General features: G+C 70.3%; 81 protein-coding genes (1 of these 81 only partly in view). 49 read left to right on the forward strand and 32 right to left on the reverse strand.

All coding sequences use genetic code 11. The features are described 5' to 3' along the window. The 7 genes from AC07PR_RS03590 to AC07PR_RS03620 all read right to left on the reverse strand — a co-directional run. On the reverse strand, nt 1-1,081 hold the 5' end (the start) of the coding sequence (locus tag AC07PR_RS03590) for a TonB-dependent receptor (RefSeq protein ID WP_495134434.1). 1,085 nt of this gene lie to the left of the window's left edge; the window shows 1,081 of its 2,166 coding nt (coding positions 1-1,081); its start codon is at nt 1,079-1,081; its stop codon lies off the left edge, out of view. 151 nt (nt 1,082-1,232) lie between these two features. Beyond that, nucleotides 1,233-1,697: a hypothetical protein gene (locus AC07PR_RS03595; protein WP_483106223.1), complete on the reverse strand. Its 465-nt coding sequence runs from the start codon at nt 1,695-1,697 to the stop codon at nt 1,233-1,235. 15 nt (nt 1,698-1,712) lie between these two features. Then, complete coding sequence (locus tag AC07PR_RS03600; RefSeq protein ID WP_495134435.1) at nt 1,713-2,258, reverse strand: DUF3299 domain-containing protein; 546 nt, start codon at nt 2,256-2,258, stop codon at nt 1,713-1,715. A 145-nt stretch (nt 2,259-2,403) separates the two neighbouring features. Next, nucleotides 2,404-3,615 carry an ABC transporter permease gene (locus AC07PR_RS03605; protein ID WP_495134436.1) on the reverse strand — a complete coding sequence of 404 codons (1,212 nt, stop codon included), beginning with the start codon at nt 3,613-3,615 and terminating at the stop codon, nt 2,404-2,406. Then, complete coding sequence (locus AC07PR_RS03610) at nt 3,612-4,388, reverse strand: ABC transporter ATP-binding protein (RefSeq protein ID WP_495134437.1); 777 nt, start codon at nt 4,386-4,388, stop codon at nt 3,612-3,614. The genes AC07PR_RS03605 and AC07PR_RS03610 overlap by 4 nt, the downstream gene beginning before the upstream one ends. Nucleotides 4,389-4,417: 29 nt before the next feature. Then, nucleotides 4,418-4,993 (reverse strand): peptide-methionine (S)-S-oxide reductase MsrA, encoded by a 576-nt coding sequence (msrA, locus tag AC07PR_RS03615; protein ID WP_377155315.1) that lies wholly within the window; start codon nt 4,991-4,993, stop codon nt 4,418-4,420. Nucleotides 4,994-5,069: 76 nt separating this feature from the next. Further along, on the reverse strand, nt 5,070-9,119 hold the full coding sequence (locus tag AC07PR_RS03620; protein WP_495134438.1) for a DUF748 domain-containing protein: 4,050 nt from the start codon (nt 9,117-9,119) through the stop codon (nt 5,070-5,072). Nucleotides 9,120-9,207: 88 nt separating this feature from the next. On the opposite strand from AC07PR_RS03620, the gene AC07PR_RS03625 reads away from it, so the two are divergent. Then, nucleotides 9,208-9,975, forward strand: coding sequence for a YdcF family protein (locus AC07PR_RS03625; RefSeq protein WP_495134439.1), 768 nt, complete (start codon nt 9,208-9,210; stop codon nt 9,973-9,975). A 205-nt stretch (nt 9,976-10,180) separates the two neighbouring features. Here AC07PR_RS03625 and AC07PR_RS03630 read toward each other — a convergent pair whose 3' ends face one another. After that, a complete protein-coding gene (locus AC07PR_RS03630) occupies nt 10,181-11,734 on the reverse strand; it encodes a UbiD family decarboxylase domain-containing protein (protein ID WP_431286841.1) in 1,554 nt (517 codons plus the stop codon). A gap of 307 nt (nt 11,735-12,041) precedes the next feature. Between AC07PR_RS03630 and AC07PR_RS03635 the strand changes: the two genes are divergently transcribed. From AC07PR_RS03635 to nusB, 12 genes are all read left to right on the forward strand, one after another. Beyond that, nucleotides 12,042-12,893 carry a lytic transglycosylase domain-containing protein gene (locus tag AC07PR_RS03635; RefSeq protein ID WP_431103340.1) on the forward strand — a complete coding sequence of 284 codons (852 nt, stop codon included), beginning with the start codon at nt 12,042-12,044 and terminating at the stop codon, nt 12,891-12,893. Between the two features lie 378 nt (nt 12,894-13,271). Then, on the forward strand, nt 13,272-14,522 hold the full coding sequence (gene glyA / locus AC07PR_RS03640) for a serine hydroxymethyltransferase (protein ID WP_377155318.1): 1,251 nt from the start codon (nt 13,272-13,274) through the stop codon (nt 14,520-14,522). A gap of 16 nt (nt 14,523-14,538) precedes the next feature. After that, complete coding sequence (gene nrdR, locus AC07PR_RS03645) at nt 14,539-14,982, forward strand: transcriptional regulator NrdR (RefSeq protein ID WP_067271194.1); 444 nt, start codon at nt 14,539-14,541, stop codon at nt 14,980-14,982. 206 nt (nt 14,983-15,188) lie between these two features. Next, nucleotides 15,189-15,770, forward strand: a complete 582-nt coding sequence (locus AC07PR_RS03650) for a GspH/FimT family pseudopilin (RefSeq protein ID WP_495134440.1) — start codon at nt 15,189-15,191, stop codon at nt 15,768-15,770. Continuing rightward, entirely contained in the window at nt 15,767-16,318 is a 552-nt protein-coding gene (locus tag AC07PR_RS03655; RefSeq protein WP_495134441.1) for a type IV pilin protein, read from the forward strand. Before AC07PR_RS03650 ends, AC07PR_RS03655 begins: the two co-directional genes overlap by 4 nt. Nucleotides 16,319-16,328: 10 nt before the next feature. Continuing rightward, nucleotides 16,329-17,102 (forward strand): PulJ/GspJ family protein, encoded by a 774-nt coding sequence (locus AC07PR_RS03660; protein ID WP_495134442.1) that lies wholly within the window; start codon nt 16,329-16,331, stop codon nt 17,100-17,102. Further along, nucleotides 17,099-18,220 carry a hypothetical protein gene (locus tag AC07PR_RS03665; protein ID WP_495134443.1) on the forward strand — a complete coding sequence of 374 codons (1,122 nt, stop codon included), beginning with the start codon at nt 17,099-17,101 and terminating at the stop codon, nt 18,218-18,220. The genes AC07PR_RS03660 and AC07PR_RS03665 overlap by 4 nt, the downstream gene beginning before the upstream one ends. Continuing rightward, the gene (locus tag AC07PR_RS03670) at nt 18,217-18,744 is read left to right on the forward strand and encodes a type IV pilus modification PilV family protein (RefSeq protein ID WP_495134444.1); all 528 of its coding nucleotides are present in this window, start codon (nt 18,217-18,219) and stop codon (nt 18,742-18,744) included. The genes AC07PR_RS03665 and AC07PR_RS03670 overlap by 4 nt, the downstream gene beginning before the upstream one ends. 139 nt (nt 18,745-18,883) lie before the next feature. After that, nucleotides 18,884-19,987 (forward strand): bifunctional diaminohydroxyphosphoribosylaminopyrimidine deaminase/5-amino-6-(5-phosphoribosylamino)uracil reductase RibD, encoded by a 1,104-nt coding sequence (gene ribD, locus AC07PR_RS03675; protein WP_495134837.1) that lies wholly within the window; start codon nt 18,884-18,886, stop codon nt 19,985-19,987. 127 nt (nt 19,988-20,114) lie between these two features. Further along, entirely contained in the window at nt 20,115-21,227 is a 1,113-nt protein-coding gene (ribBA, locus tag AC07PR_RS03680) for a bifunctional 3,4-dihydroxy-2-butanone-4-phosphate synthase/GTP cyclohydrolase II (protein WP_495134445.1), read from the forward strand. A 7-nt stretch (nt 21,228-21,234) separates the two neighbouring features. Further along, a complete protein-coding gene (gene ribH, locus AC07PR_RS03685) occupies nt 21,235-21,699 on the forward strand; it encodes a 6,7-dimethyl-8-ribityllumazine synthase (RefSeq protein ID WP_377155325.1) in 465 nt (154 codons plus the stop codon). Beyond that, entirely contained in the window at nt 21,696-22,196 is a 501-nt protein-coding gene (gene nusB / locus AC07PR_RS03690) for a transcription antitermination factor NusB (protein ID WP_377155326.1), read from the forward strand. The genes ribH and nusB overlap by 4 nt, the downstream gene beginning before the upstream one ends. 102 nt (nt 22,197-22,298) lie before the next feature. On the opposite strand, the gene AC07PR_RS03695 is transcribed toward nusB, so the two are convergent. Continuing rightward, nucleotides 22,299-22,823, reverse strand: coding sequence for a hypothetical protein (locus AC07PR_RS03695; protein ID WP_495134446.1), 525 nt, complete (start codon nt 22,821-22,823; stop codon nt 22,299-22,301). Between the two features lie 121 nt (nt 22,824-22,944). After that, complete coding sequence (locus AC07PR_RS03700) at nt 22,945-24,294, reverse strand: MFS transporter (protein WP_495134447.1); 1,350 nt, start codon at nt 24,292-24,294, stop codon at nt 22,945-22,947. Nucleotides 24,295-24,529: 235 nt separating this feature from the next. Between AC07PR_RS03700 and AC07PR_RS03705 the strand changes: the two genes are divergently transcribed. Beyond that, on the forward strand, nt 24,530-25,453 hold the full coding sequence (locus tag AC07PR_RS03705; RefSeq protein WP_495134448.1) for a LysR family transcriptional regulator: 924 nt from the start codon (nt 24,530-24,532) through the stop codon (nt 25,451-25,453). Between the two features lie 268 nt (nt 25,454-25,721). Further along, nucleotides 25,722-26,804 (forward strand): ABC transporter substrate-binding protein, encoded by a 1,083-nt coding sequence (locus AC07PR_RS03710; protein ID WP_377155329.1) that lies wholly within the window; start codon nt 25,722-25,724, stop codon nt 26,802-26,804. A 57-nt stretch (nt 26,805-26,861) separates the two neighbouring features. On the opposite strand, the gene AC07PR_RS03715 is transcribed toward AC07PR_RS03710, so the two are convergent. From AC07PR_RS03715 to AC07PR_RS03735, 5 genes are all read right to left on the reverse strand, one after another. Continuing rightward, nucleotides 26,862-28,025, reverse strand: a complete 1,164-nt coding sequence (locus tag AC07PR_RS03715) for an acetyltransferase domain-containing protein (protein ID WP_495134449.1) — start codon at nt 28,023-28,025, stop codon at nt 26,862-26,864. A gap of 14 nt (nt 28,026-28,039) precedes the next feature. Beyond that, nucleotides 28,040-30,037, reverse strand: coding sequence for a TonB-dependent siderophore receptor (locus AC07PR_RS03720; protein ID WP_495134450.1), 1,998 nt, complete (start codon nt 30,035-30,037; stop codon nt 28,040-28,042). 224 nt (nt 30,038-30,261) lie between these two features. After that, nucleotides 30,262-30,684: a DUF2946 family protein gene (locus AC07PR_RS03725; RefSeq protein WP_495134451.1), complete on the reverse strand. Its 423-nt coding sequence runs from the start codon at nt 30,682-30,684 to the stop codon at nt 30,262-30,264. Nucleotides 30,685-30,843: 159 nt separating this feature from the next. Then, nucleotides 30,844-31,869, reverse strand: coding sequence for a GAF domain-containing protein (locus tag AC07PR_RS03730; RefSeq protein ID WP_495134452.1), 1,026 nt, complete (start codon nt 31,867-31,869; stop codon nt 30,844-30,846). Between the two features lie 86 nt (nt 31,870-31,955). Next, nucleotides 31,956-33,458: a hypothetical protein gene (locus AC07PR_RS03735; protein WP_495134453.1), complete on the reverse strand. Its 1,503-nt coding sequence runs from the start codon at nt 33,456-33,458 to the stop codon at nt 31,956-31,958. A gap of 241 nt (nt 33,459-33,699) precedes the next feature. Between AC07PR_RS03735 and AC07PR_RS03740 the strand changes: the two genes are divergently transcribed. The 5 genes from AC07PR_RS03740 (at nt 33,700) to tolA (ending at nt 37,718) form a co-directional block, all read left to right on the forward strand. Further along, the gene (locus AC07PR_RS03740) at nt 33,700-34,902 is read left to right on the forward strand and encodes a pyridoxal phosphate-dependent aminotransferase (RefSeq protein WP_495134454.1); all 1,203 of its coding nucleotides are present in this window, start codon (nt 33,700-33,702) and stop codon (nt 34,900-34,902) included. A 98-nt stretch (nt 34,903-35,000) separates the two neighbouring features. Continuing rightward, nucleotides 35,001-35,465 carry a tol-pal system-associated acyl-CoA thioesterase gene (ybgC, locus tag AC07PR_RS03745; RefSeq protein ID WP_495134838.1) on the forward strand — a complete coding sequence of 155 codons (465 nt, stop codon included), beginning with the start codon at nt 35,001-35,003 and terminating at the stop codon, nt 35,463-35,465. A 164-nt stretch (nt 35,466-35,629) separates the two neighbouring features. Next, complete coding sequence (gene tolQ, locus AC07PR_RS03750; protein WP_377155335.1) at nt 35,630-36,322, forward strand: protein TolQ; 693 nt, start codon at nt 35,630-35,632, stop codon at nt 36,320-36,322. A 15-nt stretch (nt 36,323-36,337) separates the two neighbouring features. Further along, entirely contained in the window at nt 36,338-36,778 is a 441-nt protein-coding gene (tolR, locus tag AC07PR_RS03755) for a protein TolR (protein ID WP_377155336.1), read from the forward strand. A gap of 22 nt (nt 36,779-36,800) precedes the next feature. Then, nucleotides 36,801-37,718, forward strand: a complete 918-nt coding sequence (tolA, locus tag AC07PR_RS03760; protein WP_483106200.1) for a cell envelope integrity protein TolA — start codon at nt 36,801-36,803, stop codon at nt 37,716-37,718. On the opposite strand, the gene AC07PR_RS03765 is transcribed toward tolA, so the two are convergent. From AC07PR_RS03765 to pcp, 3 genes are all read right to left on the reverse strand, one after another. Further along, nucleotides 37,696-39,540, reverse strand: coding sequence for an MbnB/TglH/ChrH family RiPP precursor modification enzyme (locus AC07PR_RS03765; RefSeq protein ID WP_495134455.1), 1,845 nt, complete (start codon nt 39,538-39,540; stop codon nt 37,696-37,698). The two genes, tolA and AC07PR_RS03765, sit on opposite strands and share 23 nt — an antisense overlap. Next, nucleotides 39,537-39,737, reverse strand: a complete 201-nt coding sequence (gene bufA1, locus AC07PR_RS03770; protein WP_377155338.1) for a BufA1 family periplasmic bufferin-type metallophore — start codon at nt 39,735-39,737, stop codon at nt 39,537-39,539. Before bufA1 ends, AC07PR_RS03765 begins: the two co-directional genes overlap by 4 nt. Nucleotides 39,738-39,956: 219 nt before the next feature. Then, nucleotides 39,957-40,595, reverse strand: coding sequence for a pyroglutamyl-peptidase I (pcp, locus tag AC07PR_RS03775; protein ID WP_377155339.1), 639 nt, complete (start codon nt 40,593-40,595; stop codon nt 39,957-39,959). A 167-nt stretch (nt 40,596-40,762) separates the two neighbouring features. Here pcp and AC07PR_RS03780 point away from each other — a divergent pair, with 167 nt between their 5' ends. Next, on the forward strand, nt 40,763-43,300 hold the full coding sequence (locus AC07PR_RS03780; protein WP_377155340.1) for a GspE/PulE family protein: 2,538 nt from the start codon (nt 40,763-40,765) through the stop codon (nt 43,298-43,300). 78 nt (nt 43,301-43,378) lie between these two features. Here AC07PR_RS03780 and AC07PR_RS03785 read toward each other — a convergent pair whose 3' ends face one another. From AC07PR_RS03785 to AC07PR_RS03795, 3 genes are all read right to left on the reverse strand, one after another. Further along, nucleotides 43,379-43,633 (reverse strand): DUF1488 family protein, encoded by a 255-nt coding sequence (locus AC07PR_RS03785; protein ID WP_377155341.1) that lies wholly within the window; start codon nt 43,631-43,633, stop codon nt 43,379-43,381. A gap of 159 nt (nt 43,634-43,792) precedes the next feature. Continuing rightward, complete coding sequence (locus AC07PR_RS03790) at nt 43,793-45,274, reverse strand: acyl-CoA-binding protein (RefSeq protein ID WP_495134456.1); 1,482 nt, start codon at nt 45,272-45,274, stop codon at nt 43,793-43,795. After that, nucleotides 45,267-46,541 (reverse strand): MASE1 domain-containing protein, encoded by a 1,275-nt coding sequence (locus tag AC07PR_RS03795; RefSeq protein ID WP_495134457.1) that lies wholly within the window; start codon nt 46,539-46,541, stop codon nt 45,267-45,269. Before AC07PR_RS03795 ends, AC07PR_RS03790 begins: the two co-directional genes overlap by 8 nt. Nucleotides 46,542-46,631: 90 nt before the next feature. On the opposite strand from AC07PR_RS03795, the gene AC07PR_RS03800 reads away from it, so the two are divergent. Beyond that, a complete protein-coding gene (locus AC07PR_RS03800; RefSeq protein ID WP_495134458.1) occupies nt 46,632-47,981 on the forward strand; it encodes a GTP pyrophosphokinase in 1,350 nt (449 codons plus the stop codon). Nucleotides 47,982-48,068: 87 nt separating this feature from the next. Here the strand turns inward: AC07PR_RS03800 and AC07PR_RS03805 are convergent, their stop codons facing one another. Next, a complete protein-coding gene (locus AC07PR_RS03805) occupies nt 48,069-49,397 on the reverse strand; it encodes a 3-deoxy-D-manno-octulosonic acid transferase (protein ID WP_495134459.1) in 1,329 nt (442 codons plus the stop codon). A 49-nt stretch (nt 49,398-49,446) separates the two neighbouring features. After that, nucleotides 49,447-50,835: a phosphomannomutase/phosphoglucomutase gene (locus AC07PR_RS03810; RefSeq protein WP_495134460.1), complete on the reverse strand. Its 1,389-nt coding sequence runs from the start codon at nt 50,833-50,835 to the stop codon at nt 49,447-49,449. Nucleotides 50,836-51,230: 395 nt separating this feature from the next. Here AC07PR_RS03810 and AC07PR_RS03815 point away from each other — a divergent pair, with 395 nt between their 5' ends. From AC07PR_RS03815 to AC07PR_RS03825, 3 genes are all read left to right on the forward strand, one after another. Further along, nucleotides 51,231-52,850: a DNA-3-methyladenine glycosylase 2 family protein gene (locus tag AC07PR_RS03815; RefSeq protein ID WP_495134461.1), complete on the forward strand. Its 1,620-nt coding sequence runs from the start codon at nt 51,231-51,233 to the stop codon at nt 52,848-52,850. 120 nt (nt 52,851-52,970) lie between these two features. Then, complete coding sequence (locus AC07PR_RS03820) at nt 52,971-53,555, forward strand: methylated-DNA--[protein]-cysteine S-methyltransferase (protein ID WP_483106191.1); 585 nt, start codon at nt 52,971-52,973, stop codon at nt 53,553-53,555. Beyond that, the gene (locus AC07PR_RS03825) at nt 53,552-54,442 is read left to right on the forward strand and encodes a DMT family transporter (RefSeq protein WP_377155350.1); all 891 of its coding nucleotides are present in this window, start codon (nt 53,552-53,554) and stop codon (nt 54,440-54,442) included. The genes AC07PR_RS03820 and AC07PR_RS03825 overlap by 4 nt, the downstream gene beginning before the upstream one ends. Here the strand turns inward: AC07PR_RS03825 and AC07PR_RS03830 are convergent. Beyond that, nucleotides 54,405-54,995, reverse strand: a complete 591-nt coding sequence (locus AC07PR_RS03830) for a TetR/AcrR family transcriptional regulator (protein WP_377155351.1) — start codon at nt 54,993-54,995, stop codon at nt 54,405-54,407. The genes AC07PR_RS03825 and AC07PR_RS03830 overlap by 38 nt on opposite strands. Nucleotides 54,996-55,152: 157 nt before the next feature. On the opposite strand from AC07PR_RS03830, the gene AC07PR_RS03835 reads away from it, so the two are divergent. Continuing rightward, nucleotides 55,153-56,433 (forward strand): MFS transporter, encoded by a 1,281-nt coding sequence (locus AC07PR_RS03835; protein WP_495134462.1) that lies wholly within the window; start codon nt 55,153-55,155, stop codon nt 56,431-56,433. A 72-nt stretch (nt 56,434-56,505) separates the two neighbouring features. On the opposite strand, the gene ligA is transcribed toward AC07PR_RS03835, so the two are convergent. Then, entirely contained in the window at nt 56,506-58,605 is a 2,100-nt protein-coding gene (ligA, locus tag AC07PR_RS03840) for an NAD-dependent DNA ligase LigA (protein ID WP_495134463.1), read from the reverse strand. 91 nt (nt 58,606-58,696) lie between these two features. Between ligA and AC07PR_RS03845 the strand changes: the two genes are divergently transcribed. The 8 genes from AC07PR_RS03845 (at nt 58,697) to AC07PR_RS03880 (ending at nt 67,658) form a co-directional block, all read left to right on the forward strand. Continuing rightward, nucleotides 58,697-59,353 (forward strand): hypothetical protein, encoded by a 657-nt coding sequence (locus AC07PR_RS03845; RefSeq protein ID WP_495134464.1) that lies wholly within the window; start codon nt 58,697-58,699, stop codon nt 59,351-59,353. A gap of 10 nt (nt 59,354-59,363) precedes the next feature. After that, nucleotides 59,364-59,762, forward strand: a complete 399-nt coding sequence (locus AC07PR_RS03850) for a toxin co-regulated pilus biosynthesis Q family protein (RefSeq protein ID WP_495134465.1) — start codon at nt 59,364-59,366, stop codon at nt 59,760-59,762. A 191-nt stretch (nt 59,763-59,953) separates the two neighbouring features. Further along, the gene (locus AC07PR_RS03855; protein WP_495134466.1) at nt 59,954-61,570 is read left to right on the forward strand and encodes a hypothetical protein; all 1,617 of its coding nucleotides are present in this window, start codon (nt 59,954-59,956) and stop codon (nt 61,568-61,570) included. Next, nucleotides 61,567-63,225: a hypothetical protein gene (locus tag AC07PR_RS03860; RefSeq protein ID WP_495134467.1), complete on the forward strand. Its 1,659-nt coding sequence runs from the start codon at nt 61,567-61,569 to the stop codon at nt 63,223-63,225. Before AC07PR_RS03855 ends, AC07PR_RS03860 begins: the two co-directional genes overlap by 4 nt. After that, on the forward strand, nt 63,182-64,000 hold the full coding sequence (locus AC07PR_RS03865) for a hypothetical protein (protein ID WP_495134468.1): 819 nt from the start codon (nt 63,182-63,184) through the stop codon (nt 63,998-64,000). Before AC07PR_RS03860 ends, AC07PR_RS03865 begins: the two co-directional genes overlap by 44 nt. Before the next feature lie 8 nt (nt 64,001-64,008). Further along, nucleotides 64,009-65,910 carry a GspE/PulE family protein gene (locus tag AC07PR_RS03870; protein WP_495134469.1) on the forward strand — a complete coding sequence of 634 codons (1,902 nt, stop codon included), beginning with the start codon at nt 64,009-64,011 and terminating at the stop codon, nt 65,908-65,910. 96 nt (nt 65,911-66,006) lie between these two features. After that, the gene (locus tag AC07PR_RS03875; protein WP_377155362.1) at nt 66,007-67,086 is read left to right on the forward strand and encodes a type II secretion system F family protein; all 1,080 of its coding nucleotides are present in this window, start codon (nt 66,007-66,009) and stop codon (nt 67,084-67,086) included. A gap of 113 nt (nt 67,087-67,199) precedes the next feature. Beyond that, nucleotides 67,200-67,658 (forward strand): lytic transglycosylase domain-containing protein, encoded by a 459-nt coding sequence (locus AC07PR_RS03880; protein WP_495134470.1) that lies wholly within the window; start codon nt 67,200-67,202, stop codon nt 67,656-67,658. Here the strand turns inward: AC07PR_RS03880 and paeA are convergent. Then, nucleotides 67,585-68,937 (reverse strand): polyamine export protein PaeA, encoded by a 1,353-nt coding sequence (paeA, locus tag AC07PR_RS03885; protein WP_377161956.1) that lies wholly within the window; start codon nt 68,935-68,937, stop codon nt 67,585-67,587. The genes AC07PR_RS03880 and paeA overlap by 74 nt on opposite strands. 176 nt (nt 68,938-69,113) lie before the next feature. Here paeA and AC07PR_RS03890 point away from each other — a divergent pair, with 176 nt between their 5' ends. Both AC07PR_RS03890 and AC07PR_RS03895 read left to right on the forward strand, forming a co-directional pair. Then, the gene (locus AC07PR_RS03890) at nt 69,114-72,692 is read left to right on the forward strand and encodes an ATP-binding protein (RefSeq protein ID WP_495134471.1); all 3,579 of its coding nucleotides are present in this window, start codon (nt 69,114-69,116) and stop codon (nt 72,690-72,692) included. A 224-nt stretch (nt 72,693-72,916) separates the two neighbouring features. After that, on the forward strand, nt 72,917-77,860 hold the full coding sequence (locus tag AC07PR_RS03895; protein ID WP_495134472.1) for an autotransporter-associated beta strand repeat-containing protein: 4,944 nt from the start codon (nt 72,917-72,919) through the stop codon (nt 77,858-77,860). Nucleotides 77,861-77,869: 9 nt separating this feature from the next. Here AC07PR_RS03895 and ligD read toward each other — a convergent pair whose 3' ends face one another. Further along, nucleotides 77,870-80,626, reverse strand: a complete 2,757-nt coding sequence (gene ligD / locus AC07PR_RS03900) for a DNA ligase D (protein WP_495134473.1) — start codon at nt 80,624-80,626, stop codon at nt 77,870-77,872. Between the two features lie 28 nt (nt 80,627-80,654). Next, nucleotides 80,655-81,677, reverse strand: a complete 1,023-nt coding sequence (ku, locus tag AC07PR_RS03905; RefSeq protein ID WP_377155367.1) for a non-homologous end joining protein Ku — start codon at nt 81,675-81,677, stop codon at nt 80,655-80,657. A gap of 217 nt (nt 81,678-81,894) precedes the next feature. Between ku and AC07PR_RS03910 the strand changes: the two genes are divergently transcribed. Further along, entirely contained in the window at nt 81,895-82,566 is a 672-nt protein-coding gene (locus AC07PR_RS03910) for a phosphoribosyltransferase (protein ID WP_495134839.1), read from the forward strand. A 174-nt stretch (nt 82,567-82,740) separates the two neighbouring features. Here the strand turns inward: AC07PR_RS03910 and AC07PR_RS03915 are convergent, their stop codons facing one another. The 3 genes from AC07PR_RS03915 to smc form a co-directional block, all read right to left on the reverse strand. Continuing rightward, nucleotides 82,741-82,947, reverse strand: a complete 207-nt coding sequence (locus AC07PR_RS03915; RefSeq protein WP_495134474.1) for a hypothetical protein — start codon at nt 82,945-82,947, stop codon at nt 82,741-82,743. Nucleotides 82,948-83,030: 83 nt separating this feature from the next. Then, on the reverse strand, nt 83,031-84,146 hold the full coding sequence (locus AC07PR_RS03920; protein WP_377155370.1) for a cell division protein FtsZ: 1,116 nt from the start codon (nt 84,144-84,146) through the stop codon (nt 83,031-83,033). Nucleotides 84,147-84,222: 76 nt separating this feature from the next. Then, the gene (smc, locus tag AC07PR_RS03925) at nt 84,223-87,735 is read right to left on the reverse strand and encodes a chromosome segregation protein SMC (protein WP_495134475.1); all 3,513 of its coding nucleotides are present in this window, start codon (nt 87,733-87,735) and stop codon (nt 84,223-84,225) included. A 315-nt stretch (nt 87,736-88,050) separates the two neighbouring features. On the opposite strand from smc, the gene queF reads away from it, so the two are divergent. From queF to AC07PR_RS03975, 10 genes are all read left to right on the forward strand, one after another. Continuing rightward, on the forward strand, nt 88,051-88,482 hold the full coding sequence (gene queF, locus AC07PR_RS03930) for a preQ(1) synthase (protein ID WP_377161962.1): 432 nt from the start codon (nt 88,051-88,053) through the stop codon (nt 88,480-88,482). A gap of 33 nt (nt 88,483-88,515) precedes the next feature. Beyond that, entirely contained in the window at nt 88,516-88,941 is a 426-nt protein-coding gene (locus AC07PR_RS03935) for an SET domain-containing protein (protein WP_377155372.1), read from the forward strand. Nucleotides 88,942-89,006: 65 nt separating this feature from the next. Beyond that, complete coding sequence (gene dapC, locus AC07PR_RS03940; protein ID WP_495134476.1) at nt 89,007-90,257, forward strand: succinyldiaminopimelate transaminase; 1,251 nt, start codon at nt 89,007-89,009, stop codon at nt 90,255-90,257. An 83-nt stretch (nt 90,258-90,340) separates the two neighbouring features. Then, nucleotides 90,341-91,159, forward strand: coding sequence for a 2,3,4,5-tetrahydropyridine-2,6-dicarboxylate N-succinyltransferase (gene dapD, locus AC07PR_RS03945; RefSeq protein ID WP_431103279.1), 819 nt, complete (start codon nt 90,341-90,343; stop codon nt 91,157-91,159). Nucleotides 91,160-91,215: 56 nt separating this feature from the next. After that, nucleotides 91,216-92,382, forward strand: coding sequence for a PilT/PilU family type 4a pilus ATPase (locus AC07PR_RS03950; RefSeq protein WP_377155375.1), 1,167 nt, complete (start codon nt 91,216-91,218; stop codon nt 92,380-92,382). A gap of 32 nt (nt 92,383-92,414) precedes the next feature. Further along, nucleotides 92,415-93,566 carry a succinyl-diaminopimelate desuccinylase gene (dapE, locus tag AC07PR_RS03955; protein WP_495134477.1) on the forward strand — a complete coding sequence of 384 codons (1,152 nt, stop codon included), beginning with the start codon at nt 92,415-92,417 and terminating at the stop codon, nt 93,564-93,566. Continuing rightward, on the forward strand, nt 93,563-94,465 hold the full coding sequence (gene prmB, locus AC07PR_RS03960; RefSeq protein ID WP_495134478.1) for a 50S ribosomal protein L3 N(5)-glutamine methyltransferase: 903 nt from the start codon (nt 93,563-93,565) through the stop codon (nt 94,463-94,465). The genes dapE and prmB overlap by 4 nt, the downstream gene beginning before the upstream one ends. Further along, nucleotides 94,462-96,483: an ATP-binding cassette domain-containing protein gene (locus tag AC07PR_RS03965; protein WP_495134479.1), complete on the forward strand. Its 2,022-nt coding sequence runs from the start codon at nt 94,462-94,464 to the stop codon at nt 96,481-96,483. Before prmB ends, AC07PR_RS03965 begins: the two co-directional genes overlap by 4 nt. 159 nt (nt 96,484-96,642) lie before the next feature. Then, nucleotides 96,643-97,200 carry a MarR family winged helix-turn-helix transcriptional regulator gene (locus AC07PR_RS03970; protein ID WP_495134480.1) on the forward strand — a complete coding sequence of 186 codons (558 nt, stop codon included), beginning with the start codon at nt 96,643-96,645 and terminating at the stop codon, nt 97,198-97,200. 49 nt (nt 97,201-97,249) lie between these two features. After that, nucleotides 97,250-97,684 (forward strand): organic hydroperoxide resistance protein, encoded by a 435-nt coding sequence (locus AC07PR_RS03975; RefSeq protein ID WP_377155381.1) that lies wholly within the window; start codon nt 97,250-97,252, stop codon nt 97,682-97,684. A gap of 108 nt (nt 97,685-97,792) precedes the next feature. On the opposite strand, the gene AC07PR_RS03980 is transcribed toward AC07PR_RS03975, so the two are convergent. Continuing rightward, complete coding sequence (locus AC07PR_RS03980; RefSeq protein ID WP_495134840.1) at nt 97,793-98,719, reverse strand: asparaginase; 927 nt, start codon at nt 98,717-98,719, stop codon at nt 97,793-97,795. A 123-nt stretch (nt 98,720-98,842) separates the two neighbouring features. Here AC07PR_RS03980 and lexA point away from each other — a divergent pair, with 123 nt between their 5' ends. Further along, the gene (gene lexA, locus AC07PR_RS03985; RefSeq protein ID WP_495134481.1) at nt 98,843-99,520 is read left to right on the forward strand and encodes a transcriptional repressor LexA; all 678 of its coding nucleotides are present in this window, start codon (nt 98,843-98,845) and stop codon (nt 99,518-99,520) included. A gap of 17 nt (nt 99,521-99,537) precedes the next feature. After that, nucleotides 99,538-99,843: a helix-hairpin-helix domain-containing protein gene (locus tag AC07PR_RS03990; RefSeq protein ID WP_483106170.1), complete on the forward strand. Its 306-nt coding sequence runs from the start codon at nt 99,538-99,540 to the stop codon at nt 99,841-99,843. Nucleotides 99,844-99,982 lie beyond the last annotated feature (139 nt).

A 99,982-nucleotide genomic window follows, 5' to 3' on the forward strand; every position in this document is an offset into this window, starting at 1 on the left:
AGAAGACGGTGCCGACCTCGCCGCTGCCCTCCACTTCCTGGTGCTTGTAGCGGCTGCTCGCGAACTGCCAGGTCACGCGCGCCAGGCCCGGCAGCGGATCCCGCCATTCGCCGGCGGTCGCGAGGCGCTGACGCTGCATCTCGATGCGCACGTCGGGCTCGACGGTGACGCCGTAGTCGTTGTGATAGTCCTCGACCGACACGCCGGCATACCCCTGCGAGAACAGCAGCGAGCCGCCCACCGCGCCGCTGCGGCCGTGACTGTCGGAGTTGCGGACATGCGTTGAGGCGCCGTCCTCGCTCTCGAAGCGCGGCACGCGCTGGTCGTCGGCGCGGCGGTCGGCCGCGTCCACGTGCCAGGCGAAGCCCGTCGTGCCACCGTCCAGCACCACGGCACCGCCGCGTTCCTTCGAGGCGCCGCCCAGGCGCAGCTCCGCCGCGCCGTTCAGTCCGGGCTGGGCCAGTCGCGGGATGCGGTTGTCGATCGCATTGACGACGCCGCCGATCGCGTTGCCGCCGTACTGCAGCGCGGCCGCGCCGCGCAGCACCTCGACGCGCGTCAGCACCAGCGGATCGACCGGCAGCGCGTGGTCGAAGCTCAGGCTGGACGCATCGACGGAAGCGCCGGAGTTGCTGAGCATCCGGACGCGATCACCGTCGAGACCGCGCATCGTCGGCCGGTTGCTGTTCGGACCGAAGTAGGTCGAGCCCACGCCGGCCAGCCCGTCCAGGGTCTCGCCAAGGCTCGCGCCGCGCTTGAGGGTCAGCGCGTCGCCGCTCAGCACCTGCACCGGCGCGGCGAGTTCGCGCTGGCTCAGCGGATTGCCCGTCACGACGACCACGTCGAGCTTGTGCTTGTGAGCCCGATCGGCACCGCCGGATACGGCGCCGGCATCGGCCGAGGTCGGATCGACAGCCGCCGCGGCAGGAGCCGGCGCGGGTGCGGGTGCGGGCGGGGCTGGCTGGGCCCAGGCGCCGCTTGCGGCGGCGCTCAGCGCGACGGCCAGGAGCGTGGGCTGGACAGGGGCGCGCGACGGCGCCGACGAACGGATCAAACGGATCGAAGTGGACAGGATGGCCATGGAAACACTCTCGAGCACCGGCGGCGGAACGTCGCGGCGCCATCAAATTCTTGGAGGGCCCGTGCCGGCACGCCGCGACGCCGAAGGCATGCGCGAACGGCCCGGTCGCGCCGGGGGGCGCGCCTGAGCAAGGGCGGAATCGATGGAGGTGTCAGGCTCTCGGTGGCCCGCGAGCGCTCTTGCGCCACTGCTGCGCGAGCGTGGCGTCATGCGGCGGGTCGATGCCGGTGGGAATGTCCGGCGGCAGCGCGGCCCAGGCGGACGCCTGGACGATGGGACCCAGCACATGGCTGAGCTGGTCGAGCAGTTGGCAGTCGGGCGTTCCAGCCGCGTGACCGAAGCGCGGTGTGCTGCCTTCGTCCGTCGCCACGGTGGTGGCGTCGCCGCCACCGACATCGAACGTCACGTCGGCGCTAGTGTCGGTGACATCGACCGCCGCTTCAGCCGCCGCGGCCAGTGCTGCGACCGTGAACGCCAGACGCGAGGACGCGGCAGGCGATCCGTGCAGCGTCCGGTGCACCAGGCCGAGCGCCTGGAAGCCCATCACCGCGGCCACGCACAGCCAGATCCACCAGCGTTGCCGGCGGGCCATGGCGGTGGAGGTCGAACGGGACATCGGCAGCAACCGGCTTCAGCGCGTCGCGCGGACGGCGTCCGTCACGCGATAGAACATGCCGTAGGGATCGTCGTTGAGGACGGCCATCTGACCCTCCACGGTCACGACGTCCAGCGTGTAGCGCACCGGTGTCTTGCTGCGGACCTCGACCAGGCCTTCCGGTCCGGCCGGCACGCAGAACGAGCAACTCGTCGGCACCGACGACAGCAGGAAGTGGCTCTGCTTGTCGCCCGGCTCCAGCGGCATCATGAATCCCTGGACCTTCACCGTGCGCTGGTTCAGCGCCAGCACGCCGGACGGGAAGCTCGGGGTGACCTTGCTCTTGTCCGCCTTCACGGTGACCGAGGACAGCAGCTTCCAACTGACGACGCCCTCGACCTCCTGCAGCGGCTTGAAGGGGCTGCGCGGGTCGTGATAACCGGGGCCGGAGCCCATCGGGACCGCAGCGCCGGAAGCGGCCGGCGCCGCCTGCGCGAAGACGGCGCCCCCCATGACGATCGTCACGAGCGCGATCGCCGCCCGGCGGGCGCGCGTTGCAGCGGAGGTGATGCGAGTGCTCATCGAGGGCGGTGGCGTCAATGCGGCCTCAGGGCCGCGTGAAGCTCAGCATTGTGCACCGGCTCGGTGACCGCCCGAAGCAAGGTCCGGGCGAGCGGCGACCAGCGCCGGATCAGGCGGGCGGTCGGCCAAGCCGCCTCGGCGTCGCTCAGCGCGGCGTCTGCAGCAGTTCGGTGACGTCGAGCCGATAGCCGCGCCACGCCGGCCACGCCGCCGCAAGCACGGCCAGCCCGAGCGCCAGCGCCGGCACGAGCGCCTCCCACCCCGACACCCAGGCGCCGGAGATCCGCACCGACTGCTGCTGCGCAAGCACCACGCCCAGTCCCGCCGTCAGCGCATGGGCCAGGCCCAGTGCCAGCAGCGTGGCGAGTCCCGCCAGCATCAGCGCCTCCATCGCGATCAGCGCGGCCACGCGCGCCGGCGTGGCGCCGAGCATCCGCAGCATGGCGAGATCGCCCTGGCGCTCCCGCACCGCATGCAGCAGCGCCACCAGCACCGACAGGGCCGCCGCCAGCAGCAGCACGCCGCCGAACCCGCGCAACACATCGACTCCTACGCCGACCATGCTCAGCAGCCGCGCCGTTTCCAGCGCGGGCACCGACGCCTGCAGGCCCGGCTGCGCATTCACCCAGCGCGGCAGCATCACCGCGGCCAGCGGGCTGCGGTAGCGGACCAGCACCATGCTCACTTCCAGAGAGGCCTCGTCGTGAGGCGCAGCCTCGCCGTGCCCATGCGCCGCATGCGCCTCCCAGACGGACGCGAGGTCCGTCAGCACGAGCCGGTCGACCACGCCGCCCGTCGGCGCCAGAACGCCGACGACCTCATAGGCCTCCTCGTGCTCGTCGCCGCCGGACGCCAGTCCGTGCGTGCCGTGGAACCGGTCGCCCGGCTTCAACCCGGAGCGCCCCGCCACCTCGGCGCCCAGCACGGCCTGCATCGGCGCCTTCCAGGCTTGGCCCTGGGCCAGGGCGAGTTGATAGAGCGCCAGATAGTCGGCCGTCGTGCCGACGATGCGGAAGCCCTGGACGCTGTCGCCGAGCGAGATCGGCACCGCCTGCGCGACCAGCGGCTGCGCGCGCAGTTGCGACACGGTGGCCAGCGGGATGTTGCCGGTCGACTGGTCGAGGTGGAACACGCCCGCCAACAGGATCTGCATCGGGCTGCCCTTGGCGCCGACGACCAGGTCGAGGCCGCCGAGATCGCGCTTGAGGCCCTGCTCCATCTGCTCGCTGACCAGGACGACGAACCCGATCGCCGCTAGCCCGAGGCTCAGCAGCATCAGGTTGAGCGCCGTCAGCATCGGACGCGCCCAGAGGTAGCGCCACGCGAGGCGCGGCAGGTTCAACGGCGCGCGGCTCATGAGGTCGAGGTCGTCGATGTCACGGAAGAAGCGGCGCCCCGGCTCGGGAGGCGCAGTCGATACGGCTCGGGCCAGTCGACCCAGGCCGCCTCCACCCGTGCGTCATGCGAGGCGATCACCAGGTGCACGCCGTGCTCGGCGGCTGCGCGCCGCAACAGCGAGAGCGTCGCCTCGCAGGCCTCGTCGTCGAGGTTGGCGGTGGGCTCGTCGGCGATCAAGATGCGCGGCGCGCGCAGCAGCGCCCTGGCGAGCGCCACCCGCTGCGCCTGCCCTTGGCTGAGCGCATGCGGCCGGCGATGCTCCAGCGCGCCGACGCCGAGTTCATTGAGCAGGCGCCGGATGCGCGGAAGGTCCGGCGCCAGACCGGCCGCCACATAGGGCAGCGAGAGGTTGTCGCGCACGGTGAGCGACGGACTGAGGTGCAGCCGCTGCGGCACGAAGCCGAGGTACTCCCCGCGCCACGCGTCGCGCTGGGCGGGAGGCATCCGGGCCACCTCCATGCCGGCCAGCATCAGATAACCCGCCGACGGCGTCAGCAGCCCCGCCATCAGCGCGAGCAGGGTGCTCTTGCCGCTGCCCGAGGTGCCGCGCACCAGCAGATGCCCGCCGGCGGGCAGCGCGAAGTCCGGAAACTGCAGGTCGAGCTCGACGCCGAGGTCGACGCCCTGCCCCGACCGGCCCGCGCCGCCGTAGCGGAAGCGCAGCCCGTCGCAGGCGATCATCGGCCAGCCCTCCGGCCGCTCCGACGTCCTGGCCGCCTCGGCGGACTTCACGGCGCCAGCCGCCCCCGCCGCTTCCGACATCAGCCTGCCGCCTCGTCCTTCAGCAGTTCCTTGAACTTCTTGGCGAACTTGTCGACCTTGGGCGCGACGACGAACGCGCAGTAGCCCTGCTCCGGATGGTTGGCGAAGTAGTCCTGGTGATACGCCTCGGCGGGCCAGTAGTTGTCTTCGGGTTGGACCTCGGTGACGACCTTGCCGCCGTGGGCGCGCTGGGCCTCGTCGACGACCTGCCGGATCACGCCGAGCTGCTCGGGCCGCGTGTAGTAGATGCCGGACCGGTACTGCGTGCCGACGTCGGCGCCCTGGCGGTTCAGCGTGGTCGGGTCGTGGATGGTGAAGAAGACCTGCAGCAGGTCCTCCAGGCTGACGACCTGGGTATCGAAGCGCACGCGCACGACCTCGGCATGACCGGTGGTGCCGGAGCAGACCTGCTCGTAGTTAGGGCTGGCGAGCGGCCCGTTGGTGTAGCCGGACTCCACGCCGAGGACGCCCTTGACGCGCAGGAACACCGCCTCGGTGCACCAGAAGCAGCCGCCGCCGAGGGTGATGAGGTCCTCGCCGGGCTGGAGTTGGACGGGGTTCGGGGTGGTGGTCATGGCGAGGTCCTCATGAATCGGTCGGCCGGGTCACTTGTGGGCGGATCATCGGCGATCAAGCCCTGGCGCCACGGACTTACTGTGCGCTCAGCGCCAGATCCACGCGAGGCGACCAGGGCTTGTCCTTGTCGCCGCCACGCTCGTCGTCCTTCGCGTGCAGCTTCGGCGAGGCGAGGAACATGCGCGCATTCGGCACACCGCGCTCAAGCAACGCGTCGCGGACGGCGACCGCGCGCTGCAGGGCCAGCTCGCGCAGCTGCTCGTCGGTGACGGTGTAGCTGTCCATCAGCAAGTCGCGCATCTGCGCCGCCGGGATGTCCTTGGACAGCCCGATCAGGTTGCGCGGCTTGTTGGGCAGCTTGGCGTTGTCGTAGACGACCTTGAGCAGCCGCGCGCGTTGCGCGTCGTCGAGCACGATCGGCGCGGGGCCCGCGTCGGCGGTGCCGGACACGCCCGACGCACCCGAAGCGCCGGAACTGCTCGAAGCGGCCGCGCCAGGTGCGTTCACCGCCTGCGTGACCGACGCGCGCCGCAGTTCACGGCGACGCTCGGCGATCAGCGCGTCCTCCAGCCGGGCGCCCTGCGCCGCGCGGCGTTCCGCGTCGGGATCGACCCAGCCGGTGATGCTCAGCTGCAGCACCGGCTTGTCGGCCAGCACCTTCGTCAGCGGTTCGAGCTTCTTCGCCGCCTCCGGCTGCAGCGCCGCCGTGCCCGGCTTGAACTCGAGCTGGCTCATCTCGGCGCCACCGCCGCCGCCCGACAGCAGCGAGAACGGCGCCGTCAGCGCCTTCGTCAGCAGATTGACGATGAGCTTCACGACCAGGCCGCCGACGCTGAACTCCGGATCGTTGAGCGAGCCGCTGACCGGCAGGTTCACGTCGATGACGCCGTCGCTGTCCTTGAGCAGCGCCACCGCCAGCTTGACCGGCAGCCGGGTCGCCGTCGGGCTGTCGATGCGATCGCCGAAGGTCAGCTGATTGAGCACGATCTTGTTGTCGGCCTCCAGGCGACCGCCGGGCTCGATCTGGTAATGGACCCGTGTGGACAGCTTGCCGCGCTCGATCGCGTAGCCCGCGTACTTGCCGGCATACGGCGACAGCGGCGCGAGCTCGATGTCGGTGGCGCTGGCGGTGATGTCCAGCGCCAGCGGCGCGCCGCTGGGGTTCAACTGGCCGCTGATGTCGAGCAGGCCGGTGCCCTCGACCTTGCCCTTGAGCTGCAGCGGCGCCATCGCCGCCGAACCGGCCGAGAACGCGCCCAGCGTCCCTGTGAGTTCGCTGAGGTTGGCGCTGTAGTTGGGCTTGATGAAGCGGTCGTTGAAATCGACCTTGCCGCCGTTGACGCGGGTCTCGCCGATGCTGAGCCGCAGCGGCGGATCGCCGGCCGCGGACGAGGCCGCGCCGACTACCGGCGCAGTGCCGGTCGACGCCGTCGCCGGTGTCGGCGCCGACGTCGCGCGAGCCACCGTCGCCGCCACCGGCGCGGACGCCGCCGACGTGCCTGCCACGGCCGCCACGGCCTGGCCCTGCTCGGTCTGGTTCAGGTCGCGCAGGTTGAGGCGGCCCTGCTCGTTGATGATCAGGCGCGCGTAGAACTCGTCCAGCACGGCCTGCTGGATCTTCACGTCCGGCGCTCCGCCGGGCGCCAGCGCCACCCGCAGCCCGCCGAGCTTCAGGCCCTGCCAGCTCAACAGGTCCTCGGCCGAACGGCGTCTGCCGTCCTGCAGCCGCGCCTGGCGCAGCCGGAGGTCGGAGATCAGCAACTCGCCGTCGGCGCGCACCGACGGTCCCTTGGGCGTCTCGGTGAACTCGAAGCCGCCGCGCATCGACCCCTCGGCACGCTGCAGGTGGATGCCGATGGACGGATCGAGGTAGGGATCGACCCAGTGCAGCGGCAAGTGCTCGGCGCTCAGGCGTCCCGAGGCTGTCAGCGGCGTCAGCGCGAGTTGACCGTCCCAACGGAACTTCGGCACCTCGCGCGCGTTGCGGCGCGTGGCGTCGGGCCGGCGCAGCGTCGCTGCCAGTTGCACGGGCAGCGGCTTGCGCAGTTGCCGACCGTCCCAGTCGATGCCGGACACCTTCAGCATCAGTTCCTGAACACCGATCGGCCGGGCCGGTTCGTCGTCGAGCACATGCGTCGCCAGATCGAGCAAGGTTGCCTCGCCGCCTTCCACGGCGATCTCGGCAATCTGCGCGGTCCACGGCGCATCGTTCGCCGCTTTGGCAGCGGCCAGCTCGGGATGGTCCGGCGCGCTCAAGGTCAGGCGATCGCCGCGCCCTTCGGGTTCGCGTCGGCGTGAGGCAGTTGCTGCGCCTGTGGCGACTGCGGCGCCCTGCCCGCTCGCCGCGTGCGACGCGGCCGAGGCGCCCATCCAGGCGTCCCAGCTCCACTTGCCGGCCTTGTCGCGGCCCAGTTGCGCCTTCGGCGCCACCAGCGCCAGCCGGCCGGCCGTCAGTTGGCGGCTGTCCAGCGCGAGCTCCGCCTGGTCGAGGCTCAACTGCTTGAGCGCCAGCACCGGCTTCTTGCCGTCGGCGAGTTGAACGTCGTCGAGGCTGAGCGCCTTCAGCGACAGCTTGAGGTTCTCGCCCGCCGGTCCCGCGCTCACGGCACCCTGCGTGGCGAAGCGGCCCTGGACCGACAGCGGCGTCGCCGCCTTCAGATACGGCGCGAAGCCGTCCAGCGCGAGATCCTTCAGCGCCCAGGCGAGCGCGATGCCGGCCTTGCCGACCTCACCCTTGCCACTGAACGCCGCCGGAGTCTTCGCGCCTTCAGGCGACAGCGTCGCGGCGATCTCCACCGGCGCAGCCTTCGCGGCCAACGGCCAGCTCAGTCCGCTGCCCTTGACCGTCAGGCCGTCGACCGTCCATCGGGCCGCGGGACGGAGCGTCTGGTCGGTCCAGCCGACGCGACCGCCTTCCAGCGCCAGTTGCTGCACGCCGACCCGCCAGGGCGCCGCGCCCGCGGCGGATGTCTTCGCCGCATCGGAGGACGCCGCCTTCGGCGACGCGGCGACGGCCTTCGGCGCCGGCGTCGCGGATGCCGGCGTGGAGCCCGCGGACATCTCCGGCAGCCACAAGCGGCCTTGCGCGTCGCGGCCCATCAGCAGCTCCGGCTGCTTCAGCGTCACCGCGCCCAGCAGCACCTGCCGCTTGAGCGGCTGCACGTCAGCCAGCTCGACGCTCAGCGTCTGCCAGCGCAGCCAGTCCTCCCAATCACTGTCCGCCTTGCCGTCCGATCCAGCGTCCGCGCGCCGCTGCAGCGACAGCTCGCGCACCGACGTCCGGCCGCTGAGCTTGACCTCGGGCGGCTGCTTCGGCGGCTGCTTGAAATCCAGCGTCAGCTGCGAATCGACCAGGCCCTTGGCCAGCCGCATCGGCAGCTCCTTGGGCCAGTAGGCGCGGTACGCCGACAGGTCGAGCGCGTCGAGCTTGACCGTCATGCTCGCGCTGCGCGTATCGGCGAAGGGCTGTACCTGACCCTCGCTCTGGAAGCCGACGCCGTTCAGGCGTCCCGACAGACGCGGCTGCACATGCACCTCGACGTCCGCATCCAGCGTCGACAGGAACGGAATGCCCAGCTGCAGCGCCTTCAGCTCGTGGACCATGCCGGCGCCGCGGTCGTCCAGGCGGAATTCGCCGTCGGTCAGTTCGATGTTGTAGAGCGCCGCCTCGGCGGGGCCGTCGTCCGGCGTCGGCGTCTTCTTCGGCGAAGCGGCCAGCCTCGCGACGATGTCGTCCAGATCGGTCTTGCCATCGGGCAGCAACGCGACGCGCACCCGCGGCGACGCCACCGTCAGCGACGACAGCACCGGCGCCAGATGCCACAGCGATCGCGGCGACAGCACCGTGCGCACGCGCTGGACCTCGAACAGCGGCGGCGCGCCGGCCGTCGGACCGGCGATCTTCAGCTCGTCCAGCGTGAGCGCGAGCCGCCACGGCGTGAAGCTGGCCCCACCCAGCGTGACGGGACGCCCCAGTTGCTCCGAAGCGATGCGCACGCCCGCCCGCTCGATCCACATCGGCAGCGCCACCCAGGCCACGAGCAGCAACGCGACGACGAAGAGCACCAGACCCACGAACACACGCAGCGCGCGTCGCGGCCAGACGGGAAGAGCAGAGAAGAACACGGGAACAGCCGGCAAAACCCGGACGAGTCGTCAAGGAAGCTGATTATGCTGGCGGGCCTCAACACCTGACACCCATCCCCGGCTCTCGATGAACGACCTGATACATGCGGTCGCGGCCTTCCTGCTGCCGCCCACCGGCGCGTTTCCGCTGCTGCTGCTCGCGTGGTGGCTGCGGCACCGCCGCCGCTGGCTCTCCGGCGCGCTGTTCGCGACCGGGCTGATCGCCGTCTGGGTCGGCAGCACCGAGCTCGGCGCGCTGTGGCTGCAGGACCGTCTGCTGGGGCCGCAGCAGGCGGTGCGGGTCGAGCGCCTGAAGGACGTCCCGCCCAAGGAGACCCTCATCGTCGTGCTCGGCGGCGGCGCCCGCAAGCTGATGCCGGAATACGGCGGCGCCCAGCTCAAGGCCCTGTCGATCGAGCGGCTGCGCTACGGGATCTGGTTGTCGCGACGGACCGGCATCCCGCTGATGTTCACCGGCGGCACGCCACGCGACGCCTCGGACGAACGCATGACCGAAGCAGCGCTGGCCGAACGCACCGCGGCGCAGGAATTCGGCTTCACGCTCGCGGCCAAGGAAGACCGCGCCACCGACACGCGCGAGAACGCTCAGTTCACCGCCGAGCTGCTGCGCGGGCAGCCGATCCGGCGCGTCGTGCTGGTCACGCACGACGTGCACATGCGCCGCGCGCTGCGGGCCTTCCGCGAGGCGCTGCCGGCGGAGGTGGAGGTGTTCCCCGCGCCGCTCGGCCTGGCGCTGCCGGGGTTCGAATGGCGCGACCTGCTGCCCTCGCAGGAAGGCATCTCGCGGGCGCGTTATCTGGGTTACGAATGGCTGGGCTACGTCGGCGGTCATTGACGGCCCAAAGAGAAACCCCCTCCGCGCCGGGCGTGCCGGACGAGGAAGGGGTGGGCGGACCAGCCGCCTTTGGGGCTCCGTGGCGATTTGCCGCAGGGCTCCTGGCGCGCAGAGACTGCGCCAGAGGAAGTGCCGGAAAGGCCAGACAACCTTAGGTCCGCCTCCCGGTCCTTTCAAGCCGTGTTGCCCGGGAACCCGTAATTTCCTAGCCCCCGAACAAACGCTGATAGAGATCCGCCGCACGGGCTTTCTGCTCGGCTGGCATCTCGATCACGCGGCCCCATTCGCGCGGCGTCTCGCCCGGCCACTTGTTGGTCGCGTCCAGGCCCATCTTCCCGCCCAGCCCGCTGACCGGCGAGGCGAAATCCAGGTAGTCGATCGGCGTGCCCTCGACCAGCGTCGTGTCCCGCACCGGGTCCATGCGCGTCGTGATCGCCCAGATCACGTCCTGCCAACTGCGGATGTCGACGTCCTCGTCCACGATCACGATGAACTTCGTGTACATGAACTGGCGCAGGTAGCTCCACAGGCCGAACATCAGCCGCTTGGCGTGGCCCGGATAGGCCTTCTTGATCGAGATGACCGCCATCCGGTAGCTGCAGCCTTCAGGCGGCAGATAGAAGTCGACGATCTCCGGGAACTGCTTCTGCAGGATGGGGACGAACACCTCGTTCAACGCCACGCCCAGGACCGCCGGCTCGTCGGGCGGCTTGCCGGTGTAGGTCGAGTGGTAGATCGCGCCGTCGCGCTGGGTGATCCGGTTCACCTCGAAGACGGGGAACCAGTCCTGCTCGTTGTAGTACCCGGTGTGGTCGCCGTAGGGACCTTCCAGCGCGTGCAGGTAGCCGCCCTTCTCCTTCAGCGGGATGCCGTCCTCGCTGTGGCCGGTGAAGCCCGGCGCCGCCGGCGGGATGTGGCCCTCGAGCACGATCTCCGCCGTCGCCGGCACCTGCAGCATGCGGCCGGCCTCGCCGACGTTCGTGTCGGCGACCTCGGTCCGCGAGCCGCGCAGCAGGCCGGCGAACTGGTATTCGGACAGCGTGTCCGGCACCGGCGTCACCGCGCCCAGCGTCGTCGCCGGGTCGGCGCCGAGCGCCACGGCGATGGGGAACGGCTGTCCCGGATTCGCGATGCCGAAGTCGCGGAAATCCAGGGCACCCCCGCGATGCGCCAGCCAGCGCATGATCAGTTGCCGCTTGCCGATCAACTGCTGTCTATAGATACCGAGGTTCTGACGCAGGCGCGGGTTCGCGATCTTCTGCGGCCCCCGCGTCACCACCAGCCCCCAGGTCAGCAGCGGGCCGACGTCGCCGGGCCAGCAGGTCTGGATCGGCAACCGCTTCAGGTCGACGTCGTCGCCCTCGATCACCTGCTCCTGACAGGCCGGCCGCTTCACCAGCGACGGCTTCATGTCCCACAGCGCCTTGCCCATCTGCGCCAGCTTGCCCACGTCGCGCAGGCCGCGCGGCGGCTCCGGCTCCTTCAGCGTCGCCAGCAGCTGGCCGACCTCCCTCAACTGGGTGGTCGACTCGGCCCCCATGCCCAGCGCCACGCGCCGCGGCGTCCCGAACAGGTTCGCCAGCACCGGCATCCGGTAGCCGGTCGGCTGTTCGAACAGCAGCGCCGGGCCCTCCGCCTTGAGGACCAGGTCGCTGACGGCCGTCATCTCGAGCACCGGAGACACCGGCTCGGCCACGCGGCGCAGCTCGCCCATGGCCTCCAAAGCGCCCATAAAGTCACGCAGATCTCGGTACTTCATAACCAAAAGTATTTAAGAACATGGCCCATACGGTTGACGGGTTATTTTTGATCCATAGAATCGCGCCCTGCCCTGACCCCCAGGGTTATCCCGGTCTTCGCTGTGGGACGCGAAGCCGGTGTGCTGCCAATGGACGCTGGATCGCCCGTCTGTCGCATCAAGAGCCCGGAGCCCTCTGAGAGCCCTCCGAGCCGTCGACGACGCCCGAGCCGGCCCATTATCACCACCCCCAGGTGGGTGTCCCGCGAGTGAACGCTTCGAGCGGCTCGCCAGACACACACCGGGCGTGGTCGGAGAAAGGAGTCGCATGACAGCGCGTTCAGACCTGCTATCCCTGCCCCGCCAGGCGCAAGCCGCCCTGGTGCTTTTCGTCAAGGACATCGGCCAGGGCCTCCTGGTCGTCAGCCACAACACGCTCGCCCTGGTGGGCTTCGCCGTCGTCGCCGTCGGGCTGGTCTTCGCCAGCCAGGCCGACCTGCGCCAGCAACTGGAAGGCCAGGTGCTGGGTTGGCTCAATGCGCGCCACGAGGCGCGCGTCGAGGCCTCCGGCGACGTGCTCGCCTTGATGGCCGAGCCCGACGCGATCACCCGCGCCACCGCGGTGGATCCGAAGGAGCTCACCCGTCAGCAGGCGCTGGTGGCCAACTACCTGGCCAGACGCTACCGCGTCGCGCCGGAACCGGTCAGCCGCCTGGTCAAGGAAGCCTGGGAAGTCGGCCAGCGCGCCCGTGTCGAGCCGACGCTGATCCTGTCCATCATGGCGATCGAGTCCGGTTTCAACCCGTTCGCCCAGAGCGCCGTCGGCGCCCAGGGCCTGATGCAGGTGATGACACGCGTCCACGACGACAAGTACGAGGCCTTCGGTGGCAACCTGGCCGCCTTCGACCCGGTCACCAACCTGCGCGTCGGCGTGCAGGTGCTCAAGGAGTGCATCCAGCGCGCCGGCAGCCTCGAGGAAGGCCTGCGCCGCTACGTCGGTGCCGCCAACCTGCCCGACGACACCGGCTACGCCTCGCGCGTGCTGGCCGAGCAGGACCTGCTGAAGGCCGTCGCCCAGGGACGCAACGTCAGCCCCTCGGCGCCGCGTCCGATCCGCGAGCCGGCGTCCGCGCCGGCCTCGACCGGCGAGCAGGTCGCCATGACCGCCGTCATGCGCTGAACGGCCGTTCCGCGACCTCGATCAACGGGTTCCACGGGAACCCGTTTCTCATTGGGCGAAGCCGGCGACCCCTCTGCCGTGGGAACAATGTCACGAGATGCCCGGCGCCCCTCGACGGTGCGGCTACACTGCGGGCTTCGCGCAACTGGCGATCAGGGCGCCCTGCCCGGAGACGGATCGGTCTCCGCACAGGCGTCGCCCGAGGTGGGCCACCACCGGGAAGCGCGAACGGCCGGGGATCTCCCTGGCTGTCCGTGCCGTTCGCCTGGGCCGCCGTCGTTCCGTCCTCCGTCGCCGGGTCGCTGTCATTCCAGAAGAATGGCGACCACGCCGATGCGTTGCCGGCCGGGCGGCGCCAACCCTTGAGCCGACATCATCATGTTTGACCGCACCCAACAGACCCTCGCCAACGTCGACGCCGAAGTCTTCGCCGCCATCCAGCAGGAGACCCGGCGCCAGGAAGACCACATCGAGCTGATCGCCTCGGAGAACTACACCTCTCCGGCGGTGATGGAAGCCCAGGGCAGCCAGCTGACCAACAAGTACGCCGAGGGCTACCCCGGCAAGCGCTACTACGGCGGCTGCGAGTACGTGGACATCGTCGAGCAGCTGGCGATCGACCGCCTGAAGCAGCTCTACGGCGCCGAGTTCGCCAACGTGCAGCCCAACAGCGGCTCGCAGGCCAACCAGGGCGTGTTCTTCGCGCTGCTGCAGCCCGGCGACACCATCATGGGCATGAGCCTGGCCGAAGGCGGCCACCTGACCCACGGCATGGCGCTGAACATGAGCGGCAAGTGGTTCAACGTCATCTCCTACGGCCTGGACGCCAAGGAGGCGATCGACTACGACGCGATGGAAGCGCTGGCGCGCGAGAAGAAGCCCAAGCTGATCATCGCGGGCGCGTCGGCGTACTCGCTGCACATCGACTTCGAGCGCTTCGGCAAGATCGCCAAGGAGATCGGCGCCTACTTCATGGTCGACATGGCGCACTACGCCGGCCTGATCGCCGCGGGCGTCTACCCGAACCCGCTGCCGCATGCCGACGTCGTGACCTCGACGACGCACAAGAGCCTGCGCGGCCCGCGCGGCGGCATCATCCTGACCAACGACGAAGCGATCGCCAAGAAGATCAACTCGGCGATCTTCCCCGGCATCCAGGGCGGCCCGCTGATGCACGTGATCGCCGGCAAGGCGGTGGCCTTCAAGGAAGCGCTGACGCCCGAGTTCAAGGCCTACCAGCAGCAGGTCGTCGCCAACGCCAAGGTGCTGGCCGACACGCTGATCGAGCGCGGCCTGCGCATCGTCTCCGGCGGCACGCAGAGCCACGTGATGCTGGTGGACCTGCGCCCCAAGAACCTGACCGGCAAGGAAGCCGAGGCCATCCTGGGCGCGGCGCACATGACCTGCAACAAGAACGGCATCCCGAACGACCCGCAGAAGCCGATGGTGACCAGCGGCGTCCGCCTGGGCACGCCGGCGATGACCACGCGCGGCTTCAAGGAGGAGCAGGTCCGCAAGACCGCCCACCTGATCGCCGACGTGCTGGACAACCCGCATGACGAGGCCAATCTGGCCCGCGTGCGTGAGCAGGTGGCCGAGCTGACGCGTCAGTTCCCGGTCTACCGCTGAGCGGAGTCCGCGGCGCATGCGATGCCCGTTCTGCGGTCACGGCGACACGCAGGTGTCGGAGACCCGGGAGTCCGACGAAGGCGACGTGGTGCGTCGCCGCCGTCGCTGCCAGTCCTGTGACAAGCGCTTCACGACCTACGAGCGCGCGGACATCGCGCTGCCGATGGTCGTGAAGAAGGACGGCACGCGCGCCGAGTTCGACATGGGCAAGCTGCGCGCGTCGATGACGCTGGCGCTGCGCAAGCGGCCGGTGAGCATCGAGCAGATCGACGCGGCGCTGGAGCGCATCCAGGAGAAGCTGCTCAGCACCGGCGTGCGCGAGATCCCGTCGACCAAGCTGGGCGAGCACGTGATGCGCGAGCTCAAGCGCATCGACAAGGTCGCCTACGTGCGCTTCGCCTCGGTGTACCGCTCGTTCGAAGACGTCGACGAGTTCCGGCAGCTGATCCGAGACATCTGAGGTCGCGGGACGCCGCGCGTGTGCGGCACTGAAGTCGTGCGTCATTGACGCGGCCTTCACGGACTTTTCAGGCGCATCCCCCGCGCATCCCCCAAGCATCCCCCAAAAGCCGGCCCCCTTCAGCGGGCCGGCTTTTCCCTCCTGAAGGCGAAGCGCAACGGCCGCCGTCTCCCTAGAGTTCCTGGCAACTCTTCGGGAGATCTTCCTTGCAGCCCTCCGCTTCCCCGTTCCCCTGCCATCGCCCCACCGCCCCGCGCGGCATCAGCCTCATCGAGGTGCTGGTCAGCGTCGCGCTGGTCGTGCTCGTGGCCCTGCTCGCCGGGCCGGACCTGCGCGACTGGCTCTGGCGCCAGCGACTCGCGAATGCCGCGCAGGCCGTCCTCGGCGATCTCCAACTGGCTCGCAGCGAGGCGATCCAGGGCTCGCACAACGTGAGCCTGCGCTTCGGCGGTGATGAATCCGCCGTCAGCGGCAGCGGCCGCTGCTACGTGCTGCACACCGGCGCCGCCGGTGGCTGCGACTGCCACCTGGATGCACCACCCACCTGCCGCGCCGACGCGCAGGCGATCAAGCAGGCGCGCTGGGTGCGAGACCGGGGACGGCCGGAGGTCACGGCCAACGTGCCCTCGATGCTGTTCAGCGGACGCCAGGGGACCGTGTCGGTCAGCGGCACGGTCGAGGTCCGCATCGCCAGCATCGGCACGGTCCGTCACATCGTGAGCATCACGGGCCGCGTGCGCAGTTGCACGCCCGATGGCGCGCTGAACCGCCTGCCGAGGTGCGCATGACGCCGCTGATGACGCCGCTGACGCCGTCGTCGGTGAAGCCGCCGATGAAGCCCCGCATGACAGCGCGAACCAACGTGCGAATGAACATGCGAAAGGACATGCGAACGGGCATGCGAGAAAGCAAGCCACTGGGCCGCCGCGGTTTCTCGTTGATCGAGATCCTGACCGTGCTGGCGATCGTTGCCGTGCTGGCGGCGCTGACGCTCCCCGGTTTCCGCGATCAGGTCATGAAGGGCCGGCGCGCCGAGGCGCGCGAGGCGCTGCAGGAGATCCAGCTCGCGCAGGAGCGTTTCCGCTCGCGCAGCCCGCGATACGCCGACCGCCTCGAAGACATCGAGCAGCCCGCGACGACGAAGGGCGGGCTCTATCGGCTGCGCCTCGTCCAGGCCGACGCCACGCGCTACCGGGCCGAGGCCGTCGCGCAAGGCAGCCAGTCCGCCGACCGTCGATGCCGCGTGCTGACGCTGCGGCTGGAGCTCGGCGCGGTCTACACCACCGGATTCGACGAGCAAGGGGTCGAGCAGGCAGACGCCTGCTGGCCACAGTGACGGAACCAGCATGACGAACCACCTCTGCCAAGGCTTGATTCGCAGTTCGACACGAGGATCCGCGCGAGGATTCACGCTCGTCGAATTCATGATCGGACTGACGATCGGCCTCCTGCTCCTCGCCGGAGCGTTCTCGATGGCGGGCGTCCAGCTCGGCGAGCACCACCGGCTCATGCTGGAACTGCAGGTCCAGCAGGAACTGCGCGCCACCGCCGAACTCCTGCTGCGCGACCTGCGTCGCGCGGCGTTCTGGGACCGTGCGCAGGACGGCGTCTGGCAGGACGATACCGACGCGCCGGTCCGCAATCCCTACGCGGATCTCACGGTCGAGGACGCCGGCCGGCGCCTGACCTACAGCTTCGCCCGGGACGGGAGCGCCCCCGGCGGCGGGAGCGTCCGCGAGACCTCCGGCTTCCGCTTGAACGATGGTCGGATCGACCAGTTGATCGCGGGCCGCTACCAGCCGCTGACGGATCCCGACCTGCTGCGCGTGCGGCGGCTGGAGGTGCGACTCGCGTCGCAGGCGTATCCGTTGGGGGACGCGTGCGACCCGGCCTGTGCCTCCGGTTCCGGTTCCGATTCGGGCTCGGGCTCGGGCTCGGGCTCGGGCTCGGGCTCGGGCTCGGGCTCGGGCGCTGGTGGCGGCGCCTGCCCGCCGACCTTGTCCGCGCGCCTGGTGACCTTGACCGTCGATGCCGAGGCCGTGCATGACCCGCGCGTCAGCCATCACCTCGAACTGCTGAGCCAGTTGCACAACCACGCGCTCTCGGGAGCCTGCCCATGACCCGGCGGAACGAGCGAGGCCTGGGCACGCTGGCGATGTGCATGGTGCTGCTGGGCGTGCTGGCACTGGGAGCCGCCTGGGCGGCGCGGCAGTTGGCGACGGCGCAGCGCGTGGCGGCCAACGACCTGCGGGCCGCCACGGCGTCCGAGGCCGCCGAGTCCGGCATGGCCTGGGCGGTCGCCATGCTCAACGGCGGCGCCATCGACGAGGCCTGCCGGCCTGCGACGGCTCGACCAGCGGTCGACGGCGCGACATCGTCTGACTTCCGCGGCCGATTCCTGCTGATCGGCGCCGATGGCTACTATCACGCGCCAGGTTCGCCGCCAGCCGCGCCAGCGTCGCCAGCGTCGCCAGCACCGGCCGCATCGGCAACGCCGGCCTGTGCGAACTCCGGGCCCCTGCGTTGGTCCTGCCGCTGCGGCGCCTCCGGCAACGCGGATGCGGGCGGACCGCGCGCCGACGGCGAAGCGCAACCGCAGTTCAGCATCCGCTTCGCCGACGCGGGTGGGCCGGGCCAGCTGAAGCTGATCGCACGCGGCTGCAGCGACCGCCGGACGGACTGCGACGATGTCTCCAACGGCCCGATCGGCGTGGCCGAGTCCGCCCAGCATCTGGCGCTCCTCAGCGCCCTGCGCGTGCCGCCTCCGTCCGCCCTGGTGGAGGGGCCGGGGAGCTTTCTCCGGGTCTTCGGTTATCCGCCGGGACGCTATCGCGACCAGCCCGCCATCACCCGACTGCGCTGTGGCGGCGATTGCGACGGCTCGCTCGCCCAGGCGCTGGCGCGCGGGCGCCGCCTGATCTGGATCGACGGCGACGCGCACCTGTCCCAATGGCCAGCGTCGGCGCTCGACGGCACGCCGCTTGTGCTGATCGTCGACGGGCGGCTGGACCTCGCCGCTCCCGGCCATCCACAAGGCGTGCTCTACGCGCGGGACGGCGTCGACTGGCACCCGCCTGCCGGCATGCCGACCTCGCTGCGCGGGGCGGTGGTCAGCGATGCCCGTGTCGACAAGGCGGGCTCGGTCGAATTGATCCATGACGCCGCCGTCCTCTACCGCATCCATCGACAGATGGGCAGTTTCGTACCGGTCCCTGGCGGCTGGACACCGACACGATGAAGTGCCTTCCCCAATCCCTTGCCCGATCCCTTCGCCATCCTCGATCCGGTCGCGCCCGTCGCCATATCGGCAGCGGATTCACGATCGTCGAGGCGCTGGTCGCGCTGGTGTTGCTGTCCATCGGCGCGGTGGCCCTCATGACGTTGCAGGCCCGGCTGCGCGTGGCCGCAGACGAGGCACGCCACCAGGATCAGGCCCTGCGCCTCGCCCACAATGAACTCGAGCGCTGGCGCTGGCAGCCGGGCGGCCCCTCCCCCGCGCTGTCATGGGAAGGACCGGACATCGAGTTCGCCATCGCGGGCCGCGCGGTGCCCGCGGCCGACGCGCTGGACCGCGGCGCCGACGAGGGCGCGCCGGAGGCCGGGGCCGGCGCCGTCACGCCGCCGCTGCGACCTGTGCAGGTGCGCGTGCAGTGGACGGATCGCACCGGACGGTCCCGGTCCGTCACCCTCGAGAGCCTGCTCCCCCTCACCGATCCTGCCCTCTCCGGCCTGCTGCAACTCCCGCCGGGATCGCGCCGCTAGACTCCGCGCCATGCAAGACGTCCGATCGCCCGCCCTGCCGCCCGAACCGCCCTCCGGCCTGCCGTCGGCCACTGCCTCGGGTGCGTCCGGCGCCTCCGCCGCATCCAGCACCTCCACGCCGCCGCGCGACGACCGTTGGATGACCGAGGCGGTGCGCCTGGCCCACGACGCGGTCGGCCTCACCGACCCCAACCCCCGAGTGGGCTGCGTCATCGTCGACGGCGAGGATCGCGTGCTCGGCCAGGGGCACACGCAGGCCGCCGGACAGGCCCACGCCGAGGTCATGGCCTTGCGCGATGCCCAGGCCCGGGGTCAGGACGTGCGCGGCGCGACCGTTTACGTGACCCTCGAACCCTGCGCCCACCATGGCCGCACCCCGCCCTGCTGCGACGCGCTGATCGCGGCCGGCGTCGGACGGGTCGTGGTCGCGCTCGGCGACCCGAACCCGCAAGTCGCCGGTCAGGGCCTCGCGCGGATGCGCGCCGCCGGCATCGCCACGGAGGTGCTGCCGACCGACCACCCGTCCGCCGTCGAGGCGCACGAACTCAACATCGGTTTCCTGACCCGCATGCAGCACGGACGCCCCTTCGTGCGGATGAAGATCGCCGCGTCGCTCGACGGGCGGACCGCGCTCTCGAACGGCGTCAGCCAATGGATCACCGGCCCCGAGGCCCGGCGCGACGGCCACGCCTGGCGGCGTCGTGCCGGCGCCGTGCTGACCGGCATCGGCACCGCGCGCGAGGACGATCCGCGCCTGGATGTCCGGGACGTCGACACCGTGCTGCAGCCGCAGCGCGTGTTGATCGACTCGCGCCTGGAGCTGTCCCCGGACGCGCGCCTGCTGGCGCCGCCCGGGCAACTGCTGATCTATCACGCCCTGGCCGAGCCGGGCGAGCGTGGCGCCGCGCTGGCGTCGCGCGGGGCGGAGCTGGTCTCCGTCGCCGACCCGACCAGGGGCAAGGTCGACCTGGGCGCGGCGATCCGCGACCTGGGCCGACGCCAGGTCAATGAGCTCCACATCGAGGCCGGCTACAAGCTCAACGGCTCGCTGCTGCGGGCCGGACTGATCGACGAATTGCTGATCTACGTCGCGCCGATGCTGCTGGGCGAGGGCCGCGGCGTGGTCGACCTGGGCGGTCTGACGACGCTCGACGGGGCGCCGCGCTTCCGGATGGTCGACTGCCAGTCCGTCGGGGGCGATCTGCGGCTGAGACTGCGGCCGCTCGCCGCTTCATCGACCTAGCGACTTCATCGACTTCATCGACTTCAGCCGCATCGGGCGCGTCGGCCTGGCAGCGCCAGGATCGCCCGACCTTCCCGAGGAACCCCGCGAGTCCGACCACCGGGCCGCCCCGCCTACAATCGCACCCATGCCTATTTCACCGATTCCCGAGCTGGTCGCCGAGCTGGCGGCCGGCCGCATGGTCATCCTCGTCGACGAAGAGGACCGCGAGAACGAGGGGGACCTCGTCCTCGCCGCCGACCACGTCACGCCGGAGGCGATCAACTTCATGGCCAAGCATGGCCGGGGCCTGATCTGCCTGACCCTGACCCGCGAGCGCTGCGAGCAGCTGCAGCTGCCGCCGATGGCCACCCGCAACGGCACCAAGCACGGCACGGCCTTCACCGTGTCGATCGAGGCGGCCACCGGCGTCACCACCGGCATCTCCGCCGCCGATCGCGCGCGGACCGTGCAGGCGGCGGTCGCCAAGGGCGCGGTCGCGTCGGACCTCGTGCAACCGGGCCACATCTTCCCGCTGCAGGCGCAGGACGGCGGCGTGCTCATGCGCGCCGGCCACACCGAAGCCGGTTGCGACCTGTCGCGCATGGCCGGCCTGACGCCCGCCGGCGTGATCTGCGAGATCATGAACGACGACGGCACCATGGCCCGTCTGCCGGATCTGGAGATCTTCGCCAAGGAACACGGCCTGAAGATCGGCACCATCGCCGACCTGATCGAATACCGCAGCCGCAACGAGTCGATCGTGCAGCGCATCGCGCAGCGTCCGCTGGACACGCGCGAAGGCCGCTTCGACTGCCACGTCTTCCGCGACCGCTCGAACAACGTGCACATGGCGCTGGCGCTGGGCCAATGGCAGCCCGACCAGGAGGTGCTGGTGCGGGTGCACGAGCCCTTCTCCGCGATGGACCTGCTCGACGCCGGCCGATGCGGCCACAGCTGGCCGCTGCCGCAGGCGCTGGCGGCGATCCAGCGCGAGGGCTCCGGCGTCGCGGTGCTGCTGAACTGCGGCGAGGACGCGGACGCGCTGCTGGCGCGCCTGCAGCCGGCCGCGTCGGAAGATTCCCGTCAGACCATGGACCTGCGCACCTACGGCGTCGGCGCGCAGATCCTGCGCGAACTCGGCGTGCAGCGGATGAAGCTGCTGGGCAGCCCGCGCCGCATGCCGAGCATGACCGGCTACGGGCTGGAAGTGACCGGTTTCCAGGCCGCCCAGGCCGGTGCCAACGACAAGAATTGCTGAGGACCGCATGCAAGGATCTGACAAGGGTCAGTCGACCCGATTGGACGGACGGGGCCTGCGCGTCGGCATCGTCCAGGCGCGGTTCAACGACGAGTTGACGACGGCGCTGGCCAAGGCCTGCCTGGGCGAACTCGCCCGTCTGGGCGTCCAGGACGCCGACATCCGCCACGTGACCGTGCCGGGCGCGCTGGAAGTGCCGGTGGCGCTGCAGGCGATGGCCGTCAGCGGCAGGTTCGACGCGCTCGTCGCGCTGGGCTGCATCATCCGCGGCGAGACCTATCACTTCGAGCTGGTCGCCAACGAGAGCGGCGCCGGCGTGACGCGCCTGACGCTGGACCACCGCCTGCCGATCGCCAACGCGATCCTGACGGTCGAGAACGAGGAACAGGCCTGGGCGCGGGCCGAAGACAAGGGCCGCGATGCCGGGACCGTTGCCGTCGAAATGGCACAGCTGCTGAAAGAACTCAAGTGAACACCAAGGACAACACCCCCGCCGGCAAGAGCGCAGGCAAGCCGGGCGCGAAGAAGGCGCCGGCCAAGTCGGCGCGCCGCCGCTCGCGCGAGCACGCGCTGCAAGGCATCTACCAGTGGCTGGTGACCGGCGACGACCTCGGCGTGATCGACGCGCACACGCGCGAGCAGGACGGCTTCGAGAAGGCTGACCGCGGTCATTACGACAAGCTCTTCAACGGCGCGATCGAGGAAGCGGCCGATCTGGACGCGGTGCTGGCCCGCCACGCGGACCGCAAGACGACCGAGCTGTCGCCGATCGAGCACGCGATCCTGATGATCGGCGCGTACGAGCTGAAGAACTGCATCGACATCCCGTACAAGGTCGCGATCAACGAGGCCGTCGAATTGGCCAAGTCCTTCGGCGGCACGGACGGCCACAAGTACGTCAACGGCGTGCTGGACCGCGCCGCGATCGACCTGCGTCCCGTCGAGGTCAAGGCCGTCCGCGGCAACTGATCTCCACCCCCGGCATGCAAAAGGCCCGGATGGCGTTTGCCTCCGGGCCTTTGTCATTGAGGGTCAATCGCAAAATTCTGAGCCACCGCTGCCACGCGGCGGTCAAGGAGCCTCCGGCGTCGGCGTCGGTGTTGGTGTTGCCATCGCATGCTGGGGCTCCGTGGGAAGGCTGAAGGTGATGTGCGTCCTATCCACGACGCGGGCACCGACCCAGCCCAACGTGGAGACCATACCAACCAACAGACAGCCGATCACCCAGCCGGCACCGCGTTGGAACGCCTGCGTCTCCAGCGCCTTGTCAACCTTGCCGCCCAATACGTCAATCTTGTCCGACAAGGTCTTGAACGAGCCATCTACCTTGTCTTCCAGGCGGTCCATCCTCGTCTCGATCCTGTCTATCCGCAAGTCGATGCCGTCGATGCGAGCATCGAGCGCGCCGAAGGCCGTCTTGAGACCGGACACGTCCGACGAGAGCTGATCCAGCCGGTCCAGGACAAACCGTTCCTGGTACACGGACCAACCATGTTCTCGATGACCCGCGTGGCGACCTGACTTGCGGGACTTCGGCGAGTGGCGATGGGGAATGAAGGGCGTGGCGGCGCCGGGGGAAATCGTGTGTGCCTGCATGTTGGAGAGATCCAGTTGTTGAGCAGGCGATCAGTCTCCACCCGTGGAAAAACCTTCAATTTCACCCAGCCCTCGGTTTCATATCGAATCGGTCAAGGACACGGCACGTCGCCTCATTGCGTCATCGCGCCGTCTTTCCCCGCCACACGCTCACGAGGCCTGCGACCAGCGCGAATCCCGCAGCCATGCCGAGCCCCGCATGCGAGGCCCGTGACGCCGGCAGCCACGTGAAGAGCAGCCCCATCAACAGGCTGCCCAGCGTCTGACCGGTCAACCGTGCCACGCCTTGCGCGCCGCCGGCCGCGCCGCTGCGCTCCTTCGGCGCGGACAGCAGCATGTTGCGGTTGTTGGGTGTCTGGAAGAAGCCAAATCCCAGTCCCGCCAGCGCGGTGAAGACGACCAGCAACGGCCGCGGGTCCGCCTGCGCCGGCCATGCGGCGCAGAGCGCGAGCCCCGCAGCGAGACCGCCGGCGCCGGCCGCGCAGAGCCAGGCCGTCGGCAGGCGGTCGGCCAGTCGACCGGACAAGGGCGCGGCCAGCATCACCGCCAGCGGCCACGGCGTCATCAGCAGTCCGGTCTCGAGCACGCTCAGGCCCAGCACGTGATGCATGTAGAACGGCAGCGCGACATAGCTCGCCATCTGCCCGGTGAAGCAACACACCGACGCGATGATCGACATCCGGAACGATGGCGAGCGCAGCAGGTCAATCGGGATCAGCGGCGCCGCGCGCGGCAGCTCGCGGCGGACCAGCAGCGCGCCGCAGACGATCGCCGCGATCAGCAGCGCGCCGCCTTCCAGCGGCTTCGCCAGCACCTGGTCGCCGCCGAGCACGAAGGCCGCGAACATGCCCGCGTTGAGGGCGACGCTCACGACATCGAGCGGCCGCCGGGTGCCCGGCGTGCTCGGCAATCCGCGCGCGGCGATGAGCACCAGCAGGCCGACCGGCAGGTTCACCGCGAACAGCCACGGCCAGCCGGCCACCGACAGGATGGCCGCGCCGATGGCGGGTCCGGCCGCCGACGCGCCCGCGACCGCCAGCGCGTTGTACGCGATGGCCTGTCCGAGCAGCCGCTTCGGATAAGTGAAACGCAGCAGCGCCAGGCCGAGCGGCATCACCGCCGCGCTGCCCAGGCCCTGCAGGCAGCGCCCCGCCACCAGCCAGCCCAGCGAAGGAGCCAGCGCGCACAGCGCCGAGGCCGCGGTGAAGAGCGAGACGCCCGCGACGAACACGCGCCGATAGCCGAGCCGCTCGCCCAGGGCCGATGCCGGCAGCAGGAACATCACCACCGCCAGCTGATAGGCCGTCGCGACCCAGATGGCATCGGCCGGCGAGCTGTCGAGGGTCTGCGCGATGTTGGGCAGCGCGACGTTGGCGATCGCACCGTCCAGCACCACCAGCGCGATCGCGCCGAGCAGCGCGGCGACCGCGGCGTGACGTCGGGGCAACGGCACGCCGTCGGTGTCGGGCATGTCGGGCGGATGTCCGGTTGAGACGGATGCATCCGACACAGCAGATGCGGCAGATGCGGCAGATGCAACGGATGTGGCGGATGAAGCGGACGGCGTGGCGGACATCGGGGCGGCGATTCGGCAGGAGGTGTGTCCAGCATAGGAGCCGTCCGGCGACGCGACCAGCGCGCCGGGCGCAGGGAGTCCCTGCATGCGACGCCATCCGCACTGATCGCGCGCGTGCTAGCGTGGCCGGATGGCCGACGACATCGATCTCAACCTGCTCACCGCGCTCGACGCGCTGCTCGCCGAAGGCAGCGTGGCGCGGGCCGCCGAGCGCCTGCGGCTCAGCGAATCCGCGATGAGCCGCACGCTGGCGCGACTGCGCGCGGCCACCGGAGATCCGCTGCTCGTGCGCGCGGGCCGCACCATGGTGCCGACACCGCACGCGCTGGCGCTGCGCGACCAGGTCCGCGAGCTGGCGCAGGGCGCGCGCGCCGTGCTGCAGCCGGCGGGCGCGGGCTGGGACCTGCGCCAGCTGAAACGGACCTTCACGCTGCGCGCGAACGACGGCTTCATCGAGGCCTTCGCGCCGGCGCTGGTCGCACGCGCGGCGGAAGAAGCGCCGGGCGTGTGCCTGCGCTTCGCCCCCAAGCCCGACAAGGACGTGCGCCCGCTGCGCGAGGGACTGATCGATCTCGACATCGGCGTGCTCGGCGAGTCCGGCCCCGAGGTGCGCATCCAGGCGCTCTATCGCGACCATTTCGTCGCCGCGGTGCGCGAGGGTCACGTGTTGCTGGAGACGCGTGGACTCGACGCCGCGAGCTATGCGGCCTGCGCCCACGTGGTCACCTCACGGCGGGGCCGTCGCGCGGGCCCGGTGGACGGGGTGCTGGCTGCACGCGGACTGGCGCGTCGCGTCGCCGTCGTCGTACCGAGCTTCCGCGCGGCGCTGTCGATCGCGGCCGCGACGGACCTGGTGGCCCTGGTGCCGTCGACCTTCTTCCGGCCGGACTTCGTCCAGGGCGCACTCCGCGCCCTGCCCTTGCCGGTGCCGACCGAGCCGATCACCGTCTCCCAGATGTGGCACCCGCGGCTCGAGAAGGATCCAGGACACCAGTGGCTGCGCGGCCTGGTGTTCGAGCTCTGCAGGTCGATGGCGCCCCACCGATCACCTTGATCACGGCGAGCACGGCGAGGGTCGCGCCGGTCACTCCGCGCTACCGACGTCGAGGTAATTCATGCAACCGCCGGTGTCCGAACCGGGGAAGCCCTCGCAGCGGCGTCCCCACATCGCCGTACATTTCGCACCTCAAGACAGCGCTTCGCTCCGACGATCGCCCACGCGCACCGACGTGGCGTGCCGACGACGCTCGCGTCCGCCACGCGCCCGATCATGGCGCCCCAACTTCTTGCCAGGAATGCATGTGAGAAATCTCTGTGGGCTGATGCTCTCCCTCCTGTTCGCGACGACCTGCCACGCCGATGTGCTCATCGGCCAGACCTCCGGATTCACCGGACCGGTCGCGGCCAGCGTCAAGGAAACGACCGACGGCGCCAAGCTCTACCTCGACGCCGTGAACAAGGCCGGCGGCGTGAACGGCGAGCGGATCAAGCTGATCTCGCTGGACGACAAGTTCGACCCGAAGCTGGCCGCGGAGAACGCCCGCACGCTGATCGTCGACAACAACGTGCTGGCGCTGTTCCTCACCCGCGGCACGCCGCACAACCAGGCCATCATGCCGCTGCTCACCGAGCACCGCGTGCCCCTGATCGCCCCGTCCACCGGCGCGATGGCGCTGCACAAGCCCGTCCATCCGTGGCTCTTCAACGTCCGCGCCACCTACCAGCGCGAAGCGGAACGCGCGGTGCGCCATCTGAGCCTGATCGGCATCGACAAGATCGGCGTGGTCCAGGTCGACGACTCGTTCGGCGCGGACGCGGTGGTCGGCGTGATGACGGGCTTCGCCGCGGTCGGCAAGTCGGCCGCCTTCGTCGAGAAGTTCGACCGCGCCCACCCCGACTTCAAGGCGACCGTCGCCAAGACGCAGTCGACCTCGGCGCAAGCCGTGATCTTCCTGGGCTCGGGACAGGCCGTGGTCGACGGCGTGGCCGCGATCCGCGACAGCGGCTCGCGCGTCCAGATCGTGACCCTGTCCAACAACGCCTCGTCGGGCTTCGTCGCCTCGCTCGGCAAGAACGCGCGCGGCATCATCGTCGGGCAGGTCTTCCCGTATGAGCGCTCCCGCGCCGCCGCCATCGTGACCGAGGCGCAGGGACTCGCCACCGCCCAGGGCCACGGCGACATCACGCCGGCCATGATCGAGGGCTTCGCCGGCGCCAAGGTGCTGGTGGAGGCCCTGCGCCGCGCCGGCCCGCACCCGACGCGGCAGAAGCTCCGCGACACGCTGGAAGGCCTGCAGAAGGTCAACATCGGCGGCCTGGAGATCAGCTACAGCCCGAGCGATCACTCGGGCCTGGACTTCGCGGATCTCTCCATCGTCGGGGAAGGCAACCGCTTCGTCCGCTGAGCCTGGGAGGGTCGCTGTGCCGGGCCCCACACGGGCCCTGCAGGGGACCCGGTGCGGTCACAGGTACTTGACCCAGGCCCGGTGCGTGCGCCGCTTGTAGGCCGCGAACGCCTTCACCGGCGGATAGAGCAGCGGCACCAGGCCCAGCCAGATGAGCCAGATCAGCGGGAACTGGCCGGCATCCACGCCGAATCGCACGCCCTGGTTGGGGCCGAAGACCGCGAGCAGCACGCGATAGCCGATCAGCAGCACGTAGAGGTGCAGCAGGTAATAGAACATCGGCGCGCCGCCGAAGACCGCGCATACGCGGAGGAAGGCATGGCGCCCGTGCTCGAACGCGGCCAGCAGGACCGCTCCGATCCCCAGCGTCAACAGCAGGAAGTCCAGCGACGGCGGGTACTTCGTGAAGTTCAGGAAGGACATCGCCGTGTCCAGCGCCGTGGCACCGGTGACCCAAGGTGCGTTCTCGCCGTAGCGATTGAAGCCGCGCAGGACCGCGAGCGCGAACAGGCAGGCCGCCGCGAGGCCGCACAGCACGCGCCGCCGCTGCCGCACCGGCGTTGCGCGCGAGAACAGCGGCCCCGTCGCGAAGCCCAGCAGGATCACCCCGACCCACGGCAGGGCCGGATAACTCACGCGCACCCTCACGAGCCCTTCCGGGATGAGCCAGTCGCGATGCAGCATCAGCGTCCACAACGCCCGCCAGCCGCCGTCGGGCGGCACCGACAGGCCGGTCAGCGCGTTGTGTCCCCCGACGATCACGAGCCCGATGCCCACGAGCGCCCAGCGCGGCAGCCCCGACAGCAGCGCGAGCGCCAGCATGCTGAAGCCGATCGCCCAGATCACCTGGAGGTAGATCACGCCGAAGCTCGCGCTCCACGCGAAGTTCACCAGCGTCAGCTCCAGCCCGATCAGCAGCAGGCCGCGCTTGAGCAGGAAGCCGCGGACGTCGCGCGGCGGCGCACCGTCGGGGTGGGCGTGGAGCCAGGCCGAGAGCCCGGTCAGGAACACGAACACCGGCGCGCAGAGATGCGCCGCGAGCCGCGAGAAGAAGAGCTCCGGCGGCGTGCCGGGCACCGTCATCGGATCCGTGACCTGCAGGTGCAGGTAGAAGGTCTCGCGGACGTGATCGAGCAGCATCACGATCATCACGAATCCGCGCAGCGCGTCGATCGACGCGATGCGGGAGGACGGCGGACGGGACAAGGCGGCGGCAGTCATGGGCACTCGCGGGTTCAGAAGACGTGGCGCGCGGACAGGACGAGCTTGCGCCCCGCGCCCGGCGCGACCCAGACCTGGCTGTAGGCGCTGGCGTAGTAGACGCGGTCGAGCAGGTTGTCGACGTCGAGCGAGAACGTCCAGTGCCTGTCGGGCCGGTAGCCGGCGAGCAGCTTGAGCGTGCCGTAACCGGGCAGCTTGAAGTCGTCGGCGGCGGCGAGCGGCGCGACGGCGCCTTCGCGCGCGGCGACGAGGTTCACGCCGAAGCCCGCCGTCGCCCGCCCGGCGCCGAGCGCAAACCCCTGGACCAGCAGCAGCGTCGCGCTGTGCCGGGGCACGTTGGCGAGTGGCCGCCCGACGAGAAACGCGTTGTTGTCGCGGGTCACCTGCGCGTGCGTGAACGCATAGGCGAAGGACAGGCGCAGGTCCCGGGCCACTTCGCCGCCGACGTCGAGTTCCACGCCTTCGCTGCGCACCTCGCCGGCCGCGACGGAGAAGTTGTTGGGATCGGTCGGGTCCGGCGTCAGGACGTTGTTCTTCGCGATGCGGTAGACGGCCAGCGTGGCGGACAGCCGGCCGTCGGCGGCGTCGTACTTGGCGCCGGTCTCGACGGAACGGCCCTGCTCCGCCGGGAACGACGTGTAGGCGCGGCTCACGCCGCTGTTGGGCCGGAAGCTGCGCGAGGCCGTCGCGTACAGCGCGAGCGTGCCGCTCGGCTGATAGACCAGGCCCGCGCGCGGCGACGTCGCGCCGAGCGACTGGTCCGTCGTGACGCCGTTGCGGCGATTGAGCAGCGACTGGTCGTAGCGGTCGTGACGCAGACCGACCAGCAGCTTCCAACGTTCGCCGAGGTCCATCTGGTCCTGCGCATAGACGGCGCGGGACTTCTGCGTCTCGCGGGTCCAGGTGTTGAGCGCCATCGCGGGCGGCGCCGCGCCGTAGACCGGCTCGAACAGGTCGATCGGCGTCGAGGTGGCGACGCGGTACTGCTCCCGGCGGTCGACGAAGCGGTAGGCATCGGCACCGAACAGCAGGTGGTGCGCGAGGCCGCCCGCGCGCACGGTGCCGAGCAGCTCGAAGCGGCCCGACAGGTCGGTGCCGTCGAACGCCCGCGTGCGACGCTGGCGGACCAGCGTGCGCTTGTCCGTCTGCACGAAGCGCGCCTCGGTGGCCGTGCCCGCCAGCGCGCTGTCGCGGTAGCTCAGGCCGGTCTGCAGCGACCAGTCGTCATTCAGCTGATGCTGGACGAAGAGCTGATGGCCCACGCTGCGCGTGGCCGTCGGGCCGTCGCCGGGCTCGCCGTAGAACGCATGGCGCGGCACGCGCCCGAGCTGGCCGTCGATGGCGACGACGCCGCGGTCGAAGGTCGCCTTCTGCCTCGAGAACTCGAGCTCGTAGGAGACGGTCGTGTCGGCGTCCGGCATCCAGAGGAAGGACGGCGAGACCATCGCGCGGCGTGACTCGACGTGATCGCGATCGCTGCCGACGCGCTCCTGCGCGGCGGTCAGGCGGTACGCGAGCCGCTCGCCCAGCGGGCCCGTCGATTCGGCGGTCGTCCGGTGGCTGCCGTGGCTGCCGACGGACAAGCCGAGCGCGTGCTCGGGCACGAACAGCGGCTTCCTGGTCGTGATGTTGACCGTGCCGCCGGGCTCGCCGCGACCGTAGAGCGCGGAGGCCGGGCCCTTCAGGACCTCGACCGAGGCGGCGTTCGCCGTGTCGCGCACGCCGTTGTAGCCGCGGCTCGAACTGAAGCCGTTGACCAGGTAGTCGGAGCCGAAGTTCGGATCGCCGGTGAAGCCGCGCATCGCATAGCTGTCCCACAGCCCGCCGAGGTTGCTCTGCCGGGAGATGCCGCTCGCGAGGTCCAGCGCCTGGTCCAGCCGCGTGACGCCGGCATCGGCCAGCAGGGTCTCGGACAGCACGCGCACGCTCTGCGCGAGGTCGCGCACGGGGGTGTCGGTCTTCATCGCGCCGGTGACGACGAGGGTTCGATAGGGTTGACGGGTGCCGTTCACGGCAACGGCATCGAGGGTGGCGTCGGCGCTGCCCTCCGATGCTGCTGCGCAGAGCGAAGGAACGACGAGGCATGCGACGAACGAGCGTGCGACACCGGCACGCGAAACGGAGATGGTGGACATGACAGGCAAGGAGTGACCCCGGGGAGCGCACGACGACGTGTCGACGGCTCCCCGGCGAAGTGAACCGGAGGGGATGACTGCGCGCCAGGCGCAGGGACGGTTCAGGCGGACGGCGGTCCGCGAGGCTTCGCGACGGTCCAGACGAGCGCGGGCAGCGGCCCGCGCGGCAGCGCCACGGGGGGCGCGCTGGCTTCGGCGTGGGTCAGCAGCGCATCGGGCGCCCGGCCGGGCGCCGCGGCCTGCGCGTGGAACAGGCACCAGGCGCAGGCGTCGGACTTCAGGCCGCCATCGTCGTCCACGTTGTCGACGTCGTCCTGCGGGCCGCCTGGCCCCTCTCCGCCACCGATCGCGGCGACGTCGGTATCGACATCGGCAACAACGACGGCCACGAGGGCCGCCCCCCGCTCGGACTCGCCGAACGGATGCGCGATGTGCCACGCGTCATGCATCGGACGGCCCAGCAGACTGCACACCAGCACGAGCAGGAGCAGCCAGGGGGAACCGAATCGGCGGGACGACGGCATCGGGAGGGAGACGGCGCGGAAGATGAGCGATGGAGCGGACGCGGCATTCTGCCGCAAGGCTCGCCCGTCATCCGCCCAACCTCTGTCGATCTTCCGCGGATCACCCGCCGTCACCGGTCACCGGTCACCGGTCAACGGTCAACGGTCAACGGGTATCGGTCATTGGGGTTCATCGAGGTTCATCGGCTGCAGCTCGAGGCTCGTGATCAGACAGCAGCTCTCGCCCAGATGCTCGATGGGTTCGGCGCACAGGATGACCGGGGTCACTTCGCCGTTCGCGCCCTGCAATCGCAGCCGCAGGTCGCGGACCCGCCCGTTCGTCGCCAGGACGCGGTAGAACAGATCCCTGTCCTCCGGCAGGACGCCGTAGGCGTGTGACGCCGTCGAGGTCCCGAGGATCTCCCCCTCGGACTTCCCATACCGCTGGCACAGCGCCTGGTTGGCCTCGACGATGCGCCGGTCCTTCAGCGCCACGATGGCCATCGGGATCGGGGCGGCCTGGAACAGGCGCCGGAACCGTTCCCGGCCGGCCTCGATCTCGCGGAAGTTCAGCTCCCGGGCGCGTCGAGCGTCGACGATGTCCATCGCGAAGGAAAGATCCGCGCCCAGCTCCTCCAGCATCGTCATCAGTTCGGCGTCGAAGAAGTCCGCCTCGCGGGCGCAAAGCATCAGGACACACTCGACCTCCCCCGCGCGACGCACGGGGATCCACGCGATGGCCCGGATGCCCTGGGCGACCGCCTCCGCCCGCCATCGCCCCGCCTGCGCATCGAGGACGTAGTTGTTGCTGACGGCACTCACGCCGTCACGGAGCACCCGGGCGGTGTAGCTGCGCTGGATCTCCGCGTCCCGCAGGTCCAGCGGGTCCGGCACGTTCGCCAGCACCTCCGCCGCCGGCCCGGCAGACGCGGCCCGGCGGGCCAGGTCACCGTCCCTCTGATAGACGGCGGCCAGGATGGCGTAGCCCGCGTCGACGCAGATCTGGCAGGCCTCCCGCAGGAGCTCGCGCTCGTCGTCGATGCGCTGCACCATGCGGTTGGCGCGCAGGACGCTGGTGAGCACGCCCACCACGCGCTCGTCACGGGTGCGGGCGCGGGCGTGCACCGTGCGCTCGAGATGCAGCCGCCACAGCAAGGCGGCGACGCACACGGTCAACAGCAGGATGAGCAGGATCGAGCCGTTCATTCGACGGGTCCGTCAAGGGCACGCCGCCATTGTCGTCGGCGACGGCGCGCCTCCACCGGACCCCGTGGAGCTGAAAGACTGGACGCTCAGCGCTCGCGTTCCTTCTCCTTCTCGATCTCGCGCTGCTTCTCGATCTCCCGCTGCTTGTCCTTCTCCTTGTCCTTCGCGCGCGCCCGGTCGTGATCGCGCGCCCGGGCGTCCTCATGACGATCATCGGCATGCGCGGCCTGGCGTGGGGGTGGCGTGCTCGCCGCGGGACGCGCGGCCTCAGCCCCCAGTGCGCGCTGTCGCGCGGCCTCCGTCTCCAATGCGCGCTGCCGCGCGGCTTCGCGTTCGCGCGGCGCGTCATGGGCACGAGCGTCTTCGCGCTCGCGCTGGACCTCCTGCTCCCGCACGCCGTCGCGCGGACGCGCCTGCTCAAGCGCCCGGTCACGCTCAAGGGGCGCATTGACCGGCTCCTGCATCGCGCGCGACGGCTGCGGCGATGGAGGAGGATTGTTGAATGACGGCATCGGCGCCGCATGGTTCGCCTGCTGCTGCTGCTGCTGCTGCTGCTGCTGCTGCTGATTCAGTTGCTGCTGATGCAGTTGCTGTTGCTGCTGCGCTTGCGCTCCCGGTTGCGGTTGCGGTTGCGGTTGCGGTTGCGGTTGCGGTTGCGGTTGCGGTTGCGGTTGCGGTTGCGGTTGCGGTTGCGGCTGTTGATGCTGCGCTTGCTGAGGCTGCTGCTGCACCGGCGCCGGCGCGTGCACGACCGCCGGCAGGGCCGCCGCCAGATGCGCGGCGGCCGGCACCTCGCCCTGGAAGGGCTTGCCGCTCGCCGTCGAGCTGGCCGGCGCCACGATGGTCACGTTGGTGATGTTCGTCTCGTTGCGAACGTTGTTCACATTCGTCGTGTTGTTGACCACCGTGTTGTTGATGACCGTGTGGTTGATCTGCGTGTTGTGCTGGATGCGCATGCCGACGTTGGTGATCGGCGGCGCGCTGACCACCACGGCGGGCGGCGTGCCGAGCGGCGCCGGAACGATCAGGCCCGGACGCGATCCCGGCGGCGGCGGCACGAAGACGCCCATCGGCCCCATCGGCCGGGCACCGCCGCCGATCGCGATCTGGACCGAGAGGTGCAGTCCCGGCGGCGGCGGGACGAAGCCCACGCCATGCGCCGCCCAGTAGCCGGAGACGAACACGACCGCGCCGTCACGATGCTCGTAATAGGGATGCACCCAGACATAGTCCGGCCGCGGCGGCGAGGACCACCGCCCCGTGCACCAGACCCAGCGGCCTTGCCAGCCCCAGTAGCCGCCGGTCCACACGGCGCCGGGATAGGGCTGCGGCGGCGGGACCTCGACCAGCATCGGCGGCGGCGCGACGTCGACGAAGACGGGCTCGGGTTGCACCAGCGGAGGCTCCACATAGACGCTCACGACCGGTGCGGGCGGCGGCGGTGGCGGCAGGGGCGCCCAGGTGGACGGCGCGCGGTAGGACGCATCGGCATGGACGGTCGTGTGCGTGGGCGCGACGCAACCGGCGAGGAGCACCGCGAGGACAGCCGCGGCAGGCGCGGCAAGACGGAACGAGTGGTGCATGGGCATGAAGGGGGTTGACTGCGATGCCCTTGCCAACGGGGTCCCAAGGCCCGTCGTTGACATGTTTTCCGCCTCATCGGTATCCGCTTGTCAGGCACTTCAAGCTGGCGTCAAGGCCGCTTCAACAGGCACTCACGGCGGCCTCCGCGTCGTCTCAGGATCGCGCCAAGACCGCATCAATCCCCATCGATCGGGCGTCTGCGATCCCGACGCGGACCTCGCCGCATCTCACCCTATGATGGCGCGCATGAGACTTTCGAATCGTGTCGGGAACATCGACCCGTTCTATGTCATGGAGTGCGCCAAGCGGGCCGACGAGATCGCCCGCTCGGCGATCTGTGATCCGGCCCGGGGCGGCCGGCGCATGATCTACCTGAACATCGGCGAACCTGACTTCGGCGCCAGCCCCGGCGTCCGCGAGGCCGCCGCGCGCTTCACCGCCGAGGGCCGCATCCCCTACACGCAGGCCAACGGCCTGCGCGCACTGCGTCAGCGCATCGCCGACTGGTACGGCCAGACGCAACAGCTGACCCTCGATCCCGATCGCATCGTCATCACCGCGGGCGCGTCCGCCGCGTTGCAGCTCGCCTGCCTCGCGCTGTTCCAGGCCGGCGACGAGGTCCTGATGCCGGACCCCAGCTATCCGTGCAACCGGCACTTCGTCGCCGCCGTCGACGCGACGCCGGTGCTGATCCCGTCGACCGCGGGAGAGCGCTTCCAGCTCAGCCTCGAGCGGCTGCGCGCGCACTGGAACGACCGCAGCCGCGGCGTGCTGCTCGCCTCGCCGAGCAACCCGACGGGCACCTCGATCGCGCCGGACGAACTCGCCCGCATCCACGCCTTCGTGCGCGAGCGCGGCGGCGTCACCGTCGTCGACGAGATCTACCAGCCGCTCGGCTACGACGACCGCTATGCGCGCAGCGCGCTGACGCTCGGCGACGACGTCGTGTCGATCAACAGCTTCTCCAAGTACTTCGGCATGACCGGCTGGCGGCTCGGCTGGCTGGTGCTGCCGACGGCGATGGTCGGCGCGGTCGAGAAGCTCGCGCAGAACCTCTACATCTGTCCGTCGACGATCGCCCAGCACGCCGCGCTGGCCTGCTTCGAACCCGACTCGATCACCGAGTACGAACGCCGCCGCGAAGAACTGCGCCGCCGTCGCGACGTCGTCGTGCCCGCGCTCGAGGCGATGGGCCTGCCCGTGCCGGTCGTGCCGGACGGCGCGTTCTACGCCTGGGCCGACGCCTCGGGCACCGGCCTCGGCAGCTGGGACCTGTGCATGGACCTGATGGAACACGCCCAGGTCGCGCTGACGCCCGGCCGAGACTTCGGCCCGGCCTTCGGCGAACGTTTCCTGCGCCTGTCCTTCGCCAGCAGCATGGACGACCTCCGCGAGGCGCTCGACCGCGTCCGCGTCCGCCTCGACCAACTGAAAGCCCGCGCCGCATGACCGCGCCCGACCCTTCCTCCGACTGCTCCTCCGACGCCCAATCCGGCGCCGGCGCCGACCCGGGCGCCGCCACCGTCCCGGCGCTGCTCGGCGGTCCGCTGACCGTCGCCGGACCGTCGCCCGCCCTGCCCGTCCACCAGCACGAACTGCGCGTCTACTGGGAAGACACCGACGCCGGCGGCGTCGTCTTCTACGCCAACTACCTGAAGTTCATGGAACGCGCCCGCACCGAATGGCTGCGCGGCCTGGGCTTCGAGCAGGAGACGATGCGACGCGACGAGGGCCTGATGTTCGTCGTCAGCGACACCGCGCTGCGCTACCTGGCGCCGGCGCGTCTGGACGACTGGCTGCGCGTCAGCGTCGTGCCGGCCGAGGTCGGCCGCGCCAGCCTGGTCATCGACCAGCAGGTCTGGCGCGGCGAGCAGCTGCTGACGCAGGGACGCATCCGCATCGGCTGCGTCGATGCGATCAGCCTGAAACCGGCGCGCATCCCGGCACGCATCCTGCAAGCGCTGCAGCCGACGCCGGGGGCCGCGGGGTCGGTCTCGCCCGCCCATCGCTGACGCCGCTGACACGCTTCTTTGCATGTGGCTGGTCCGCCGTTTGCCGAGGACCCCGCCAGTCTTGTCACAATTCGTCCTCGATCCCGTCCTCGATCCCGTCCTCGATCCCGTCCTCGATCCGCCGCCGATCCGCCCCTGATCCCCGACCACCGCCCGTCGACCTCATGAACCAAGACCTCTCCATCGTTTCCCTGATCGCCCATGCCAGCCTCACGGTGCAGCTGGTGATCGCCGCGCTGCTGCTGGTCTCGCTGGCCAGCTGGAGCGTGATCTTCAGCAAGCTCATCTCGCTGGGCCGCATCCGCTCGCGCAACGAGGGCTTCGAGCAGGAGTTCTGGTCGGGCAAGAACCTCAACGACCTCTACAACAACGTCTCCAACCGCCAGGACGGCGCACCGCTGGAGCGCATCTTCGCCTCCGGCATGCGCGAGTTCCTGAAGCTGCGCGAGAAGCGCGTGGTCGACTCCGGCCAGCTGCTGGACGGCGCCCGCCGCGCGATGCGCGCCAGCTTCCAGCGCGAGCTCGACGCGATGGAATCGCACCTGTCCTTCCTGGCGTCGGTGGGCTCGGTGTCGCCGTACGTGGGCCTGTTCGGGACCATCTGGGGGATCATGCACGCCTTCGTCGGCCTGTCCAACCTGACGCAGGTGACGCTGGCCACCGTCGCGCCCGGCATCGCCGAGGCCCTGGTGGCGACGGCGATCGGCCTGTTCGCCGCGATCCCGGCGGTGCTGGCCTACAACCGTTTCGCGCGCCAGATCGACCGCAACGCGATCACGCTGGAGACCTTCATCGAGGAGTTCTCCAACATCCTGCAACGCAACGCCGGCCAGCCCGCGCCGGCCGCGCAGCGCTGATCCGGAGACCCGGTCATGCCCGCGATGTCCTCCCGCGGCGGTTCGCGCCGCCGCACGATGAACGAGATCAACATGGTCCCGTTCATCGACGTCATGCTGGTGCTGCTGATCATCTTCATGGTCAGCGCGCCCCTCATCACCACCGGCGTCGTCGACCTGCCCAGCGTCGGCTCCAGCCGCACGCAGCCGCAGCACGTGATCCAGGTGATCGTCGGCACCGACGAGCAGCTCAAGATCAAGCTCGACGGCGACCAGGATCCGTCGCCGGTGCCGCTCAAGGCGCTGGCCGCGCGCGTCAAGGACGCGCAGAAGGGCGACGCGGCCACGCCGGTCGTGATCTCCGCCGACCGCAACGTGAAGTACGAGGCCGTCGTCAAGACGATGGACGTGCTGCAGCGCGCGGGCATCCAGCGCGTGGGCCTGTCCGTGAAGAACGGCGCCGCGGCCGACCGCTGAGACCGGACAACGATCGCACGCGATGAGCACCCTGGTCTCCCGATTCCACCCGGACCGCGACCCCCTGCGTCCGCCGCCCGCGCCCGGACTGGGCCGCGGCTTCAGCTTCGCGATCGTCGCGCACATCCTGCTGGTGGCGGCCCTGAGCTTCGGCGTGAGCTGGCGTTCGGCGCCGGTGCCGGCGATGGACGCGGAGCTGTGGTCGGCCGTCCCGCAGGCCGCCGCGCCCAAGGAGCAGCTGCCCACCGAGAAGCAGCCCGAACCGCCGAAACCCCAGCCCGAACCTCCGAAGCCGCAACAACCGACCCCGCAGGAGGTCCAGGCCCAGCGCGACGCGGACATCGCGGTCGCCAAGGCCAAGGAGCGCAAGCTCAAGGAAGAGCAGGAGCAGCGCGAGGCCGAGGACAAGCGCAAGCAGGAACAGCGCAGGAAGGACGAAGCGGACCAGAAGGAACGCGACCGCAAGGCCAAGGAAGAGCAGGCGAAGAAGGACGAGGCCAAGAAGGACGAGACCAAGGCCGCCGACAAGGCCAAGGCCGAGAAGGCCCGCAAGGAGTCTGAAGCCAAGGCCGAGGCGCAACGCCAGGAGAACCTGCGCCGCATCCAGGGCATGGCCGGCGGGACGGGCGCACCGACCTCGACCGGCACGGCGGCGAGAAGCTCCGGACCGTCGGCGAACTACGCAGGGCGGATCAAGGCCCGCGTGCGTCCGAACATCATCTACAACGATCCGGGCGGCGCTTCCAACCCCGAGGCGGAGGTCGAAGTGCGTGCCGGTCCGGACGGCACGATCGTCGCGCGCAAGATCGTCCAGTCGAGCGGGCTGCCGGACTTCGACAGCGCCGTGCTGCGCGCGCTCGACAAGACGGAGAAGCTGCCCACCGACACCGACGGCACCGTGCCGCGGGTGATGATCATCACCTTCCGCCCCAGGGAGTGACGGCCATCTCGACGGTCTCGACGCGGGCCAGCCAGCCGCGCGTGACCGCCGTCGAGAGCCAGGCGCTGAAGTCGAAGGCCGCGCCCACCTCGTGCAGGGCGCGCTCCAGATCCAGCCCGGCACGCAGCGATTCGAACCAGCGCGTGGTCACGCCGTCCAGCGCGATCGACTGACCGCCCCAGCCGTCCCGCCACACCATCAGCGCGTGGCGCGGTCCGCTGCCGAAGGACTCGCTGGCAAGTTCGAGCAAGGCCCGCGGGCCGGGCGCGTCGCAGCCATGCAGCGCGACATGGTCCGCGAGCACCAGCCGCACCGCGCCGGCCGGCAGGCGTCCCAGCAGCGCGAGCGAGTCCAGGTCCGCCTGCGGATCCGCGATGCGCGCCACGCGGTGCAGTTCCCATTCGATCCGGGCCAGCGCCGTCCACAGCGGCGGCAGGCCTTCGGTCTCGGCGCCGGCCAGCAGGCCGACAAGCGCCTCGCCCCATTCACCCAGATCGCCGTCGGCGGGCGGGTGACGGCGCCAGCAGGCCCAGGCCAGCGAGGCGAAGCTCCCGGGCTCGTCGGCCTCCACGCGCTCGCGCAGGCGCGGATAGACCACCGCCAGCGCGCGCTCGGCCTGGGCGCTGAGATGCGCCTGGTACGCCCGCAGCGCCCTGGGCAGTCCGCCGGCGATGCCGGCCAGGGCGCGCAGCCCGGGAGGCGCCAGCAGGGCGATGTCGGCGCCCGGTCCCGCCAGCAGCGCGGTCACCAGGCAGGCCTGCAGATCGAGTAGATCCGGTAGATCCGGCAGGTCGGGAAGGTCGTGTAGGTCCGGCAGGCCCTGCCGCTCCCGAGGGGGCGGCTGGCACACCGCCGTCGACAGCATCGGCGCCGTGCCACGCTCCGCCGTGCGCGACGTCGGCCGCACACGCTCGTGACGCGAGGACGGCCGCGGCGGCGGCGGCGCGATCAGCTCCCGGTCCAGCGCGGCCTGCTCCCGACGGGCCCGGGCCACTTCCCCGCACAGGGCCGTGAGCGGCGGCAGCGCGTTGTCCCATTCGATCAGGGTCGGCCGGGCGCCGATGTGGATCAGCGCATGGCGGTACAGCGACCACACCGCCTCCCCGACCGCGCTGCCGTGGTCGGCGAAGACCAGGCCGTCCACCCGCGAATGGCCCGACACGTGGTACTGGCAGACGGCGGCCGGTTCCACGCCGTCGAGCCAGCCCAGGCCAGCCCGCAACGCGGCCTCGTCGTCCAGGCCGCGATTGAGCGCATGGACGAACACGCTGTTCAGGTCGAGCAGCAGCCCGCATCCGGTGCGCTCGGCCAGCGCGTTGAGGAAGTCGGGCTCGCTGATCACGTCCTCGTCCCAGCCCAGATGGGCGCCAAGGTTCTCGATCAGGATCTGGCGACCCAGGCCCTGCTGCACCGCGTCCACCTGCGACACCAGCCGCGACAGGCCGCGCGGGCTGAGGGGAACCGGCAGCGGCTGGTGCGCATGCACGATCCCGTGACGATGCCGCACGCGGGTGAAGCCGGCGTGTTCCGACACCACCGCGGGCTTGACCGCCTCGATCAGCGCACGCACGCGTTGGAGGTGCCGGTAGTCGACGCCGACCGCCGAACCCAGGCCCAGTCCCACCCCGTGCAGGCTGACCGGGCACCGGCGCGCGGCGTCCAGCAGGAGCTGACGTCCGGCACCGCCGGGCGCGAGGAAGTTCTCGGTGTGCACCTCCAGGAAGTCGAGATCGAGCGCGCTGTGCGCCATCACCTCCCGGTAATGGGGCTGGCGCCAGCCGATGCCGACCGCGACCGGCCACAGGGTGGTGCCGCGCTTCACCGGACGCCCTTCGCGACGTACGCCCATTCGCCGGGCGTGTGCTCGTCGGCCGAGGGCCCCGCGCACACGTGCTGGCCCGCCTGGGCCAGATCCAGGCACTGGCCCCTGGCCCGGCCGTCGGCGGCGCGGGCGCCCCCCGAAGGACCCGCGGACAGCGCGGCCGTCAGCGCAGCGAGGACGATCTGGCGAATGGACATGGCGGACTCCGATGAGCGGGTCGGTGCCCGCGAAGGTGACAGGCGACGGACGCGGCCATCGACCGGATCCACCGGATCGACCGCCCCGCCCCGCCTGCCCCCTCAGTTGGGCCATCGTGTCCCCTCGCTCTGCGCCTGGTGGGCGTTCATTGACATCGGTCAAGCGCGCGAACGCCTCACCGAGAACCACCAGACGATCGCTGCGCCGCGCCCTGGCGCTCAGTCGAGCTGCCCGCCCCCGGCCCGGATCTCCTGGGCGGTGACGGCCAGTTCCATCGCCAGCCGGGTCGCCGCGACCAGCGTCGGCAACGGCAGGCTGGGCGCGCCGGGATGGCGCGCGGCCTGCTCCGGCAGGTAGGGGATGTGCATGAACCCGCTGCGCACGCCCTGGCCGTCCAGCCGGTGCTGCAAGCCGTAGAACAGGTGATTGCAGACGAAGGTGCCCGCCGTCTGCGACACGGACGCCGGGAACCCCGCCGCCCGCAGTCCGGCGACGATCGCCTTGATCGGCAGCGTCGAGAAATACGCCGCCGGGCCGTCGGCCACGACAGGCTCGTCGACCGGTTGCGCGCCGGCGTTGTCCGGGATCCGCGCGTCGTCCACGTTGATCGCGACCCGCTCCAGCGACAGGTCGCAGCGCCCGCCCGCCTGGCCGATCGCCAGCACCATCGCGGGCCGCACCCGCTGCAGGGCCTCGTCCAGCCGGTGCAGGGCTTCTCCGAACACGCAAGGCAACTGCACGGCCACGACACGGGCGCCGGCGATGACCTCGCCGTTGAGCGATCGCGCCAGTTCCCAGGACGGGTTGACGTCCTCGCCGCCGAACGGGTCGAAGCCCGTGACCAGAAGGTTCTTCATGACAACGAGTCTAGACGCGAGACCTGGCCCCCGCCGGTGCGCGGACGGTTCGCCCGATGCCGCAGTCAGGCATGCCACCTGCTTATCTGGGTAGTGACCACTCTTCAAACGGGTTAATCTCCCGCTTCAAGAATGTCCAGATACAAATTCCCCGCGGAGACCGACCGATGACCGACCCGTCCGTGCCGCTTCAATGGCCCACAGCCCAGCCAGGCAGCGCGCCGGCCGAAGCGGCACCGCAGTTCGAGTGGCCCACCCCGCCCTTCGCCGCCTATCCGCGCCCGCGCCCGCAGCGCGAGCCGCAGGCCTGCGAGATCCTCGGCCTGAACGGCAGTCGCACGGTCGGCAAGGTGATCCTGATGGTGCCGTCGGAGCGGCTGGCCCAGGTCGTCGTGCCGCCGGCGCGCAACGCGATGCCGCTGAAGTTCTCGCAGTTCAAGGCGCTCAAGCTGCTGCATGCGATCGAGGTCCCGCCGCGCGACCCGTCCACGGCGGATGACGCGACCTCGCTGGACCAGCGCCCGCGCAGCGAATTCAAGCTGGTCTACCAGGGCGGCGAGGAACAGAAGGGCACGACCATCGGCCACCACGAGACCGAGCTCGGCGTGTTCCTCTTCCCGCCGGTCAGCGAGACCAGCGACTGGGTGCGCTGCATGTTCGTGCCGCGCGAGGTCCTGGTCAGCTTCGAGGTCGGCGAGCGCATCGGCGACCTGCTGGTGCGCCAGCTGGTGGTGACGCAGGAGCAGGTCGACGCCGCCGCCGACGAGCAGCGCGAACTGCGCGACCGCCGCGTCGGCGACATCCTGGTGGCGCAGCACATCGTCAGCGCCGAGCAGTTGATGCAGGCCATCGAGCAGCAGGCCAAGATGCCGATGGTGCGCATCGGCGAGGCGCTGCTGGCGCTGGACCTGATCACGCAGGCGCAGCTGGACGAGGCGCTCGCGCAGCAGAAGCAGGACCGCTCGGTCCCGCTGGGCGAGCTGCTGGTGCGCAAGGGCATCGTCACGCGCGCGCAGCTGCAATCGGCGCTGGCCCGCAAGATGGGTTATCCGCTGGTCGACGCGGACAACTTCGCGATCGAGCCGGACTCGGTGCGCAAGCTCCCCTTCTCCGTCGCCAAGCGGCTGGAGGTGCTGCCGCTGGTGCTGCGCGACGGGCGCCTGATCGTGGCGATGGAAGATCCCACGCGGCGCGACTGCATCGACGAGGTCGAGTTCATCACCCAGCTCAAGGTCGTGCCGGCGCTGGCGCGCCTGGGCTCGCTGACCTTCGCGATCCCCGGCGCCTATGAGCGCTTCGGCAACCAGCCGGTCTCCGCCATCGGCGGTGCCCTGCCCGCGCTGACGATGGACTTCGAGCTCGACAGCTCTGACAAGCTGATCGAGACGCTCGAGCGCGAGGGCCAGGAGCAGTCCGCCCGCGAGACGGCGCGCGAGGAGGAGAAGGACCGGCAGATCGAGCAGAGCGACAACTCGCTGGTGCGGCTGATCAACACGATGATCATCGACGCGCACAACCAGAACGTGTCCGACATCCACATCGAGACCTATCCCGGCAAGGAGAAGGTCAAGATCCGCTTCCGCAAGGACGGCGTGCTGCAGCCCCACCTGGAGCTGCCGCACACCTATCGCAGCGCGCTGATCGCGCGGATCAAGATCATGTGCGACCTCGACATCTCCGAGCGCCGCAAGCCGCAGGACGGCAAGATCAACTTCGCCAAGTTCTCCGAACGCCACAAGATCGAGCTGCGGGTCGCGACCATCCCGACCAACAACAGCCTCGAGGACGTGGTGATGCGGATCCTGGCGTCGGCCAAGCCGATCCCGATGGAGAAGTTGGGCTTCTCGGAACGCAACCTGCGCGAGCTGAAGGCGGCCTCGGAGCGGCCGTACGGCATGGTGCTGTGCGTCGGTCCGACGGGGTCGGGCAAGACGACGACGCTGCACTCGGTGCTGGCCAACATCAACACGCCGGAACGCAAGATCTGGACGGCCGAGGACCCGGTCGAAATCACGCAGGCGGGGCTGCGGCAGGTGCAGGTCAATCCGAAGATCGACTGGACCTTCGCCAAGGCGCTGCGCGCCTTCCTGCGCGCGGACCCGGACGTGATCATGGTGGGCGAGATCCGCGACGAGGAAACCGCCGAGATCGCGGTCGAGGCCTCGCTGACGGGTCACCTGGTGCTCTCCACGCTGCACACCAACAGCGCGCCGGAGACGGTCACGCGGCTGCTCGACATGGGCATGGATCCGTTCAACTTCGCCGACTCGCTGCTGGCGGTGCTGGCGCAACGGCTGGTGCGGCGCATCTGCCCGTCGTGCCGCAAGTCCGAACCGATGTCGGACACGACGCTCAACGAGCTGCTCGACGACTACCTGCATGTGTTCTCGGCCGAGAACCGGCCGGACCGCGAGAAGGTCCTCGCCGAGTGGAAGGGCCTGTACGGCCAGCCCAACCTGCTTCAGTACCACTCGCCCGGCTGCGACAAGTGCGACCACACCGGCTTCAAGGGCCGCGCGGGCCTGCATGAGCTGCTGACCGTCACCCGGCCCATCCGCCGCCTCATCCAGACCGGCGGGCGCGCGGAAGAACTCATGCATCTGGCGATGTCCGAAGGCATGACGACACTGAGACAGGACGGGATCGCGAAAGTCCTGCAAGGGGTCACGACGCTCGGCGAGGTCCGGTCGACCAGCAACCAGTAGCCCCCCGTCGCGAGGTGCGGTCGCGAGGTCCTGTCGCGACGCGCCATCGCGAGTGGCCCGCGAGTGGCCCGCGAGTGGCTATTCGACCTTCAGGTCGTGATCGCGCAGCATGATGGGCTCGCGAGAGCCGCCGGCGATGCGGCGTCGGACGATCCCTTCGAGTTCATCCGTGTGGGCCTGAAAGGTCTGCAGCGGATCGTCGTTCGTGCCGTTGGGGCTGTAGCGATAGTGCAGCGTCTCGCGCCGGACGGAGGCGCCGATGAATTGCTCGCCAACGAGCACCCAGAAGCGGATGGATCCGGAACTCAGGTCGTAGAACGCGGCTGGCTTCACTCTGTCTCCTGACGCTGACGCATCACCATGGGAGATCAGGTTGCGGGCATCCGCCCGCGCCGTCTGTGCACCGGCACACACAGGCCGGCGCCGGCCCATTCGGCACTTTCGGCCCATTCGGCGCTTTCGGCGCTTTCGGCCCTTCCAGGCCTTTCGGCCTCAGGCCGCGACGGCCTGGGCATCGGCAGCCTTGAGCTGCTGCACCAGCGCGACGTACTCGCTCATGGCCTGCTCACGCGGCCGACCTCGTAGGCTCGCCCAGGCGTCGTACTTCGCCCGCCCCACCACGTCCAGGACGCCCGGCCGCTCGCCGGTGGCGTCGCCGAGGCTGCCCTGCTTGTACAGCGCATACAGCCGCAGCAGACTGGCCTCATCGGGCGCCCTGGCGAGCGTCCGGGACAGCGCGGCCGCGGCCTCGAAGGCCGCTTCGGCCGGGCTGGGGCCATCGGGCACGGGCTCGCCGCCGAAGTGCTCGTCCTCCAGCGTGGGCTCGTCCGGGAACCATCGCGCCTCGATCAGCCGCCCCTGATGCAGGCTGATCGCCAGCACGCCCTGGGAGGCCAGTGAACCGGTCTTCAGCGTCGTCGGCAGCACCGCCATGCCGGCATTGAGCACCGGCGTGCCGAAGGCGGTGAACGTCAGCCCCTCGCCCGCCCAAGCCTGCAAGCGCGCCAGGCCCTTGCCGCCGCGGAAGATGCCGGTGCTGCGGTTGTGGCCCGGCTGGTACCAGGTGAAGTCGGGGATGCCGCGCTCGTACAAGGCGGCGAAGTCGGCGCGCTCCAGGTCCGCGCGGGCGGCGGCCAGCAGCGCGTCGATCGCCTCGCGGCTCATGCGCGGATCGTCGCGGCTCACGCCCAGGCCAGCGTCGCTGGCGCCGAAGAATTCCAGGGTGCGCTGGGCGACGATCTCCTTGTCGTTGTCCACGCAGATCAGGTGATAGCTGTTCTCAAGGATCACCATGCGCGCCTGGCCGGCGCGCTTGCCGGCGCCGATGTGCTCGACGAGGAAATTGGCGGAGCGGACGCTGGTCAATTCATCCTCGCGCGCATGGATCACCAGCGTGGGACAGGGAATGCGGGTCAGGTCCTTCCTCACGAAGCGGCGCAGGCGATCCACCTCGCGGATGCAGGCCAAGGGGACCCAGCTGTAGGCGAAGGCATCGCCGCGCTCGAACTTGGCGCGCACGATGGCGCGCAGCTGATCGTTCTTGATGCCGTACGGATCCTCCTCATCCACGCGCATCCGGTCCGTCACGCCCGGCACCAGGTACAGCAGGTGGCGCAGCTCGCGATACCAGGGCGTGGACCAGCCGTCGATGAAGACCGGCGGCGCCAATGCGACCAGACGTCCCTTGTCGTGCCGTTCGCGCTTGCAGGTCTCGATGGCCAGCAGCGAGCCCATGCACATGCCCATCACATGCAGCACCTCGTGCTGGTCGACGATCTCGCGGTACTTGGCCCGGACCGCCTCCAGCCAGTCCTCGGCGCGCACGCCGAGCAGGTCGGACGGCTGGCCGCCGTGGCCCGGCAGCGTGATCGAGTAGGTGACGAAGCCCGCGTTCTTCAGGCGCTTGTGCATCGAGCCCAGGTCGTACTGCGTGCCGCCGAGGCCATGGATCAGGAAAACGGCCGGCTCAGCCATGGGTCTTCTCCCCGGCCGCCAGACTCAGCAGGGCCACGACCAGCTCGACCCGACCGTCGCCGCCGTGCACCGCGGCCAGCCGCTCGCGCACGCGCTGCACCTGTCCGCCCGGCAGTCGCAGCGTGTAGGCCTGCTCGCTGGAGGCGCGCACGCCCTGCGCCACCGCCTGCCAGGTGGCTTCCACCAGGCCGCGTTCCGCGGGGTCGATCAAGTCGAGCCAGTCCTGGATAGTGACGGCGGCCAACGCCGCGCGGCCCAGGACCTGGTCGGCACCCGCCCCCCAGGTGGCCCGGCCGGTGGTGGCGTCGTACTCGACGCTGGCCACGCCCACGGCCCGCAGCGTGCGCTCGTAGCGCAGGTGCCACTCGTCCGCGCGGGCAAGCGCGGCGCGGCGCCCTTCGGCCAGCGCGCGGGTCACCAGCAGCACGGCCGCCCACACCATCACGAAGCCCTGCACCTCGACGACGGCCTCGCCGCGGAAGCCTTCATGGAACGCGAACGGCCCGTCGCCCTGCGCCGTGCGTCCGATGATCAGCAAGGCGCCGAGCAAGGTGGCCAGCGTGCCGCCGCGAGCGCCCCACATCAGCGACGCCACCAGCAGGAAAGGCATCGGCACGTAGGCCAAGGTCGCCGCGACGCCGCCCCAACGCTGCGCGGCCTGGTCCGAGAACACCAGCAGCACGGCGATGATGAAGCCGGCGAATGCCACCACCCCGCCGAGGAACGGCGCCATCGGCAGGCCGCCCGATCGTCTGATGCGGAAGCCCTGGAAGGCGGTGACCAGCGGCGCGACCAGCAGCAGGCCGACGATCGTCGACAGCGCCCACGCGCGCCACTCGACGCCGAGGTCCGCGTCCGGACGTTGCCAGCCCCACAGCAAGGTCGCCAGCGTGGCCCCGATCAGCGACGCCGCCACGGCGCCGGCCATCAAGAGCGCCGCCCCGCGAGCCGTCTGCGAATCCTGTCGGCCGAGCGTCGCGATCCAGGCGCCCAGCGCCATGCTCGACACCTCGATGCCGGCGAACGCCAATGCCGGACCGACCCCGAGCCGGTGATCCACAAGGCCCCACACGGTGGCGGCCACCCCGGCGCCTGCCAGAAGCGCCGGCCAGGCCCAGCGGGCGCTGACCAGCAGAGCGGCGAACGTGATGCCGCTGCTCAGCCAGACCAGCGTGGTCTGCGTCGCGGCATGGGCCATCGACCGCGACAACATGGCCGCCCCCAGCCACAGCAGGGCCACCAAGGCGGCCTTCATCAGATGTTGCATTGATGCTCCCTCACGCCCAGGTCGCGGAGCAGGATAGCGTGAGCATTTGCGTCAGGGCAAGCGTGTCAGGTCTTGCCAGGCCGGCGTTGCATGACTCGCCGCGGCGGCTGCGGGGAGTTGTGCAGAGTTTCCCTGGACCGGGCCTCTGCGCTGCCGACGACTGCGGCCGGCGCACGGTGCGATGATGGGCACGAGCACGAGCGCACCCGTTTCCGGACTGAGCGCTGTACAGGTGTCGCAGGGCCGCTGCGCCCTGGCGAGTCGATCGATGAGACGGTCGCCGGTTGGAAGCCGGCGATCGCAATGGAGAGGAGAACCATGGCGAGTCTGGACTTCGAGGGCGAGAAGGCACAGTTCCGTGTCTTCTACGACGCCAATTCGGCGATGCTGGAGAACGCCAGCAGGTCGCTGGTCAGCCTCCTCACGGACCTGCTCCCGCAACTCGGCTCGGTGCCCTTCTCCAAGATCGAGTCGCGGCTGAAGGACCGCGAGGAGTGCATCAAGAAATTCAATCTCAAATACCGTCAAGCCCTGGAAGCCGGCTCGACGGCGTACGAGATCAGGAACCATGTCAGTGACCTGGTGGGCCTGCGCATCGTCTGCCTCTATGAGGACGACATCGAGAAGATCGGCGCGATTCTCCAGAGCGAGTTCGAGGTGGTCGAAGTCACCGACAAGATCTCGACCATCGAGAACACGGAGGCCTCGTTCGGCTACAAGGGTCTGCATTTCGATCTCAAGCTCAAGAACCCGCGGCTCGAGTTGCCCGAGTACCGGGCCTATGCGGACCTTCAGTTCGAAGTGCAGGTACGGACGATCGTGCAGGACTCCTGGAGCGTGCTGGATCACAAGATCAAGTACAAGAAGTCCATTCCCAACCATCTGAAGCGCCGGATCAACACGCTGGCCGCGCTCTTCGAGCTGGCCGACCGGGAGTTCCGGCAGATTCGGGACTCCACCGAAGAGGAGCTTCAAAAGGAAGAGGACGAGCCGGCCGAGCCAGCGGAAACGTCGGTTCCGCAAGGCGTCAATGGTGCGGCGCCAGGTGAAGCGCCGCGTGCCGAGCCTCCCGAGTCCCCGGCGACCGAGCGTCGCAGCGCGAAGCTCAACGCCTTCAATTTCCTGAAGATCGCCAGCCATTTCTTCCCCACCTTCGACTTCGTGCCGCAGAAGGTGGATGGCTTCGTTCAGGAGATCGTGACGGCGCAGCCGTCCATTTCACGCTCGGAGTTCAACCAGTACCTGCGCGAGAACATCGGCATCGTCAAGCGATACCAGGTCCACTTCGAAGACAGTTCCGAGAACCGGATGAATCCTTTCACCGTGATCCGTCACAGCCTCTATCTGGGCGACAAGACGCTGTTCCAAGGCATCCTGACGAGTCTCGCCAAGAAGAACTTCGAGGAGTGGCTCTCGGTCCACGCCATCGAGGAACTCTGATGCCACGGCTCCCGGGCGAGATCCCGTCCTGAACCGCGCCGCGGCGCCCGTTCGCGGGCGTTCGCGGGCGTTCGGGACTGGCGGCGCCTAGCGCGCCAGGAGGTCCAGGATCGGCGCCGCCATCCGCGCCGCCGCGCCGCGATGCGCCGCGGCAAAGGCCGTGGCCGCCGCCGCCATCGCATCACGCTCATCGGCCTTGGTGAGAAGCACGAGCGCTTCAGCCAGTCCTTGCGTCAGCGTCTCGACGCGCCGCGCGGCGCCCGCCTGCAGCGACAGCTCCGCCGCCTCGGCGAAGTTGAAGGTGTGCGGTCCCATGAACAGCGGCACGCCGCAGGCGGCCGTCTCGATCAGGTTCTGTCCGCCGAGCTTCTCGAAGCTGCCGCCGAGCAGCGCGACGTCGGCCAGGCCGTAGTACAGCGCCATCTCGCGCATCGAGTCGCCCAGCCACACGTCCGCCACGCCCGCGCTCAGCGGCGGCGTGGCGATGTCGCTGGTGCCGAAGGCGCTGCGGCGCGCGAGCGTGAGGCCCGCCTCGGTCACCATCGCGGCGATCTCGTCGAAGCGCTGCGGGTGCCGCGGCACGATCAGCAGCAGCGGTGAACCCGCCTGCGCCCTCGCCTGCGACGCCGCCTTCCAGGCGGCCAGCATCGCGGCCTCCTCGCCTTCGCGAGACACCGCCAGCATCACCACGGGCCGGTTCAGCCCGGCGCGCCACGCGCGGCCTCGCGCGAGCAGCGCGTCATCGGGCTGGAGGTCGAACTTCAGGTTGCCGCAGACGCGCACGTCCTCGACGCCGGCCTGACGCAGCCGATCGGCATCGGCCGCCGTCTGCGCCAGCGCCAGCCGCAGGCTGCGCGCCGCCGGCGCCAGCAGCGCCTTGAACTTCTCGCCGCGACGCAGGCTGCGCGCAGACAGCCGCGCATTCGCGAGCACCATCGGCACGCCCGCCTTCCGCGTCTCGTGCTGCACGTTGGGCCAGATCTCGGTTTCCATCAGCACGCCGACCGCCGGCCGCGTGCGCTTCAGGAAACGGCGCACCGCGCCGGGCGTGTCGAAGGGCAGCCAGCGCTGCGTGTCGCCGTCGCGCAGCAGCGCGCGGCCGGCCTCCCGGCCGGTCGCCGTCGTGTGCGTGAGCAGCAGACGCATGCCGGGCCGCTCCTGGCGCAGTCGCTCGATCAGCGCCGCGGCCGCCCGCGTCTCGCCCAGCGAGACCGCATGCACCCAGATCGCGCCCGGGGCGATCGCCTCGCCGAAGCCGAAGCGTTCGCCCGGATGCACCGCGTAGAGCGGCTCCACGCGTCCGCGCAGCAGCACGCGCGCCAGGTAGGCCGGCGTCGCGAGCCTCAGCACGGTGCTGAAGACCGCGCGCGCCAGGCGCTCCTTGAACGAATCGGAACTCAAAGGCGAATGCCCCATGCCGCGATCAAGGAGCCCGCCAACGATGGGCCGCTCAACGATGCGCCGCTCAATGGCCGGACGTGAACGTGATGTCCGGCTTCACGCGCTGGAGCTGGGCCAGCACTTCCTTCTGGATGCGCTCCAGCGCTTCCTGCGTGTGGCCTTCGAAGCGCAGCACCAGCACCGGCGTCGTGTTGGACGCGCGCACCAGGCCGAAGCCGTCGTCGTACTCCACGCGGATGCCGTCGATCGTGATGATGTCCTTGGCGTTCGGGAACTCGGCGATCTCCTTGAGCTTGGCGACAACCTCGTGGTGCTCGCCTTCCTTGCAGGGGACGTTCAGTTCCGGCGTGTTGACGCTGTTGGGCAGGTCGTTCAGGACTTTGCTCGGGTCGTCGCTGCGCGAGAGGATTTCCAGCATGCGCGCGGCGGTGTACATCGCGTCGTCGAAGCCGTACCAGCGCTCGGCGAAGAAGATGTGGCCCGACAGCTCGCCGGCCAGCGGCGCGCCGGTTTCCTTCAGCTTGGCCTTGGCCAGCGAGTGGCCCGTCATCCACATCAGCGGCTTGCCGCCGTGCTCGACGATCCACGGGGCCAGGCGTTGCGTGCACTTGACGTCGAAGATGATCTCCGAGCCCGGCAGGCGCGTCAGGATGTCCGCCGCGATCAGCATGATCTGGCGGTCCGGCATGATCATCGTGCCGTCCTTGGTGACGATGCCCAGGCGGTCGCCGTCGCCGTCGAAGGCCAGGCCCAGCTCGGCGTCGGTCGCGTGCACGATGCGCTTGAGGTCCTCGAGGTTCTCGGGACGCGACGGATCCGGATGGTGGTTGGGGAAGTCGCCGTCCACCTTCGAGAAGATGTCCACCACCTCGCAGCCCAGCGCGCGCAGGATGGCCGGGGCGGTCGCGCCCGGGATGCCGTTGCCGCTGTCGACCACGACCTTCATCGGACGCGACAGCTTGGCATCCTTGACGATGCGCTGGGTGTACTCGGCGATGACGTCCATCTGGCCGACGCGGCCGTTGCCGGTGGCGTAGTCCTCGGACTCGATGCGGCGCTTCAGGCCCTGGATCTGCTCGCCGTAGACGGCGGCGCCCTTCAGGACCATCTTGAAGCCGTTGTAATCCTTCGGGTTGTGGCTGCCCGTGACCATGATGCCGGAGTTGCAGCCATGCTTGCCGCGCGTCGCGGCCACGTAGTACAGCATCGGCGTCGTGACGGCGCCGATGTCGACGACGTCCAGACCGGTCGACTTCAGCCCGCGGATCAGCGCGTTCACCAGCGACGGGCCCGACAGGCGGCCGTCGCGGCCGACGGCAACGGCCTTCTCACCGGCGTTGATCGCCTCGGTGCCGAAGGACTTGCCGAGATGCTCGGCGAGCGTCTCGTCCAGCGTCGTGCCCACGACCCCGCGGATGTCATAGGCCTTGAAGATGGATGCGTGAACTTGCATGTGCTTCCTTGCAGGAATTGGTGGTGGTTCGAAACTGGGGCGCATTGTAGGCAGCGCCTATGAGAGGTCCGTGTAACCCGGTGCACGGCGGGCTACAGAGGGCAATTCCCGGGCCAGGATTGAGCGCGCGGGGATCGGCCAGGCCGCCTTGGGACCGAGCGGTCGGGAACCGGCCAAGGCTCCTTGGGACCGAGCGATCGGGAACCGGCCAGGGCCCCCTTTTCTCCATGTCCCTCCTTTGTCGGCCGCCCCGGCCTCCAAATTCCCTCCTTGACTTCCGAAAAGGGGGCCCTGGCCGGTTCCCTCCGGACGTCTCGTGGTGGGCCCGCAGGGGGAACAGGGACATGTCCGAAAACGGCGAGAACCGCCGGACACCGACTCCTATGATCCTTGCCATGGACTTCCTTCTCGACCCGGATCACTGCTACCCCGCGCTGCTGGCGCGCGACGCGCGCTTCGACGGTCAATGGTTCGTCGGCGTGACCTCGACCGGCGTCTATTGCCGCCCGATCTGCCGGGTGCGCGCGCCGCGACGAGAGAACTGCCGCTTCTTCCCCAGCGCCTCGTTGGCCGAGGCCGCCCACTTCCGCCCGTGCCTGAAATGCCGCCCCGAACTGGCGCCGGCCGCACGCCCATGGAGCACGATGGACGCCGCCGAGGTGCTGGCACGCGAAGCCGCACGCTGGCTCGACGAATGCGCGCCAGAAGAAGCCTCGCTGCCCACACTCGCCGCGCACCTGGGCGTCAGCGAGCGCCATGTGCGTCGCGTCTTCACCGCCGTGCACGGCGTTGCACCGTTGCAGTACCTGCAGACGCGCCGGCTGCTGCTGGCCAAGCAGCTGCTGACCGACACGCGGCTGCCGATCGGCGAGGTCGCGCTCGCGGCAGGCTTCTCGAGCCTGCGCCGCTTCAACGCCGCCTTCCAGGAACACTACCGTCTGAGTCCCAGCGCGCTGCGCAAGGGCGGCGCCGAGGCCGATGCGAGCGCATCCGGCAACGCGCTGGAGACCGCCGAGCTGCGTCTGGACCTGCGCCCGCCGCTGCTGAGCTCGGCGCTGCTGAACTTCCTCGCCGCCCGCGCGGTGCCAGGTGTTGAGCAGGTCGATGTCGAGCGCCTGTCGCTGTCGCGCAGCGTGCGACTGGTGCGCCCGGGCCAGGCGGACGTGCTGGGCTGGCTGTCGCTGCGACTGCCCCCCGACGGCGATGAACGGCCGCGCGTGCGCCTGTCGCTGAGCGCGTCGTTGTGGCCGGTGATCGCGCCGCTGATGCCGCGCCTGCGCCGCTGGCTCGACCTCGATGCCGACCCGCAGGCCATCGCCGCCGCGCTCGGCGAGACCCTGGGTCCTGCCGCCGCGGGACTGCGCCTGCCGGGGTCGCTGGACCGATTCGAACTCGCGATCCGCGCCGTGCTCGGTCAGCAGGTGACGGTCGCGGCCGCACGCACGCTGGCCACGCGCCTGATCGCCAGATTCGGCGAGCCGTTGCCCGATGCCGCTGGCGCCCCGCCCGGCGTGACGCATGTGTTCCCGACGCCGGCCACGTTGGCCGCCGCCACGGTCGACGACATCGCCCCGATCGGCATGCCCGGCCGCCGGGCCGAGGCGCTGATCCACCTCGCCCGCCAATGGCCGACGCTGGCCTTCGCCCAGGGCCGCGGCACGGTGGAGGACGCGATCGCGGAGCTCGCCGCCCTGCCCGGCCTCGGTCCGTGGACGGCGCACTACATGTTGATGCGCGGCTGGAGCTGGCCCGACGCCTATCTGCCGGGCGATGTCGTGCTGAAGCAATGCCTTGAAGAACGCGCCGGCCAGCCGCTGCGTCCGCGCGAACTGATCGCTGCCGCCGAGCATTTCGCTCCTTACCGCAGCTACGCCGTGTTGCAACTATGGCGGGATGCCGCAACGAAATCCGCCGCTGCGAGGACTCTCTCGAAGTCGGCCGCCGCCAAGTCCGTTTCGAAGTCCGCCGCTGCCAAAACCACGCGAAGTCAACCCAGGGTTGTGGGGCCGGAATGAGGCTGGGGGTTCCCGGAGGGATGCCCCCTGCCTCGTGGAGAGCCCGCGCTTGGCCCACCGGAGTTGGCGGACCTCCCGCCAAACCAAGGCCCGGCCTCCCGCCCACCAAGGAGAGTTTCGATGAACCACCGCCACCACACTGCCTGGACCGAGACCGACACCCCGCTCGGCCGCCTGCTGATCGCGCGCAATGCCGAGGGCTTGTCGGGTCTGTGGTTCGAGGACCAGAAGTACCACCCCGGCGCCCTTGCTGCTCCCCGCGACGATGAGGACGCGCTGCTGCGCGACACCGTCGCGGCGATGAAGGACTACTTCGCTGGCCGGACCGCGGCGCTTCCCCCGATGTCGCCCTCGGGCACCGCATTCCAGCAAGCCGTGTGGCGGGCCCTGCTCGGCATCCCGGCGGGCGAGACCCTGACCTACGGCCAGCTCGCCGCACGCCTGGGCCGGCCGGAGGCCGTGCGCGCCGTCGCGGCGGCGGTGGGGCGCAACCCGGTGTCGGTGCTGATCCCGTGCCACCGCGTCCTCGGCGCCGACGGCAGCCTCACCGGCTACGCCGGCGGCCTCCACCGCAAGGAAGCCCTACTGACAATCGAAGGAGGCCTGCCCGCTAAGCTGCGCTCCTCGCCCATAGAGACTCCTCCCGGGACCCCGGCCCTTCGCCGTCCCGGCAAGCACGACAACAACCAAGAGGCCCCCGCGTGAAGCGAAGCGATCTGATCGAACTGCTGGTCCTGGCCGCCATCTGGGGCGCGTCCTTCCTGTTCATGCGGGTGGCCGCGCCGGAGTTCGGCGCGGTGGCGACGGCTGCTGTGCGCGTGGCCGGGGCCTCGCTGTTCCTGATCCCGCTGCTGGGCCTGCGCGAAGGACTCGGCGACCTGCGCACCCACTGGAAGGGCCTGCTGCTGGTCGGTCTGCTGAACAGCGCCTTCCCGTTCGCGCTGTTCAGCTTCGCGGCGCTGTCGATCAACGCCGGCCTGTCGAGCATCCTCAACGCCACCACGCCGATGTGGGGCGCGCTGGTCGCCTGGGCCTGGTTCGGGCAACGCCTGGACGGGTCGCGGATGCTGGGCCTGGCGCTGGGCTTCGCGGGTGTCGTGCTGCTGGCCTGGGACAAGGCCTCGTTCAAGCCCGGCGGCAGCGGCTTCGCGATCGTCGCCTGCCTGATCGCCGCGCTGAGCTACGGCGTCGCCGCCAGCGCCACCAAGCGCTACCTCACCGGCGCCAGCCCGCTGGCCGTCGCCACCGGCAGCCAGTTCGCGGCCGCGTTGCTGTTGGCCGCGCCGGCCTGGTCCCTGCGTCCGGCCGCGATGCCGAGCGGTCATGCCTGGGGCGCGGTGGCGTTGCTGGCGCTGCTGTGCACCGGCATCGCCTACATCCTGTTCTTCCGGCTGATGAAGCGCGTCGGCCCGACCAACACGATCTCGGTGACCTTCCTGATCCCGGTCTTCGGCCTGCTGTGGGGCTGGATCTTCCTCGGCGAGACGCTGAGCGCCAGCATGGCCGCGGGTTGCCTCGTCGTGCTGCTCGGCACCGCGCTGGCGGTGGGTGTGCTCAAGCTGCCTTCGACGTCGCCTCCAGCGACGTCCTGAGGATCCTGTCCGACAGGCCCGGTGCCGCGCCCGCGCAGGCCCGGGCCAGGATCATCCCGCCGACCATCGTCGACAGCACGCCGATCGCGCGGGCTTCGTCCTCCGCGGTCGGCTCGTCGACGATCGTGCCGTCGGGCCGGTGCACGGCCAGCTCGCGCAGGTAGGCGGCGATGCCGGTGCTCATCGATTCGCGCAGCAGACCGCCCTCGCGCGCCGCGTCGACGCCCAGCGCCGCCATCGGGCATCCCGCCCCGGGCGCGTCGCGATGCGCGGCGCCGAAGTAGCGTTTGAGGAAAGGCTGGTAGTCGCCGCCGTGCTTCTCCAGCTGCGCGCCCAGCCGCGACAGCGAGCCTTCGAAGGCCACGTCGCAGGCTTCGGCCGCGAGTTCCTCCTTCGACGCGAAGCGCCCATAGAAGCCGCCGTGCGTGAAGCCGGCCTCGCGGGAGATCTCCGCCAGACCGACCCCGGCCACGCCCCGCTCGCGGTACAACTTGGACGCCGCGTCGACCAGCGCCTTGCGGTTGGCGGCCGATTGCTCTTTGGTGACTTTCATGATGGGCACCATTGTAGGAAGCCCCGCTACAACTTCCGGCCAAGGCGCGATGTCACGATTTTGAGTAGGGGCATCATCAAATCTGCGGCGGACGTCGGAAATCTCGATACGATGGCGGCCATCATTAAAACAGGCACCCCTGGAAGGATCCTCCCGCATGCTTGCCGCCGCCATGTCCCGACGCATGACCCACCGGGGTCTGCACTTCAGCTGGGTGATCGCCGGGCTGACCTTCCTGACGATGCTGTTCATGTCGGCGGCGCTGGGCCTGCCCGGCGCGATGCTGCAGCCGCTGGCCCAGGAATTCGGCTGGTCCACCAGCCAGATCTCGTCGGCGCTGGCGTTGCGTTTCGCGCTGTTCGGATTGATGGGGCCGTTCGCGGCGGTGCTGATGGAGCGCTTCGGCGTGCGCGCCGTCGTCAGCGTGGCGCTGGGGCTGGTCGGCGGCGGCATGCTGCTGGCCGGGCTGGTCACGCAGCTGTGGCACCTGGTCGTGCTGTGGGGCGTGGTGCTGGGTCTGGGCAGCGGCATGACGGCGCTGGTGCTCGGCGCCATCGTGTCCAACCGCTGGTTCGCGACGCGCAAGGGCCTGATCATGGGCATCCTGACCGCGAGCGCCGCGACCGGCCAGTTGATCTGCCTGCCGATCGCCGCCTGGATGATCGAGCGCTGGGGCTGGCGCGCCCCGCTGCTGCCGCTGGCCGTGCTGTGCCTGGCGGTGATGAGCCTGGTGCTGCTGTTCATGCGCGACCGGCCGTCGGATGTGGGCCTCGCGCCCTATGGCGCCGATCCTGCCGCTGCTGCGGCGCCGGCCGCGCCCGCCGCCAAGGTCACGTGGCTCACGCCGTTCACCGCCTTGCGTGAAGCGTCGAGCCAGCCGACCTTCTGGCTGCTCTTCGGCACCTTCTTCATCTGCGGGCTGTCCACCAACGGCCTGGTGCAGACCCATTTCATCTCGCTGTGCGGCGACTACGGTCTGGCGGCGGTGCCGGCGGCCTCGGTGCTGGCGATGATGGGGATCTTCGACTTCATCGGCACGATCCTGTCGGGCTGGCTCAGCGACCGCTACGACACCCGCAAGCTGCTGTGCTGGTACTACGCGCTGCGCGGGCTGTCGCTGATGTGGTTGCCGAACGCGGAGTTCACGCTCTACGGGCTGTCGCTGTTCGCGGTGTTCTACGGACTGGACTGGATCGCCACGGTACCGCCGACGGTGCGCCTGACGGCGGAGCGCTTCGGCGCGGCGAAGGTGGGGATGGTGTTCGGTTGGATCTTCGCGGGCCACCAGATCGGCGCGGCGGTCGCGGCCTACGGCGCGGGGCTGAGCCGCAGCCTGCTGCTGAGCTACGCCCCGGCGCTGTACGTCGCCGGCGCGGCCTGCCTGCTGGCGGCGATCATGGCGATGGTGATCCGTCGGAAGACGGTCGCTGCGAGTTGAGCCTCCAATGACATCGGGGCCCGAAGGCCCCGATACAGCGTGCATCGAAGGGACGGTTCGCCGTCCCTTTATTCATTCCGCCGCGATCGCATCCGGAGGCGCGGCGAGCAGCGCCTGCAGGCCTTCCTCGTCGAGGACAGTGACACCCAGCTCGCGCGCCTTGTCGAGCTTGGAGCCCGCCTCCTCGCCCGCGATCACGTAGCTGGTCTTCTTCGACACCGAGCCGCTGACCTTGCCGCCGGCGGCCTCGATCAACTCCTTGGCCTCGTCGCGCGACAACGTCGGCAGCGTGCCGGTCAGCACCAGCGTCTTGCCGGCCAGCGGCTGCGGTCCGGCGGGCGCCGCGGCGGCCCCTTCCGATTGCGGGAATTCGACGCCCGCGGCGAGCAGCTGCTCGACGACCTCGCGGTTGTGCGCCTCGGAGAAGAACGCCGCGATGCTCTTCGCGACGATCGGCCCGACGTCCTTGACCGCCAGCAACTGCTCCTCGGTCGCGCCCATCAGCGCGTCCAGGTTGCCGAAGTGCTTCGCCAGATCCTTGGCCGTGGTCTCGCCGACCTGCCGGATGCCCAGCGCGAAGAGGAAGCGCGCCATCGTCGTGCGCTTGCTCTTCTCCAGCGCGTCGATCAGGTTCAGCGCGCTCCGGTCCCCCATGCGTTCCAGCGCGGTGAGCTTGGCCACGCCGAGCTTGTAGAGCCCCGGCAGGCTGGTGACGATGCCGCCGTCGACGAGCTGGTCGACGAGCTTGTCGCCCAGGCCCTCGATGTCCATCGCGCGCCGCCCGGCGAAGTGCAGCATCGCCTGCTTGCGCTGCGCGGGGCAGAAGATGCCGCCGCTGCAGCGGTGGTCGATGCCGCCCTTCTCGCGCACGACGTCGCTGCCGCAGATCGGGCAGTGCTTCGGCATGCGGAAGTTGGGCACGTAGCTCGCGCGCTTCGCGTCGACCTTGCCGACGACCTCGGGGATCACGTCGCCGGCGCGCCGGATGATGACCTGGTCGCCGACGCGGATGCCCTTGCGTCGCATCTCGAAGAGGTTGTGCAGCGTCGCGTTGCTGACCGTCGTGCCGCCGACGAAGACCGGCTCCAGCTTGGCCACCGGCGTCAGCTTGCCGGTGCGGCCAACCTGGATGTCGATGCGGTCGAGCGTCGTGACCTGCTCCTGCGCGGGGTACTTGTGCGCCACCGCCCAGCGCGGCTCGCGCGAGACGAAGCCCAGCCGCCGCTGCAGCTCGCGGCTGTTGACCTTGTAGACGACGCCGTCGATGTCGAAGGGCAGCGCATCGCGCTTCTCGCCGATCGATTGATGGAAGGCGACCAGGCCTTCGGCGCCGCGCACCACCGCGCGGTCGGCATTGACCGGCAGGCCGTAGGCCTGCAGCGCGTCCAGCATCGCGCTGTGCGTCGCCGGGATCTCCCAGCCCTGCGTCTCCCCGATGCCGTAGGCGAAGAAGCTCAGCGGCCGCTGCCGCACCAGCGCCGGGTCCAGCTGCCGGATCGCCCCGGCGGCCGTGTTGCGCGGATTGACGAAGGTCTTCTCGTTCGCGGCCCGCTGGCGTTCGTTGAGCGCCTCGAAATCGTCGCGACGCATGTAGGCCTCGCCGCGCACCTCCAGCACTGCGGCCTTCGCGCCCTCGCCCGACAGTTTCAACGGGATCTGCTTGATCGTGCGCACGTTCTGCGTCACGTCCTCGCCGGTCTCGCCGTTGCCGCGCGTGGCGGCCTGCACCAGCACGCCGTGTTCGTAGCGCAGGCTGATCGCCAGGCCGTCGAATTTCAGCTCCGCCGCGTACTCGACCGGCGCGGCGTTCTCGCCCAGGTCCAGTTCGCGGCGCACACGCGCGTCGAAGTTCTCGGCGCCGCTGGCCTCGGTGTCGGTCTCGGTGCGGATCGACAACATCGGCACCACGTGCCTCACCGGCTCGAAGCCCTCCAGCACCTGCCCGCCCACGCGCTGCGTCGGCGAGTCCGGCGTCAGCAGCGCCGGGAACGCGGCCTCGATGGCCTGCAGTTCCTGGAACAGCTTGTCGTACTCGGCATCGGGCAGCGACGGCGTGTCGAGCACGTAGTACAGGTGAGCGTGGTGATGAAGTAACGCGCGGAGTTCGGCGGCGCGGGCGGTGGCTTGTTGGGCGGAGAGCGAAGACACGGAAGCGGACCTCGAGGGAGTCATGCGCGCATTGTGGCGCACCCCCACTGAGCCACCGCTGGTCACGGCTGGCACCCCTGTCTTCTCGCACTCTCTGGAAAGGAGGTCTGTTCCCATGACCCTCGACGTCGTCACCGCATCCGCTCCCCTCGCCCGTTCGAAGCACCGCCGCGCCGGCGCCCGTCCGCAACGCGGCGTCACCCTGCTCGAACTCCTGATCGGGGTCGGCGTGATCATCGTTGTCATGGTCATCGTGCTGATGGGCATGCGCAACCTCAACGCGCAGATGGACCGCTCCGCCCTGCTGCGGCAGGCGCCGCAGATCCGGGCCAACGTGGCTGGCTTCGGGAAAACGGGTTCGGTGAACCTCGCCGAGCTGACCACCGCCCAGGCACACGGCCTGAGCGCCTTCCCGCGCGAGTCCGTCAACATGGCGGGCAACACGGTCACCGTGAAGCACGAGCTCGGCGGCCAGATCTTCGTCGCAGGCTTCAACGACGACTTCGGAGCCGCGAAGAAGGGCGAGGCGTTCACGCTGAGCTACACCGGCATTCCCACGTCGCAGTGCGCCAGCGTCGCGCGGGGACTCGCGCTCGTGGCCGACGGCATCTGGGTCGGCGAGGAGACGGCCGAGATCAGGCACACGAAGCCCGCCGACAACAAGGTCGTGAAAGTGCCCGGCTCGGCCGAACCGATCGGCGTCGGCAAACTCGTCGATGCATGCAAGACCGAGAGCGCCGTGGTCACCGTCCACGCGTTGATGGCCAACTGAACGCGCACCGATGGTCTCGTCACGATTCCTCTGCGTCTGCGCACTGATGTCCGGCGCGGCGATCTCCGCATCGCCCCTGCCGCCGGACACCGGTCCACGGCCGGTCGCCGCCGCACGGGCGGACCTCGAGACCGACGCTGCGATGGGGTGGACCTTCGCCCGCGTCGACGGCACCGTCCATCAGGCGTTGCAGCGCTGGACACGCGAGGCGGGCTGGCAGCTGGTGTGGGAGGTCGATCGCGACTTCCCCATCGATGCCGAGGTCACGCTGCGCGGCGATTTCCTGGACGCGTTGACCCAGGCGATGGCCGTGTTGCGCGACACCGACTTCCCGCTGCAGGCCCGCGTCCAGTCGGGAACCCGCGTGGTGCGGATCGTCCGCTACCTGCCCGATGGCGCTCGCCAGTGAGGAACTTCCCCGTGCCGTTTTTCTCGCGGTCCTCACCGCGCTCATCGCCGTGTTCATCACTGCGCTCGTCGCCGTGTTCATCGCTGCGTTCGTCGCTGCGTCAGTCGCTGCGTTCGTCGCTGCGTTCGTCACCGCACTCCCTCCCGCGTCTTCCGGGCGGCGCTCCCCGGCGCCTCGTCATCACTAGCGGGATGGCGGCCTGCGTCGCCATCGCCATCGCCGGATGCGCGGTGCCGGCCGCGCGCGAGACCGAGCGGGCCCAGCAGGCACTGCTCGATCGCGCCGAGGCGTTGCAGGCCCGGCTGCGCGAGCCGGCCACACTGCCGCCGCTGGTCGTGAGCGATCCGACGCCGCGCTTCGCGAGCCGATCCATCCCGCTGCGCCGCGACGAGCGGCTGCCGGACCACCTCGGCGACATCCGCCTGCACGCGCCGGGTCGACTGCCGCTGGCCGCGGTGGCCGAACTGCTCTCGCGCGCGATCGGCCTGCCGGTGATCATGACGCCGGACGCGCTGCACAGCGCCGCCGACTACGCGCCCGGTCCCGCGCCGCGGCCGGCCTTCGACGCGGCGACCGCCGCGCCCGAGGAGACGGCCGCGCTGCGCCGGGCCGGCCGGGCGGGCGCCCTGCGGCTGGACATCTCCGCGCCGGAACATCAGAACACCGTCGAGATCGACCACGCCGGTCCCCTGCGTCCGCTGCTGGACCGCATCGCGGCGCAGGCGGGACTGCACTGGCGCCACGCCGGCGGACGCATCGTGTTCTCCCGCGTGGTCACGCGCGCGATGCCGGTCAAGGCGCTGCCTGGCGGCCTGGACGCGAGCGCGTCGTTCGACGTGTTCGGCGGCGCGGAAAGCTCCGGCGGAGGTGCCGCCAAGATCGACGGCAACGCGCAGAGCGACTTCTGGGCCGGGCTGCCCGACGCGCTCAAGCCGATGCTCTCCCCGGCCGCGGCGCTGCAGGTGGATCCGCGCGCGGGACTCGTGACCGTCACGGACGCGCTCGCCAACGTCGAGCGCGTGCAGACCTACCTCGACGCGCTCAACGCCAACCTGCTGCGCCAGGTCGTGCTCGAGATCGAGGTGCTGCAGGTGAGCTTCACCGACGAGTTCAGCAACGGCATCGACTGGCGCCTGATGCTGGGCCGGCTCGGCCAGGGCAACCAGCTGGACCTGGTCGCGCCGGTGGCGCTCGGTCCGCTGGGCGCGGGCACGCCCGCGGCGCTGAGCTTCGTGCTCGGCCAGTCGGGCTCGCGCGGATCGCCCAGCGAATGGGTCGCCAAGGCGCTGCAAGAGTACGGGCGCGTGTCGACCGCCTATTCGAGCGTGGTCACCACCACGAACCGGATGCCGGTGCCGGTCGGCGCGTTGCAGACGCGCTCGTACGTGCAGCGCGCGACGGCGCCGACCGTGAGCCCGACCACCGGCCTGACCACCGCGGGCGCGCTGGAGCCCGGCAAGCTCACGACCGGTCTCGGTCTGACGGTGCTGCCGGTGATCCTGGATTCGCACCTCGTGCTGCTGCAGACCGCGCTGCAGATCAGCGAGCTGCGGCAGCTGCGCGCCTTCACCAGCGGCAGCGGCCAGCTGGCACGGTCGGTGCAGTTGCCCGAGACGATGAGCTTCAGCACCCTGCAGCGCATCAGCGTGCCGGCCGGTCGCACGCTGGTGCTGGCCGGCTTCGAGCGCCGGCAGACCCAGCTCGACGACGCGGACATGGTGCGCGGCCTGGTGCCGCTGGCGCGGCGCGGCATGCACGCCAGACAAGGGACGGTCGTGCTGATCACGCCAAGACTGGTGGGGCCATGATGGGCGCGCGACCGACACCGCCGGACGGCGCCGACAGGACCGCCGAGGGGCGCGAGGCCCGAGCAACGCGCGAAGCCAGCGAGGCCCGCGGTCTCGACGAGCACGGCGTGGCCCGGGTGATCGCCGTCGCCGGCGTGCGGCTGGCCTTCGGGCTGGACTGGCACCCGGTGGCGCGGCCCGACGAGCCGGGCCCCGACCTGCGCCAGGCGCGCGCCGCCGGCTACCGCTTCGTCGCGCGACTGCCGGACGGTGCCCTGCTGGGACTGGCGCGCCGGATCGACACGGGTCGACGCGCGCATCGACTTCTGCATCGCCGCGCCCATTCGGCGGTGGCCTTGCTGGTGGCCCGCTTCGCGGAGCGCGGCGCGGAGGCCTGCCTGATCGCCGCCTCCGGCACCGCCTCCGGCACCGGCATCGGCATCGGCATCGGCATCCGAGCGTCTGGTGGTACGAGCACGCGCGTGGCCTTTGTCGGCCTGATGGAGCGGCGGCCGGTGCCAGGCTTTGACCGCGTGCTGCCCGACCTCGACGCGGCGCTGGCGGTGCTGCAGGAGTTCCGCGACATGCATCCGGACCAGGAGGTCCGCGTCGCCAGCCATCTGCCCGGGCAGGACCGCATCGGCGAGGCGCTCGCACCGGACCTGCTGTTCGGCCAGCCCGACGGCGACACGCGCCTGCGTCCCCTGCTGCCTGCGCGCTGGCCGGCCGCGCTCGCCGCGGGCCTGGCCGCGCTGGGCCTGAGCGTCGGCTTCACGATGTGGATGCGGCATCAGCGCGAGGTGGAGCGCGCGACGCTCGACGCGGCGCGCCATCTTGCGGCGACGGCGGCGTCCCGTGCGCAAGCCTCCGCCCAACGCGCCCGCCGACTGGGCAGCCTGCTGGAGCAGGCGGGTCGGCCGGGCCTCGCCCCGTTGGACCGCTGGCGTGCCGCCATCGCCGCGCTGCCCCTGAGCCGCGCGGGATGGACGCTTCAGCAGGTCGACTGCGATCGCTCGAACGGATGCGTCGCCACCTGGGCGCGCCATCACGGCAGCCTCGAGATGCTGGACGGGCTGCCGGTCGGCGTGATCGGCGCGCCGTCGATGCGGCCCGAGCTGTCAGCCGGCGAGGACGCCCTCGCGGCCTCGATGCAGACGCCGCTGGCGGACACCGTCGAGCCGCCGCTGAAGCGGGGCGAGGCGCTCATCGCCGCGCGGCTGCCGCCGTTGCGCCTGGCCATGAACGTCTGGGGCAGCCACCTGCAGGAGCTGGCGACCGTCGGCGGCGCCGACGCGTCGCTCACGCCGGGACCGCCCCTCGACGGCGAGGCCGGCGTCAGCGACCCGACCACCACGAGCACCGCGACAGCCAGGACAGGCATGAGCACCACGACAGATGCAGCTTCCACGACAGGCACGACAGGCACGACAGCCATGAGCACCACGACAGGCACGGCCTCCACGACCGGCATGACCGGTGCGGACCAGGAGCGCGCGGACCTCGTCGCGCAGCCGGTCGTCCGGATGGTCTGGCGCTTGAAGGACGGCGTCTGGTCCCTGCCGCTGGTCCAGGTGCCGCCGTACGTCGTCGTGGAGACCCTCACCCTGAATTTCGCCGCGTCACAGATCAGCTATGAGCTTTCCGGATCCCTCTTCGCCCATGGCCTGCGTTATTGAGGTCTTCACTCCCCGACACTGCCGGCGGGTCCGCGCGACGGCGCTGGGGTCCTGCCTGCAGGCGGCGCTGTCGGTGACGCTGTCGATGACCTTCTCGACCGCCCTGTCGACAGCCCATGCCGGCGGCGACGGAAGCCGCGCGCCCGAGACCACGCCGGGCGTCAGCTTGCGCCACCTGGTCGATGTGGCGCGACACAACAAGGCGGCGGAGCTGGCCGCCGCCACGGCCCGTCTGGCGGGCACGCCGCGCCCGCCCGGTGATGCGGCGGTGCCGGCGCCGTCAACGGCACGGGGTGCCGCGCTGGCCGAGCTGCCCCGGCTCTGGTCGCTCATGGCCGCCGGAGACCGCTGGCGGGCCGAGGTGCTGTTGAGGGGGCGCCTGCATGCCGTCGACAGCTCGTCCGGGCCGGAGACCCGCGTCGGACCGTGGCGTGTGCTCGGACTGACATCGGAGGGACTGCGTGTCGAACGGGTCGCGGCGAGCGGACGTCCACCTCGTCCCCTCGTGCTGCCGCCACCCGCACAGGGAGCCGCGGCCGCGAGCTATCGCTTCGACGGCGGCAGGTCGCTCGCCGCCGGCGCCTCCGCGCAAGCCGGCCTTGGACGGCTCGATGACGGAGACGGAAACGACGACAGCGGCGATGGCATCGGCGATGGCGGTCACGGCGGTCACGGCGGTGACGGCGGTGACGGCGACGCCGTCCACCGCGCCACGGCATTGCCCCTGCCCGCGGCCCCCGCAGCCGCGGCGCCGTCCAGCGCGCCCTCCCTTTGAGCAACGCCTTGAGTTCCCCCTTCAGCCGCCACGTCGACGACCCGGCGCGCCTGCCTCCGTTCGAGCGCGTGCTGTCCGTCGCCGCGGACGCGTTGCTCGCCGCGCCCGCGGTCGACGGACTGCCGGTCGCCAGCCACAAGCAGGACCGGCTGGCGGCGCTCGCGCTGGTCGGCGGGCGCTTCCTCGTCGTGTCGGCGGTGGACGAGGTCCATCGGCCCGACTGGTATCGCCTCGTCCAGGCCGGGAAGGCGAAAGGCCTGACCTATGCCGGCCACCTGACCGCCGCGCCCGAGGTCTTCGCCGCGCTGCTCGCTGGCGCGGCGACGCGGGTGAACGCCCCGCTGGAAGCCCCCGAGGCCACCGCCGACGAACGCCAGGCCGCCGAGACGGCCCGCGACATCGACGCCATGGTCGCGGGCTCCTCGCCGCTGGAATGGTTCCGCGCCATCGTGCAGCGCTGCCGCCTGGCCGGCGCGAGCGACCTGCACATCGAACTGCGGGGGCCGGTCGCGCTGGCCCGGGTGCGGCTGGACGGCCGCATGCGGGTGCTGGACCGCCATCCGGCGCGCACCGCCGTCGACGGGCTGTCGGCCGCCTACACGATGCTGGCGGAGGAGCGTTCCCGCACCGAGGTCGCCTTCAACGGCGCAGTGCCGCAGGCCGCGATGATCCCGCTGGAACTGCCCGGCCTGCGGCTGACGCTCCGGTACCAGAGCCATCCCGCGGTCGGCGGCATGGACGTGGTGATCCGCCTGTTGCGCGCCTCCGGCAGCGGTCGCGATGACGCCGCCGGATCACCCGACGCCGGACCGCACGACGCCGGATCGCTCGCGGGCCGACCGCGCCTGGCGTCGCTGGAAGCGCTGGGCTTCACGCCGTGGCAGGCCGGCCGCCTGCGCGAGGCGCTGGCCTCGGCCTGGGGCGGCGTGTTCGTCGCCGGAGTCACCGGCTCGGGCAAGACCACGACGCTCAACGCGATGATGACCATGCTGGCCCGCGACGGCTCGCGCAAGCTCTTCACCATCGAGGATCCGGTCGAGTACGAGACGCCCGGCGTCAGCCATCTCTCCATCCAGCGCGGCGCGGCGGGCGGCGCGGATCCGTTCCATGGCGCGATGCTGGCGTTCCTGCGCATGGATCCCGACGTCGGCCTGTTCGGCGAGATCCGGGACGGCCTGTCGGCGTCGATGGCGCAGGCCGCCATCCAGACCGGGCACAAGATCCTGTCGACGGTCCATGCGACCTCCGCGCTGGGCATCGTGGGCCGGCTCTCGTCGCGCCTGCTCGGACTGGACCGCGAGGACCTGTGCGATCCGGAGTTCCTCTCCGCGATGGTCTACCAGGTGCTGATGCCGATCAACTGCGAGCACTGCAAGCGCCCCGCCGCCGCCGTCATGGGCGCGGACACGCTGCAGACGCTGCAGGCGGGTTTCGGCCTCGACCCGGACAAGATTTACTGCGCCAGCGCGCACGGCTGCACGCACTGCCGGCGGCCCGGCATCGACTACGGGGACGGCATGACCCCTGGATACCCCGCCGGCGCCGGAAGCGCCGGAAGCGCCGGAGACCGCCAAGGCGTCCGAAGCGCCCAAAGCGCCCAAAGCGCCCGAACCGCTGAACGCGCCGACGACACCCACGACGGCACGGCCGGCGTCAAGGTCGGCGCGGAAGTGATCGTTCCGGACCTGCGTCTGCTGGACCTGCTGCGGCAGGGCCGGGACGCCGAGGCCCGGCGCCACTGGCGGCGCCGCCGCACGGCGCCGTTCACCGATCCGGACATGGACGGCAAGGACGCCTGGGGGCATGTGCTGTACGACGTCGCCCACGGGCGCGTCGATCCCTATCACTTCGAGCGGACCTTCGGCAGCGCGGCGCTGCTGGCCCAGACGCTCGCCGCCGACGATGCCTGAACCCGCCGCCGCGGACGTCGCGATCCGCCTCGGCCCGGACCACGATCGCGACCCTGCCCTCGACCTCGACCCACACTTCGACATGCGCCCGCCCCGATGACCCACCCGCTCGACTGGCTGCTGCTGCGCGCGGCGGCCCGGCGCCTGCGCCGCCGGCGCGGCGATTTCTACTACGACCTGGCCTCGGCGCTGGAGGACCGCGTCCCGCTGTACACCATCCTGCGCAAGCTCGAGGCCCGCGCCCGCCGGCGCTCGCGCGGCGACCAGCTGCTGTACCGCCGCATGTTGCGCGCGGCGATGGGCGGATCCCTGGCCCGCGCGCTGCACGGCGTCATGCCGCCGACCGAGCTGCTCATGATCGACGCGTTGCAGGGCGGCGGCGATGAGCGCCTGGCCCAGGGCCTGCACTTCCTGTCCGGCACCGTCGAGAAGGTCGACGGCATGTTCCGCGCGGTGCGCAAGGCGGTGGCCTATCCGCTGCTGCTGCTCGGCGCGATGACCGCCATCCTGGTGGCCTTCTCGCTGCACGCGGTGCCGGTGCTGGCCGACCTGATCGCCCCGGAACGCTGGCCGCCGCTGGGGCGCGCGCTGTACGCGGTCGCGTGGACGATCCGCCACCACGGCCTGACGCTGGGCGCGGCGGTGCTCGTCGCGGGCGGGCTCTTCGTGTGGTCCCTGCCGCGCTGGCAGGGCCGCACGCGACGCTGGCTGGACCGGCACCCGCCGTTCAGCCTCTACCGCGATTTCTCCGGGGCGATGCTGGTGATCTCGCTGTCGTCGCTGATGCGGGCCGGCGTGTCGCTGCGGGCGTCGCTGGAGCGCGCGGGCCGGTTCAGCGCCCCGTGGATGCGCTGGCACCTGCGGCAGATCCTGTCGCGACTGTCCGGACGTGAATCGGCGCAGTTCGGTCGCGCCTTCGCCACCGGCGTGCTCAACCCCCGCATGGAGGAACGCGTGCAGGACGCAGCCGAGCGCCGCGACCCCGTCGCCGCGTTCGTGCGGATCGGCATCGGCTCGATCGATCGCCTGCAGCTGGGCATCTCCGACTCGGCCGCGCGCCTGAACGGGCTGCTGATGGTCGCCGCGGCCATGCTGCTGCTGTTCCTGCTCGGCGGTTTCCTGAGCACCGTCATGGAGGCGCAGAGCAGCCTTCAATCCGACATGGGGGGCCTGTGAGGCGCGCGATCGCGGCGGCGATGCTGGCGCTGGCGGCCGCGATGCCGGCGCAGGCCCAGGCCCAGGCCCAGGCCCAGGCTGGGAAAGTGCCACCGGTCGGAAGGACAGCGCGCTTGAACGACGCCCGGTTCGACCGCTGCTTCCAGCTCGCGGGCGATCGCTACGGCGTTTCGCCGCTGCTGCTGAAGGCCGTCGCGCGCCAGGAGTCCGGCCTGAACCCGGCGGCAGTCCATCGCAATGCCAACGGCTCGACCGACATCGGCCTGATGCAGATCAACTCCTCCTGGCTGCCCGTGCTGGCGCGGCATGGCGTCAAGGAGGACGACCTGCGCGTGCCCTGCGCCAACATCCTGGTCGGGGCGTGGATCCTGGGCAGCAACTTCCGTTCGATGGGGCGCACGGTCGATGCGCTGGGGGCCTACAACGCGCGCGATCCGGCCAAGCGGTTGGCCTATGCGCATCAGGTGCTGCGGCGGTACGCGGCGCTGCGCGCGGAGCTCAGTCTCCGCGCTCCGATGATCCCGACGCCTCCGCGTCCCCCGACGGCGGACCGCCCACCCGCGCGATCATGACCTGGTCGACGCGGTGGCTGTCGACGTCGACGACCTCGAAGCGCCAGCCGTGCCATTCGACGACGTCGGTGCGCTTGGGGATGCGGCGCAGCATCACCATCAGGAAGCCGGCCAGCGTGTCGTACTGGCCGTGGTGCGGGAAGTCGTCCACGCCCAGCGCGCGCTGCACGTCGGGGATGGGCGTGATGCCGTCGGCCAGGAAGCTGCCGTCGTCGCGCCGGATGATCTGCTGCTCCTCCTCGGCGGTGGAGACCAGCGAACCCATCACCGTGCTCATCACGTCGTTCAGCGTGATCACGCCGACGACCAGCGAGTACTCGTTGACGATCACGGCGAAGTCCTCGTGCGCGTTCCTGAAATGCGTCAGCACCTCGGCCAGCGTCAGCCGGTCCGGCACGATCAGCACCTTCTTGACCAGCGCGGGCTCGGCGCGCAGCGAGATGATCTCGCCGCGCAGCACGCGCTGGAACAGGTCGGTCGCGTCGACGTAACCCACGACCTGGTCGATCTCGCCGGCGCAGACCAGGTAGGTCGAATGCGGCGAGTCCGCGATCCGGGTGCGGATCAGCGCCTCGTCGTCGTCGAGCGAGAAGTAGACGACGCGCTCGCGCGAGGTCATCGAGGACTCGACGGTGCGGGTCTCGAGCTCGAAGACGTTCTCGATCACCTGCTGGTCCGCCGCCGAGACGACGCCGGCGCGCTGGCCCGCCGCGGCCAGGGCGAGGATGTCGTCGTGGGTGATCGTGTTGTCCGGGCTCATCGGCCGGCCCAGCAGCCGCAGCAGGCCGTCGGCGACGTGGTTCAGTCCCCAGGCCAGCGGCCGCAGCACGAGGGTGAGGAACAGCATCGGCCGGATCAGCGCCATCGCGACCCGCTCGGGTTCGTTCATCGACAGCCGCTTGGGCAGCAGGTCCGCCAGCACGACGAAGAGGATGGTCACGCAGGTGAAGGACAGCGCGAAGGCGGCGCGCTGCGCGGTGTCGATGTCGATCAGCGGGCGCAGCAGCGATTCGAAATGCGGCGTCAGCGCGCCCTCCCCGACCACGCCGGCCAGGATCGCCAGCGTGTTCACGCCGATCTGCACGACGGTGAAGTAATAGCCGGGCTGTTCCTGCACCTTCAGCACCTGCGCGGCGCGGTGGTCGCCCTCGTCCGCCAGCTGCCGCAGCTTCAATCGCCGCGACGCGGCCAGCGAGAGTTCCGCCATCGAGAAGAACGCGCTGGCACAGATCAGCAGGAGGATGAGCAGCAGGCTGGAACTCAAGGCGGCTTTCGGAATGGGGGAGCCGCCAGTGTAGCGGGCGCCTCCCGCGGCCCGGGTGGCCCGTCCAGGCCAGAAACCCCCTCGGCGCCGACCCGTGAAGGCCCCGGGTTCACCAGGCTGGTGCGGGTGCGCGGCTTGCTTGGGGCCCATGGACTCGCTTGAATCGGGCTTTCACAAGGAAAATTCTGCCGATGCATGCTTCGCCAGCCGGTTCCGACGGCCTCCCCTCCGCGCCGATCCCCGCGCCACTTCCGGCGCCGCGCCGCCGCCATTTCCTGGACGGCGGCGGCGAGATGGGCGAACGCATGCGCGCGCTGGACTGGAGCGCCACGCCCCTCGGTCCGCCGGACGGCTGGCCGGGCGCGCTGAAGACGGTCGTGCGGATGATGCTGGACTCGCGCTACGCGATGTGGATGGCGTGGGGGTCGGAGATGACCTTCTTCTGCAACGACGCCTACCTGCCGACGCTGGGCATGAAGCGCGAATGGGCGCTCGGGGCGCGTTCGCAACAGGTCTGGGCCGAGGTCTGGGACGCCGCGTACAGCCGCATCCGCCATGTGCAGGCGACCGGCGAGGCGACCTGGGACGAGGGGCTGCTGCTGTTCCTGGAACGCAGCGGTTTCGCCGAGGAGACGTATCACACCTTCTCCTACAGCCCGGTCTACGACGACGAACTGCGCGTGAACGGCATGCTGTGCGTCGTCACCGAGGTCACGGACCGGGTGATCGGCGAGCGCCGCCTGCGCGTGCTGCGCGACCTCGCGACACGCACCGTCGGCGCGGACCAGCCGCACGAATGCGCGCGGCGGGCCTGCCACGTGGTGTCCGACTATCCGATGGACCTGCCGTTCGCGGCGCTCTACCTGGACGAACCCGGCGGCCAGACCGCGCGACGCATCTGCTTCAGCCTCCCGGGCGGCGCGGGGGCGGAGGGGGCCGAGGTCCCCTTCCCCGAGCTCATCAGCCTGCTCGATCCGCCGGACGGCTGGCCGTTGCAGGATCTCGCCGCGGGCGGCGCGGCACGCGACCTCCCCGACATGCCGGCGCTGGGCGTGTCGCTGACGCTGCCGCCCTGGCCCGAAACGCTGACGCGCGCCGTGCTGCTGCCGCTGCGCAGCGCGGGCAAGGACCTGGCCGGTTTCCTGGTGCTGGGCGTCAGCCCGCGCCGCCCGCTGGACGAGGACTACCGCGATTTCCTGAACCTGGTCGCGGGCCAGGTGTCGGCGGCGCTCGCCGACGCGTCCGCCTACGAGGCGGAACGCCGTCGCGCGGAATCGCTGGCCGCGCTCGACCGGGCGAAGACGGCCTTCTTCTCCAACATCAGCCACGAGTTCCGCACGCCGCTGACGCTGATGCTGGGCCCGCTCGAGGAACTGGTGACCGCGCCCGGCCTGGACGGCCCGGCGCGGGACCGGCTGGCGCTGGTGCTGCGCAACGCCACGCGGCTGCAGCGGCTGGTCAACACGCTGCTGGATTTCTCGCGCATCGAGGCCGGCCGCTCGCAGGCGCGCTACCAGGCGAGCGACCTCGCGGCGCTGACGCGCGACCTGGCGAGCACCTTCCGCTCCGCGATGGAGCGCGCCGGGCTGGCCTTCGAGGTCGACTGCGCGCCGCTGGGCGCGCACGCCTACGTCGACCGCGAGATGTGGGAAAAGATCGTCCTGAACCTGCTGTCCAACGCCTTCAAGTTCACGATGCGGGGGCAGGTGACGGTGCGGCTGCGTGAATCCGGACGTGAACCCGGCGGCGAGCCGGCCCTCGCCGTGCTGGAGGTGGCCGACACCGGCACCGGCATCCCCGCGGACGAGTTGCCGAAGGTCTTCGATCGTTTCCATCGCGTCGCGGGCGCGGAGGGTCGCACCCACGAGGGGTCGGGCATCGGACTGGCGCTGGTGCAGGAACTCGTGCGCCTGCACGGCGGCCGGATCGAGGTCTCCAGCGTCCATGGCGAGGGCACGCTCTTCCGCGTCCTGCTCCCGCTGGGGTGGGAGCACCTGCCGCCGGAGCACGTCGAACGCCTCGAGCGCGCGCAGGAGCGCCACGGGCGCGCCGGCGTCCCCGCGTCGCCAGCCAGCACGACCGGCGCGCGGGCCTACGTCGACGAGGCGCTGCGTTGGCTGCCCGCGCCGGAGCCGCTGCGGGAGGCCGCGCCCGGACGCCCCGGTGCCGATGGCGTCGACCCCGGGCGCGACCCGGGCGCCGGCTGGCCGGCGGCGGACCAGCGCTTCGCCGCGACCTTCGGCGCGCGGGTCATCGTCGCCGACGACAACGCCGACATGCGCGCCTACCTGCGCGACCTGCTGTCGCCGTACTACGCGGTGGAGCTCACCGCGGACGGCCTGCAGGCCCTGGAGGCCGCGCGGCGCGAGCCGCCGGACCTGCTGCTGAGCGACGTCATGATGCCGAGGCTGGACGGCCTGGCGCTGCTGGCGGCGATCCGCGCGGATGCGCGGCTCGGCGGCGTGCCGGTGGTGCTGCTGTCGGCGCGGGCCGGCGAGGAGGCCCGCATCGAGGGCCTGGACACCGGCGCCGACGACTACCTGATCAAGCCGTTCTCGTCGCGCGAGCTGCTCGCGCGGCTGGGCGCGCTGCTGGAACTGCGGCGCCTGCGGCAATCGTCGGAGGCGGCATTCCGGCTGCGCACCGAGCAGTTCGAGACGCTGCTCAACGAGGCGCCGATGGGCGTGTTCCTGGTCGAGCACGACGGGACGGCGCTGCGCCTGCGCGAGGCCAATCCGACGGCGCGCGCGGCCTTCGGCGGTCCGCCGGACCTGATCGGCGCGCTGATCGGCGAACGATTCGACGCGCTCGTGGAGCGGCAGTGGGGCCATCCGCTGTCGGACCAGATCGTGTCCCTGTTCCAGCGCACGCTGGAGACCGGCGACCCGTACCACACGCCCGAGTTCATCCAGGAGCGCAGCGACCTGGGTGTCATCGAGGCCTACGAATGGCAGATCAGCCGGATCCCGCTGGCGGACGGCGCGCCGGGCGTGGTGTGCTACTTCCGCGAGATCTCCGCGCATCTGAAGGCGCGGCGGCGGCTGGAGGCGGCGGACCGCCAGAAGGACCAGTTCCTGGCGATGCTGGCGCACGAGCTGCGCAATCCGATCGCGCCGATCCGCAGCGCGGGCGACGTGCTGTCGCGTCTGGGCCTGCCGGACGAACGCTCGACCAAGATGGTGGACATCATCCGCCGCCAGGTCCAGACGCTGACGCGGCTGGTGGACGACCTGCTGGACGTCTCGCGGATCACGCAGGGCCGGGTGGAACTGCAGTGCGGGCCGGTGCTGCTGTCGGAGGTCATCGCGCAGGCGGTGGAGACGGCGGAGCCGCTGATGCGGGAGCGGCGCCACCACTTCTCGGTGACCACCGGCGGCTTGCCGGTGCGCGTGCACGGCGACCTGGCCCGGCTGGTGCAGTGCGTGGCCAACGTGCTGACGAACGCGGCGAAATACACCGATCCGGAAGGCCGGATCGAGCTGGCGATGAGCGAGGAGCCGTCCCCGTCCGGCGGCCCCGGCATCGCGCTGATCCGCGTCAGCGACAACGGCATCGGCGTGCCGCCCGCGCTGCAGGCGACGATGTTCGACCTGTTCGTGCAGGGCGACCGCGCGCTGGACCGCTCGCAGGGCGGGCTGGGCATCGGCCTGTCGCTGGTGAAGCAGTTGATCGGCATGCACGGCGGCAGCGTCTCGGTGCACAGCGAGGGCACCAGCCGCGGCGCGCGGTTCGAGCTGCGCCTGCCCCTGCTCGTGCCCTCGCCTGCCTGACCCGCCAGTGCAGACGTGCGCCGTGACGGCGCGCGGGGGATGTGGTCCGGCGTGAACCGCAGGGTTCGCGCGTCGTACTCATTCCGGGCTCGCATCGCGCCTCCGCCCCGTCGGCCAGGCGCCGTGCCGGCGCGCTGGACCTCGTCCTCCAGTGGGTCGGCAGGCTGGCCCCACGGCGGGCCCCGGGTCCGAGTCCCAAACCTCGTTCCCACTGGAGTTTCCCCATGTCTGCACCCCCTCGTCCCCGATCGTCGGGCAAGTCGGGCACGCTGGCCGGCGTCCGCCGCAGCCGCCTGGGCGTGGCCATCGGCGCGATGTCGCTCGCCTGCTGGGTGTCCGGGCCGGCCACGGCGTCCGCCGACAACGGCGTGGCGCCGGGGACTGGCGGCGAAGGGCGCCTCGGCCCATCGCCGTTCAGCGCCGTCCCGAACAATTTCACCGGCACGGGCGGCGATGCCGGCGGCCAGGGCGGATCGCCGGGGATCAACCGGGTGCGGAACAACAGCGTGAACGGCACCGGAGGCCAAGGGTATGGCCTCGGCCCCAACGCCCCCACGGTGCAGGGCGGCGCGGTCGGTCTTCTGATCTCGACGGACACCGGCGTCACCGCCCTGCGTCTCGGCGGCAACGGAAAGGACGGACCCGATGCCGGCTTCCTGCGCTTCCACGGCGCCTCGGGCGGCGGCGGGGGCGCGGGGGTGTTCGCCACCTCGCCCCTCGCGCTCGAGGTCACCGCCGCCGGCGGTGTGGCCGGCGGCAACGGCGGCGCCGGCGGCACCGGGCAGCCGGGTTCCACCAACAGCGCCAAGGGCGGCGGCGGGGGCGGCGGCAACGGCGTCACGATGTCCGGCGGGGGATTGCTCACCAACGCCGGCACCATCGTCGGCGGAGCCGGGGGCCGTGGCGCGGGCAGCTCGGACATCAGCGCCCGTGCCGCGGGCGGCGGCGGAGGCGGCCACGCCGTCGAGGGCGCGAACCTCACGCTCATCAATCGAGGCACGCTGACCGGCGGGGTCGGCGGGGCCAGCGGCGGCTACCAGGCCCAAGCCGGCGAGGACGGCGCCGCGGTCCACTGGAGCGGCGGCGACAACCTCCTGCGGCTGCAGTCCGGCTCGGTCATCAACGGCGCGCTGTGGGTCGGCACCGGCGCCACCGCGACGCTGAGCGTGGAAGCTGCGGTCGCACCGATGACAGGGTGGCTGCTGCTGGGCGGCAATGCGACGATCGACACGGCGGCGGACCTCTCCCTCGGCGGCCCCGTCACCGGCACCGGCCAGTTGACCAAGACCGGCGACGCCGTGTTGACGCTGTCGGGCAACGGCAGTTTCTCCGGCGGCCTCACGATCGGCGGCGGCGAAGTGCGTGCGTCCGCGCCGGCGCTGGGCACCGGCGCGATCCGCAACGACGCCCTGTTGCGCATCGACACCGCCACGGATGCCGCCCTGCAACAGGATCTGACCGGCACCGGCCGCTGGGTCAAGCAAGGGAGCGCCGCCTTGACGCTGGGCGGCACGACCCGCCTGGACGGGCCGCTGGACATCGCTCAGGGCCAGTTGGCGATCGGCGCCTCGGGCACGCTCGCCGCCGCCGCGCTGGCGCTCACCGGCGCCGACAGCCTTCTCGATCTGACGGCCACGGCCGGTGTCACGACGATCGGCGGCCTGGACGGCGTGGCGGGCTCGACGATCCGCACCGGTGCCGCCGCCCTGGTCGCCGGCGACGCGTCGGACCACGCGTTCTCGGGCACCGTCACCGGCCCCGGAGCGTTGGACAAACGCGGCAGTGGCACGCTGACACTCGCCGGCGCCAACGCCTATGCCGGCGGCACGACGATCAGCGCCGGCACCCTCGTGGGCTCGGCCGCGAGCTTCGGCAGCGGCGCGATCGTCGACAACGCCGTGCTGCGCATCGACCAGTCCACCGATGCCGATTGGGTGAACGCCGTCTCCGGCGTCGGCAGCGTCGAGAAGCGCGGCGCCGGCACCTTGACCTTGCAGCAGGCCATCGATGCGGCCGGTGGACTGAGCGTGGTGGACGGCAGGATCGTCGTCGCGCAGCAGGCGCTGCTGGGCACTGGCGCGGTGACGGTCGGCGGCCAGGGTCAGGTCGTGCTCCTCCTGGCCGCCGACACGGCCTTGCGCCACATCGGCGGCGACGGACTCGTGGCCGTCGATCTTGGCGACACGAATCGCCTGCTGACGATGAGCGCGGTTCCTGCGGGCGCCACGGCCTTCACGGGCACGCTGGTCCTGGACAACGCCGGCCTCGCGCTGACGGGGCCGGGGGCCGAATCGCTCTCCGCCGCCGCGCTGCGCGTGGATGCCGGCGGCCGGCTGCTCGCCGGCGCGGACACCGGCTCGATCGGCACGCTGCGGATGAACGGGGGATCGATCCGTTTCACGCCGGCCGCCACGGACGACGCCACGAGCGTGCGACCGTTGCTGATCACTCGTTCACTGGACCTGTCGGGCAGCGGCACGATCCAGGTCGAGCTGGACCTGCATGGCGCGCCGGCCGCCGACTCGATGGGCCCGCTGCTGGCGCGTGATGACGGCGTGTCGCTGCTGCTGGCACGCACCGTCCCGGGCGGGCAGGTGCTGGGCGATGGCGCCGGGCTCGGCCTCGTCGGCATCGATGGTCAAGCCGTCGGGAACACCACCGTCGGCGAGGTCGTCCAGGGCGGGCAACGCGTGGCCCTCACATCGACGCGTTATGGCCTGTCCACGGGCGCGGCCCGGGACGGTCTGTACCTGACCGCCCGGCTGCTCGGTGTCGACGTGCTGGCCGGCCGGGAACTGACGCTCGCGGCGCCGGCCGATGCCGACGGCACGGCGCGGGAGCTGTCAGTCCCGCTCGGCGGCGCGGGCGGCGTGGCCATCGACGCCGGAAGCGGCAGGACCATCCATCTCTCCAGCCTGGACAACACGTATGCCGGCGGCACGCGGCTGATCACGGGCACGCTGTCGCTGGCGGGTGGCAGCCTGCCCGAAGGGAGTGTCGTCACCTTCCAGGGCGTGGGCACCGGACTGGATCTCGGCGCCGCGGGGCGACCGCAACGCCTGGGCGGCCTGGACGGCGGCGACGCGTCGGGCAGGCTCCGCCTGGGCGCGCAGACGCTCACGCTGGAGACCGTCGGCGACCATGCGTTCGCAGGCACGATCGACGGTGCCGGCGCACTGGTGAAGACAGGTCCGGGCAGCCAGACGCTGACAGGGACCAACACCTACGGCGGCGGCACCACGATCAACGCCGGCACGCTGGTGGGATCGGCGTCCAGCTTCGGCGGCGGCGACATCCGCAACGACGGGACGTTGATCCTGGACCAGGCCGTCGACGGCACGCTCGCCAACACGATCTCCGGCGGCGGCACGGTCTCCAAGCAGGGCGCGGGGACCCTGACGCTGAGCAGCACCATCACCGGCCCCGGCCCACTGCGCATCGAGGCCGGCACGCTCCGCACGGACCTGGCCCGCCTCGGCACGGGCCCGCTCGTGAACAACGCCGTGCTCGAGCTCGACGTCCCGCGCGGCGCGCTGCTGGACAGCCGCCTGAGCGGCACCGGCCAGCTCGTGAAGACGGGCGCCGGCGACCTGACGCTGGAAGGCTCGCAGGCCGCGGGCAGCATCAGCGTCCGCACCGGCGGCCTCATCGTCGGTGCCGCCGCGGACGGCAGCGCGCTGCTGCGCGGCAACGTCGACATCGGCGCCGGTGCCCGGCTGCAAGGCAAGGGCACGATCGACGGCAATGCCCGCGTGTCGAGGGACGCGACGCTGCAGTTGCAGGCGGCCAGCGCGGCACTGCGCGTGAAAGGCGACCTGCACCTGGACCCGGGCGCCCGGTTGAACGTCCTGCTGGATGCCACGAGCCGCCTGCCGGCCCTGATCGTCGACGGGAAGATGACCGTGGAGGGCGCGTCGCTCCATGTCGATGCGGAGGACGGCGACTGGAGACCCAACGAGCGCGTCGATCTGCTGCGCAGCGGCGCGGTCGACGGCCGGTTCTCCGCCGTCGACACGAACCTGGCCTTCCTGACGCCGACGCCCGAGTACACGTCGCAAGGCATCGCGCTGGTGATGCGACGCAACCAGGTCTCCTTCGTGGACCTGGCACGGACGCCCAACCAGAAGAGCGTGGCCGGCTCGCTGGTGTCGCACGAGGACACCGCGCCGGCATCGGATCTGCTGGTCAAACTGCCCCGCAACGAGGTCGGAGTCGCGTTGGAAGACCTGGCAGGCGGGCTGCAGGCGGGCGCTCTCAATGCGCCGGCGATGGCCGCGGCGCAGCAGCGACTGGCGTTGAATCGCCAGTTGCGCAACGCACTGGGAACACGGCCCCCGACGGACTCGGGTCGCGGCCTGTGGGCCACGGTCTACGAGTCGCGCGGCACGCTGGTCGGCAACGCAGTCGACACGCTCGGCGCCACGACCGACGGGCTGCTGTTCGGCATCGATCTGTGGAGCGCGCAGGACGCCCGCCTCGGCGTCGCGATCGGCGCGGATCGGCAGACGGTGGCCAGCAACGGCGACGACCGCGCGGACGTGCGCTCGGGCTCGCTGGCGCTGTATGGCGGCCTGGCGTGGCACGGCTTCCACCTGCGGGGCGCCCTCTCCTACGCGCAGTCGCGCGTCCAGACCGGACGCGTGGTGGTCAGCGGCGGGACCGTCGCCGCGCTGAAGGCGAGCGAAAGGGCACGTCATGCCGAGGGCTTCATCGAAGTCGGTCTGCCGGCTCGCCTGCCCTTCGGCCAGATCGAGCCCTTCTTCCAGGCCGGCCGCTTCGTGACCTGGGCGGACGGCTTCAACGAGCGCGGCGACGACGCCGCGGCACTGACCGGCGGCAAGGCGCGCGACAGTCGTTCCTTCGGCATGGCCGGCCTGCACGGGAACATCGACGGGTGGCTCGCGCTGGGCGCCTCCTGGGGCCTGCAGGCAACGGCGGCCGTGCAGCACCTCGGAGGACCGGCCACGGTCACCCGGCGCGTCCGCTTGCCGGGCGCGGACAGCTTCGTCACCAGCGCGCCGTCGGGCGCGGGCACGGGGGTGCTGGCCGACCTGGGCCTGACGGTCCAGCCGCGTCCGGGCATGACCCTGGCCCTGCACGCCGCGCACGGAGAAACCGGCGGCAGCCGCGAGAACAGCGTGCGCGTGCAAGGCGTCTGGCAGTACTGAGACCCGCGCTCAGAGTCCCAGGAGCTTCATGCCCTGGGTCAAGGTCTGGCGGCTGGTCCAGTAGTCCTTCCACGGATCGGCCTTCTGGAAGCTGAGCCGGTCGCGCGCGTTGGCGAGGGTCCACTGGTCGCCGCGCTTGACGTCGTCGAGCTCGTCCCAGTCGATCGGCATCGACACGCCCAGGCCGGGGCGCGCGCGGACCGAAAAGGCGCAGGCGGTGGTCTGCCCTTCCCCGTTGCGGAGGTAGTCCGGGAAGATCTTCCCGACGCGGTTCTTCGGTCCGCTCTTGGCCGAGAACTTCTTCGGGAAGGTCTCGGCCAGATGCTGCACGAGGGCCTGGCTGAAGGCCTTCGCCGTCGCATGGTCGTGGCGCCGCGCCAGCGGGACCACCACGTGCAGGCCCTTGCCGCCGCTGGTCTTCAGCCAGCTCCGCAGGCCGAGTTCCTTGAGCAGCGCGCGCGTGATGCGCGCCGCGTCCACGACCGCGGGGAATGCGACGCCCTCGCCCGGGTCCAGGTCGATGATGAAGCGGTCCGCGCGGTCGAGCTTGTCGTCCTGCGCGTTCCAGGTGTGGAACTCGATCGCGTTCATCTGCGTCAAGTGCATCAGCGCGGCCGGATCGGGAAGGACGATGAGCGCGTCGCCCTCGACGTGCTTCTGGAAGAACAGCTGGCCCTCGATGCCGTCGGGCGCGCGCACGATCGCGACGGGTCGCCGCCCCAGGTGCGGTTGCATCCACTCGATCACGCTTTCGTAGAAGCGGATCAGCTCGATCTTCGTGTGGCCGGTGGACGGATCGATGACGCGCTCCGGATGCGTGATGCGCAACTGTCCGGACGTGGCTGAGGCCGATGCGTTCGCCTTGCTCGAACGCTTGGCCGTGGTGTTGGCCGTGGTGTTGGCCGTGGTCTTGGCCGTGGTCTTGGCCGTGGTCTTGGCCGCCGCGCTCGAAGACCCGGAGGACTTCGGCGCCTTGACCGCCTCGGCGGGCTTGGCCGATTCCCGCCCGATGTCCTTCGGCGCCTTGTCTTCGCGCTCGCCCTGGAACGATGCGTGGCGCACGTGGCCGTCCGGCGTCCACTCCGCGAAGGCGACTTCGACGACGAGCGTGGGCTTCACCCAGCGCGCGGCGCCCCCGGCGCGACCGGTGATGCGGGCCCAGTGACTGCGGGCGATGGTCTGTTCGTCGAAGTGCGGCCTCTTGACTTCGATCGCCGTGAGCTGCCGGTGCATCTCGCCGGCCTGCTTCAGCGACCAGCCGGTGCCCACACGCCCGGCGTAGCGGAGTTCGCCGTCCTCGTAGTAGCCGAGCAGCAGGCTGCCCAGTGCCTTCGCGCCGTCGGACCGGTCCGTGAAACCGACGACCACGAACTCCTGCCGCAGCTGGCACTTCAGCTTCACCCACGCGTCGCTGCGGGCGGACACATAGCCGCTGTCCGGCCGCTTCAGGATCAGCCCTTCGAGCCGCATCTGGCACGCGGCGGCGAGCATCTCCTCGGGCGGCACCGCGAAGTCCTCGCTGAAGCGCAGGCGTTCGCCCTCGTGGCCGGCCATCAACGCGCGCAGCACGGCGCGGCGGTGGATCAAGGGCACTTCGCGCAGGTCGTGGCCGTTCAGGAACGGCAGGTCGAAGAGGAAGTAGACGATGTCCTCGTGTTGCGTGCGCTTCGGATGGCCGATCGCGTTCTGCAGCAGGTTGAAGTCGGGCGCGCCGTCGTCGCGCAGCACGACGATCTCACCGTCCAGCCAGCCGCTGTCGATGTCGAGGCCTTTGATCGCCTCGGCAAGCGACGGCAGACGGGAGGTCCAGTCGTTGCCGCCGCGCGTCATCAGCCGGACCTTGCCCTTGTCGACCCGTGCCATCAACCGGTAGCCGTCGAACTTCGCCTCGGCGATCCAGTCGCCGGGCGGGGTCGCGCTGACCAAGGTGGCGAGTTGCGGCGTGAGCTCGGCGGGCAGCCGCGCCTTCTTCGCGCGGCTCAGGTCGGGTTCGGCGCCATCGCCGATGCCGGTGGACGGGTCGTCGGATCCGCCCGCTGACACGCCATCGGCCTTCACCGCCTTGGCGGATCCGGTGGGCTTGGTGGGCTTGGTCGATTTGGCAGGCTTGGCGGGCTCCACGCCACGCGCCGCCGCCCGTCCCAACGGATGCTGGATGACGCTGTCAGGCAGCTCGACGGTGACGTCGAACTCGGCATGCGGACGCTCCAGGCCATCGTGCTTCTTGATCAGCAGCCACTGCTCGCGCTTGGCGTCGCCGCGCGAGGTCCGGATCAACTGCCACAGCCCGGCCAGTTTCTGCCCGTGCAGGCGGAACACCAGCTTGCCGTCGCGCAGTCCGTCGTGGGGATCGCCTTCGGGCGTCCAGGTGCCGTTGTCCCAGACGATCACCTCGCCGGCGCCGTACTGCTTCGGCGGGATCGTGCCTTCGAAGCCGCCGTAGGACAGCGGGTGATCCTCGACGTGGATCGCCATGCGGCGTTCCTTCGGGTCGTACGACGGCCCCTTGGGGACCGCCCAGCTCAGCAGCACGCCGTCGAGCTCCAGTCGGAAGTCGTAGTGCAGGTGGCTGGCCCAGTGCTTCTGGATGACGAAGGACAGCGCCTGGGCCGACGTCGTTGCCGATGTGCTGCCGCGGGCCGGACGCTTCGCCCGCGGGCGGGCAGGCCCCGCGTCATGTCCGGCATCGTCCGGCTCGGGCGTGATGCGGAAGTCCCGCTTCTGGCGGTAGCGGGACAGCGGATCCTGGCGCGCTGCGGTCGGCATCGAACGGCTCCTCGCTTGTCCGCGGCGCTCAGGCCGCCTTCTTCTTCGACTTCCCGCCGAGGCTGCGGCGCAGCAGCTCGGTGAGGTCGACGACGTTGCCGCCCTCGCCCGCCGATTCGGGCGCGGCCTCGAGCGGCGTGACGGTCTCCGTCTCGCCCTCGTCGACCTTGCGCGCGATCAGCGCGCGGATCGCGGCGGTGAACTCGTCGTGGTAGTCCTCGGGGTGCCAGTCGTTGCTCATCTCGTCGATCAGCTGGCGCGCCATCTGCAGTTCGGCGGGTTTGAAGCCATGCGCCGACTTGCCCTCGGCGGGCAGGTCGAGGTCGTCGCAGGGGCGGATCTCGTTGGCCCAGCGCAGCATGCCGATCATCAGCGCCGGTCCCGCGGGCAGCAGCGCGGCCAGGTGTTCCTTGCTGTGGATCACCAGCCGTGCGATCGCGATGAGGCCGGCGTCCGCCATCGCCTCGCGCAGCAGCGCGTAGACCTTGCCGGACTTGCCGATGGGCTCGAGGTAGTACGGCTTTTCCAGGTAGACGAAGGACACCTGGGTCGCGGGGACGAAGGTCTCGATCTCGATGGTCTGCGTGGTGGTCGGATAGGCCTTGCGGATCTCGTCGTCGGAGACCAGGACGTAGTCGCCGTTCTCCTGCTTCACGCCCTTGACGATCTGCGTCTTGTCGATGTCCTTGCCGGTGCGCTTGTTGATGCGCTTGTAGCCGACCGGGTCCATGGTGCGCTTGTCGAGCCAGTCGAAGTCGACGCGCTGGTCCCGGGAGGCCGGATACAGCGCCACCGGCACGTGCAGCAGACCGAAGCTGATCGCGCCCTTCCAGATCGCGCGGCGCGCGGCGGGAGCGTCGTCGCTGTCGCCCCGGGTCGACGCCGCGTCGGCGGATTTGCCCCGGGCCTTGGGGTGCGCCGCCTTTGCGGGCGACGCCCGGTCGGCATTGGAAGCGCGCTTGCGGCTCGCGCCGGAGGTGCTCCGACTGGCCGGGCGCGGGGCCGGTTTGCGGCTGCCCGTGGAGGACGTGGAGGTGGTTCTGCTGGGCATGGGGACCTCGACGGCGGATTCGATGGAATCCACTCATCGGCAAATCGCGCGCCCGTGAACCGAGGGAGGCCACGCCGGCACGGGCATCCGGCTTGCTCTGTCCTGGGGATGGAAACACCGCCGTTGCGAGGCCATCATGTCCCCGGAAGCCCACGCCATGCTGCTTGTCCGCCCCTCCTCCGACGTCCCCGATCCGGAGTCACGTGCCCGGTTGCTGATGGCTGTTGAGCAGCGATTCCTGGATCGGCGCGATGCGGGCCGACAACTGGCGAGCCGTCTGACGGCCTACGCGCATCGCGACGATGTGACGGTGCTGGCGCTGCCGCGCGGCGGCGTGCCGGTGGCGGCGGAGATCGCGCGGGCGCTGGAAGCGCCGCTGGACATCCTGGTCGTGCGCAAGCTGGGCCTGCCCGGACAGCCCGAGTACGCCATGGGCGCCATCGCCTCGGGCGACGTGCGCGTGCTCAACACGCAGGTGCTGCAGCAGCTGGCGATCAGTTATTCCGCGATCGACCTCGTGACCCGCGCCGAGACGCGCGAGCTGCACCGGCGCGAGAAGCTCTATCGCGGCGACCGGCCGATGCCACCGGTCGACGGCCGACAGGTGATCCTCGTGGACGACGGCATGGCGACGGGCGCGTCGATGCGCGCGGGCGTGCAGGCGCTGCGGGAATTGCGGCCGGCGAGGATCGTCGTGGCGGTGCCGGTGTCGTCGGCGGAGACCTGCCACCTGATCACGCAGGACGCGGACGAGGTCATCTGCGCGCGGACGCCGGAGCGCTTCCGCTCCGTCGGGCAGTGGTACGAGCGGTTCGAGCAGACGACGGATGAGGAGGTGCGGCGGTTGTTGGCGACTGCACCTGAAAGCGCTGCGACGGCAAAGGTTTAAGCCGCCATCGGTTCTGTCCGCTGATTCTCGTTCGTCCCCCAGCGCTCCGCACCCGATCGATGAAGGGATGCGCCGAGAGAAATGCCTGGAACTCCGCGTCTTCGGCAAGAAGAGGCCGAGCCTCGCTGGCTGACAGACTGAGGTCGTCCTTTCGAGAGTGCCAGATGGCGTGCATCACGCCCTCCGATGCATCAGTTCGTCATGGGCGGCGCCGAGCACCGCCCTGAGACGGACGTCGGCGTCCTGTCGGTAGAGCCACGCGGCCTCTCGCTCGATCGGTGCCTCGTACAGGCGATGACCCAGAAGTACCTCGAGCGGGGTCGCCCACGCCAGCATGTTGTTGGGAGCCCTGAAGAAGGAGCCGATATGCCGCTCCTGCATCCAGGTCTGCCCTGAGTCCCTGCCGGAATGAGCAACGGGCACCTTGCGGGTGCCCGTTGCTCATTCGAAGGCGCGTTCGGCGATCAGCTGAACAGGCGTCTCGCCACCGCGCTGCCCGCGGCGAGATCGCGCGCGGCCAGCGACTTGTAGAGCTCCGACAGTTCCTGTCCGATCGACTGGAACGCATGCAGGTTCAGGATCTGGTTGCGGTCGTCGCAGAGGTCGGCCTCGAAGTCGCGGGCCAGGTTGCGCGCCGATTCCTGCCAGGTCGCGAACGGCTCCAGCGCCTCCGGCGTCTGCAGCACGTCCAGCGACAGCGTCAGTTCCCGCAGCGCCGAGGCTTGCGGGTCTTCCGCCAGGGCCGCCTGGGCATCGAAGTTCAGCGTCAGCAGCGGCGGCGCGCCCTCCTCGGCCGCCGGCATCACCAGCCGGCCGGGAATCGATCCGGGCACGAACCCGTGCCGCAGCGCCCCCTGCTGCACGAAGCCCAGCGTCCACGCCGCGCCTCGCGCCTTCAGCACGATCGCCAGCTGCGCGTCGTGGCCCGCCGCGAACTGGTCGAGCTCACGCGCCCGGCCGACGACGTCCAGCATGTCCGGGAACTCCGGCATCGCACCGATGCCGTCCGCGAAGCCCTGGATCTTCTGCACGAACTCCGAGTACTCGATCTCGTTGAGCGCCCCGCTGCGGTTGGCCATCTGCAGCCCCGCCTGGAACTCGCCGTAGCGCTGGCCCGGATGCGGCAGCTCCCACTCGCCGCTGTCCGCATTCAGGCCTTCGATGTGGAACGGCTTCGTGCCCGCGCGCCGGCTGCCCGGCAGGTGCGACAGCGCCATCTCGCCGCTCACCGGCGACTCCGGCGTCATCGTCGCGATCGCGTCGATCAGCGCGTCGATCCGCGTCGACGCCTTGCGTGCCCGCGCCATCGCCGGCACCGTCTCGTCCAGCGTGCGCAGATCCATCGTGCGCGAGTCCACCGCCTCGCCGTCGGCCGTGCCGTCCAGCGTGACCGGCGACTGGCCCGTCGCGGCGCCGCCGGCGCCCAGGCTGGGCTCCTGGCGGTCGCCCGCCGGCACGATCGGCTCGGCGCGCCGCGGGCCCGCCTTGCGCGCGCTCCACCAGCCCTGCGCCAGCAGCCCCACCAGCACCACGCCGCCCAGCGCGGCCAACAGCGTCGTCAGGTTCCAGTCCGTCGTCATCGCTCATTTGCTCCTGCGGCCCCGCGCGGCTCGTGCGCCTTGTGCGCTTCGTGCGCCGCGATCACCGTCGTCATCCTCATTGCTCGGCCATCGCCAGCGCGGATTCCATGTCCACCGCCACGATGCGCGACACGCCCTGCTCCTGCATCGTCACGCCGATCAGCTGACGGGCCATCTCCATCGCGATCTTGTTGTGCGAGATGAACAGGAACTGCGTGATCTTGCTCATCTCCTGCACGAGCCGCGCGTAGCGTTCCGTGTTCGCGTCGTCCAGCGGCGCGTCCACCTCGTCCAGCAGGCAGAACGGCGCCGGATTCAGCTGGAAGATCGCGAACACCAGCGCGATCGCCGTCAGCGCCTTCTCGCCGCCCGACAGCAGGTGGATGGTCGAGTTCTTCTTGCCCGGCGGCTGCGCCATCACCTGCACGCCGGCGTCCAGGATCTCGTCGCCGGTCATGACCAGCTTGGCCTGGCCGCCGCCGAACAGGCTCGGGAACATGCGCCCGAAATGCTCGTTGACCTGGGTGAAGGTCGAGCCCAGCAGGTCGCGCGTCTCCAGGTCGATCTTGTGGATCGCGTCCTCCAGCGTCGTGATCGCGCTGGTGAGGTCGGCCATCTGCGAGTCGAGGAAGGTCTTGCGCTCGCGCGCCGCGCCCAGCTCGTCGAGCGCCGCCAGGTTCACCGCGCCCAGCGCCGCGATGTCGCGGTTGATGCGGTCGATCTCGCCCTGCAGGCCGTAGAGCTTGACGCCACCGTCCTCGACGCCCTTCGCCAGCGCCTCCAGGTCGACGTTCTGCGCCACCAGCTGTTCCATGAACTGCTGGCCGCCGAGCGCGGCCGCCTGCTCGTCAAGCTGCAGCTTGGTGATGCGCTCGCGCAGCGGCTCGAGCGCGCGCTCGATCGTCATGCGCTGCTCTTCGCTGCGCTTGAGGCGCTGGCTGAGGTCGTCGTAGTTGGCGCGAACGACGGCCAGCGCCTGCTCGCGCTCCATCTTCAGCGCCAGCGCGTCCTGCAGGCCGGCCTGCGCGGCGGCGTCGTCGAGCTCGGCGCGCTCTTGCGCCATGCTCTGCACCGTCTGCTCGTTGACCTGCACCTGCTGGCGCGAGGTTTCGATGCCGCGCTGCAGTTCGCCGCGCTTGGCCGCCAGCGCGCGGGCGCTGAAGACCGCCTCCTGCGCGCGGCGCTCCAGCACGCGCTGATGCTCACGGGCCTCGGTCAGCTTGCGCTCGGCGTTGATCACCGACTCGTCGAGCTCGGCATGTTTTTCCTGCGTCGTCGCGAGCTGCAGATCCAGTTCCTCGAAGCGCGCCTCGCCTTCCATGCGGCGTTCCATCAGCGCTTCGTGCTGCGCGTCGATCTCGCCGAGTTCGTCGTCGAGCTGCGTGCGGCGCGCGACGGCGGCCTCGGTCTGCTGCGCCAGGCGCAGCAACTCGACCTGCAGCTGATGCGCGCGGGCCTGCGTTTCCGAGGCCTCGCGGCGCACCACGGCCAGCCGCTGCGACGCGTCCGTGTAGCTCGCTTCGGCGCGCACGGCCTGGGCGCGCGACTCGTCGGCGATCAGGGTCTGCGCGCGCTGTTCGCGCTCGAGGTTCTCGATCTCCTGCGCACGGGCCAGCAGGCCGGCGGTCTCGCTGTCGGGGGCGTAGAAGCTCACCGCGAACTGGCTCACCGCGTGGCCGTCGCGGGTCATGATCAGCTCGCCATGGGTCAGCTTCGGACGCTGCGCCAGCGCGTCGCCGATGGACTCCGCCGTGTAGATGCCTTCGAGCCAGTCGTTCAGCAGCGCCTTCAGGCCGTTGGACTCCAGCTTGAGCAGGTCGCTCAGCGGCGACAGCGCGCGATGCGTGTTGACGATCTCACCGCTGGGCAGCGAATAGAACGCCAGCCGCGCCGGCGGCGGATCGGACGCGAAGGCCTGCACCGTCTCCAGCCGGCCGACCGAGAGCGCGCCCATGCGCTCGCGCATCGCGGCCTCGAGGGCGTTCTCCCAGCCCGGCGTGATGTGCAGCTGCGTCCACAGGCCCTTGATGTCCTGCAGGCCGTGCTTGGCCAGCCAGGGCTTGAGCTTGCCTTCGGTCTGCACCTTCTCCTGCAGCGCGCGCAGCGCGGTCAGGCGGGCGACGATGTCCGTCAGCCTCGCGGCCTGCTGCTGCGATTCGCGCTGCGCGTGCTGGCGGGCCTCGTCGGCGGCGGGCGCGGCTTCGGCGAGTTCCGCCAGACGCGCGTCGGCGACGGCCTGCTGTTCATCGGCGGCGACCGACAGGCGCTTCACCTCGTCGAGCTTGTCGTGCTGCGGCGCCGCCAGGCCCTGGCGCTCCTGCGCGAGGCGCTCGCGGCGGCCGCGCAGGCCCTTGAGCTGCTCGTCGACGCTGCGGCTCTCCGCGGCCAGCACCTGGATCTGCTGCTGGACCTGCGTCACCTGCGTGCGCTGCTCGTTGGCGCGGCCTTGCGCGGCGCGTACCTGGTCCTCGACCTCGGGCAGCTTCATCGCCTGTTCCTCGGCCTGGGCGGCGAGGATCTCGCTCTGCTCCTCGGCCTGGGCGATCTGGGTGGCGACGTCCTCGAGCTCGACCTGCGCCTGCTCGGCGCGGTCCTGCCACTGCTGGTTCTGCGCCTGCAGCTCGACCAGGCGCTGCTCCAGCCGCTGGCGGCCTTCGACGACGTAGCGGATGCGCTCCTCGAGCCGGCTGACCTCCATCTGCGCCTCGGCCATGCGGCCCTGCGCGGCGTGCAGTTCGTCGCCGGCGCCATAGTGGGCCTGACGGATGGTCTCCAGCTCGGCCTCGAGCTGGCGCAGCTCGGCCATCCGGGCCTCGAGCGCGTTGACCGCCTCCGAGTGCTCGGTCTTGACCCGCGTGGCCTCGCCCGCCGCGTCGCGATGCTTCAGGAACCACAGCTGGTGCAGCTTCAGCGTGCCCTGCTCCTGCAGGTTGCGGTAGTTCGCGGCGACCTCGGCCTGGCGCTCCAGCTTCTCGAGGTTGTTGTTGAGCTCGCGGAGGATGTCCTCGACGCGGGTCAGGTTCTCGCGCGTGTCGCGCAGGCGGAGCTCGGTCTCGCGTCTGCGTTCCTTGTACTTGGAGACGCCCGCGGCCTCCTCGAGGAACATGCGCAGTTCCTCGGGCTTGGATTCGATGATCCGGCTGATCGTGCCCTGGCCGATGATGGCGTAGGCGCGCGGCCCGAGGCCGGTGCCCAGGAACACGTCCTGCACGTCGCGGCGCCGCACCGGCTGGTTGTTGATGAAGTAGCTGCTGGTGCCGTCGCGGGTCAGGACGCGCTTGACGGCGATCTCGGTGAACTGGTTCCACTGGCCGCCGGCGCGGGCGCTGGTGTTGTCGAACACCAGTTCCACGCTGGAGCGGCTGGCCGGCTTGCGGTTGCCCGAGCCGTTGAAGATCACGTCCTGCATGGACTCGCCGCGCAGTTCGCTGGCCTTGCTTTCGCCCAGCACCCAGCGCACCGCGTCCATGATGTTGGACTTGCCGCAGCCGTTGGGGCCGACCACGCCGACCAGCTGCCCGGGCAGCTGGAAGGTCGTCGGATCGGCAAAGGACTTGAAGCCCGAGAGCTTGATCGAGTTCAGTCGCATCGGGTGGGATCACCGGCCGTCGCAGCCGTCACGTGATCTAAGCCTTTGATTTGATTGTGGAAACGCCCCTTGACGGGGCGCTCGATTCGCGGCGGATGATACCATCGCGCCCTTCGCATTCCGGCCGCCGCCGCCCTCTGAAGCAGCGACCCGGCCGCCACCCGCATTCATCCCCCGCCCATGGCCAAGAACACCCCCGTCAAGCCCGCGTCGACCGCGTCCTCCACCAAGGCACTGAAGGCTTCGAAGCTGAAGATGGTCGCACCGATCAAGGCCGCGAAGGCTGACACGGCCGTCCCGCCCAAGATGCGCGACATGCCGCCCAATCCGCCGAGCCGCCCGAGCAAGGAGATCCATGTCTTCCCCAACCCGGCCCCGGAGCGCGACTACGTCATCCAGTTCCAGATCCCCGAGTTCACCTGCCACTGCCCGCTGACCGGCCAGCCGGACTTCGCGCACTTCACGATCGACATGATCGCGGACCAGTACTGCGTCGAGCTCAAGAGCCTGAAGATGTACTTCTGGAGCTATCGCGACGAGGGCGCGTTCCACGAGAAGGTGACCAACACCATCCTCGAGGACATCGTGAAGGTCACGAACCCGCGCTTCATCCGCATCACCGCGAAGTGGTACGTCCGCGGCGGCATCTACACGAACGTCGTGACCGAGCACCGCAAGAAGGGCTGGAAGCCGCTGCCGGCGGTGGACCTGCCCGCGCACGGCTTCGAGAGCGGCCTGCTGCGCTGAGCGGCTGAGCGGAACTTCGACGGACGTCACCTGATGGCCCTGGCCTACGACACGGACACGCAGTTCGTCGCGGTCGCGCTCAAGCGCAGCCGCATCGACGGCTACGGCGTGTTCGCGGCCGAGGCCATCCCCGCCGGCACGCGGCTGGGCCTGCTGACCGGCGAGTCGATCACCGTCGCCGAGGCGCGCCGCCGCGCGCAGGAAAGCCAACGGCTGATGCTGGTGGAACTGTCACCGGCACGGGCGATCGACGCGAGCCGCTCGCAGGACGCGATGCGGTTCACGAACCACAGCTGCCAGCCGAATGCCCGCATCCAGGTCGAGGACGGTGAGATCAGCTTCTTCGCGTTGCGCGATCTCGGCCCGGGCGACGAGATCACCGTCGACTACGGCCTGACCCATCACGAGGGACGCCTGGCCTGCCGCTGTGGCGCGCCGGGATGTCGAGGTTCACTCTGATCGGCAAGCCTGCGTTGTCGATGTAAGTACCGGGAGCGGATCCCGGTCCCCCTATGATTCCGCGCATGAGTTCCACCCCTGTTTCGCCTCCGGTCAGCCCGCCGGTCAACCCGAGGCTCGCGCTGCTGAACCCCTACCCCTTCGAGCGGTTGCGCGCCCTGACCCAGGGCATCGTTCCGAACCCCGAGTTCCGGCCGATCTCGCTCGGCATCGGCGAGCCGAAACACCCGGCGCCGAAGTTGGTCGAGGACGCGCTGATGGCCAATCTCAAGGGCCTGTCGAGCTACCCCGCCACCGCCGGCGAACCCAAGCTGCGCGAAGCCATCGCAGGCTGGCTGCAGCGGCGTTATGCGCTGGCGCTCGATCCCGCCACGCAGATCCTGCCGGTCAACGGTTCGCGGGAGGCGCTGTTCGCGCTCGCGCAGGTGGTGATCGATCCGTCCCGCCCCGGCGCGACCGTCGTCTGCCCCAATCCGTTCTATCAGATCTACGAGGGCGCCGCGCTGCTGGCCGGCGCGACGCCGGCCTTCGCGAACTCCGACCCGGCGCGCAACTTCGCCGCCGACTGGTCGCGGATCGACGAGGCGACCTGGTCGCGCACCCAACTGCTGTACGTCTGCTCGCCGGGCAACCCCACCGGTGCGGTCATGCCGCTGTCCGAGTGGAAGACGCTCTTCGAACTCAGCGACCGGCACGGCTTCGTGATCGCGTCGGACGAGTGCTACTCCGAGATCTACTTCCGCGACGGCCCCGACGCCGCGCCGCTGTCGGGCCTGCAGGCCGCCGCCCGGCTCGGCCGGCCGGACTTCCGCAACCTGATCGCGTTCACCAGCCTGTCCAAGCGCTCCAACGTGCCGGGCATGCGCTCGGGCTTCGTCGCCGGCGACGCCGCGTGGATCAAGCGCTTCCTGCTGTACCGGACCTATCACGGCTCGGCCATGAGCCCGCTGATCCAGGCCGCGAGCATCGCCGCCTGGAACGATGAGGACCACGTCGTCGCCAACCGCGCGCAGTACCGCGCCAAGTTCGCCGCCGTCACGCCGCTGCTGGCCGAGGTCCTCGACGTCGCCCTGCCCGACGCGGGTTTCTACCTGTGGGCGGCCGTGCCAGACGGTAACGATATTGGCTTCGCCCAGGGGCTGCTCGCTCAATACAATGTCGGCGTTCTGCCCGGCAGCCTGCTGGCCCGCGACGCCCACGGCATCAACCCCGGCGCCGGCCGCATCCGCCTGGCGCTGGTGGCCGAACAGGCCGAATGCCTGGAAGCCGCCCGCCGCATCGTCGACTTCGTGAAGCAGCTTCAACCGTCGCCCTGACCGTTCACGGCTTCAGTCACGGCCTCACTCACGGCTTCACTCACACCGCTCTCCCCGCATCCCCTCGAACACATCCCCGCACCATGACGCAAGACCTGCAATCGATCATCGACCTCGCCTGGGAAGGCCGCGCCAACCTGACCTCCGCCAACAGCCCCGAAGTGCGCGCGGCGGTGGACGAGGTGATCGCCGCCCTGGACGCCGGCACGCTGCGCGTGGCCGAACGCAAGGCCGTCGGTGAATGGACCGTGCACCAGTGGGTCAAGAAGGCCGTGCTGCTGTCGTTCCGCCTGAACGACAACCGCCAGATGGGCGCCGGCGACATGACCTTCTTCGACAAGGTCCCGACCAAGTTCGGCGGCCAGACCGACGAGCAGCTGCGTGCCGCCGGCGTGCGCGTCGTGCCTCCGGCTGTCGCCCGCCGCGGCAGCTTCATGGCGAAGAACGTCGTGCTGATGCCGTCCTACGTGAACATCGGCGCCTACGTCGACGAAGGCACGATGGTCGACACCTGGGCCACCGTCGGCTCCTGCGCCCAGATCGGCAAGCACGTCCACCTGTCCGGCGGCGTCGGCATCGGCGGCGTGCTGGAGCCGCTGCAGGCCAACCCGACCATCATCGAGGACAACTGCTTCATCGGCGCCCGCTCGGAGATCGTCGAGGGCGTGATCGTCGAGGAGAACTCGGTCATCTCGATGGGCGTCTACATCGGCCAGAGCACCCCGATCTACGACCGCGAGACGGACACCGTCACGTACGGCCGCGTCCCGGCCGGCTCCGTCGTCATCAGCGGCAGCCTGCCGAAGAACGACAAGTACAGCCTGTACGCCGCCATCATCGTGAAGAAGGTCGACGCCGGCACCCGCGCGAAGACGTCCATCAACGAACTGCTGCGCGCCTGAGCCCACGAGCCTCACGACGCAACGCTGAAGAAGATCATCCGTCCGGAGGAGACCGCATGAGCACGGGAAACATGGAGCGCATCCTGCGCCTGATGGCCGAGAAAGGCGCATCCGACACCTACCTGTCGGCCAACATGCCGGTGCTGATCCGGATCAACGGGCAGATGCTGCAGCTGTCGGATCAACTCCTGACCCCGGCCCAGCCGCGCGCGCTGATCTCCGAGGTCGTCGACCCGCAGCACATGTCCGAGCTCGACACCAACGGCGAGCTCAACCTGGCGGTCTCCATCCCCAAGGTCGGCAGCTTCCGGCTGTCGGGCTTCCGCCAGCGCGGCTCGATCGCGGCGGTGTTCCGGCACATCCCGCACGTCATCCCGACGCTGGACAGCCTGGGCCTGCCGCCCATCCTGGCCAAGCTGATCACCGAAAAGCGCGGCCTGATCCTGATGGTCGGCGCGACCGGCACCGGCAAGAGCACCACGCTGGCGTCGATGCTGGAGCACCGCAACCAGACGATGACCGGCCACATCCTCACGATCGAGGATCCGCTGGAATACCTGTTCACCAACAAGCGCTCGCTGGTCAACCAGCGCGAGGTCGGCCGCGACACCGCGTCGCTGCAGATCGCGCTGAAGAACGCGCTGCGCCAGGCGCCGGACTGCATCCTGATCGGCGAGATCCGCGACCGCGAAACGATGACCGCCGCGATCTCGTACGCGCTGTCGGGCCACCTGGTCGTCGCCACGCTGCACGGCAACAACAGCTACCACGCGCTCAACCGGATCATGTCCTTCTACACGCCGGAATCGCGTCCGGCGATGCTGAACGACCTGGGCGCCGGCCTGAAGGCGGTGGTCTCGCAGCGCCTGGTGCGCGCCGCCGCGGGCGGCCGCGTGCCGGTCACGGAAATCCTGCTGAACACCAAGCTCGTCGCCGAGCTGATCGAGCAAGGCGACTTCGCCGGCGTCAAGGAGGCGATGGAGAAGTCGATGGCCGAGGGCTCGCAGAGCTTCGAGGAACACTTCGCCCGCCTCATCACCGAGGGCACGATCACCCGCGAGGAAGGTCTGGCCTTCGCCGACTCGCCGACCAACCTGCTCTGGCGTCTGCAGAACGACGGCCCCGGCGTCAAGCCCGGCGGCCCCGGCGCACCGAAGCGGGAAGAACCGGCCGAGGACACCGCCAACTTCACCTCCATCACGCTGGACGTGCAGCCGGGCTGAGGCCCGCGCCGCACACACGATCCCACCGACCGATGGACGACCTGACCCTCGCGCTGCTGGAGCAGTTGATCGCCCGCCCGTCGGTCACGCCGGCCGATGCCGGGTGCCTGGAATTGATCGGCGCGCGGCTGGCCGGGGCGGGCTTCACGCTCGAACGCATGGACAGCGGGCCGGACGACTTCCGCGTCAGCAACCTGTGGGCCGTGCGCCGCGGCCAGTCGGCGGACGGTCCGTTGCTGGTCTTCGCCGGCCACACCGACGTCGTGCCCACCGGTGACCTCGCGAAGTGGAGCAGCGATCCCTTCGTCCCGACCGTGCGCGGCGACCGCCTGTACGGGCGCGGCGCGGCCGACATGAAGACCTCGCTGGCGGCGATGGTCGTCGCCGCGGAAGACTTCGCCGCGATGCATCCCGACCATCGCGGCAGCGTCGCTTTCCTGCTGACGAGCGATGAGGAAGGCCCGGCGCGTGACGGCACGGTGGTCTGCGTCGAGCGCCTGCGCGCACGCGGCGAGCGGCTCGACTACTGCATCGTCGGCGAGCCGACCTCCGTCGAGCGCCTCGGGGACACCGTCAAGAACGGCCGGCGCGGCTCGCTCTCCGGCAAGCTGCGCGTGATCGGCGTGCAGGGCCATGTCGCCTACCCGCATCTGGCGCGCAATCCGGTCCACCAGGCCGCGCCGGCCCTGGCGGAACTGGCCGCGAGCGAATGGGATCGCGGCAACGCCTATTTCCCGCCGACGACCTTCCAGATCTCCAACATCGCCGCCGGCACCGGCGCCGGCAACGTGATCCCGGGCGAGATGGTGGTGGACTTCAACTTCCGCTTCTCGACCGAATCGACGCCAGAGGCTCTGCGCCAGCGGGTGCATGCGCTGCTGGACCGCCACGGCCTGGAGTACGCGCTGGACTGGACGCTGTCCGGCGAGCCCTTCCTGACGCCGGTGGGCGAGCTGTCGGCCGCGATCGTCGCGGCCATCGAGGCCGAGACCGGCGTGACCGCCGAGTTGTCCACGACCGGCGGCACCTCGGACGGCCGCTTCATCGCCAAGCTCTGCCCGCAGGTGGTGGAATTCGGACCGCTCAATGCGAGCATCCACAAGATCGACGAATACGTGCCGCTGGACCAGATCGCGCCGCTGACGCGCATCTACCGACGCACCCTGGAGAATCTGCTGCTGTGACGCTGTTGGAATTGATCGAGGCCCAGGCCGCCCGCCTCCGTGAGGCGGGCGTTTCGTTTGGGCATGGCACGACGAACGCCTTCGACGAGGCCGCCTGGCTGGGCCTGTGGGCGCTGGACCTGCCGCTGGACGCGCTGGACGAGCACGAGGCCGACGCCGTCGACGACGCTGGCCGGGCGAAGGTCGAGGCACTGGTCGCTGAACGCATCGCGACGCGCAAGCCGGCCGCCTACCTGACGCGCGAAGCGTGGCTGCAGGGCGTGCCCTTCTATGTCGATGAGCGCGCCATCGTGCCGCGCAGCTTCATTGCCGAGCTGCTGGCCGACGCGACCATCGACGCGTGGCTGTCGGACCAGACCACCCGCGTGCTGGACCTGTGCACCGGCAACGGCAGCCTGGCCGTGCTGGCCGCGATGGCCTGGCCCGATGTGGCGGTCGACGCCATCGACCTGAGCGCCGAGGCGCTCGCCGTGGCGGCGATCAACGTCGAGCGTCATCAGCTCGGCGATCGCATCCGGCTGCTGCAGGGCGACGGCCTCGCGCCGGCGCAGGGTCCCTACGACCTGATCCTGTGCAACCCGCCGTACGTGAACAGCACCTCGATGGCGGCGCTGCCGCACGAGTACCGCGCCGAGCCCGAACTCGCCCTCGCGGGCGGCGCCGACGGGATGGACTTCATCCGCACGCTGCTGTCCGACGCCCCCGCGCAGATGACGCCGCACGCGGTGCTGGTCCTGGAGATCGGCAACGAGCGCGCCTTCTTCGAGGCTGCCTTCCCTCAACTTGAATCCGCCTGGCTGGAGACCTCCGCCGGCGAAGACCAGGTCCTGCTGCTGACCCGCGAGGCGCTGGTCGCCGCGGGCTTCGGCGATGACGACGAACAAGGAGTTTCCCCATGATCACGCTGCGCAACATCGTGCTGCGCCGCGGCACCAAGGTCGTTCTCGATGACGCGAGCGTCGTGCTGCAACCCGGCGAGAAGGTCGGCCTCGTCGGCCGCAACGGCGCGGGCAAGTCCAGCCTGTTCTCGCTGCTGACCGACCGCCTGCACAGCGACAAGGGCGACGTGGAGATCCCGCGTCACTGGGCGCTCGCCGAAGTGGCGCAGCACATGCCCGAGACCGACATGCCGGCCACCGAGTTCGTGCTGGAGGGTGACGTCCGCCTGATGGCCGCGCGCCAGGCCCTGGCCGAGGCCGAAGCCGCCGACGACGGTCACGCCATCGCCGATGCCTACGCGCAGCTGATGGACGCCGGCAGCCTCGACGCCCCCGCCCGCGCGCAGGCGCTGATGATGGGCCTGGGCTTCAAGGGCGCGCAGGTCGATGCGCCGGTCAACAGTTTCTCCGGCGGCTGGCGCATGCGGCTGCAGCTGGCGCGCGCGCTGATGTGCCCGTCCGACCTGATGCTGCTGGACGAGCCCACGAACCACTTGGACCTGGACGCCCTGGTCTGGCTGGAAGCGTGGCTGCAGCGCTATGAAGGCACGATGATCATCATCAGCCATGACCGCGAATTCCTGGACGCGATCACCAAGGTCACGCTGCATCTGGACGATGCAAAGCTGTACCGCTACGGCGGCAACTACACCGCGTTCGAGTCGATGCGCGCCGAGCGCATGCTCCAGCAGCAGCAGGCCTTCAGCAAGCAGCAGGAGCGCATGGCGCATCTGCAGAAGTTCATCGACCGCTTCAAGGCCAAGGCCAGCAAGGCCAAGCAGGCGCAGAGCCGCGTGAAGGCGCTGGAGCGCATGGAGCGCCTCGCGCCGGTGCTGACGGCGTCGGACTTCAGCTTCGAGTTCCGCGAGCCGCTGAACCTGCCCAATCCGATGCTGATGTTCGACACCGTGTCCGTCGGCTACGACACGGACGAAGGCGAGAAGGTCATCGTGCGCGGCATCGACCGCTCGGTGCTGGCCGGCCAGCGCTTCGGCATCCTCGGCGCGAACGGCCAGGGCAAGTCGACCTTCGTGAAGACGGTCGCCCGCATGCAGCGCGCAATGGGCGGCACGATCACCGAGGGCAAGGGCCTGTCGATCGGCTACTTCGCGCAGCAGGAAATGGACGTGCTGCGGCCTGATGAAGGCCCGCTGATGCACATGATCCGTCTGGCCAAGGAGGTCAGCCCGAACGCCCGCGAGCAGGAGCTGCGCGACTTCCTCGGCCAGTTCCGCTTCGTCGGCGACATGGTGAACCAGGACGTGGGCAGCCTGTCGGGCGGCGAGAAGGCGCGGCTGGTGCTGGCGATGCTGGTCTGGCAGCGCCCCAACCTGCTGCTGCTGGACGAACCGACCAACCACCTGGACCTGCAGACGCGCGAGGCGCTGTCGATGGCGCTCAACGAGTTCGAGGGCACCGTCATGCTGGTCAGCCATGACCGCGCGCTGCTGCGCGAGGTCTGCGACGAGTTCTGGCTGGTGGCCGACGGCAAGCTGGCGCCCTTCGACGGCGACCTGGACGATTACCAGCGCTGGCTGCTGGATCGGTCCAAGGAGGCCGCGAAACTCGCCAAGGAAGAGGCCAAGCAGGCCCTGCGCAGCGCGCGCGCCAGCAGCGCGGCCTCCGCCCCGGCGCCGGCCCCTGTGGCCGTGGCAGCGGCGCCCGTGGCCGCCGTGCCGGTGACGCCGCCCGTCCCCGTCAAGCGAGAGGACCGCAAGCTCAGCGGCCAGGCCCGTCAGAAGCTGTCCGAGCAGACGCGCCCGCTGCGCAAGGAGATGGAGCAGATCGACGCCCGCATGAAGGCGTGGGCGGACGAACGCGCCGCGCTGGAAGCGCAGCTGTCGGGCGCGGGCCAGACGCCCGCGCAGATCGCGGACGCCGGCAAGCGCCTGAAGGCCATCGGCGACGAGATCGAGGCCGCGGAACTGCGGTGGCTGGAGCTCAGCGAGCAGGTGGACGCGATCCAGGCGACGGGCTGAGCCCCCCGTCCCGCTCCACAGCGACGCCCTGGTGGACCCTTGTCCCCGGGGCGTTTTTCTTTCTGGAACTTCGCGCCGCCGCCGCCGATAGTTCCCGTCAACCGCCTTCAAAGACCATTTCAATTGCGTGCAATTTAATTGCTCGCTATAGTTCAGCTCATGCCGAACACAAAGCGCTTCAACCCGCAGATCGCCGCCGCCCCGGCCGCGACCCGCGCCCAGCCGGCGCCCGCGGGCACGGACTGGCTGAAGCTGGATGTTCAGCTGTGCTTCGCGCTCTATTCGACCTCGCTGGCGATGACGAAGCTCTACAAGCCGCTGCTGGCTCCCCTGGGCCTGACCTATCCGCAATACCTGGCGATGCTGGTGCTGTGGGAGACCGACGGCCCGAGCGTCTCCGATCTGGGGCAACGCTTGAACCTGGACTCCGGCACGCTGACGCCGCTGCTGAAACGCCTGGAATCGAACGGCCTCATCGAACGCCGCCGCGCCATGGCCGATGAGCGCCGCGTCGAGATCCACCTGACGCCCGCCGGCCGCGCACTGCGTGAGCAAGCCGTCGCCATCCCCGAACAACTGGCCTGCGCCAGCGCCTGCGGTCCCGCCGAACTGGAGTCGCTGACAAGACGCCTGCATGAATTGCGAGCCAATGTACTGACCCATCTGGCACGCGATCCCGCCGATCCCGTCACTGTCGACGAGGATGGCGAGACCTGACCCCGAGTTGTCCGTTCACCCCTCACCCATCACCACCAAGGAGCCTCACATGGCCATCGAAAAAGCCCTCTACACCGCCACCGCCACCGCCACCGGCGGCCGTCAAGGCACCGCGCAATCGTCCGACGGCGCGCTGAAGGTCGATCTGTCCACGCCGAAGGAACTCGGCGGCGGCGGCGGCCCCGGCACCAACCCGGAACAGCTGTTCGCAGCGGGCTACTCGGCCTGCTTCATCGGCGCGATGAAGGCCGTCTCGGGTCGCAACAAGGTCGCGCTGCCGGCCGAAGTCTCGATCACCAGCGAAGTCGGCATCGGCCCCCACGCCAACAAGCCGGGCGCCTTCGGCATCGCCGTGTCGATGAAGATCTCCGTGCCGGGCATGGACCGCGCCGCGCTGGAGAAGCTGGTCGCCGAAGCCCATGAGGTCTGCCCGTACTCGAACGCCACGCGCGGCAACATCGACGTCACGCTGACGATCGTCTGATCATCCGGGTCCGGCTCGTTCCGGACTCTCGATGGAAAAAAAGCGCCGGCGATGCCGGCGCTTTTTCGTTGGCGCATGCTTGCGCGCGCGTTCGTTGGCGCTGTGAGATCAGCGGGAGCGCAGCAGCGTGAGCATCAATTCGATGCGCGCCGCCCAGGGCGACAGCGCGGCCGCGGGCTCGTCGGACGCGCCGACGATGCGCCCCTGCGCGCAGCGCGTCGTTCGCCAGACCGGGATACCGGCGTCCTTCAGCGCCTGCACCGGCGCGTCGAGCGCACGATTCAGCGTGCCGTTCCCGGTGCAGGCCAGCACCAGCCCCTGGAGCCCCGCCGCACGCCACGCGTCGAGCGAACGCGCTTCCGAGCCGGCGTGGCTGCCGAGCACCTCGACCCAAGGCCACCGCGACGCGTCTTCGGGAAGCAGACCCACACCCAACGCCTCACCTTGCGGCCAGTCGCGGAAACGGCGCAGCGCCCCCTCCTCCACCACGGCCAGCGGACCGGCGTCAGGCCCCGCCTCGAAGGCGTTCAGGCGATAGCTGTGCGTCTTTCGCAGCTCCAACCCGGACCACACCTGGCCCGCCACGACCGCGACGACGCCGCGCACGCCTTCGGCTTCGGCAACAGCCACCGCATCCAGCAGGTTCTGCGGACCGTCCGCCTGGATAGCCGTGGCCGGGCGCATCGCGGCCGTCAGGACCACCGGCTTCTTCGGCGCCAGCACGCGCTGCAGCAGGTAAGCGGTCTCCTCGAGCGTGTCGGTGCCATGCGTGATCACGATGCCGCGGACCTCGGGGCGATCCAGATGCTCCCGCACCCGAAGAGCGAGTCGCGCCCAGGTCGCGTGATCCATGTCCTTGCTGTCGAGCTGAGCCAGCTGCTCAGCCTCAAGCGCCTTCGACGCCAACGCCGGTACCGCGCTCACCAACGACTCGACCGACAGCGAGCCGGCCTTGTAGCCGACGTTGTCCGTCGCACTGCCGGAGGCCCCGGCGATGGTCCCGCCGGTGCCGATGATCACGAGGGTCTGGGCCACACTTTGCAATTTCTCGTCTCCTGTATAAAAATCCAGATGCTGGATGAATTCTCAGGCGGCCTTTGAACCATCAGGGTCGCCGCGTTCTCGACATCCGGTCCTCAATGGAAAAAAGGCTTGCTCGTGGATACACCGCCCAAACTCACTGCCCGGCAACAGCAGATCTTCGATCTGGTCCGCGACAGCATCGAGAGCACCGGCTCGCCGCCCACCCGCGCGGAGATCGCGCAGCAACTGGGATTCAAGTCCGCGAATGCGGCCGAGGAACACCTGCAGGCTCTGGCGCGAAAAGGCGTCATCGAGTTGGTCGGCGGTACCGCACGTGGGATCCGCCTGCCGTCGACCGCCTTGCGTCAGGTCAATCGCGCCCGGGAGCACAGCCAGTTCGCGCTCCCGCTGGCGAGCCTCGCACAGTTGACGCTGCCGCTCGTGGGCCGCGTCGCTGCCGGCGCGCCTATCCTCGCCGAGGAACATGTCGAGCAGCACTATAGCGTCGACCCCACGATGTTCTCGAAGGCGCCCGACTTCCTGCTCCGCGTCAAAGGCATGAGCATGAAGGACATCGGCATCATGGACGGCGACCTGCTCGCCGTTCAGAAGATCAGCGAGGCGCGCAACGGCCAGGTCGTCGTGGCGCGCATCGGTGAAGAGGTCACCGTGAAGCGCTTTCAGCGCCATGCCGACGGCATTCGCCTGCTGCCGGAGAACCCGGACTTCCAACCGATCGAGGTCACCCCCGATGAGGAGTTTGCGATCGAAGGCCTGGCAGTCGGTCTGATCCGTTCCGGCGGCTTTCACTGAGCGCCGCCATCCCCCTCATGAGCGCGCGAAAGACGCACAGCAAAGCAGCCTCGGCCGCCGAATGCGCGTCTCTGCGGCAGATTCCCAACATCGGACCGGCGATGGTGCGGGATTTCGAGTTGATGGGGATTCATCAGCCGATGGATCTCGTGGGCGCCGATGCCTTCGCGCTGTATCAGCGGATTTGCAAACTCACCGGTCAGCGGCATGACCCGTGCGTCCTGGATACTTATATGGCCGCCGTCGATTTCATGAACGGCGGCCCTCCCCGTGATTGGTGGAGTTATACGGCGCAGCGCAAGCGCGAGTATCCGGATATCTGATTGAAGAACAAAAGCGACGACCAAAGAAAAAACCCTGCTGATTTGCATCGACAGGGTTTTAATGTTGGCGGAGTGGACGGGGCTCGAACCCGCGACCCCCGGCGTGACAGGCCGGTATTCTAACCAACTGAACTACCAC

It is taken from the genome of Roseateles sp. GW821-FHT09H11 (assembly GCF_059415845.1).

Bases quoted from the DNA above. Each gene is read 5' to 3' on its own strand.
- AC07PR_RS03595 (WP_483106223.1), bottom strand. From the start codon at position 1,697: ATGTCCCGTTCGACCTCCACCGCCATGGCCCGCCGGCAACGCTGGTGG.
- AC07PR_RS03600 (WP_495134435.1), bottom strand. From the start codon at position 2,258: ATGAGCACTCGCATCACCTCCGCTGCAACGCGCGCCCGCCGGGCGGCG.
- AC07PR_RS03605 (WP_495134436.1), bottom strand. From the start codon at position 3,615: ATGAGCCGCGCGCCGTTGAACCTGCCGCGCCTCGCGTGGCGCTACCTC.
- msrA (WP_377155315.1), bottom strand. From the start codon at position 4,993: ATGACCACCACCCCGAACCCCGTCCAACTCCAGCCCGGCGAGGACCTC.
- AC07PR_RS03625 (WP_495134439.1), top strand. From the start codon at position 9,208: ATGAACGACCTGATACATGCGGTCGCGGCCTTCCTGCTGCCGCCCACC.
- AC07PR_RS03630 (WP_431286841.1), bottom strand. From the start codon at position 11,734: ATGAAGTACCGAGATCTGCGTGACTTTATGGGCGCTTTGGAGGCCATG.
- AC07PR_RS03635 (WP_431103340.1), top strand. From the start codon at position 12,042: ATGACAGCGCGTTCAGACCTGCTATCCCTGCCCCGCCAGGCGCAAGCC.
- glyA (WP_377155318.1), top strand. From the start codon at position 13,272: ATGTTTGACCGCACCCAACAGACCCTCGCCAACGTCGACGCCGAAGTC.
- nrdR (WP_067271194.1), top strand. From the start codon at position 14,539: ATGCGATGCCCGTTCTGCGGTCACGGCGACACGCAGGTGTCGGAGACC.
- AC07PR_RS03655 (WP_495134441.1), top strand. From the start codon at position 15,767: ATGACGCCGCTGATGACGCCGCTGACGCCGTCGTCGGTGAAGCCGCCG.
- AC07PR_RS03660 (WP_495134442.1), top strand. From the start codon at position 16,329: ATGACGAACCACCTCTGCCAAGGCTTGATTCGCAGTTCGACACGAGGA.
- AC07PR_RS03665 (WP_495134443.1), top strand. From the start codon at position 17,099: ATGACCCGGCGGAACGAGCGAGGCCTGGGCACGCTGGCGATGTGCATG.
- AC07PR_RS03670 (WP_495134444.1), top strand. From the start codon at position 18,217: ATGAAGTGCCTTCCCCAATCCCTTGCCCGATCCCTTCGCCATCCTCGA.
- ribD (WP_495134837.1), top strand. From the start codon at position 18,884: ATGACCGAGGCGGTGCGCCTGGCCCACGACGCGGTCGGCCTCACCGAC.
- ribBA (WP_495134445.1), top strand. From the start codon at position 20,115: ATGCCTATTTCACCGATTCCCGAGCTGGTCGCCGAGCTGGCGGCCGGC.
- ribH (WP_377155325.1), top strand. From the start codon at position 21,235: ATGCAAGGATCTGACAAGGGTCAGTCGACCCGATTGGACGGACGGGGC.
- AC07PR_RS03695 (WP_495134446.1), bottom strand. From the start codon at position 22,823: ATGCAGGCACACACGATTTCCCCCGGCGCCGCCACGCCCTTCATTCCC.
- AC07PR_RS03700 (WP_495134447.1), bottom strand. From the start codon at position 24,294: ATGCCCGACACCGACGGCGTGCCGTTGCCCCGACGTCACGCCGCGGTC.
- AC07PR_RS03705 (WP_495134448.1), top strand. From the start codon at position 24,530: ATGGCCGACGACATCGATCTCAACCTGCTCACCGCGCTCGACGCGCTG.
- AC07PR_RS03710 (WP_377155329.1), top strand. From the start codon at position 25,722: ATGCTCTCCCTCCTGTTCGCGACGACCTGCCACGCCGATGTGCTCATC.
- AC07PR_RS03715 (WP_495134449.1), bottom strand. From the start codon at position 28,025: ATGACTGCCGCCGCCTTGTCCCGTCCGCCGTCCTCCCGCATCGCGTCG.
- AC07PR_RS03725 (WP_495134451.1), bottom strand. From the start codon at position 30,684: ATGCCGTCGTCCCGCCGATTCGGTTCCCCCTGGCTGCTCCTGCTCGTG.
- AC07PR_RS03730 (WP_495134452.1), bottom strand. From the start codon at position 31,869: ATGAACGGCTCGATCCTGCTCATCCTGCTGTTGACCGTGTGCGTCGCC.
- AC07PR_RS03735 (WP_495134453.1), bottom strand. From the start codon at position 33,458: ATGCCCATGCACCACTCGTTCCGTCTTGCCGCGCCTGCCGCGGCTGTC.
- AC07PR_RS03740 (WP_495134454.1), top strand. From the start codon at position 33,700: ATGAGACTTTCGAATCGTGTCGGGAACATCGACCCGTTCTATGTCATG.
- tolQ (WP_377155335.1), top strand. From the start codon at position 35,630: ATGAACCAAGACCTCTCCATCGTTTCCCTGATCGCCCATGCCAGCCTC.
- tolR (WP_377155336.1), top strand. From the start codon at position 36,338: ATGCCCGCGATGTCCTCCCGCGGCGGTTCGCGCCGCCGCACGATGAAC.
- tolA (WP_483106200.1), top strand. From the start codon at position 36,801: ATGAGCACCCTGGTCTCCCGATTCCACCCGGACCGCGACCCCCTGCGT.
- bufA1 (WP_377155338.1), bottom strand. From the start codon at position 39,737: ATGTCCATTCGCCAGATCGTCCTCGCTGCGCTGACGGCCGCGCTGTCC.
- pcp (WP_377155339.1), bottom strand. From the start codon at position 40,595: ATGAAGAACCTTCTGGTCACGGGCTTCGACCCGTTCGGCGGCGAGGAC.
- AC07PR_RS03780 (WP_377155340.1), top strand. From the start codon at position 40,763: ATGACCGACCCGTCCGTGCCGCTTCAATGGCCCACAGCCCAGCCAGGC.
- AC07PR_RS03790 (WP_495134456.1), bottom strand. From the start codon at position 45,274: ATGGCTGAGCCGGCCGTTTTCCTGATCCATGGCCTCGGCGGCACGCAG.
- AC07PR_RS03795 (WP_495134457.1), bottom strand. From the start codon at position 46,541: ATGCAACATCTGATGAAGGCCGCCTTGGTGGCCCTGCTGTGGCTGGGG.
- AC07PR_RS03800 (WP_495134458.1), top strand. From the start codon at position 46,632: ATGACTCGCCGCGGCGGCTGCGGGGAGTTGTGCAGAGTTTCCCTGGAC.
- AC07PR_RS03805 (WP_495134459.1), bottom strand. From the start codon at position 49,397: ATGGGGCATTCGCCTTTGAGTTCCGATTCGTTCAAGGAGCGCCTGGCG.
- AC07PR_RS03810 (WP_495134460.1), bottom strand. From the start codon at position 50,835: ATGCAAGTTCACGCATCCATCTTCAAGGCCTATGACATCCGCGGGGTC.
- AC07PR_RS03815 (WP_495134461.1), top strand. From the start codon at position 51,231: ATGGACTTCCTTCTCGACCCGGATCACTGCTACCCCGCGCTGCTGGCG.
- AC07PR_RS03820 (WP_483106191.1), top strand. From the start codon at position 52,971: ATGAACCACCGCCACCACACTGCCTGGACCGAGACCGACACCCCGCTC.
- AC07PR_RS03830 (WP_377155351.1), bottom strand. From the start codon at position 54,995: ATGAAAGTCACCAAAGAGCAATCGGCCGCCAACCGCAAGGCGCTGGTC.
- AC07PR_RS03835 (WP_495134462.1), top strand. From the start codon at position 55,153: ATGCTTGCCGCCGCCATGTCCCGACGCATGACCCACCGGGGTCTGCAC.
- ligA (WP_495134463.1), bottom strand. From the start codon at position 58,605: ATGACTCCCTCGAGGTCCGCTTCCGTGTCTTCGCTCTCCGCCCAACAA.
- AC07PR_RS03845 (WP_495134464.1), top strand. From the start codon at position 58,697: ATGACCCTCGACGTCGTCACCGCATCCGCTCCCCTCGCCCGTTCGAAG.
- AC07PR_RS03850 (WP_495134465.1), top strand. From the start codon at position 59,364: ATGGTCTCGTCACGATTCCTCTGCGTCTGCGCACTGATGTCCGGCGCG.
- AC07PR_RS03855 (WP_495134466.1), top strand. From the start codon at position 59,954: ATGGCGGCCTGCGTCGCCATCGCCATCGCCGGATGCGCGGTGCCGGCC.
- AC07PR_RS03860 (WP_495134467.1), top strand. From the start codon at position 61,567: ATGATGGGCGCGCGACCGACACCGCCGGACGGCGCCGACAGGACCGCC.
- AC07PR_RS03865 (WP_495134468.1), top strand. From the start codon at position 63,182: ATGAGCTTTCCGGATCCCTCTTCGCCCATGGCCTGCGTTATTGAGGTC.
- AC07PR_RS03875 (WP_377155362.1), top strand. From the start codon at position 66,007: ATGACCCACCCGCTCGACTGGCTGCTGCTGCGCGCGGCGGCCCGGCGC.
- AC07PR_RS03890 (WP_495134471.1), top strand. From the start codon at position 69,114: ATGCATGCTTCGCCAGCCGGTTCCGACGGCCTCCCCTCCGCGCCGATC.
- AC07PR_RS03895 (WP_495134472.1), top strand. From the start codon at position 72,917: ATGTCTGCACCCCCTCGTCCCCGATCGTCGGGCAAGTCGGGCACGCTG.
- ligD (WP_495134473.1), bottom strand. From the start codon at position 80,626: ATGCCGACCGCAGCGCGCCAGGATCCGCTGTCCCGCTACCGCCAGAAG.
- ku (WP_377155367.1), bottom strand. From the start codon at position 81,677: ATGCCCAGCAGAACCACCTCCACGTCCTCCACGGGCAGCCGCAAACCG.
- AC07PR_RS03910 (WP_495134839.1), top strand. From the start codon at position 81,895: ATGGCTGTTGAGCAGCGATTCCTGGATCGGCGCGATGCGGGCCGACAA.
- AC07PR_RS03915 (WP_495134474.1), bottom strand. From the start codon at position 82,947: ATGCAGGAGCGGCATATCGGCTCCTTCTTCAGGGCTCCCAACAACATG.
- AC07PR_RS03920 (WP_377155370.1), bottom strand. From the start codon at position 84,146: ATGACGACGGACTGGAACCTGACGACGCTGTTGGCCGCGCTGGGCGGC.
- smc (WP_495134475.1), bottom strand. From the start codon at position 87,735: ATGCGACTGAACTCGATCAAGCTCTCGGGCTTCAAGTCCTTTGCCGAT.
- queF (WP_377161962.1), top strand. From the start codon at position 88,051: ATGCCGCCCAATCCGCCGAGCCGCCCGAGCAAGGAGATCCATGTCTTC.
- AC07PR_RS03935 (WP_377155372.1), top strand. From the start codon at position 88,516: ATGGCCCTGGCCTACGACACGGACACGCAGTTCGTCGCGGTCGCGCTC.
- dapC (WP_495134476.1), top strand. From the start codon at position 89,007: ATGAGTTCCACCCCTGTTTCGCCTCCGGTCAGCCCGCCGGTCAACCCG.
- dapD (WP_431103279.1), top strand. From the start codon at position 90,341: ATGACGCAAGACCTGCAATCGATCATCGACCTCGCCTGGGAAGGCCGC.
- AC07PR_RS03950 (WP_377155375.1), top strand. From the start codon at position 91,216: ATGAGCACGGGAAACATGGAGCGCATCCTGCGCCTGATGGCCGAGAAA.
- dapE (WP_495134477.1), top strand. From the start codon at position 92,415: ATGGACGACCTGACCCTCGCGCTGCTGGAGCAGTTGATCGCCCGCCCG.
- AC07PR_RS03965 (WP_495134479.1), top strand. From the start codon at position 94,462: ATGATCACGCTGCGCAACATCGTGCTGCGCCGCGGCACCAAGGTCGTT.
- AC07PR_RS03970 (WP_495134480.1), top strand. From the start codon at position 96,643: ATGCCGAACACAAAGCGCTTCAACCCGCAGATCGCCGCCGCCCCGGCC.
- AC07PR_RS03975 (WP_377155381.1), top strand. From the start codon at position 97,250: ATGGCCATCGAAAAAGCCCTCTACACCGCCACCGCCACCGCCACCGGC.
- AC07PR_RS03990 (WP_483106170.1), top strand. From the start codon at position 99,538: ATGAGCGCGCGAAAGACGCACAGCAAAGCAGCCTCGGCCGCCGAATGC.